Source organism: Clostridium sp. J1101437_171009_A5 (genome assembly GCF_015547905.1).
GTDB classification, from domain to species: Bacteria; Bacillota; Clostridia; order Oscillospirales; family Oscillospiraceae; genus Pseudoflavonifractor_A; species Pseudoflavonifractor_A gallinarum.
The window spans coordinates 1-113,860 of the sequence record NZ_JADMVY010000009.1; the positions used below are offsets into that span (position 1 = coordinate 1).

The 113,860-nt window shown below is 61.1% G+C and carries 107 protein-coding genes and 3 tRNA genes (1 of these 110 cut by a window edge); 62 read left to right on the forward strand and 48 right to left on the reverse strand.

The annotated features are described in order from the left end of the window. Positions 1 to 207 precede the first annotated feature (207 nt). Positions 208 to 1,494, reverse strand: coding sequence for an MATE family efflux transporter (locus tag I2C21_RS12075; protein ID WP_195279440.1), 1,287 nt, complete (start codon positions 1,492 to 1,494; stop codon positions 208 to 210). Positions 1,495 to 1,777: 283 nt separating this feature from the next. Here I2C21_RS12075 and I2C21_RS12080 point away from each other — a divergent pair, with 283 nt between their 5' ends. Next, complete coding sequence (locus tag I2C21_RS12080) at positions 1,778 to 2,956, forward strand: M20 family metallopeptidase (RefSeq protein WP_193537049.1); 1,179 nt, start codon at positions 1,778 to 1,780, stop codon at positions 2,954 to 2,956. A 135-nt stretch (positions 2,957 to 3,091) separates the two neighbouring features. Beyond that, positions 3,092 to 3,736, forward strand: coding sequence for a DUF4230 domain-containing protein (locus I2C21_RS12085; protein WP_180956692.1), 645 nt, complete (start codon positions 3,092 to 3,094; stop codon positions 3,734 to 3,736). Positions 3,737 to 3,801: 65 nt separating this feature from the next. On the opposite strand, the gene I2C21_RS12090 is transcribed toward I2C21_RS12085, so the two are convergent. Next, entirely contained in the window at positions 3,802 to 4,233 is a 432-nt protein-coding gene (locus I2C21_RS12090; protein ID WP_195279388.1) for a zinc ribbon domain-containing protein, read from the reverse strand. A gap of 12 nt (positions 4,234 to 4,245) precedes the next feature. Beyond that, on the reverse strand, positions 4,246 to 4,695 hold the full coding sequence (locus I2C21_RS12095) for a zinc-ribbon domain-containing protein (protein ID WP_101691239.1): 450 nt from the start codon (positions 4,693 to 4,695) through the stop codon (positions 4,246 to 4,248). Positions 4,696 to 5,083: 388 nt separating this feature from the next. Here I2C21_RS12095 and cysE point away from each other — a divergent pair, with 388 nt between their 5' ends. Both cysE and cysS read left to right on the forward strand, forming a co-directional pair. Next, positions 5,084 to 5,734, forward strand: a complete 651-nt coding sequence (gene cysE, locus I2C21_RS12100) for a serine O-acetyltransferase (RefSeq protein WP_101691238.1) — start codon at positions 5,084 to 5,086, stop codon at positions 5,732 to 5,734. A gap of 30 nt (positions 5,735 to 5,764) precedes the next feature. After that, positions 5,765 to 7,177, forward strand: a complete 1,413-nt coding sequence (cysS, locus tag I2C21_RS12105) for a cysteine--tRNA ligase (protein WP_101691237.1) — start codon at positions 5,765 to 5,767, stop codon at positions 7,175 to 7,177. Positions 7,178 to 7,509: 332 nt separating this feature from the next. Here the strand turns inward: cysS and pgsA are convergent, their stop codons facing one another. From pgsA to I2C21_RS12150, 9 genes are all read right to left on the reverse strand, one after another. Beyond that, on the reverse strand, positions 7,510 to 8,037 hold the full coding sequence (gene pgsA, locus I2C21_RS12110) for a CDP-diacylglycerol--glycerol-3-phosphate 3-phosphatidyltransferase (RefSeq protein WP_101691236.1): 528 nt from the start codon (positions 8,035 to 8,037) through the stop codon (positions 7,510 to 7,512). A gap of 5 nt (positions 8,038 to 8,042) precedes the next feature. Further along, a complete protein-coding gene (gene rimO, locus I2C21_RS12115) occupies positions 8,043 to 9,401 on the reverse strand; it encodes a 30S ribosomal protein S12 methylthiotransferase RimO (RefSeq protein ID WP_101691235.1) in 1,359 nt (452 codons plus the stop codon). Positions 9,402 to 9,502: 101 nt separating this feature from the next. Beyond that, complete coding sequence (locus I2C21_RS12120; protein ID WP_195279389.1) at positions 9,503 to 10,168, reverse strand: regulatory protein RecX; 666 nt, start codon at positions 10,166 to 10,168, stop codon at positions 9,503 to 9,505. After that, the gene (gene recA / locus I2C21_RS12125; protein ID WP_101691233.1) at positions 10,165 to 11,289 is read right to left on the reverse strand and encodes a recombinase RecA; all 1,125 of its coding nucleotides are present in this window, start codon (positions 11,287 to 11,289) and stop codon (positions 10,165 to 10,167) included. The genes I2C21_RS12120 and recA overlap by 4 nt, the downstream gene beginning before the upstream one ends. Before the next feature lie 100 nt (positions 11,290 to 11,389). Next, positions 11,390 to 12,277, reverse strand: coding sequence for a peptide chain release factor N(5)-glutamine methyltransferase (prmC, locus tag I2C21_RS12130; RefSeq protein ID WP_101691232.1), 888 nt, complete (start codon positions 12,275 to 12,277; stop codon positions 11,390 to 11,392). A gap of 328 nt (positions 12,278 to 12,605) precedes the next feature. Then, complete coding sequence (locus I2C21_RS12135; RefSeq protein ID WP_180956691.1) at positions 12,606 to 13,589, reverse strand: DUF1385 domain-containing protein; 984 nt, start codon at positions 13,587 to 13,589, stop codon at positions 12,606 to 12,608. A 104-nt stretch (positions 13,590 to 13,693) separates the two neighbouring features. Next, positions 13,694 to 15,100: a sensor histidine kinase gene (locus I2C21_RS12140; protein ID WP_101691231.1), complete on the reverse strand. Its 1,407-nt coding sequence runs from the start codon at positions 15,098 to 15,100 to the stop codon at positions 13,694 to 13,696. A 31-nt stretch (positions 15,101 to 15,131) separates the two neighbouring features. Then, complete coding sequence (locus I2C21_RS12145; RefSeq protein ID WP_101691230.1) at positions 15,132 to 15,818, reverse strand: response regulator transcription factor; 687 nt, start codon at positions 15,816 to 15,818, stop codon at positions 15,132 to 15,134. Positions 15,819 to 15,851: 33 nt separating this feature from the next. Then, complete coding sequence (locus tag I2C21_RS12150) at positions 15,852 to 17,252, reverse strand: hypothetical protein (RefSeq protein WP_195279390.1); 1,401 nt, start codon at positions 17,250 to 17,252, stop codon at positions 15,852 to 15,854. Positions 17,253 to 17,479: 227 nt separating this feature from the next. Between I2C21_RS12150 and I2C21_RS12155 the strand changes: the two genes are divergently transcribed. From I2C21_RS12155 to I2C21_RS12170, 5 genes are all read left to right on the forward strand, one after another. Beyond that, positions 17,480 to 17,566 (forward strand) — tRNA-Leu (locus I2C21_RS12155). Positions 17,567 to 18,097: 531 nt separating this feature from the next. Then, the gene (locus tag I2C21_RS17650) at positions 18,098 to 18,295 is read left to right on the forward strand and encodes a YlcI/YnfO family protein (RefSeq protein ID WP_286167290.1); all 198 of its coding nucleotides are present in this window, start codon (positions 18,098 to 18,100) and stop codon (positions 18,293 to 18,295) included. A 257-nt stretch (positions 18,296 to 18,552) separates the two neighbouring features. Continuing rightward, positions 18,553 to 19,059, forward strand: coding sequence for a hypothetical protein (locus I2C21_RS12160; RefSeq protein WP_195279391.1), 507 nt, complete (start codon positions 18,553 to 18,555; stop codon positions 19,057 to 19,059). Positions 19,060 to 19,095: 36 nt separating this feature from the next. Continuing rightward, positions 19,096 to 19,554, forward strand: coding sequence for a hypothetical protein (locus I2C21_RS12165; protein WP_195279392.1), 459 nt, complete (start codon positions 19,096 to 19,098; stop codon positions 19,552 to 19,554). Positions 19,555 to 19,682: 128 nt separating this feature from the next. Further along, a tRNA-Leu gene (locus tag I2C21_RS12170) sits at positions 19,683 to 19,770 on the forward strand. A 104-nt stretch (positions 19,771 to 19,874) separates the two neighbouring features. On the opposite strand, the gene I2C21_RS12175 is transcribed toward I2C21_RS12170, so the two are convergent. Together I2C21_RS12175 and I2C21_RS12180 are read right to left on the reverse strand one after the other, a co-directional pair. Beyond that, a complete protein-coding gene (locus I2C21_RS12175; protein ID WP_195279393.1) occupies positions 19,875 to 21,332 on the reverse strand; it encodes a recombinase family protein in 1,458 nt (485 codons plus the stop codon). Between the two features lie 145 nt (positions 21,333 to 21,477). Continuing rightward, complete coding sequence (locus tag I2C21_RS12180; protein WP_195279441.1) at positions 21,478 to 22,587, reverse strand: recombinase family protein; 1,110 nt, start codon at positions 22,585 to 22,587, stop codon at positions 21,478 to 21,480. On the opposite strand from I2C21_RS12180, the gene I2C21_RS12185 reads away from it, so the two are divergent. The 8 genes from I2C21_RS12185 (at position 22,582) to I2C21_RS12220 (ending at position 28,428) form a co-directional block, all read left to right on the forward strand. After that, positions 22,582 to 23,124: a hypothetical protein gene (locus I2C21_RS12185; RefSeq protein WP_195279394.1), complete on the forward strand. Its 543-nt coding sequence runs from the start codon at positions 22,582 to 22,584 to the stop codon at positions 23,122 to 23,124. The genes I2C21_RS12180 and I2C21_RS12185 overlap by 6 nt on opposite strands. 80 nt (positions 23,125 to 23,204) lie before the next feature. Then, positions 23,205 to 23,966, forward strand: coding sequence for an MBL fold metallo-hydrolase (locus tag I2C21_RS12190; protein WP_195279395.1), 762 nt, complete (start codon positions 23,205 to 23,207; stop codon positions 23,964 to 23,966). A 138-nt stretch (positions 23,967 to 24,104) separates the two neighbouring features. Beyond that, on the forward strand, positions 24,105 to 24,740 hold the full coding sequence (locus I2C21_RS12195) for a GNAT family N-acetyltransferase (RefSeq protein ID WP_195279396.1): 636 nt from the start codon (positions 24,105 to 24,107) through the stop codon (positions 24,738 to 24,740). 621 nt (positions 24,741 to 25,361) lie between these two features. After that, entirely contained in the window at positions 25,362 to 26,714 is a 1,353-nt protein-coding gene (locus I2C21_RS12200) for a hemolysin family protein (protein WP_195279397.1), read from the forward strand. A gap of 136 nt (positions 26,715 to 26,850) precedes the next feature. Continuing rightward, positions 26,851 to 27,246, forward strand: a complete 396-nt coding sequence (locus I2C21_RS12205; RefSeq protein ID WP_195279398.1) for a hypothetical protein — start codon at positions 26,851 to 26,853, stop codon at positions 27,244 to 27,246. A 44-nt stretch (positions 27,247 to 27,290) separates the two neighbouring features. Continuing rightward, positions 27,291 to 28,094: a hypothetical protein gene (locus I2C21_RS12210; RefSeq protein ID WP_195279399.1), complete on the forward strand. Its 804-nt coding sequence runs from the start codon at positions 27,291 to 27,293 to the stop codon at positions 28,092 to 28,094. Next, a complete protein-coding gene (locus I2C21_RS17815) occupies positions 28,031 to 28,246 on the forward strand; it encodes an S-layer homology domain-containing protein (RefSeq protein ID WP_353654808.1) in 216 nt (71 codons plus the stop codon). Before I2C21_RS12210 ends, I2C21_RS17815 begins: the two co-directional genes overlap by 64 nt. Beyond that, entirely contained in the window at positions 28,243 to 28,428 is a 186-nt protein-coding gene (locus tag I2C21_RS12220; RefSeq protein WP_016413460.1) for a hypothetical protein, read from the forward strand. The genes I2C21_RS17815 and I2C21_RS12220 overlap by 4 nt, the downstream gene beginning before the upstream one ends. Before the next feature lie 71 nt (positions 28,429 to 28,499). Here the strand turns inward: I2C21_RS12220 and I2C21_RS12225 are convergent, their stop codons facing one another. The 4 genes from I2C21_RS12225 to I2C21_RS12240 all read right to left on the reverse strand — a co-directional run bounded on the left by I2C21_RS12225 (position 28,500) and on the right by I2C21_RS12240 (position 31,606). After that, the gene (locus I2C21_RS12225; RefSeq protein WP_195279401.1) at positions 28,500 to 28,787 is read right to left on the reverse strand and encodes a DUF6809 family protein; all 288 of its coding nucleotides are present in this window, start codon (positions 28,785 to 28,787) and stop codon (positions 28,500 to 28,502) included. 368 nt (positions 28,788 to 29,155) lie between these two features. Then, a complete protein-coding gene (locus I2C21_RS12230) occupies positions 29,156 to 30,820 on the reverse strand; it encodes a nucleoside kinase (RefSeq protein ID WP_353654809.1) in 1,665 nt (554 codons plus the stop codon). A 100-nt stretch (positions 30,821 to 30,920) separates the two neighbouring features. After that, positions 30,921 to 30,996: transfer RNA gene (locus tag I2C21_RS12235), tRNA-Ala, on the reverse strand. Between the two features lie 133 nt (positions 30,997 to 31,129). Then, on the reverse strand, positions 31,130 to 31,606 hold the full coding sequence (locus I2C21_RS12240; RefSeq protein ID WP_180956690.1) for a pyridoxamine 5'-phosphate oxidase family protein: 477 nt from the start codon (positions 31,604 to 31,606) through the stop codon (positions 31,130 to 31,132). Between the two features lie 146 nt (positions 31,607 to 31,752). Between I2C21_RS12240 and I2C21_RS12245 the strand changes: the two genes are divergently transcribed. The 9 genes from I2C21_RS12245 to I2C21_RS12285 all read left to right on the forward strand — a co-directional run bounded on the left by I2C21_RS12245 (position 31,753) and on the right by I2C21_RS12285 (position 38,316). Continuing rightward, positions 31,753 to 32,133 (forward strand): ArsR/SmtB family transcription factor, encoded by a 381-nt coding sequence (locus I2C21_RS12245; RefSeq protein WP_193537067.1) that lies wholly within the window; start codon positions 31,753 to 31,755, stop codon positions 32,131 to 32,133. A 27-nt stretch (positions 32,134 to 32,160) separates the two neighbouring features. After that, positions 32,161 to 32,379, forward strand: coding sequence for a heavy-metal-associated domain-containing protein (locus I2C21_RS12250; protein WP_101691224.1), 219 nt, complete (start codon positions 32,161 to 32,163; stop codon positions 32,377 to 32,379). A 58-nt stretch (positions 32,380 to 32,437) separates the two neighbouring features. After that, positions 32,438 to 34,294 carry a heavy metal translocating P-type ATPase gene (locus I2C21_RS12255; protein ID WP_195279402.1) on the forward strand — a complete coding sequence of 619 codons (1,857 nt, stop codon included), beginning with the start codon at positions 32,438 to 32,440 and terminating at the stop codon, positions 34,292 to 34,294. Positions 34,295 to 34,415: 121 nt separating this feature from the next. Next, on the forward strand, positions 34,416 to 35,234 hold the full coding sequence (locus I2C21_RS12260; RefSeq protein ID WP_195279403.1) for a hypothetical protein: 819 nt from the start codon (positions 34,416 to 34,418) through the stop codon (positions 35,232 to 35,234). 162 nt (positions 35,235 to 35,396) lie between these two features. Continuing rightward, complete coding sequence (locus I2C21_RS12265) at positions 35,397 to 36,095, forward strand: histidine phosphatase family protein (protein ID WP_193537073.1); 699 nt, start codon at positions 35,397 to 35,399, stop codon at positions 36,093 to 36,095. 8 nt (positions 36,096 to 36,103) lie between these two features. Next, positions 36,104 to 36,637: a bifunctional adenosylcobinamide kinase/adenosylcobinamide-phosphate guanylyltransferase gene (locus I2C21_RS12270; RefSeq protein WP_353654810.1), complete on the forward strand. Its 534-nt coding sequence runs from the start codon at positions 36,104 to 36,106 to the stop codon at positions 36,635 to 36,637. Next, positions 36,619 to 37,377: an adenosylcobinamide-GDP ribazoletransferase gene (locus tag I2C21_RS12275; protein WP_195279404.1), complete on the forward strand. Its 759-nt coding sequence runs from the start codon at positions 36,619 to 36,621 to the stop codon at positions 37,375 to 37,377. Before I2C21_RS12270 ends, I2C21_RS12275 begins: the two co-directional genes overlap by 19 nt. Then, positions 37,374 to 37,736: a bifunctional adenosylcobinamide kinase/adenosylcobinamide-phosphate guanylyltransferase gene (locus I2C21_RS12280; protein WP_193537078.1), complete on the forward strand. Its 363-nt coding sequence runs from the start codon at positions 37,374 to 37,376 to the stop codon at positions 37,734 to 37,736. Before I2C21_RS12275 ends, I2C21_RS12280 begins: the two co-directional genes overlap by 4 nt. 1 nt (position 37,737) lies before the next feature. Beyond that, entirely contained in the window at positions 37,738 to 38,316 is a 579-nt protein-coding gene (locus I2C21_RS12285) for a histidine phosphatase family protein (protein WP_195279405.1), read from the forward strand. A gap of 85 nt (positions 38,317 to 38,401) precedes the next feature. Here the strand turns inward: I2C21_RS12285 and I2C21_RS12290 are convergent, their stop codons facing one another. The 9 genes from I2C21_RS12290 to I2C21_RS12330 all read right to left on the reverse strand — a co-directional run bounded on the left by I2C21_RS12290 (position 38,402) and on the right by I2C21_RS12330 (position 50,218). Further along, positions 38,402 to 40,855 carry a transglutaminase-like domain-containing protein gene (locus I2C21_RS12290; RefSeq protein ID WP_195279406.1) on the reverse strand — a complete coding sequence of 818 codons (2,454 nt, stop codon included), beginning with the start codon at positions 40,853 to 40,855 and terminating at the stop codon, positions 38,402 to 38,404. A 1-nt stretch (position 40,856) separates the two neighbouring features. Next, complete coding sequence (locus I2C21_RS12295) at positions 40,857 to 42,218, reverse strand: leucyl aminopeptidase family protein (protein ID WP_286167291.1); 1,362 nt, start codon at positions 42,216 to 42,218, stop codon at positions 40,857 to 40,859. A gap of 78 nt (positions 42,219 to 42,296) precedes the next feature. Further along, positions 42,297 to 43,268 (reverse strand): ABC transporter ATP-binding protein, encoded by a 972-nt coding sequence (locus tag I2C21_RS12300; RefSeq protein WP_101691215.1) that lies wholly within the window; start codon positions 43,266 to 43,268, stop codon positions 42,297 to 42,299. Beyond that, entirely contained in the window at positions 43,268 to 44,263 is a 996-nt protein-coding gene (locus tag I2C21_RS12305) for an ABC transporter ATP-binding protein (RefSeq protein WP_101691214.1), read from the reverse strand. Before I2C21_RS12305 ends, I2C21_RS12300 begins: the two co-directional genes overlap by 1 nt. Positions 44,264 to 44,272: 9 nt before the next feature. Further along, positions 44,273 to 45,214 (reverse strand): ABC transporter permease, encoded by a 942-nt coding sequence (locus tag I2C21_RS12310; RefSeq protein WP_101691213.1) that lies wholly within the window; start codon positions 45,212 to 45,214, stop codon positions 44,273 to 44,275. A 2-nt stretch (positions 45,215 to 45,216) separates the two neighbouring features. Further along, a complete protein-coding gene (locus tag I2C21_RS12315; RefSeq protein WP_193537083.1) occupies positions 45,217 to 46,155 on the reverse strand; it encodes an ABC transporter permease in 939 nt (312 codons plus the stop codon). A 195-nt stretch (positions 46,156 to 46,350) separates the two neighbouring features. Beyond that, positions 46,351 to 48,030: a peptide ABC transporter substrate-binding protein gene (locus tag I2C21_RS12320; RefSeq protein ID WP_195279407.1), complete on the reverse strand. Its 1,680-nt coding sequence runs from the start codon at positions 48,028 to 48,030 to the stop codon at positions 46,351 to 46,353. A 47-nt stretch (positions 48,031 to 48,077) separates the two neighbouring features. Continuing rightward, on the reverse strand, positions 48,078 to 49,022 hold the full coding sequence (locus I2C21_RS12325; protein ID WP_195279408.1) for a Gfo/Idh/MocA family oxidoreductase: 945 nt from the start codon (positions 49,020 to 49,022) through the stop codon (positions 48,078 to 48,080). 20 nt (positions 49,023 to 49,042) lie between these two features. Beyond that, positions 49,043 to 50,218 (reverse strand): ROK family transcriptional regulator, encoded by a 1,176-nt coding sequence (locus I2C21_RS12330; protein ID WP_186963294.1) that lies wholly within the window; start codon positions 50,216 to 50,218, stop codon positions 49,043 to 49,045. A gap of 178 nt (positions 50,219 to 50,396) precedes the next feature. On the opposite strand from I2C21_RS12330, the gene I2C21_RS12335 reads away from it, so the two are divergent. After that, positions 50,397 to 51,149, forward strand: coding sequence for a copper homeostasis protein CutC (locus I2C21_RS12335; protein ID WP_101691208.1), 753 nt, complete (start codon positions 50,397 to 50,399; stop codon positions 51,147 to 51,149). A 161-nt stretch (positions 51,150 to 51,310) separates the two neighbouring features. Continuing rightward, complete coding sequence (locus I2C21_RS12340) at positions 51,311 to 52,057, forward strand: polysaccharide deacetylase family protein (RefSeq protein WP_186963295.1); 747 nt, start codon at positions 51,311 to 51,313, stop codon at positions 52,055 to 52,057. A 59-nt stretch (positions 52,058 to 52,116) separates the two neighbouring features. Here the strand turns inward: I2C21_RS12340 and I2C21_RS12345 are convergent, their stop codons facing one another. Further along, positions 52,117 to 53,775, reverse strand: coding sequence for a ribonuclease J (locus I2C21_RS12345; protein WP_101691206.1), 1,659 nt, complete (start codon positions 53,773 to 53,775; stop codon positions 52,117 to 52,119). A 450-nt stretch (positions 53,776 to 54,225) separates the two neighbouring features. Between I2C21_RS12345 and I2C21_RS12350 the strand changes: the two genes are divergently transcribed. Together I2C21_RS12350 and I2C21_RS12355 are read left to right on the forward strand one after the other, a co-directional pair. Beyond that, on the forward strand, positions 54,226 to 54,444 hold the full coding sequence (locus I2C21_RS12350; RefSeq protein ID WP_101691205.1) for a DUF1653 domain-containing protein: 219 nt from the start codon (positions 54,226 to 54,228) through the stop codon (positions 54,442 to 54,444). A 4-nt stretch (positions 54,445 to 54,448) separates the two neighbouring features. Continuing rightward, positions 54,449 to 54,781, forward strand: coding sequence for an arsenate reductase family protein (locus I2C21_RS12355; protein WP_195279409.1), 333 nt, complete (start codon positions 54,449 to 54,451; stop codon positions 54,779 to 54,781). Positions 54,782 to 54,832: 51 nt separating this feature from the next. On the opposite strand, the gene I2C21_RS12360 is transcribed toward I2C21_RS12355, so the two are convergent. Then, positions 54,833 to 55,819: a helix-turn-helix transcriptional regulator gene (locus I2C21_RS12360; RefSeq protein WP_193537204.1), complete on the reverse strand. Its 987-nt coding sequence runs from the start codon at positions 55,817 to 55,819 to the stop codon at positions 54,833 to 54,835. Between the two features lie 399 nt (positions 55,820 to 56,218). On the opposite strand from I2C21_RS12360, the gene I2C21_RS12365 reads away from it, so the two are divergent. From I2C21_RS12365 to I2C21_RS12410, 10 genes are all read left to right on the forward strand, one after another. Next, positions 56,219 to 57,307, forward strand: coding sequence for a dipeptide epimerase (locus I2C21_RS12365; RefSeq protein WP_195279410.1), 1,089 nt, complete (start codon positions 56,219 to 56,221; stop codon positions 57,305 to 57,307). 126 nt (positions 57,308 to 57,433) lie between these two features. Further along, entirely contained in the window at positions 57,434 to 59,395 is a 1,962-nt protein-coding gene (locus I2C21_RS12370) for a peptide ABC transporter substrate-binding protein (RefSeq protein ID WP_195279442.1), read from the forward strand. Positions 59,396 to 59,547: 152 nt separating this feature from the next. Beyond that, positions 59,548 to 60,498 carry an ABC transporter permease gene (locus tag I2C21_RS12375; protein WP_101691200.1) on the forward strand — a complete coding sequence of 317 codons (951 nt, stop codon included), beginning with the start codon at positions 59,548 to 59,550 and terminating at the stop codon, positions 60,496 to 60,498. After that, positions 60,498 to 61,493 (forward strand): ABC transporter permease, encoded by a 996-nt coding sequence (locus I2C21_RS12380; protein ID WP_101691199.1) that lies wholly within the window; start codon positions 60,498 to 60,500, stop codon positions 61,491 to 61,493. The genes I2C21_RS12375 and I2C21_RS12380 overlap by 1 nt, the downstream gene beginning before the upstream one ends. A 12-nt stretch (positions 61,494 to 61,505) precedes the next feature. Beyond that, positions 61,506 to 62,549 carry an ABC transporter ATP-binding protein gene (locus I2C21_RS12385; RefSeq protein WP_180956688.1) on the forward strand — a complete coding sequence of 348 codons (1,044 nt, stop codon included), beginning with the start codon at positions 61,506 to 61,508 and terminating at the stop codon, positions 62,547 to 62,549. Then, complete coding sequence (locus I2C21_RS12390; protein WP_101691197.1) at positions 62,542 to 63,474, forward strand: ATP-binding cassette domain-containing protein; 933 nt, start codon at positions 62,542 to 62,544, stop codon at positions 63,472 to 63,474. Before I2C21_RS12385 ends, I2C21_RS12390 begins: the two co-directional genes overlap by 8 nt. A gap of 101 nt (positions 63,475 to 63,575) precedes the next feature. Then, positions 63,576 to 64,493, forward strand: coding sequence for a S66 peptidase family protein (locus I2C21_RS12395; protein ID WP_195279411.1), 918 nt, complete (start codon positions 63,576 to 63,578; stop codon positions 64,491 to 64,493). A 19-nt stretch (positions 64,494 to 64,512) separates the two neighbouring features. Next, positions 64,513 to 65,304, forward strand: a complete 792-nt coding sequence (locus tag I2C21_RS12400) for a serine hydrolase (protein WP_195279412.1) — start codon at positions 64,513 to 64,515, stop codon at positions 65,302 to 65,304. A gap of 28 nt (positions 65,305 to 65,332) precedes the next feature. Beyond that, positions 65,333 to 66,151 (forward strand): C40 family peptidase, encoded by an 819-nt coding sequence (locus tag I2C21_RS12405; protein ID WP_101691194.1) that lies wholly within the window; start codon positions 65,333 to 65,335, stop codon positions 66,149 to 66,151. A 184-nt stretch (positions 66,152 to 66,335) separates the two neighbouring features. Next, complete coding sequence (locus I2C21_RS12410) at positions 66,336 to 68,918, forward strand: FAD-dependent oxidoreductase (protein ID WP_195279413.1); 2,583 nt, start codon at positions 66,336 to 66,338, stop codon at positions 68,916 to 68,918. A gap of 80 nt (positions 68,919 to 68,998) precedes the next feature. Here the strand turns inward: I2C21_RS12410 and I2C21_RS12415 are convergent, their stop codons facing one another. The 3 genes from I2C21_RS12415 to I2C21_RS12425 form a co-directional block, all read right to left on the reverse strand. After that, positions 68,999 to 69,889 (reverse strand): 3-hydroxyacyl-CoA dehydrogenase family protein, encoded by an 891-nt coding sequence (locus tag I2C21_RS12415; RefSeq protein WP_193537098.1) that lies wholly within the window; start codon positions 69,887 to 69,889, stop codon positions 68,999 to 69,001. Positions 69,890 to 70,101: 212 nt separating this feature from the next. Next, on the reverse strand, positions 70,102 to 71,055 hold the full coding sequence (locus tag I2C21_RS12420; protein ID WP_195279414.1) for an NYN domain-containing protein: 954 nt from the start codon (positions 71,053 to 71,055) through the stop codon (positions 70,102 to 70,104). Continuing rightward, positions 71,055 to 71,861 (reverse strand): M55 family metallopeptidase, encoded by an 807-nt coding sequence (locus tag I2C21_RS12425; RefSeq protein ID WP_101691190.1) that lies wholly within the window; start codon positions 71,859 to 71,861, stop codon positions 71,055 to 71,057. Before I2C21_RS12425 ends, I2C21_RS12420 begins: the two co-directional genes overlap by 1 nt. Before the next feature lie 396 nt (positions 71,862 to 72,257). Here I2C21_RS12425 and I2C21_RS12430 point away from each other — a divergent pair, with 396 nt between their 5' ends. Beyond that, a complete protein-coding gene (locus I2C21_RS12430) occupies positions 72,258 to 73,715 on the forward strand; it encodes a carbon starvation CstA family protein (protein ID WP_101691189.1) in 1,458 nt (485 codons plus the stop codon). Between the two features lie 48 nt (positions 73,716 to 73,763). On the opposite strand, the gene I2C21_RS17820 is transcribed toward I2C21_RS12430, so the two are convergent. After that, positions 73,764 to 74,684, reverse strand: coding sequence for a CPBP family intramembrane glutamic endopeptidase (locus tag I2C21_RS17820; RefSeq protein ID WP_195279415.1), 921 nt, complete (start codon positions 74,682 to 74,684; stop codon positions 73,764 to 73,766). A 198-nt stretch (positions 74,685 to 74,882) separates the two neighbouring features. On the opposite strand from I2C21_RS17820, the gene I2C21_RS12440 reads away from it, so the two are divergent. The 4 genes from I2C21_RS12440 (at position 74,883) to I2C21_RS12455 (ending at position 78,886) form a co-directional block, all read left to right on the forward strand. Next, positions 74,883 to 75,533: a MerR family transcriptional regulator gene (locus I2C21_RS12440; RefSeq protein ID WP_101691187.1), complete on the forward strand. Its 651-nt coding sequence runs from the start codon at positions 74,883 to 74,885 to the stop codon at positions 75,531 to 75,533. After that, a complete protein-coding gene (locus tag I2C21_RS12445) occupies positions 75,514 to 75,834 on the forward strand; it encodes a YbjQ family protein (RefSeq protein ID WP_101691186.1) in 321 nt (106 codons plus the stop codon). Before I2C21_RS12440 ends, I2C21_RS12445 begins: the two co-directional genes overlap by 20 nt. A 107-nt stretch (positions 75,835 to 75,941) precedes the next feature. Then, on the forward strand, positions 75,942 to 76,871 hold the full coding sequence (locus I2C21_RS12450) for a stalk domain-containing protein (protein WP_195279416.1): 930 nt from the start codon (positions 75,942 to 75,944) through the stop codon (positions 76,869 to 76,871). A 101-nt stretch (positions 76,872 to 76,972) separates the two neighbouring features. Next, entirely contained in the window at positions 76,973 to 78,886 is a 1,914-nt protein-coding gene (locus I2C21_RS12455; protein WP_186963302.1) for a S41 family peptidase, read from the forward strand. A gap of 85 nt (positions 78,887 to 78,971) precedes the next feature. Here I2C21_RS12455 and rd read toward each other — a convergent pair whose 3' ends face one another. Next, positions 78,972 to 79,130 carry a rubredoxin gene (rd, locus tag I2C21_RS12460; RefSeq protein ID WP_101691183.1) on the reverse strand — a complete coding sequence of 53 codons (159 nt, stop codon included), beginning with the start codon at positions 79,128 to 79,130 and terminating at the stop codon, positions 78,972 to 78,974. 25 nt (positions 79,131 to 79,155) lie between these two features. Beyond that, complete coding sequence (locus I2C21_RS12465; protein ID WP_195279417.1) at positions 79,156 to 80,340, reverse strand: FprA family A-type flavoprotein; 1,185 nt, start codon at positions 80,338 to 80,340, stop codon at positions 79,156 to 79,158. Positions 80,341 to 80,633: 293 nt separating this feature from the next. Between I2C21_RS12465 and I2C21_RS12470 the strand changes: the two genes are divergently transcribed. The 10 genes from I2C21_RS12470 (at position 80,634) to rpiB (ending at position 92,872) form a co-directional block, all read left to right on the forward strand. After that, on the forward strand, positions 80,634 to 81,767 hold the full coding sequence (locus tag I2C21_RS12470; RefSeq protein WP_195279418.1) for a cysteine desulfurase family protein: 1,134 nt from the start codon (positions 80,634 to 80,636) through the stop codon (positions 81,765 to 81,767). 84 nt (positions 81,768 to 81,851) lie between these two features. Further along, positions 81,852 to 83,234 (forward strand): MATE family efflux transporter, encoded by a 1,383-nt coding sequence (locus I2C21_RS12475; RefSeq protein ID WP_195279419.1) that lies wholly within the window; start codon positions 81,852 to 81,854, stop codon positions 83,232 to 83,234. A gap of 33 nt (positions 83,235 to 83,267) precedes the next feature. Beyond that, positions 83,268 to 84,038, forward strand: a complete 771-nt coding sequence (locus I2C21_RS12480; RefSeq protein ID WP_195279420.1) for an MBL fold metallo-hydrolase — start codon at positions 83,268 to 83,270, stop codon at positions 84,036 to 84,038. Between the two features lie 176 nt (positions 84,039 to 84,214). After that, complete coding sequence (gene hrcA / locus I2C21_RS12485) at positions 84,215 to 85,273, forward strand: heat-inducible transcriptional repressor HrcA (protein WP_101691178.1); 1,059 nt, start codon at positions 84,215 to 84,217, stop codon at positions 85,271 to 85,273. A 15-nt stretch (positions 85,274 to 85,288) separates the two neighbouring features. Next, positions 85,289 to 85,846, forward strand: coding sequence for a nucleotide exchange factor GrpE (gene grpE / locus I2C21_RS12490; RefSeq protein ID WP_101691177.1), 558 nt, complete (start codon positions 85,289 to 85,291; stop codon positions 85,844 to 85,846). Between the two features lie 149 nt (positions 85,847 to 85,995). Beyond that, positions 85,996 to 87,855 carry a molecular chaperone DnaK gene (dnaK, locus tag I2C21_RS12495; protein ID WP_101691176.1) on the forward strand — a complete coding sequence of 620 codons (1,860 nt, stop codon included), beginning with the start codon at positions 85,996 to 85,998 and terminating at the stop codon, positions 87,853 to 87,855. A 482-nt stretch (positions 87,856 to 88,337) separates the two neighbouring features. Further along, positions 88,338 to 89,510: a molecular chaperone DnaJ gene (dnaJ, locus tag I2C21_RS12500; RefSeq protein ID WP_101691175.1), complete on the forward strand. Its 1,173-nt coding sequence runs from the start codon at positions 88,338 to 88,340 to the stop codon at positions 89,508 to 89,510. Between the two features lie 83 nt (positions 89,511 to 89,593). Further along, positions 89,594 to 91,573, forward strand: coding sequence for a phospholipid carrier-dependent glycosyltransferase (locus tag I2C21_RS12505; RefSeq protein WP_195279421.1), 1,980 nt, complete (start codon positions 89,594 to 89,596; stop codon positions 91,571 to 91,573). Positions 91,574 to 91,591: 18 nt separating this feature from the next. Continuing rightward, on the forward strand, positions 91,592 to 92,386 hold the full coding sequence (locus tag I2C21_RS12510) for a histidinol-phosphatase HisJ family protein (RefSeq protein ID WP_195279422.1): 795 nt from the start codon (positions 91,592 to 91,594) through the stop codon (positions 92,384 to 92,386). A gap of 48 nt (positions 92,387 to 92,434) precedes the next feature. Beyond that, a complete protein-coding gene (gene rpiB / locus I2C21_RS12515; protein WP_193537126.1) occupies positions 92,435 to 92,872 on the forward strand; it encodes a ribose 5-phosphate isomerase B in 438 nt (145 codons plus the stop codon). Positions 92,873 to 92,941: 69 nt separating this feature from the next. On the opposite strand, the gene I2C21_RS12520 is transcribed toward rpiB, so the two are convergent. The 5 genes from I2C21_RS12520 to mobA all read right to left on the reverse strand — a co-directional run bounded on the left by I2C21_RS12520 (position 92,942) and on the right by mobA (position 96,565). Further along, a complete protein-coding gene (locus I2C21_RS12520; protein ID WP_195279423.1) occupies positions 92,942 to 93,277 on the reverse strand; it encodes a hypothetical protein in 336 nt (111 codons plus the stop codon). Between the two features lie 136 nt (positions 93,278 to 93,413). Continuing rightward, the gene (locus I2C21_RS12525) at positions 93,414 to 94,202 is read right to left on the reverse strand and encodes an amino acid ABC transporter ATP-binding protein (RefSeq protein WP_101691170.1); all 789 of its coding nucleotides are present in this window, start codon (positions 94,200 to 94,202) and stop codon (positions 93,414 to 93,416) included. A gap of 12 nt (positions 94,203 to 94,214) precedes the next feature. Continuing rightward, a complete protein-coding gene (locus I2C21_RS12530; RefSeq protein ID WP_186963310.1) occupies positions 94,215 to 94,859 on the reverse strand; it encodes an amino acid ABC transporter permease in 645 nt (214 codons plus the stop codon). A 78-nt stretch (positions 94,860 to 94,937) separates the two neighbouring features. After that, positions 94,938 to 95,801, reverse strand: a complete 864-nt coding sequence (locus tag I2C21_RS12535; RefSeq protein ID WP_101691168.1) for a transporter substrate-binding domain-containing protein — start codon at positions 95,799 to 95,801, stop codon at positions 94,938 to 94,940. 173 nt (positions 95,802 to 95,974) lie between these two features. Further along, positions 95,975 to 96,565 (reverse strand): molybdenum cofactor guanylyltransferase, encoded by a 591-nt coding sequence (gene mobA / locus I2C21_RS12540; protein WP_193537130.1) that lies wholly within the window; start codon positions 96,563 to 96,565, stop codon positions 95,975 to 95,977. A 155-nt stretch (positions 96,566 to 96,720) separates the two neighbouring features. On the opposite strand from mobA, the gene I2C21_RS12545 reads away from it, so the two are divergent. From I2C21_RS12545 to I2C21_RS12570, 6 genes are all read left to right on the forward strand, one after another. Continuing rightward, positions 96,721 to 97,851, forward strand: a complete 1,131-nt coding sequence (locus I2C21_RS12545; protein WP_195279424.1) for a D-alanyl-D-alanine carboxypeptidase family protein — start codon at positions 96,721 to 96,723, stop codon at positions 97,849 to 97,851. A gap of 247 nt (positions 97,852 to 98,098) precedes the next feature. After that, positions 98,099 to 100,153 carry a 1,4-alpha-glucan branching protein GlgB gene (glgB, locus tag I2C21_RS12550; RefSeq protein ID WP_353654812.1) on the forward strand — a complete coding sequence of 685 codons (2,055 nt, stop codon included), beginning with the start codon at positions 98,099 to 98,101 and terminating at the stop codon, positions 100,151 to 100,153. A gap of 128 nt (positions 100,154 to 100,281) precedes the next feature. Then, positions 100,282 to 101,499: a glucose-1-phosphate adenylyltransferase gene (locus I2C21_RS12555; RefSeq protein ID WP_101691164.1), complete on the forward strand. Its 1,218-nt coding sequence runs from the start codon at positions 100,282 to 100,284 to the stop codon at positions 101,497 to 101,499. Beyond that, positions 101,493 to 102,611 carry a glucose-1-phosphate adenylyltransferase subunit GlgD gene (gene glgD / locus I2C21_RS12560; protein ID WP_101691163.1) on the forward strand — a complete coding sequence of 373 codons (1,119 nt, stop codon included), beginning with the start codon at positions 101,493 to 101,495 and terminating at the stop codon, positions 102,609 to 102,611. Before I2C21_RS12555 ends, glgD begins: the two co-directional genes overlap by 7 nt. Positions 102,612 to 102,788: 177 nt before the next feature. Continuing rightward, positions 102,789 to 104,504 (forward strand): glycogen synthase GlgA, encoded by a 1,716-nt coding sequence (gene glgA / locus I2C21_RS12565; RefSeq protein WP_195279426.1) that lies wholly within the window; start codon positions 102,789 to 102,791, stop codon positions 104,502 to 104,504. Positions 104,505 to 104,679: 175 nt separating this feature from the next. Beyond that, positions 104,680 to 107,124: a glycogen/starch/alpha-glucan phosphorylase gene (locus I2C21_RS12570; RefSeq protein WP_101691161.1), complete on the forward strand. Its 2,445-nt coding sequence runs from the start codon at positions 104,680 to 104,682 to the stop codon at positions 107,122 to 107,124. An 81-nt stretch (positions 107,125 to 107,205) separates the two neighbouring features. Here I2C21_RS12570 and I2C21_RS12575 read toward each other — a convergent pair whose 3' ends face one another. From I2C21_RS12575 to I2C21_RS12610, 8 genes are all read right to left on the reverse strand, one after another. Next, entirely contained in the window at positions 107,206 to 107,850 is a 645-nt protein-coding gene (locus tag I2C21_RS12575) for an ABC-2 transporter permease (RefSeq protein WP_101691160.1), read from the reverse strand. Next, positions 107,847 to 108,713 carry an ABC transporter ATP-binding protein gene (locus I2C21_RS12580; RefSeq protein WP_195279427.1) on the reverse strand — a complete coding sequence of 289 codons (867 nt, stop codon included), beginning with the start codon at positions 108,711 to 108,713 and terminating at the stop codon, positions 107,847 to 107,849. Before I2C21_RS12580 ends, I2C21_RS12575 begins: the two co-directional genes overlap by 4 nt. Then, on the reverse strand, positions 108,713 to 109,093 hold the full coding sequence (locus I2C21_RS12585) for a GntR family transcriptional regulator (RefSeq protein WP_193537139.1): 381 nt from the start codon (positions 109,091 to 109,093) through the stop codon (positions 108,713 to 108,715). Before I2C21_RS12585 ends, I2C21_RS12580 begins: the two co-directional genes overlap by 1 nt. Positions 109,094 to 109,216: 123 nt before the next feature. Then, a complete protein-coding gene (locus I2C21_RS12590; RefSeq protein ID WP_235964234.1) occupies positions 109,217 to 109,834 on the reverse strand; it encodes a single-stranded DNA-binding protein in 618 nt (205 codons plus the stop codon). Between the two features lie 112 nt (positions 109,835 to 109,946). Beyond that, the gene (locus I2C21_RS12595) at positions 109,947 to 110,183 is read right to left on the reverse strand and encodes a hypothetical protein (RefSeq protein WP_193537143.1); all 237 of its coding nucleotides are present in this window, start codon (positions 110,181 to 110,183) and stop codon (positions 109,947 to 109,949) included. Between the two features lie 116 nt (positions 110,184 to 110,299). Then, positions 110,300 to 111,094 (reverse strand): ABC transporter ATP-binding protein, encoded by a 795-nt coding sequence (locus I2C21_RS12600; RefSeq protein WP_186963314.1) that lies wholly within the window; start codon positions 111,092 to 111,094, stop codon positions 110,300 to 110,302. After that, positions 111,087 to 111,986, reverse strand: a complete 900-nt coding sequence (locus I2C21_RS12605) for an ABC transporter permease (protein WP_101691296.1) — start codon at positions 111,984 to 111,986, stop codon at positions 111,087 to 111,089. The genes I2C21_RS12600 and I2C21_RS12605 overlap by 8 nt, the downstream gene beginning before the upstream one ends. Positions 111,987 to 112,099: 113 nt before the next feature. Then, entirely contained in the window at positions 112,100 to 113,113 is a 1,014-nt protein-coding gene (locus tag I2C21_RS12610) for an ABC transporter substrate-binding protein (RefSeq protein ID WP_186963315.1), read from the reverse strand. A 243-nt stretch (positions 113,114 to 113,356) separates the two neighbouring features. On the opposite strand from I2C21_RS12610, the gene I2C21_RS12615 reads away from it, so the two are divergent. Further along, a protein-coding gene (locus I2C21_RS12615; protein ID WP_101691153.1) for a WecB/TagA/CpsF family glycosyltransferase crosses the window boundary here: on the forward strand, positions 113,357 to 113,860 show its 5' portion. The gene runs 219 nt beyond the window's last position; 504 of the gene's 723 nt are visible here — the first part of the coding sequence; its start codon is at positions 113,357 to 113,359; the stop codon falls past the right edge of the window.

Below are 113,860 nucleotides of genomic sequence, written 5' to 3' on the forward strand. Positions count from 1 at the left end.
CGGGATCGAACCGCTGACCTCTTGAATGCCATTCAAGCGCTCTCCCAGCTGAGCTATACCCCCATATTCACTTGCCGCGCCGCCGGTCCGGCGACTCAACGTAGAATATTATATCTGCTTCTTCTTCGTTTGTCAACTCTTTTTTCTCTTTTCCGAAAAACTTTTTTCCGGCTCCGCCCTCAACCGAGAGCGGAGCCGGAGAACTATTTACTGAAACTCCAGACGGCGGTATACCGTAAAATACATAGTGAGAATGCAGGCCAAGCCGCCCACCACGTTGGAGATGGGCTCCGCCAGGAAGACGCCGTTCACCCCCATGCCAAACCAGGCCGGCAGGATCACGGTCAGGGGCGCCACGATAAAGGCCTTGCGGAGCAGGGAGAAGAAGATGGCGTTTTTCGACCGCCCCAGCCCCACAAAAATGGACTGTCCGATCATCTGGAAGGACATGAACGCGAAGGTGGCATAGTAGATCCGAAAGGCCGGGACACCGGCGGCGATGAGGGCCGGGTCGTCGTTGAAGAGCCGGATCAGCAGCTCCGGGATGGCCAGTGTCACCAGCCAGATCACCACGGAATAGGCCATGGTCACCTGCACGGAGAAGCGGATGCCCTCCCGCACTCTCCCGTACTCCCGGGCGCCGTAGTTGTAGCCCAGCACCGGCTGGCTGCCGTTGGTCAGCCCCGTGATGGGCATGGTGATGACCTCCCGGATGGAGTTGATGACCGTCATCACACCCACGTAGAGATCGCCGCCGTACTGCTGGAGGGTGGCGTTGCACAGGACCTGCACCAGGCTGTTGGTCATGGACATCATAAAGCCGGATACTCCCAGGCTGAGGATCCGTGCCACCCGCTCGCCCTTGAGGCGGAAAGCGGACCAGCGCAGCCGGAGCAGCGTCTTTTTCCCAGTGAGAAAGAGCATCACCCACACCGCCGAGCAGGTCTGGGAGAGCACGGTGGCCAGAGCAGCGCCCCGCACGCCCATATGGAACACAAAGATGAAGATGGGGTCCAGCACGATGTTGACCAGTGCGCCCAGCGCCACGGTACCCATCCCGATCCGTCCAAATCCCTGGGAGTTGATGAAGGGATTCATCCCCAGGCCGATCATCACGCAGATGGTGCCCAGCAGGTAGACGGTCAGATACTCCTCCGCGTAGGGAAAGGTCACGTCACTGGCCCCGAACAGGTAGAGGATTGGCTCCCGGAACAAAAGGCACAGGGCCGTGAGCACTGCGCCGAAGAGCAGCAACAGCGCAAAGGAGTTGCCCAAAATAGCCTCCGCCTCCTCATCCTCCCCCTTCCCCCGGTGGATGGCGCACAGGGGCGCGCCCCCCATGCCGCAGAGGTTGGCAAAGCCGATCAGGATCGAGATAATGGGCAGGCACAGACCCAGGCCGGTCAGGGCAAGCCGCCCCTCCCCCGGGATCCGCCCGATGTACATGCGGTCTACAATATTATATAGGATGTTGATGAGCTGGGCCGCCGTCATGGGCAGGGCCAGACTCAGGATGTTGCGGGGGATGCTCCCCTTGGAAAAATCATTTTTGGACTGCTGCGTTTGAATCTCCTCCACTTCTGGAGGTTTGCCACTTGAAAAAGCCAAACCATCGTATTATAGTGTCTACGGAACCCATCGCACCTCGGTCCGCGGACATGACACTTTGTTATTATAGTACGTTCTGCCCCGCTCCGCAAGAAAGAGGTTGCGTAGGAAACTATTTTTCGGTTTCCCCCATCTGATATTCCGTCTGTTGGAAAGGCAGGTCTTTTTTATGTCCGAACTTCTCTCCCGTGCGCAGGAACTCTCCCCCACGCTCAAAGCCATCAAGGACGACATTCACCGCCATCCGGAGCTCTCCTTTGAAGAGCGGCGCACCACCGGTATCATCCGGGAGCGCCTTACCCAGCTGGGGATCGAGCTGATCGATCTGGGTATGGAGACCGGCGCGGTCGGCCTCCTCCGGGGCGGCCAGAGCGGCCCCACCGTGGCTCTCCGGGCTGACATCGACGCCATTGAGCAGCAGGAGCCCGCCGACAACGGCGTGGTCTCCGAGTGCCCCGGCGTCATGCACGCCTGCGGTCACGACTTTCACACCACTTGTCTGCTGGGCGCCGCCCAGCTCCTGGCCGAACGGCGGGAAGAGCTGTGCGGCAATGTGGTCTTCCTCTTCCAGCCCGCGGAGGAGATCACCCAGGGTGCCGCGGCCATGATCCGCCACGGCCTCTGGGACAAGCTGCCCCAGCGCCCCGAGCGGCTTTTCGGCCTGCACACCCGCCCCGAGATCCCCTGCGGCCAGGTGGGCGTGATCCCCGGGGCCGTCATGTCCGGCAAGTCCCACTTTGTCATCACCCTCACCGGCGTGACCGGCCACTGCGGCTCTCCCCACAAGTGTGTGGACGTCATCGTGGCCGGGGCCGCCATCGTCAACGGCATCCAGACTATCGTCAGCCGCAACACCGACCCCCAGGAGCCCCTGGTGTGCGCGGTCTTCTCCATCAACGCGGGCACGCCGGAGAACTTCGTGCCTGAGACTCTGACCATGACCGGCGACGTGCGCGCCCACTCCGACGCCGTGATCGAGCAGACCCAGAACCGCCTCAAGGCCCTGGCCGAGGGGATCGCGGCCTCCTATCAGTGCAAGTGTGAGGTGCGCTTCATCCCCGAGGTCCCGGTGACCGACAACAAACCCGAGATGACCGCCCTGGCCCGCCGGGCCGCCTGCGCCATCCTGGGTGCGGAGAACATCGTCCAGCCCCGGGGCGATATGGGCTCGGAGGACTTCGCCGTCTTCGGTCAGGATGTCCCCGCCTTCTTCTACTGGCTGGGCACCGGCTTCCCCGGACAGCACAATCCCTGCTGGCACAATGAGCATTTCCGGACGGATGACGATGCCCTCCCCCTGGGCGCGGCTCTGCTGGCCCAGTCCGCCCTGGAGGGGCTGAAGGGCTGACCGCACCGCCCCACTTCCCTGGGATTCTTACAAAAGAGTGACAAATTCTCTCAAAGTGCCGACACTTCTTGCTTTTTTCGTTCCGTTTCGCTATGATGGTATCCGTTATCATGACAGAGGAAAGGAGAAATGCATATGCCGGTACAGGATTCGACCGAGCGTCCCGTCCGCCGGAAGCTCCGGCTCAAGACCAAACTGGCCCTGATCGCGGCTCTGCTGGCCGCGCTGGCAGTGTCCTTCGTGCTGGGCGCCGTACTGACTCACCGGGATGCCGCCCCCGTCATCACCAGCGAGCTGCTGGGCCAGCAGCTCTCCAGCATCCGGGAGCTGTCCACGGTGGAGTACCACTATACCAATATGGGCAAGTTCGAAAACCAAGTGGATTTCTACGGCTGGAAGGTCCCCTTTACCACCAAGAGCTTTATCGTGGCCTATGACGGCCTCATCAAGGCGGGCGTGGACCTCTCCGACGTGGAGATCCAGGTCCAGGGAGAGAAGATCTCCATCTCCCTCCCCGCTCCGGCCATCCTCTCCCACGAGATCGACGAGGAGAGCATCGAGGTCTTTGACCAGACCCACAACATCTTCAACCCCATCGAGATCACCGATTACACCGGCTTCACCGCCGACCAGAAGTCGGCTCTCGAAAACAAGGCCATCGAAAACGGCCTGCTCACTGCCGCTGCCCAGCGGGCGGAGGAGGCTGTGGAGGGACTTCTCTCCGCGCTCCCCGGACTGGACGGATACACCGTCTCCGTGGAGGTCGCCCCCCAGGCCTAACCAAACGAACAAAGCGTCCGCCATTCCCAGTGATCGGAACGGCGGACGCTTTGTTTGTCCGGCCCTTACAGCAGTTGAGAGAGCAGGAGGAAGAGCAGCCAGACGAGGAAAATACCCGTGGCGCTCCCCGCCGTCAGCAGCCAGAAGAGCTCGCCCCGGCTCAGCGTCCCCACGGCGGTCCGTTTCACCGCCGCCTGGCCGGTCCCGCCCGGCACAAGACGCAGGTGCAGCGCGGGCAGCTTGCGCCGGAGCTCCTCAAACTCCGCATGGCTGCACTCGGTGGCCAGCAGGGCGGGGAGGGTCTTCAGCTCCCGGCGGATCCCCTCCTCCTTCATTTGACTCTGTACCTTCCGGAGCTGGCTCACTGCCGCCGACTCCTCCAGGACCCGTACCACCAGCACGTCGTAATCCACCGCCGTCGGCAGCCCACATCCGGGACAGGCCGACGCCTGATCGGAAATTTCCCGCCCGCACTCCGGGCAATGCATCAACGCCATATTTTTCTCCTCCTATCCGAAAAAGAGCCCGCCGAGCAGCATCAGGATCAGCCAGAGCAGGAAGCCTCCCAGCATGACCGCCTTGACCGTCTCCCAGAAGGTGAGCGGGTGGGGCTTTTCCTCCTGCTTCCGGGTCCGGCGCAGCAGCGCGGTCTGGCAGAGCTGATCGGCCTCCTCCTCGGGGAGGATCTGCACCGTGCAGCCCGACAGGTCCAGCGCCGCCTCCTGGGCCTCCGCCCAGGTCATGCCCCGCCGGAGCACACAAGGCGCGCAGATCCACTGCTCCGCCTCCTCCCGGGTGCAGCCCTTCCACTCGGACACATAGGTCAGCAGCACGAACCAGTCCTCCCGGTCATCCAGCACCAGAAGGGCATAGTGGGGGATGGGCTCTCCGCAGCCCGGGCAGCTGACGGCGTACTCCGAAATCTCCTTCCCGCACAGGGGACACGGGACCAGCGCCATAGCGACTCCTCCTCCGTTCTCGGTTTTTCCCAGTATAGCACAACTTGCCTTCCCTGTCTCCCCCTTGACACCCCGCCGGGGGCATGATAATATAATGAACCAAGAAGAGCGTGAAGAACGGGAAGAGTAGCATCCTGACCGGACGGACAGAGAGGACGCGTCATCGGCTGAAAGCGTGTCCACGGCGGAGGATGTGAAGTGCGCCCGGGAGCGCGGGGCGTAATGGCCCCCGGCAGGCCGCCGTTACCGGCCGGGCCGGTTGCTGGACCGGCTGTGAGCAAATGCAAGAGTGGAACCGCGACGGAGACGCCGCCTCTTGTGCCCATGTGGGCATAAGGGGCGTTTTTTCATTCTTACGGTCCTCTCATCATCTGACAGGAGGGATAACATGACACGTCTCGGCGAGACTTTGGCGGCCTATCAGGCCCGGGACCCGGCAGCCCGGAGCAAACTGGAGATCTTTTTGCTCTATCCCGGCGTCCACGCTATCCTATACCACCGGCTGGCCCACTTTCTGTACTGTCATGGTCTGAAATTTCTGGCCCGGCTGGTCTCCCAGTGGAGCCGCTTCTGGACCGGCATTGAGATCCACCCCGGCGCCAAGATCGGCCGCCGCTTCGTCATCGACCACGGCATGGGTATCGTCATCGGTGAGACCGCCGAGGTGGGCGACGACTGCCTGATCTACCACGGCGTCACCCTGGGCGGCACCGGAAAGGACCACGGCAAGCGCCACCCCACTCTGGGCAACAACGTGATGGTCTCCAGCGGGGCCAAGGTACTTGGCCCCTTTACCGTGGGCGACAATGCTCGCATCGCCTCCAACGCGGTGGTGCTCAAGGAGATCCCCCCCAACGCCACAGCCGTGGGCGTGCCCGCCCGGGTGGTGCGCATTGCCGGGGAAAAGGTGGATTACACCACCAGTGTGGACCAGATCCACATCACCGACCCGGTCCAGAAGGAGCTGCAGGCCCTCAGCTCCCGGCTGGAATTCATCGAAATGCTGCTGGATGAGCAGTCCCGGCAGGGCAATCTGTAAGATCTATTTACCGGAGAAAGGAATGTCAATATGAAGCTCTACAACTCTCTCACCCGTACCAAGGACGACTTCAAGACCCATACCCCCGGCAAGGTGGAGATGTACACCTGCGGCCCCACCGTATACCACTTCGCCCACATCGGCAACCTGCGCAGCTATATCATGGAGGACGTGCTGGAAAAGTACCTCCGCTATGCCGGCTATGACGTCAACCGGGTCATGAACATCACCGACGTGGGCCATCTGGCCTCCGACGCCGACACCGGCGAGGACAAGATGCTCAAGGGCGCCAAGCGGGAGCACAAGACCGTCATGGAGATCGCCCAGTTCTACACCGACGCTTTCTTCTCCGACTGTGAGAAGCTCCACATCAAGCGCCCCGACGTGGTCCAGCCCGCCACCGGCTGCATCGAGGAGTATATCCAGATCGTCTCCGGCCTCATCGAGAAGGGCTATGCCTACCTGGCCGGGGGCAACGTCTACTTCGACACCTCCAAACTCCAGCAGTACTACGTCTTCAACGACCACGACGAGGAGGACCTGGCCGTGGGCGTCCGGGACAGCGTGGAGGAGGACCAGAACAAGCGCAACAAGGCCGACTTCGTCCTCTGGTTCACCAAGTCCAAGTTCGAGGACCAGGCCCTCAAGTGGGACTCTCCCTGGGGCGTGGGCTATCCCGGCTGGCACATCGAGTGTTCCGGCATCTCCATGAAGTACAACGGCGAGTATCTGGACCTCCACTGCGGCGGCATCGACAACGCCTTCCCCCACCACACCAACGAGATCGCCCAGTCCGAGGCCTATCTGGGCCATCCCTGGTGCCCCCAGTGGTTCCATGTCCACCACCTCAACACCACCAGCGGAAAGATGAGCAAGTCCAAGGGCGAGTTCCTCACGGTCTCCCTGCTGGAGGAGAAGGGGTACGACCCCATGGTCTACCGCTTCTTCTGCCTCCAGTCCCACTACCGGAAGGGCCTGGTCTTTTCCTGGGAAAACCTGGACAACGCCCGCACCGCCTATGACAAGCTCATCGCCCGTGTCGCCGCCCTGAAGGACGAGGGTGAACTGGACCAGGCCGCCATGGACGAGCTGCGCGCCTCCTTCCGCTCCGCCATGGACAACGACCTGAACACCTCCATGGGTGTGACCGTCCTCTACGACGTGCTGAAGGCCAAGATCAGCGACCGCGCCAAGCGGGTCCTGCTGGACGAGTTTGACCAGGTGCTGAGCCTGGGCCTCCTGGACCGGGCCGCCAAGGCCGCCGCCCCCCAGGCGGAGGAGAGCGCGGAGTCCGACCCCGAGATCGACGCTCTGGTGGCCGCCCGCACTCAGGCCAAGAAGGACAAGAACTGGGCCGAGGCCGACCGCATCCGGGATGAACTCAAGGCCCGGGGCATCGAGCTCATCGACACCAAGGAAGGCACCAAGTGGAAGCGGGTCTAAGCCCCTTCTCCCGACTTCGTTTGATAAAACACCCCGGAGTTCGATTGGAGCTCCGGGGTGTTTCATGTGTTTATCCAGTATTCTTTTGCAATCCTTGCCGCAAATGCCTCGCAGAGTTCCGCCGTCCGCAGACGGCGGAATAAAGTCTAATCGTGTTTTCCGGCGGCGTATACGTCGGAAAACACTCCGCTCAGGCCGCAAGTGTGTGGCCCTTCGGGCCATGCGCGCAGAGGCCTGCATCCCCTCGAAAAAATGCTTGCATTTTTGAGAAGCGTGTCGAACTTTTCGACACGCAAAAATCCCGGAGTTCATTCAAACTCCGGGATTTTTCATTACATATGGCTCCAGTCGATGACGTCCTTGTTCTTCACAAAGTACTCCACGCCGGAGTAGACGGTGGTGATGACGATGACCGCCGTCACGATCACATCCACCATGTGGGGCACCGGCAGCAGCATCAGGCAGATACCCACCATGGTGGAGGCCGTCTTGACCTTGCCCGACCAGGCCGCCGCAATGACCCGGCCGTTATCCACCGCGATGAGGCGCAGGCCGCTCACGGCAAACTCCCGCACCACTACGATGAGGAGGGCCCAGGCCGGCATCCGGCCCACCTCCACAAACCACAGCATGGCCGCCATGACCAGCATCTTGTCGGCCAGCGGGTCCATGAACTTGCCGAAATCGGTGATCAGTCCCCGGCTGCGGGCGATATGCCCGTCCACAAAGTCGGTGGCGCTGGCCACGATAAACACGGCAAGGGCCACATAGCGATTATAGGGGAAATCCAGGTACAGCACCACCAGAAAGACCGGGATCATCAGGATCCGCAGCATGGTCAGCTTGTTTGCGGTATTCATGGCCATCACTCCTCGATCTCGCCGGTGAGGTCTCCGTCCGAGACCCCGGTCAGGCGTACGTAGACAAATTCACCCGCGGGGATCACGCCGCCCGCGGTAAAGAGCACCCGGCCGTCGATCTCCGGAGAATCGGCCCAGGTCCGGCCCACATAGCAGCCCTCCTGGGTGTCAAAGCCCTCGCAGAGGACCTCCACCGTCTCGCCCAGGCGGCTCTCGTTCCACTCGTCCATCACCCGGGACTGGAGGTCCACCACCAGCTCTACCCGGCGGCGGGCCACGTCGTCGTCCACCTGGTCCTCCATCCGGGCGGCCAGGGTTCCCTCCTCCCGGGAGTACTGGAACACGCCCGCCCGCTGGAGCTTCTGCTCCCGCAGGAAGTCGCACAGCTCCTCAAAGGCCTCGTCGGTCTCCCCAGGCAGGCCGCAGATGAGGGAGGTGCGGATGACCACGTCGGGCATAGCCGCGCGGAGCTTATCAAAGAGGGCGATGAGCTCGGCCTTGGTGGTGCGCCGCCGCATAGCCGAGAGAATGGCGTCGTTGCAGTGCTGGATGGGAATATCCAGATAGTGCAGGATCTTCCGCTCGCTGGCGATGGTCTCGATGAGCTCGTCGGTCACCGCCTCGGGGTAGAGGTAGTGGAGCCGGATCCAGCGGAAGGGCAGCTTGCACAACTCCTTGAGCAGCTTGGAGAGGTTGCTCCCGTCCTCCAGGTCCAGACCGTAGCGGGTGATGTCCTGGGCAATGACGATGAGCTCCTTCACACCCCGCTCGGCCAGCTCCTCCGCCTCGTGGAGCAGAGATTCCATGGTACGGCTGCGGTAGCGGCCCCGGAGCTTGGGGATGATGCAGAAGGCACAGCCGTTGCTGCACCCCTCGGCGATCTTCAAAAAGGCGGTATAGGGGGCGGTGGTGACGATGCGCTCCCCGTCCTCATAGGTGCGGTGGATGTCGCCGAAGTGCTCGGGATGCTCCCCTGCCATCAGCTCCTCCACAGCGGAGACCACGTCGGTGTAGCTGCCGGTGCCCAGCATACCGTCCACCTCGGGCAGCTCCTCCTTGATCTCCTCCCGGTAGCGCTGGGTGAGACATCCGGCCACCAGGAGTTTTTTCAGCTTCCCCTCGTCCTTGAGCCGGGCCAGCTCCAGGATGTTGTCGATGGCCTCGCTCTTGGCCGACTCGATAAAGCCGCAGGTGTTGAGCACCGCCACATCGGCCCCGGCGGGCTCGCCGGTGATCTCATACCCGGCCTCCCGGCACAGGGCCATCATCTGCTCGGTGTTCACCAGGTTCTTGGCACAGCCCAGGGACACAAAGGCCACTTTATATTGCTTCAATGAGATTCCTCCCCAATTCCATAACGTCATGGTTCTGGACCGGAGGAAAACAGGGATTCTCCAGCCGGTCCATACTAGGAAAGTTTACACGATATGCCGCAAAAGTCAACCACAAAATGGCCCCGGCGGATTTATTCGTCATCCTGTGCCGCGCCGTAGCGCTCCAGCCCCTCCTTGATCTCCTCCCACCGGTAGCCCCGGCGGGCCAGGGCGTCGGAGGTGCGCTTGAGGGCCCTGGGGTCCCGGGGGTCCTCCCCCCGCATCTTCCGGCGGATGAACTGGTCGATCTCGTCTTCCGGGTCCTGGGCCTCGGCCAGGGCCTCCTCCCAGCAGTCCCGGGGCACGCCCCGGCGGTAGAGCTCGTCCCGGAGCTTTCGCTCCCCATAACCCTTGGCAGAGTAGTGGCGCACCACGCTCTTGGCGTACTCGGCGTCGTTGAGATAGCCCAGCTCCTCCAGCCAGTCGGCTACCGCTTCGGCCGCCGCCGGGTCGGCCGCCGCTTTTTCCTTCCGCTCCTTCCCGTCCCGGGTGGGCCGGGGGCGGGCGGTGAGCTTCTGCACCAGCTCTCTCCGGGAGAGGGGACGCAGGGAGAGTGCGCTGATGGCCCGCTCCTTCAGTTCCCCCAGGGCGGCGGCGGCGCGCAGCTCCTCCAGCCGCTCCCCGGAGAGCTCCATGCCCGCATAGAGGCCGAAGGAGACCACCTCATTCTCTCCCACGCGCAGCAGGGAGCCGTCCTCCAGATGGAGGAGCCACCGCCCCTGCACCCGCTGGGAGGGGGCCAGCTTCAGCAGTTTCATTCTGCGTCGGCCCCATCCTCGCCGTCATCAAAGTCGTCGGCGCTCACGTCCACGGCCCGGCCCGCCGCCTTGGCCGCGGCGCGGCCCTGGCTGGGCATGAGCTTGTAGGCGTTCTTGCGGATCTCGGCCTCGATGCGCTCGGCCTCCTCCGGATTGTCCTTCAAGTACTGCTTGACGGAATCCTTGCCCTGGCCCAGGCGCATCTCGCCCATGGAGAACCAGGAGCCGGACTTCTGGATGATGTCCAGCTTGACGCCCAGGTCCACCAGCTCGCCCACCTTGGAGATGCCCTCGCCGTACATGATGTCGAACTCGGCCTCCCGGAAGGGCGGGGCCACCTTGTTCTTTACGATCTTGACCCGGGTGCGGTTACCGATGATCTCGGAGCCGTTCTTGAGGGACTCCACCCGGCGCACATCCATGCGCACCGAGGCGTAGAACTTCAGGGCCCGGCCGCCGGTGGTGACCTCGGGGTTGCCGTAGACCACGCCCACCTTTTCCCGGAGCTGGTTGATGAAGATGACGATGCAGTTGGTCTTGGCGATGGAGCCGGCCAGCTTGCGCAGAGCCTGGCTCATGAGCCGGGCCAGCAGGCCCACGTGGGAGTCGCCCATGTCGCCCTCGATCTCGGCCCGGGGGGTCAGCGCGGCCACCGAGTCCACCACCACCACGTCGATGGCGCCGGAGCGGACCAGGGCCTCACAGATCTCCAGCCCCTGCTCACCGGTGTCGGGCTGGGAGATGAGCATGGAGTCGATGTCCACGCCCAGAGCCCGGGCATAGGTGGGGTCCAGGGCATGCTCGGCGTCGATGAAGGCCACCTCGCCCCCCCGCTTCTGGGCCTCGGCCACGATGTGCAGGGCCAGGGTGGTCTTACCGGAGGACTCGGGGCCGTACACCTCGATGATGCGTCCCTTGGGCACGCCGCCGATGCCCAGGGCCAGGTCCAGCGCCAGGGAGCCGGTGGGAATGGCCTCCACCACCACGTGGGAGTTCTCCCCCAGACGCATGACGGTGCCCTTTCCGTAGGTCTTCTCAATATTGGCCAGACAGGTCTCCAGGGCCTTCTTCTTATCGGAAGCCGGCGCGGCCGACTCGATGGGTTTCTTCTTATCTGCCATGGTTTTGTATCATCCTTTCCAGCCGGCGGGACGCGCCGGCCTCCTTCACCAGATTTGCGGGGTTTCTCTCCCCCTGTTCTGGTTCCATTATCCCACAGTCTCAGTCCAATAAACCGGACTCATCCAACAGTGGGACCACGCCGCCCACCACACGCTGGATCCCCTGGGTATCCGGATAGGTGCAAATATCCTGATAGCCCTCCTGGGCCAGGATGGCGGCCACCTGGGTGTCCTGACCCATCCCCACCTCAAAGAGCAGGGTGCCGCCCAGGCGCAGGGCGCTCTTCCAGTTGCGGGCGATGAGGCGGTAGAAATCCAATCCATCCGCGCCTCCGTCCAGGGCCAGCCGGGGCTCGTAGTCCCGCACAGACGGGTCCAGGCCCTCGATCTCCCAGCTGGGGATGTAGGGCGGATTGCTGGCGATCACGTCAAAGTCCCAGAGGGCAGGGGGCGGAACCTCCCGGGCATCGGCCTGGATGCAGGTCACCCGGGCGTTGAGGTCGTTGCGGCGCACGTTCTGCTTGCAGATGCGCAGTGCCCCCTCGGACACATCCGCCAAAACCGCCCGGCATCCGGGCACGTTGGCGGCTACCGCCAGCCCCACACAGCCGCTTCCGGCGCACAGGTCCAGGACCCGCGCCCCCTCTCCGGCGGCCCGGGCACGCAGAATGGCCTGCTCGGCCAGCACCTCGGTGTCCATCCGGGGGATGAGCACCTCCGGAGAGACCTCCATAGGCAGGCCGTAGAACTCCCACTCCCCCACCAGATAGGCCACCGGCTCCCCCGCCAGGCGGCGGCGCAGCAGCTCGGCCGTTTTCTCCTCCACCTGGTCAGAGGCGTAGAGCATCAGGTCCCGGTAGAACTGGTCCCGGCTTTTTCCCGCCGCAGCGCAGACGATCTCCCGGGCCTCCAGCTGGGCCGATTCCACGCCCGCGCTCTTCAACTGATGTCTGGCGTCCAGGTATAGATTATTATAGGTGGTCGCCATCAAATCACCCTCACACGATCAAATTTTACAACACACATTTTCTCGGGCACCCAGTGCCCGGACTTTGGCAGGACGCCTTACCAGGCGTTCCAGGCCATCGATAAGACATACTTCTGCGATGTTTGATGCAGCCTCGCAGAGTTCCGCCGTCCGCAGACGGCGGAAGAGAGTTAAATCGTGTTTTCCGGCGGCGTGTACGTCGGAAAACACTCTTCTCAGGCCGCAAGTGTGCGAGCGCCAGCGAGTGCGCGCAGCGGCCTGCATCCCCTCGAAAAAATGCTTGCATTTTTGAGAAGCATGTCGAAGTATTTCGACATGCTGAGACACCTTACCAGGCGTCCTTTCCCTTTTCGCTGGGCAGCACCAGCTCCAGCGAGCGGATGCCCACCTCGATCATACTGTCATCCGGCTCAAAGGTGGTGTAGTTCTGGAGCCACAGCCCGGGGGCGGTCATGACCCGGGTCAGGGCGTTGTCATACCGGCCCACCAGGCGGTTGATCTCATAGGTCAGACTCACCACCACCGGCAGCAGGAGCAGATGAATCCCCATCCGCGCAAAGACATTGGTCACCTCCACAAAGGAGAACACAAAGCTGGAGAGCAGAATGGCCACCACGATGACCACAAAGAGGAAGCTGGTCCCGCACCGGGGATGGTGGCGGGGCTGCTTGCGCACGTTCTCCACCGTCAGGGGGAGGCCGGCCTCATAGCAGAAGATGGTCTTGTGCTCCGCGCCGTGGTACTGGAACACCCGGTGGATGTCCTTGGTCTTGGAGCACAGCACCAGATAGCCCACAAAGATGATGACGCGCACCACGCCCTCCAGCACGTTGCGCACCCACATGGGCATGTCCTGGACCAGAAGGCCCAGCCCGCCCACCACCGCGGTGGGCAGCAGGATGAAGAGGCCCACCGAGAAGGCCATGCCCAGGATCACGGCCAACGTCACGATCATGGAGTACATGGCCTCACTGCCCAGCCGGCGCTCCAGCCACTGTTCGAATTTGGAGGGCTCTTCCTCCTCTTCCTCGTCCCCGTAGAATTCCGCTGAAAACATCAGGGCCTTGACCCCGTTGGCCATAGAGGAGCCAAAGTTAAAGACCCCCCGCAGCAGAGGAAGGCCCAGAATGGGATACTTATCCTTGATGAGCACCCGGTCGCTGACCTGTTCCTCCAGCGTTCCATCCGGCTTGCGCACCACGACGGCCTTTTTCTCCGGCCCCATCATCATGATCCCCTCGATCAGAGCCTGACCGCCGATCATGGTCTTGAACGTGCTCCCGCAGGAGCTGTGCTGTTTCTCTTCTGCCATGTGGTTCTCCTTTATTCTTCCCCCGGAGGAGGGTCGCCCCTCCCCCAGGGATTCCTCTGTTATCCTACCAAATCAGCCCGGCTTTTGCAAGACTCAATTCGAACTTACGTTCCAATTGGCAGTCGGACGGTCACCAGGCAGCCGCCGCCCTCCGCATTTCCGATCTCCAGGGTGCCCTGATGGCGCACCACGATCTCCTCACACACGGCCAGACCGATGCCGCTGCCCCGGGCCTTGGAGCTTCCCTTGTAGAACTTGGTCTTCACATGGGGCAGCTCCTCCTCCGGGATGCCCGGGCCGTAGTCCCGGATGGTGATGACGGCCTCGTCCTCCTCCCGCCGGATGGCGGTGTCGATGCGCTTCCCGCTCCCGCCGTGCTTGGCAGCGTTGTCCAGCAGGTTGCAAAGCACCTGCCGCAGCCGCTCCGAGTCCACGTTCATGAGAGGGAACTCCTCCTCACAGTCGGTATGGTGCAGCTCGATCCCGTCCCGGCGGAAAAACTCCTTGTAGGTGTAGACCGCGTCCTCCAGCTCGGCCTTGATGTCCACCGGCTCGATGGAGAGCGTAAAGCGTCCGTCCTGGATGCGGGAGAACTCCAGCAGCTCCTCCACCATGTTGGTCAGACGCCGGGCCTCACTGACGATGATGCCCATGCCCTTCTTCACGTCCTGGGCGTCCCGCACCTCGCCGTTCATGATGGTCTCAGCCCAGCCGTTGATGGCGGTGAGGGGGGTACGCAGCTCGTGGGAGACCGAGGAGATGAACTCGTTTTTCATCTTCTCCGACTGCTTGATTTTCAGGGACATGTCGTTGATGGCGTCGATGAGATCGCCCACCTCGTCATCAAACTGTTTTTCCATCTGCACGCCGTAGCTCCCGGCGGCAATGTGCTCCGCCGTCCGGGTGACCTGCACCACCGGCTCCACGATGGAGCGCACGAAAAACAGTCCCGAGAAATAGAGCAGCGCCAGCACCAGCAGGCCCACCGTGAGGGCCACGCCCACCACGATGAAGATCTGCCGGTCCACCAGGGCCAGGGACGTGACGATCCGGATGACCGAGACCACCTCTCCGTTGACCTTCAGGGGGCAGGAGACCGCCATGATGTGCTCCTCCGTGTTGGGGTCGGCCCCGGTCCAGACCCCCATGGGCTGGCCGCTCAGGGCGTCATGGATGTCCGGCGTATCCGGCTTGTAGCCGGAGATCTGGATCAGGCTGGAGAAATGCACCACGCCCTCACTGTCCAGGATCTGAAAGTTGAGCCGGTCGCTGTCCTCAAACTGCCCCGTTACGAAGGCAGAGGCGTTCTGGTAATAGTCGGCCTCGGTCTTATAGCCGCTGAACATATTGGCCGCCACGGTGATCTTGCTCTGAAGTCCCGTGCGCAGATTGGAATAATAGTAGCTGACCATGGCCACGGAAAAGGACGTGACCGCCAGCAATACCACCAGCAGGGCCGCGCTGATGCTGTTCATCATCCAGCGCTTTCGAATGCCCTTCATTCTCTTCATGGATGCACCACCCGGATAAAAGATAGCAGCCTCAGGCGCCCCACTTGTAGCCGTACCCCCACACCGTATTGATGTAGGTCGGATTCGTGGGATCGTCCTCGATCTTGATGCGCAGACGGCGGATATTCACGTCCACGATCTTCAGCTCACCGAAATAGTCCCGGCCCCACACCGTATCCAGGATCTCCTCCCGGGAGAGGGCCTTGCCGGGGTTGTCCATAAAGAGCTTGACAATGGAGTACTCCACCTGGGTCAGCTTGACCCGCTGGCCATTTTTCTCCAGGGTGCGGTTGCGGGTATTGAGCAGGAAGGGCGGCTGGTTAATCTCATCGGTGTTCTCCAGCACCACGCCGCCAGCCCGGCGGTAGAGGGCGTCCACCCGGGCGGTGAGCTCCGCCGGGGAGAAGGGTTTGGTCACATAGTCGTCCGCCCCGGTCATCAGCCCCGTCACCTTGTCCATCTCCTGGGTCCGGGCGGTCAGCATGATGATGCCGATCTGGCTGTTGCTGGCCCGGATGCGGCGGCAGACCTCAAAGCCGTCGATACCGGGGAGCATGATGTCCAGCAGGGCCACCTTGATGTCCGGATTCTGCTGGAGCAGCTCCAGGGCCTCTTCGCCGGTCCCCGCCTCGATGGTCTCATATCCAGCCCGTTTCAGGTTGATGACCACAAAGCTGCGGATATTGGCCTCATCCTCCAGGACCAGTACTTTTTTCATGTCTTGTTCCTCCTTACTTCCTTCCGCGCTTCCTCAGTCAAAGGAGTCCCAGTCGGTCTGGATGATCCGGAAGTGCTCCCGCACGCCGGCCTCGTCCAGGCCGCAATCCCAGCCGTCCATCAGCTCGGCGGCATAGATCACGGTGGGATTGTCCTCGCCGCTGTCTCCCAGCCGGAACCGGCCGGGCAGGCTGGCCCGGCTCACCCGGTTGCTGCCCGAAAGGCGGTAGATGGTCAGAAACGGGATGGGCTCCGCGCCGCTCTCCTTATCCCAGTAGGAGAAGATGACGGCCCGCTCTCCCCCGCCCGCCGCATCGCTGCGGGAGAGGGTGATCTTCCCCTCCCACTCGTCCGGCAGGATCAGGTACCATCCGTCCTGCTTGTTGTAATAAGTCGTGCACACATAATATGGAGTGCCGCTGATGTCATACTGGCTCCAACGGTTGAGCCAGAAATTCGGGGCGCTGCCGCTGGGGCGGTACTCCTCCACCGCGGCGGAGGTGGCCAGCTCCAGAATGCCGTCCTGATTGATGTCGGTGGGCTTGAGGGCAGCGTAGATATTGAGGGTCCCCTCGCTGGTATTGCTCTCCGGCTGGAGCGTGATATTGCGCAGCTGCTTGCGCGCATTCGGGTCCTTCTGTTCCCAGACCAGAATATCGGTGACCTGTCCGCTGCTGGTCTCGTTGATCCCGTTGGACAGCTCGCTGGTCACAAAAAGGGCTGGGACGGCATCCCGCAGATAGCCCTTGCGCATGCCCTCATCCTGTACCGCACCGATATTTTTGGACAGCGGCGCGGCGGAATCCGGCTCCATCAGGCCATCCCGGAAATCATACAGCTCTACCTCGCTGCCTCCCTCCGGCTTGGTGTTGAGGCTGAGGACCTCCTCATTGTCATCCCGGTCCATGTCGTAGAGCTTGAAAGCGGTGTAGTCGGTCCGCAGCAGCTCCACCACCTGTTCGCTGGACACCGAGTAGGCCGAGAGGAAATGGAGCTGATCGCTCAGCTGCCAGCTCACCACTACCTCTTTATCCGGCGAGTCATCCAGATTGACATAGTCGATGTAATTGATCCCGGTCCCCGGGCCCTCGATGACGGCCTCCAGCTCATAGGTCTCCCCCATCTGGCGGTAGATATAGATCTTGGGCTGGCTCTCCTCGCCCGTCATACGAAAAAAGGCAATGGCGGAATCCACCACGCCGTCTCCATCCATATCCTGAAGCTGGATATTCTGAATATTTTCCCCGCCCAGCGGTGCGCAGTACTCCGCCCCCTGACTGAGCACCTCGTTGATCTCGCTGGTCAGGTTCTTGAACTCCCGGGGAAGCTCCGGCAGACGGTACAGGTTATCGTCTGACTGCTGGGCGCACCCTGCCAGCAGCAGACACAGCGCCGCAGGCAGGAGGCACCGCCTCCTGATCTTGTGTTCTTTCATAGTGCGTGACCTCTCACGTAAAAATCCAAGCCACGGCCGGAGAAATCTGCATTTCCCCCATTTTACATGCCGGACCGTCATTCAGTACAGAATATTGTAGCATAGTTTCCGGTCGAATGGTATGCCTAATTGTAATTTTACTCCTCTTCCAACCGCCCTTCTTCTGCTCTGACGCAAATTTTCTCTTGTCAAACGATATGGTTTCCTGTATAATATAAAATTGATCCGCCGGTATGATGGAATTGGTAGACGTGACGGACTCAAAATCCGTTGGTGGCGACATCGTGTCGGTTCGAGTCCGACTACCGGCACCAGCTCGTCGCAAGCGACATATCGCTTGCGACGAGCTTTTTCATTTCATTGCAAAGCTCATCGCGCGCTCATTCTGCTGCTCTTTGCTTCCAAATCGAACCCGCTGCGCTGGGCTGCGATTTGGTTTCGGGTGCAAACCTGAACGCTGCGGCATCTATACTGTTGCAATATTTCAAAAATCGACAAGCCCCTAAAGGGGCTTGTCGATTTTCATTTATACACTCTTCTGTTTATCCGAAAAGCCATTGAATCTCTCGTGTAACCATTCCGCCACAAGGTATCGTCTTTTGAAGCGAATGATAACCGTTTTCCATTCTCCGCACTCCTCACAAAGATCAGGTTCTTCGGAGAAAAGGAAGCACTTGGGACTGTATTCAGAGTCTGTAAGCTTATTCCAACAATCCAGACAAAGTTCTGCCATTGACATCACCTCTGTTCCATCATATCAGAGTTGCATTGCAAATGCAATGCATACTTTCGAGAAATAGTGATATAGACTAATCGTAATACAAATGTATTGCGAGGAAACATCCATGGGCAGATTTCAGATACCATCCACGCCGCCTACGATCAACAAAACAATCCGCTTCCCAAGCGATGTGGTGGAAGGAGTGGAAAAGGCAATTCAGAATAAAAATTGCACGTTTTCTGCCTTTGTGATCGCTGCGGTCCGCGCGGCTTTGGAGGAGGTCCGCGAAATAGATACATCCAGTCCGGACCAGCATCCATAGTATTTTGATGGTTCAGCTCATCGTGCGCTCATTCTGCTGCGCTGAGCTTCGATTTGCTATTGGGCACGGTTGAATCCCTGCATCGATATTGTTGTGATGTTCCAGTCGGAGCAAGCTTTGTATCGCTTGCTCCGACTTTTTTATAACAAACACAGTCCGCTCCCAACACTGCTCCTCCTTTCCAAATGAATTTGGTCATGGTAAAATGAAAGAAAGAGTCGTGAAGTGTGCGTCCCAGGTGCGGGGAGGTATCTGAGATGAAAAAGCCAAGCAAAAAGAAGCTTTCATTCGCACTCACCGCGTTACTCGTCTTATTCCTGCTGAGTGCCTACGCCTGGTACACAAGACCCGTGACGCTCCCGGCACTTTATCCCATGTTAAAACTTGAGCAGTGCACACAGATCCAGGGGTATTATGAAATTGGAATGCAGCCGGAGCAATCCAGATTCACGATCACAAAGGACAGTGCAGAATTTGAACGGCTTTGGAATCTGTTCTATGGCCAGAGCTATTGCCGCAGTCTCAAGGATCTTCTGCCCAGGGGTACGAGGATCCATCGGACCGAAGAGGATGATTTTCAATGGACGGTCGATGTTCTCTTTGAGGACATTGCATTTCCTGACGGAAGCACCGGCTCCGGCACAATACTGTCTTTTACCTATTGGTACGGTACCTTTGAACTATTTTTTGACGGAGAAACCCACATTTATCAGGTTCCTGAACCGGAGCGCTGGGCCGCTCAGGTCCTTGCGATCATACAGTGAACACCAAACTGCGGAGCGAAAAATAGGAGGGGTACCATGAAGGAGCCGAAGGAATTCTCCTATTGGAAACATCCATATCAAAAATGGCTGCTTTTCCTGGCCGGAGTAATCCAACTCCTGTGTCTGTTCCTGAATGTGCGGGAATTTCCGGAGTACAGGCACCTTTTGGAGATTGGATTTCTCAACGCTTCCCAATGGGAAAGCTATTTTGTCGGGCAGTGCATGCAGTGCGCGCTGAATATTCTGTTGATCGTGCTCTTTTTCGGGTGCCTGCTGATCGGCCGCTTTGCGCGGAGCGCCCCATCAGCCCGGCGGGCGGAGGGGATCCTCCTGCTGTGTAAGGCCGCGCTCTGGGGCGTAGCCGGTCTTTTGCTGCGCTTTCCGGCCTTTGGCACCACCACCTGTTTTATCTGGGGACTGATCCTGATCGCACTCCTCTGCTGCGGAGCTTTTTCTCTCTGGAAGAGCCGCAAAAAGCCCGCCAACCTCGATTGATGCCGCACCGTTTTCCTCCCCGCCAGGGCCCATTTTCAAAACAGAAAGAAAAAAATAAAAAAAGGTTGACAGACGGAATATCTCGTGGTAATATATTACCTGCGCTGAGCGGTGCACGGCGCAGATATGCACGAGTGGTGGAATTGGCAGACTCGCTAGATTCAGGTTCTAGTGTGCATTACGCACGTGCGGGTTCAAGTCCCGCCTCGTGCACCAAAATAAAAGGACATCCTTTCTGATAGTTCCCACAGGTACACTTTTTGAACCCACTGAATTGTCAGGCACACAGGCGGACAGCGGAAGCTGTCCGCCTGTGTGTTTTATGCCAGCAATCGCTTGATTTCTTCAATATCTGTGATCTGCTTTGTGATATACGGTATGTGCTCTCCCTCCTGCATAGGGCTGTCCACTCTGCCGATGTCCCTGTATACGATCCTGACGCTCTGTCCCGCAGAGCGGGAATACTTTTGGCTCCGCTCTCCCACCTCGATCCGCTGGATGAAGAGCCGCAGCAGCTCCGGCGTCAGTTCGTCGATGGTAGTGTACCGTTTGGCTTTCTCAATGAAGGCGTCCACATTGGCGGCTGAGGCTTTCAGTTTCTCCAACTGTTCCTCCTTGGCTGGAATGGCGACAGACAGATTTTTTTGCTCGGCGTTGTAGTCTGCGGACAGCATGCGGAACTGTTCATCGCTCACTCGCCCCAGAACATTGTCTTCGTAGAGACGCTTGAACAGTGCGGACAACTCATCGTACCTCCGATGCATGGAATCCAGATCCTTCTGCAGACGGTTGATCTCCCGGCGCAGTTCTGCGGTGTTCCTCTGGTTGATGTACTGGGCAAACTGCCGCTCCTTCATCCGTGCGAAGTGCGTGACCCTGCGCAGGTCATCCAGCACAATGGCTTTCAGGTCCGCCTCACGGATCTGATGAGGTGAGCAGGCGTTTTTCCCTCGCTTGCTGTAAGTAGAGCACCGGAAATAGTACTGATCCTCCCGCATCTTCTCAGTCCGGCAGAGCACCATGTATTTGCCACAGTCAGCACAGTAGACCAATCCAGAGAACAGATTGGGTTCCTCCATGTGCTTGGGCGGTCGCCGCTTGTGCTCCCGCACATCCTGCACGATCTCCCAGATTTCCATTGAGATGAGTGGCTCATGGGTGTTCTCCACAAGGATCTGCTCGCTCTCCGGTTTCTGGATCTGCTTTTTGTTTTTATAGGAGAGCGTTGTTTTCCTCATGTTAAGCGTGTGCCCGATATAGACCTTGTTCTCCAGAATGTTGGCTACGGTTTTTCCGCACCAGGTGTAGGGACGGGTGGTATCCAGATTGGTACAAGCAGCTCCGGTAGTCTGATAGTACTGGTTGGTCGGATTCAGCACCTGCTCTCGGGTCAGGATTCTGGCGATCTGGTTCGGCCCCTTTCCCGACGCGCACAGATCAAAGATCCGACGCACGATGGGGGCAGTTTCCTCATCGGGAATGATCTCCTTGGAGTCCTTGTCCTTCTTCTTGTAGCCATAAGGCGGTTTACCGCCCAGCCGCTCCCCTCGCTCCGCCTGCATTTTCTTGATGGCGCGTACTTTCTTGCTGGTATCCTTGGCGTGGAGTTCGTTAGCCCAGTTACGGATGGGGTTGAAGTCGTTGCTGCTCTCCACCAGGGAATCCACGCCGTCGTTCACTGCGATAAAGCGGACGCCTTTCTCCGGGAAGTAGATCTCCGTGTACTGTCCCACCTGAAGGTATTCCCGTCCCAGGCGGCTGAGATCTTCTTGTGTCAAGTAGGAACTAAAAAAATTTTGAGATTTTACAAGCCGTTCATAGGTGGACAACCACCCGTGAACGGCTTGCTTCATCCCTATTGACCTTTGGCTTCGCCACGGCTGATCTGTTCTTCCGAAGCTACACGCAGATAAACCGCCACATTCATTTCTTTCCCTCCGTATCTTCATAGATGTCTCTGAACTTCCAGAGAATTTCGATGTTATCAGCATCGTGGACATAGATAGCCTTAATAAAAGCGTGTGTCAGTTCAAAGGTAAGTGCGGTCTGATTACGGTACTGTTCACAGAACTGATTTACTCGCTCATCGGAACAGGAACACTCAGAGTCGAGTTCCTGCATTCGCTCATGTGCTTTTTGGATTGCCTCCGCATTCTCGGCCAGCTTCTCGTCAAAGGCCGTCTTCTGTTTGAGATATTCAGCTTTTGAAATGCTGCCGGAGGTGTATTTTTCATAAAGCCTCAGCTTTCCATTTTTGAGCTGATCCGTCTGTGTCTGCAAGGCTTTTAGTTTTGCAGCGCAGTCCTTTATTGCGGTTTTGCGGATGTCTCCAACTTCTCTGTTCTGAACAGCCTGTTTTTCTGTAAAGGCCAAGAAATCGCCAATAGCATTGTAAACAATATCTTCCAGACGGCTCTCGCTGTACTTTTCTCCAACACGGCATTCTGTATCCCTGTCATGGTTAGAGTGATGGCAAGTATAAAATACGCTCCCATCTTTTAGCTTGCGTCTTGTCATCGTGCGCTTGCAGTTGCCGCAGCAGACAAGACCACGCAGAGGATAATTGGATACCTTACGGGGTTCGTGATTGCCTCTGCGAATGACACGCTGAGCAAGCAGAAAGGTTTCCTTACTGATGATCGCTTCGTGCGTTCCCTCGACAATGATAGGTTCCTGCGGAACTGTTTTTCTGCTGCCAACGCCGCAGCTTTTCCGTCTGTGACTGACCAGAGCGCCGGTGTAGACCTGATTTTTCAGGACGCGCAGCACCATAGCCACATCCCAACTGATTTTCTTGCTCATGTAGTTGAATTTTTTCGTGTCTCCGTATTTGGATTGGAAATACTGTCCGGGCGTCGGGATGTCCTCGTCATTCAGCATTTGAGCAATCGCAGAGGTATTGCTACCGGCCACAGCCGCCTCGAAGATACGCTGGACAATCTTAGCGGAGTCAGGGTCGATTGCCAGAGCATTCCTCTTTGTCGGGTGCATTCTGTATCCGAAAGGAGCATAGCCGCCAACATACTTGTGCATCAAGTGGTGGATTTTGTGCGGGAAAATCCCGAACGGGTATCCAGCAGCGCCCAGAAGAAGTGTGCTGCCATTGAGAAAGGCTTTGACCGGGCCTGGCGGGACAAGGTGATCCAGATGCAGATCCCTCTGTTTGCTCCCACCACCAAGGGACAGTGGGGATTGCGGTTTGACAGCTTTCTGGCCCAGGCTTTGGAGCTTGGGCCACTCCGGACGGAGGAACCGATACTTCCACCCGCATTGGTAGAGCAACTTCGCAGCCTCACGCCCAAGGGGGTTCCTGTGGAGATGGTCACAACTCTGGTGTCCTACTACCTTGCCAACAAGCCGGAGGATTCCGACTGGGTGGTGCTGCCGGTGGCTAACTTTGACGCGTACTTCGGCACCACCAGCTTTGGACGGAAGTATCTCAAACAGATCCCGGAGACCATTTTGGAGCGATCTGAAACAGGCTTTGGACTGTGCCGGTACCGGCTGGGCAACTCCCTTGTTATTAAACAAAATCAGAAGTATGCATCCATCTCTTTCGGAGAAGTATAGCGGTTTTGATATTGCCAGATTGATTTATGTATACTCTTGCGGTAAAATCAAAAGTAAATGTGTATTGGAAGTGAGCAACAATGAATGATTGGTTTACGATTAACGAAATAGATAAGGATACGTATGTTATTAGCGAATACCGTCATTGGGAAGAAACACACTGTTATCTGCTGAATGGTACCAAACGCAGTTTGTTAATTGACACAGGACTCGGAATTTGTAATATTTCTGAAGTGATTTCAGAGTTGACAGATAAGCCTGTTACAGCTATTGCAACCCATATCCATTGGGATCACATAGGCGGTCATAAATACTATCCTGATTTTTATGCACATGAAGCAGAATTGGATTGGCTGAACGGCAGCTTCCCTCAGCCGTTAGAAACGATTAAGGAATATGTGGTTGACCGCTGTGAATTACCAACTGATTTTCAAATCAACGAATATAAGTTTTTTCAGGGAAAACCGACCAAAATATTGCATGGTGGTGAACATATTGACTTAGGAGGAAGAATGGTTGCAGTCATTCACACACCCGGCCACGCACCGGGACATATGTGCTTTTGGGAAGCAAACACAGGCTATCTGTTTACCGGTGATTTAGTCTATAAGGACACGCTGACAGCATGGTTTCCCTCTACCGATCCGAAGGCTTATTTGAAATCACTTGAAACAGTATCCGCACTTCCTGCAAAAAGAGTTTTCCCGGCACACCACTCTTTAGATATACAACCAGAGATCTTAGCTCGTATGCGAAAGGCTTTTCGAGAACTAAAGGCAAATGGACAGCTCCATCATGGCAGCGGTACATTTGACTATGGGGACTGGTCCGTGTGGCTATGAGATGGAGGGAATTGTGAAGTGCCTTTAGAGCTCTGACGGCTTACTTTTATACTATGTACAAAAAGATTCGGGCGGCATGAAGAATGCCAGACCCTTTGCCAAGGAACATCGGAAACGGAAATAAGGAGGTATCACATCATGAATATCGTGGTTCGCAAGGAAGAAGCAAAGGACTATCGCAGAACAGAGGAGGTGGCCCGGGAAGCCTTCTGGAACCTCTATTTCCCCGGCGCTGTGGAGCATTATGTGGTTCACAAAATGCGGTCGCACCCTGATTTTATTAAGGAGCTTGCCTTTGTCATTGAGGTGGACGGCACCGTGGAGGGAGCCATTTTCTATACCCATTCCAAAGTCGTAACACCAGAGGAAGAATTTCCGACGATCAGCTTTGGGCCGGTTTTTATTTCTCCCAAATATCACCGTCAGGGATTGGGCAGACAGCTGATTACCCATTCCATTGAAAAAGCAAAAGAAATGGGATACTCCGCCATTCTCACCCTGGGGTATCCGTACCACTATGCGCCCTATGGATTCTGCGGCGGGAAAAAATACGGCATCTCTATGCCGGACGGAAAGTTCTATACCGGTCTTCTGGTGCTGCCCCTCCGGGAAAATGCCCTGGAGGGAATCCATGGTTACGCTGAATTTTCCGAGGCGCTGGAGGCGGAGGAAGCGGATATCCTCGCCTTCGATGCTTCATTCCCGAAAAAGGAAAAGAAAGTGCTTCCCTGCCAGCAGGAGTATGAAATTGCCTGTGCACAGCTGGATGAATAAGAGGCGATGAAACCATTTTGGAGCTTGGCATGGGTCCGGTGCAGAGTTGCTGGCGTTTTCTAACATACAAGGCGGACGTGAGGTTTAAAAGAAATACATGAACTACGCCGGAAATCCCTGAGGATTTCCGGCTGTTCTCTTCTTTGCATTTTTTACACTCTTCTCATGAACAAACTGGAAGAGATGGATATTGGGAGAAAATGGGCGGTCATCGAGATACGGATTGTATTTATAGTGTTTACTAAGTAAAATCATAAACAGAAACCATAATTCGATCTATCTTCGGCCTTTCGTCCGGTTTTACATGACGGATCAAAAGAAAGAAATATGTACTGCCACATGACTCGGGACAGGGACATGATCTGAACAGAATCTATATGTATAATAGTCACTTCACAAGTTGACGAACCGAAGATTTTCTGATAAGATATGGAACATTACAATGAAAGGAGAAGGTCTTCAACTTATGGATGACGGTGACAGTAACGCCCCCGCCAAGCCTCCCTCGTACAATTATGAACAGAATCGAATGAGACATGGCCTGTACTTTCGCGAATAATGTGACAGGTCGTGTCTTTTGCGCTTTTTCTGTAATTGTTATGATTTGAGGAGGTCCTTACAATGGAAAATTCTATCTTATTTATGATTTTACTGCAGGTGTTTCTGATCCTGCTCAACGCAGTCTTTGCCAGTGCGGAGATTGCAGTAATTTCTATCAATGACGCCAAGCTGGCCCGAATGGCGGCGGAGGGAGACAAACGGGCCGTGCGTCTGGCTCGTCTGACCAGCCAACCGGCCCGCTTTCTCGCCACCATCCAGGTGGCCATCACTCTGTCCGGCTTCCTGGGCAGCGCCTTTGCGGCGGAAAACTTTTCAGACGGCCTGGTCAATTGGCTGGTAAGCCTGGGTGTGGGCATTCCCGCTGCTACCCTGGACGCCATCGCCGTGGTCATCATCACGCTGGTTTTGTCCTACTTTACCCTGATCTTTGGTGAGTTGGTTCCCAAACGGGTGGCCATGCGTAAGGCAGAGTCTCTGGCGCTGGGAATCTCCGGCCTGATCTCCGCCATCGCCAAGCTGTTTGCCCCCATCGTGTGGTTCCTGACCGCTTCTACCAATGCCGTCCTCCGCCTGCTTGGCATCGACCCCAATGCCGAGGAGGAGACCGTCAGCGAGGAGGAGATCCGCATGATGGTGGATGTGGGTACCCAGAAAGGCACCATTGACCACGAAGAAAAGCAATTCATCCAAAACGTCTTTGAGTTTGACGACTTGACCGCCGGGGAGATTGCCACCCACCGAACCGACCTGACCATTCTGTGGCTGGAGGAGAGCATGGAGGAGTGGGCCGCCACCATCCACAACAGCCGCCACACCCGGTATCCTGTGTGCGGAGAATCCGCGGACGATGTGGTGGGTATCCTCAATGCAAAAGATTACTTCCGCCTGACGGACCGGAGCCGTGAGACCGTACTGGAACAGGCGGTGGAGACTCCCTATTTGGTACCGGACAGCGTCAAGGCGGATGTGCTGTTCCGTAACATGAAGGGCGGCTGCCATCCTTTGGCGGTGGTGCTGGACGAATACGGCGGCATGACGGGCATTGTTACCATCAACGATCTTGTGGAGCAGCTGGTGGGAGATCTGGGCGAGGAGGATGTATGCCGAAACGCCCTTCCCCTGATCGAGGCTGTGGACTCTGGCACCTGGAAGATCCGTGGAGAGGCGCCTCTGGAGGAGGTTGCCCAAACACTTGGTGTCACGCTGCCCTTTGACGACTTCGATACCTTTAACGGACTGATCTTTGGGGCCATGGCCACCATTCCGGAGGATGGATCCACCATTGAGGTGGAGACTTTCGGTCTGGTGATCCGGGTCACCGAGATCCGAAATCATCAAGTGGTAACTGCGTTGGTTTGCTTGGCAGAGCCGCAGAACACAGAAAAACAGGAACATAGAGGTGAGCATGAGTAATCTGTCTCTAATACCTGTTACCAGCAAAAATCGCAGGGCTATTGAGAAGTTGAAGGTGTTTCCACACCAGACAGGTTTTATCGAAAGTGTTGCGGACTGTATGAAAGAGGCGGATCAACTGGCGGCGTAGCATCCCATGTGCATCTATGACAACGACACCATGATCGGTTTTACCATGTACGGAATGATCCTGGAGCCCGCCTATACAAGACTTTGGTTTGACCGCTTGCTGATTGATAAGCAGCATCAAGGTAAAGGCTATGCAAAGCCTGCGGCGGACCCTCACCGCTCTGGTCAGCGTGGCAATCGTTTCTGCGGTTGGTCTTCTGTACCAGGCAGCCCAGTATTTCCGTACACCTGCCCAGGAGCCTGGCGGCGATTTTGGCATCAGCAGCATCCCGCCCGCAGAGCCGTCCCTGTCTCCCTGGTTTACGGTGTGGTTGACCCTGCTGATCGTTTCCATTGTGGCCGGAATTCTTTTTTCAAATTTTCCGACAAAATTCCAACAAAGCGAAATCCTCGCCGCATCTAAATAGATGAACGGGCAAACGCCAAAACATCGAAGGAGGATTTCAAATGCGGTTCAAACGATTCTGTTCACTAAGCATAGCTGCGGCCATTGGCATGAGTATTCTGGCGGGGACTGCCGCCGCAAAGGAGACGACCACCGGAGTAGGGTTTGACTTTAACCAGAATGACGGTGGGTTTACTCCCATTTTTTCCGACTACCCCAACGAGCAGGGGGTGGAGGAATTTTATGAGCTTCGCTCCGGCCATGAGGAGGTTCCCATTGCAGACGCTGGAAAGGGCCTTTTCCTCTCCGGCAATAATCACAGCGACGATCTCTTTATGGGATATTTCAAAGAACTGAGTGGCCTGGCTCCCGAGACAGAGTATCAGTTCACTGTCCGTTTCAAGCTGGCAACCAATGTGGAAAATGATATGATCGGCATCGGCGGCGCTCCCGGAGAATCGGTCTTCGTCAAGTGCGGTGTTGCCTCTGAGGAGCCGGAAAACAGCCTGGACTCCCTGAACCACTTCCGCCTGAACATCGACAAGGGCAGTCAGAGTACCGGCGGAGCGGATATGATCGTGGTCGGCAACCTTGCCAAAAAGGAAATCAACCGTCCCGGTGAATATGAGTTCAATGAGATCGAGACCAAGGTAATTGCCCGGACCGATGAAGCGGGAACGGCGTATCTGGTGATCGGCACCGACTCCGGCTTTGAAGGGGTGACCTCCCACTATCTGGATGATATTTCCGTCAGTTGGGCCGACACAGCGAGGTTTCCGTCACCCGGGGCGACGCAGTCAAGATGCTGTTCGATCATGCCCATCGGTGGGACGAAGCCGTGGGACCCCCCACCTTTACAGATGTAGCATGGGAGGCTCCTTACGCTGAGGCAGTTGCCTGGGCAGAGCAAAACGGCTATCTGGGCGGCTACGGTAACGGTTTCTTTGGGCCGGAGGATGCCATGACTGTGGAACAGGCTATGGTGATGATCTATCGCCTGTTCGGAGGCCTAAAGTGACCGATGTAGACATTCTGGACCGGTACCAGGACGGTGGCCAGGTCTCTCCCTGGGCGCGGGACGCCGTTGCATTTGCCATCACCAACAAGCTGCTGGAGCCGGGCGATGCGATCCAGCCCCAGTCGCCCATTACCATGAAGGCCCTGCGCTATGCCATCGGTCAGATTGGCATGGCCGACTAAACACCCAATCACGGTTTCAAACAAGTATTCTGCCCATGTCTTAAAGTACTACACAGCTATTCCTATAAAAATCAGACATCCCTCTCCGCTTCTTCCGGAAAGGGATGCCTGTCTGTCTCAAAGTGATTCAACTCGTATGCCAATTCCCATGCCAATTGGAATCCGCAAAGGAAACTGTGCATAGAGCGTTCCTCTGCAATGAGGTTCTGTGCGTCCATGATCCGCAACACCAGCTTTCTCTCTGGCTTTTCCAATCTCTCAATGAGTTGTTGGTGGCAAGTTTCAATTTCCTGCTCAGACTCTGCCATAGGCAGTGGCGTGTAAAATCTGTAGTAGAATTTTTTCAGGGCGTTGTTCATATGCTCTACCTCCTTGCAGCAAGACAACATACCACAAGTTAGCGTGAAAAGCCACTGGAATATTTGTATTTCAATAAATTCCTTATCATTGGTTTTGCAGACCATACACCGCTGTCCGTGGATAGAAAACTTACCACTTTTGCGAGAGCCAGTAGTTATCTGCTCAATAAGAAATTAGAGCTTGTGGTGTTCCACAAGCCCTAATCTTCCCCATACACGGCGTTAAGCCCCATAGGTTCACATTGTGTACCTATGGAGCTTAACCCTTCGGATGTCCTTTTATTTTTTCTATTTACACGCAAAGGAGCGGTTCCGCACAAAACGGAACCGCTCCTTTATTATCTGTATTTTCGTTCTTTCCGGTATGCTCACACCTGGTAGCATCCCCCGCCGATGAACTCCCGCAGCAGCGAGGTCTTGGGCACATCGTCCGCGGGCAGGGGGAGGAAATAGCTCAAAAACTTCAGCAGCCGCTTGGCCTCCAGGTATTCCGGGCAGTCCTTGGGGACGCCGAACAGCAGAGGCTCAATATAGGGCTTGAGCAGGGCGATCTCATAGATCAGGGCCGAATTGAACACCACGTCCGCGCTGTCCTGGAAGGGGAAGATGTTGGCCTCCTCTCCCCGCCGGACCGAGGGCCACATCTGAATGGTCGCCCGTGCCCCATAGCCGCGGGTCCTGGCATCCCGCTCGATCCGCCGGAGCAGGCGGGCATCCGTGGTGGGGATGCGGTTGTGGTCATCGACATTCAGTGTGGTGAGACAGCTGATATAGATCTTGAATTTGCTCTCCTTGGGCAGGGAGTGAGAAAATACGTCATTCAGGCAGTGGATCCCCTCGATGACCAGAATGTCCTTTTCGCCCAGGGTCAGGGTATTTCCGTTGTACTCCCGGATGCCTTTTTTGAAATTGAACTGGGGCATCTCCACCGTCTCGCCCTGCAAAAGCCGAGACATATCCGTGTTGAACTGCTCCACATCCATGGCGCCCAGGCTCTCAAAGTCATACTGGCCGTGCTCATCCCGGGGGGTCTCCTCCCGGTTTTTGAAGTAGTTGTCCGTGGCAATGGCATGGGGCCGCAGTCCGCAGGCCATCAGCTGGGTGCACAAGCGGTGGGAGAAGGTGGTCTTTCCAGAGGAAGAGGGCCCCGCGATCATGACGAAGCGGACATCCTTGCGCCGGGCAATGGTCTCGGCGATGTCGCCGATCTTCTTCTCCATCATGGCCTCGCTGGTCAGGATGATCTGGGCCGCATCTCCCTGGCAGATGGCCTCGTTGAGATCGGCCACATTGGAGATGTGCAGGGCCTCGGCCTTGCGCTCACCGTCGTACATGGTCTGGAACACCTTGACCGAGGGCTCAAAGGGGGCCAGCTGATCCGGCTTCTGGACGTCCGGCAGGCGCAGGACAAAGCCGCAGTCAAACAGCTCCAGCCCAAAGCACCGCACATATCCGGTGTCCGGAACCATGTAGCCATAGAAATAATCCGCAAACTCTCCCAGCGAATAGTAGTTGACCCGGGAGCTGATCCGGCAGCTGAGCAGCTTGGCCTTGTCCTGGAGCTTCCGCGCCTCAAAGAGCGCGATGGCGTCGTCGGTGGGAATGGAGTGCTTTTGGATGGGGATGGCCTGCTCCGCCAGCTCGCGCATACGCTCCTCCACCCGATTCAGCAGGGCCTGGTCCAGCTGGAAGGCCCCTTTGGCCCGGATGAAGAGCGCATGGCTCAGGGAGTACTCCACGCAGATGCGCTCGATCTGATCCCGTCCCACAATATCATAGAAGGCCTTGAGCATCAGGAAAATGACGCTGCGCTCATAGGTCTGCATCCCCGGCTTGTCCTGGATGGTCAGCATGCGCAGCGTGCAGTCCCGGTCCAGCTTCTTTTGCAGCTCACACAGCTTTCCATCCCGCTGCACCAGCAGAATGTCGCTGTGGTATCCCCCCTGTACCTCCCGGGCAATGGTCTGGTAGGAAGTCCCGGCGGGATACTGGCGTTGGACGCCGTCCACCGTTACCGAATACATATGGTCCATATGCGCTTCTCCTTTTCCAATTTGGTCTCCCGTAGTTTATGTTCGGAGTATAGCAAAAAACTCGTTTCTTTTCAGAAACGAGTTTTTTGTTCTTTCAAATTGGTGGAGATAAGCGGGATCGAACCGCTGACCTCTTGAATGCCATTCAAGCGCTCTCCCAGCTGAGCTATACCCCCATATTCACTTGCCGTGCCGCCGGACCGGCGACTCAACGTAGGATATTATACCCGCCTCTTCCACATTTGTCAAGCATTTTCTTTCTCTTTTTTTGGCCCCTGCTCCAGCGCGGCAGGGGCCGTTCTCTTTTTCTCACGGTTCGGGCCTGGCGGGCGCTCTCCAGCCCTTCCCCCAGATCTCCTGAATACGGATCCGGAACAGGGCGGTCTGTGAAAAACAGCCCCGGTTCTGTGCCCGGAACTCCTCCTCCGGCTCGGGACGGAACTTCTGGCTGAACACCCGCAGTCCCTCCCAGCGCGCCGCTTCCTCCAGCACCTCTTCCGCCGTTCCAAAGACCACTGCGCTCTCATACTCGGTGGTGTACTGCTCGGGGATCACCCGGGCATGGCCCACCGCCGTGACGCAGACCTGGGGACATGCGCGCAGACAGTCGATCTTCTTGCCCTCCCTCGCACAGTGAAAATAGAGCCACTCCCCCGCCCGGGTCATGTTGACCGGTACGGCATATGGCGTTCCATCCGGTTGTGTCATAGAGAGGGTCATCCACTCCGTCTGATCCAAAATCCGGAGCGCCGCTTCCCGCTCCAATGCACGGTCTTTTCGCCGCATATCGTTTCCTCCCATCTTTTTCTTGTGTCTACTATATCTCATCCCGCTCACCCGCGCAAGATTTCCCCTTGACATTTCCCCAACACCGTATATAATTACATATGAACAATAGCTCATATATTTTGAGAAAGAAAGGAGTATGCACCATGTCCCTCCCCGATTCCCCGTCCCAAGCCCAGGATCTGGACCACTGCGACTATATGCATGTACACGAGGACATTGTCGCACAGGTCAACGAGACCATGCCCGATGAGGAGATCCTCTACGATCTGGCTGAGCTCTTTAAGATCTTTGGAGACTCCACCCGCATCAAGATCCTCTATGTCCTCTTTGAGGCCGAGATGTGCGTGTGCGACATCGCCACCCTGCTGGGCATGTCCCAATCCGCCATCTCCCACCAGCTCCGCTCCCTCAAGCAGAGCAAGCTGGTCAAGTATCGCCGGGAGGGGAAGACCGTCTTTTACTCCCTGGCCGATTCCCATGTGCGCACCATCCTGGACCAGGGCATGGAGCACGTAGCCGAGTAAGCCCCCATTCAGAAAGGAGATCTCACCATGAAAAAACGTTTTTCCTTTACCAATCTGGACTGTGCCAACTGCGCCGCCAAAATGGAGGCGGCCATCGCCAAGCTCGACGGCGTCCACAGCGTGTCGGTCAGCTTCTTCTCCCAGAAAATGACCCTGGATGCCGACGACGAGCGGTTCGACGCCATCCTTCAGGAGGCGGCCAAGATCTGCAAAAAGATTGAGCCCGACTGTGTGCTCCACATCTGAGCCGCGTTCTCGATCCAGTTTGCAAAGACGGGAATGATTTCCCGACAGGAGGTCAACCATGGATTCCAGACAAAAAAAGATGCTCTGGCGGATCTTCGCCGCCGGAGTGCTGTTTCTCATCGCCCTTCTGATCCCGGCCCAGGGATTGCCCCGCCTTCTGCTCTTTCTGATCCCCTACGGGGTCATTGGCTGGGACGTCCTCTGGCGGGCGGTGCGCAACCTGACCCGGGGTCAGATCTTTGACGAGCATTTTCTCATGTCCCTGGCCACAGCGGGCGCCCTGGCCATCGGGGAATACCCCGAGGCCGTGTTCGTCCTGCTCTTCTACCAGGTGGGAGAGCTCTTCCAGTCCTGCGCGGTGGGGCGGTCCCGCCGGTCCATCGCCACGCTGATGGACATTCGCCCGGACGTGGCCCGGGTGGAGCGGAACGGCGCACTGGAGGAGGTGGACCCGGAAGAGGTCTCCTCCGGTGACATTCTTGTCATCAAGCCCGGGGAGCGCGTCCCCCTGGACGGGGTCATTCTGGAGGGCTCCTCCGCCCTGGATACCGCCGCCCTCACCGGCGAGTCTCTCCCCCGGAGCGTCTCGCCGGGTGCCGACGTGATCAGCGGGTGCATCAACCTGACCGGATTGCTCCGGGTCCAGGTGACCAAGCCCTTTGAGGAGTCCACCGTGGCCCGCATCCTGGAGCTGGTGGAGAACGCCTCGGGACGCAAAGCCCGGGCTGAGGCCTTCATCACCAAGTTCGCCCGGTACTACACCCCCGCCGTGGTGGTGGCCGCCGTCCTGCTGGCCCTGATCCCTCCCCTCTTCTTCCAGGGCGGGTGGGGTGACTGGCTGGGCCGGGCCTGCTCCTTCCTGGTCATCTCCTGCCCCTGCGCCCTGGTCATCTCGGTCCCCTTGGCCTTTTTCGGCGGTATCGGCGGGGCCTCCCGGGCCGGTATCCTGATCAAGGGCGGCAACTATCTGGAGGCCCTGGCCAACACCGAGACCGTGGTCTTTGACAAGACCGGTACCCTCACCCGAGGCGTGTTCAACGTCACCGCCATCCACCCGGAGCAGGAGCGCGAGGCCGATCTGCTGGAGCTGGCCGCCCTGGCGGAATCCTGGTCCGACCACCCCATCGCCCACTCCATCCGGGAGGCCTACGGGGCCGAACTGGACACCAGCCGGGTCACCGGCGTGGAGGAGCGCTCCGGCCGGGGCGTCCAGGTCCAGGTGGACGGCCGGACCGTCTGCGTGGGCAATGACACCCTGATGGAGGAGATCGGCATCGCCTGGCATCCCTGCCACCAGGTGGGCACCACCGTCCACGTGGCGGTGGACGGCGTCTATATGGGCCATCTGGTCATCTCGGATCAGGTCAAGGAGGACGCCGCCGATGCTATCCAGGCCCTCCGCGCCTGCGGCGTGCGCAAGACCGTCATGCTCACGGGAGATGCCCAGGCCGTGGGGGAGGACGTGGCCCGCCGGCTGGGACTGGACGAGGTCCACGCCCAGCTTCTCCCGGCCGACAAGGTGGACCGGGTGGAGGACCTGCTCCGCCAGACCTCCCCCAGAGGGGCCCTGGCCTTCGTGGGGGACGGCATCAATGACGCCCCCGTCCTCTCCCGGGCCGACATCGGCATCGCCATGGGCGCACTGGGCTCAGACGCCGCCATCGAGGCCGCCGACGTGGTCCTCATGGACGACAAGCCCTCCAAGATCGCCCTGGCCATCCGGATCGCCCGCAAGACCCGCTCCATCGTCCGGCAGAATATCGTCTTTGCCCTTGGGGTAAAATTCCTGGTACTGGGCCTGGGGGCCTTTGGCCTTGCCAACATGTGGGAGGCCGTCTTTGCCGACGTGGGAGTCTCGGTCATCGCCATTCTCAACTCCATGCGTGCCCTTCACTCCCCCTCCGAGCCCTCCTGAGCGCAAAATCGCCCCTTTCTCCTTGCATCTGGCCTCAGCGGCTGGTATGATGAAAGTAGAAAGAGGAATGCCCGGTCCCGACCAGCTCAACCCAGGAACTTATGGTAAGGAGGGTGTCAAGATGAAACGATCTGCCGTTCCCATCGCGCTGTCCCTGCTCTTCTCCCTGGCCGCCTGTACTTCCCCCGGCGTGGAAGAGCCTACCCCCACCCCCTCTCTCCTCCCCAGTCCGTCCGCGTCCGCCCCGCTCATCCTCGACGACGGGAAGGGGGACCGCCCCACCATGCCGGAGGACCTGCCTCAGGACATGGCCTACCTCTATGACTTTTTCTTCTCCGAGCGGTATGACCGGCAGGTATCGGATGAATTCTCCCTCACCGGCCGGGAATTGCCCGGGCGGGGCATGTTCCTCCTCTATGAACCCTATGTGAACCAGCTGGAGGGCGCGGCGGAGACCACCGCCGACGGGGACGGCATGACCCCCTACCGCCTCCGGCAGTATCGCGCCACGCTGGAGAGCGGCACCCTTCTGGTGGGCACCCACTACTATGAGCCCGACCAGTTGGAGTATCTCTCCTACCTCTGGACCGACATCCCCGGTATGAAAACCGTCCGGGAGGTGGCGGTGGGCAGCAGCGAGGCCGACCTGCTCCGGGCCTATCCCGAGCAGCTCTACTATCTCACCGCCCAGGAGGCCAGCCCCGGCATTTGGTCTCTGGAGTCCGAATCCGACCTCTCCCCCTCCTTTGACTGCGCCTACACCTGGCAGCCCTATACCCAGGAGAACAACGACTGCCGGGACATTACCTTCTACCTCAGGGACGGTACGGTGACTGCCATCGAGATTTCCTCTCCTTATGAGCTGCGCTATGTCTACGGGTACGACCGGGACGCCGGTCTGGAAACGGCAAATGCAAACCGCGCCGCCCTGGACGGCTGAGCGCAGAATCCGCCCAAAAGCCCTTCGAGCGGGGCGCTTCCCCTTTTCGGAAGCGCCCCGCTCGTTCTCTTTTTTGGACCGGTATCCATTTTTTCTCCCAGGCCTCCCCCCAGTATGCTATAATAGGGTCTGTTGAACATTCACGGACAGAAGGTGACAAATTTGACGCAAGAAACCATGCTCTACGTGGTGCGCCACGGACAGACCATGTTCAATCTCCTGGACCGGGCCCAGGGATGGGCCGACTCCCCCCTCACCCCCGCCGGGGAGGAGGCCGCCGCCCAGCTGGGCCTTGGGCTCTCCCGCTCCGGCGTGGTCTTTTCCGCGGCCTGGTCCAGCGACAGCGGACGGGCCCGGGACACCGGACGCATCCTCCTGGATCATATGGGCCAGCAGGCCCTTCCCCTGCACACCGACCGCCGCCTGCGGGAGTGGTGCCTGGGCGATATGGAGGGCCTGCCCAACCGGCAGTTTCTCTCCTCCCTCCTGGGGCGGGACGGCCGCCCCATCTCCATTCGGGAGCTCAATGCCCGGCTCCCCGAGGCGGTGGAGAGCATCCACACCCACCTGGACTCCACCGGTATGAGCGAGTCCTATGATACCCTGCGCGCCCGCCTGCTGGAGGGCCTTTCCTCCATCGCCCGGGAGACCGCCGGGCAGGGGGGCGGGAATGTGCTGGTGGTCTCCCACGCCCTGTCCATCAAGCTCCTCATCCACCTGCTCTGCCCCGATCGTATGGAGGAGGCCGCCATGCTCCACAACGCAAGCGTGTGCCGCTTCCGCTTTGCGGATGACGGCTTTCAGGCCCTGGAGCTCAACGACACCCGCTATCTGGACGGCTCCGCCGTCCCCGCCCGGTGAGCGCCGTGGTGGCCCTCGTAACCGGCGGGAGCGGGAGCGGAAAATCCGCCTGGGCGGAGGGGCTCTCCTGCACCCTGTGTCCGGGTCCCAAGCGCTACCTCGCCACCATGCGCCCCTTCGGGGAGGAGGCCCAGCGCCGCATCGCCCGGCACCGCGCCATGCGCGCCCACAAGGGCTTTGACACGCTGGAGTGCCCCGACGGGCTGGACGGCCTGCCCATCTCCCCCTCGGACACGGTCCTGCTGGAGGACCTGTCCAATCTGGTGGCCAACCGGCTCTTTTCTCCCCAGTGTCCGGAGCACTGCGGGGAGGTGCTGTGGGCGGAGCTCTCCGCCCTGGCCGACCGCTGTACCCACCTGGTGGTGGTCAGCAATGAAATCACCTCCGACGGCATCGAATACGATCCCTCCACCCAGGCCTTTCTCGCCCTTCTGGGCGAGTTGGACCGGAAGCTGGCCCGGCGGGCCGACCTGGTGGTAGAGGTGGTCTGCGGACTGCCGCTGGTCCTGAAAGGAGAGATCCCATGTTCCACTCCCTCGTGATCGCCTTCTCCACCTACTCCCGCCTCCCCATGCCCCAGGTGGAGTGGAGCGAGAAGAATATGAAATACGCCATCTGCTTCTTCCCCCTCATCGGGGCCGTCATCGGCGCGCTCTTCCTGCTCTGGGTCTGGCTGTGCGCCCAGCTGGGGCTCAATTCCTTCCTGCGGGCGGCCGGATGCGTGGTCCTCCCCCTGCTGGTCTCTGGGAGCATCCACATGGACGGCTTCTGCGACACGGTGGACGCCCTCTCCTCCCACCAGACCCGGGAGCGCAAGCTGGAAATCCTCAAGGACTCCCACACCGGGGCCTTTGCCGTCATCTTCTGCGGCGTGTGGCTGGTGCTGGATCTGGGCGCCCTGACCCAGCCGGAGGCACTGCGGAGCTTTGGCGTGCTGGCCCTGGGCTTTGTGCTCTCCCGGGCCATGAGCGGTCTGGCCCTGGCCAATCTGAAGGGGGCACGGCCCTCCGGGATGCTCCAGGCCTTTGCCGACGCCTCCCACAAGAGCGCGGTGACCGCGGTCATGCTGGTCTTTCTCGTCCTGTCCGTGGCCGGGATGGTCTGGCTCTCCCCGGTGTCCGGGGGCACCGCGGCCCTGGCGGCGGCCCTGTGCCTGCTCCACTACCGCCGCATGTCCTACCGCCAGTTCGGCGGCATTACGGGAGACCTGGCCGGGTATTTCGTGCAGCTGGCCGAGCTGTCCATGGCCCTGGCCGTCGCCCTCACCTGGAGGTTTGTATGAAGCTGTATGTCGGCGGCGCCCATCAGGGCAAGGCCGCCTATGTGAAGGAACAGACCGGCCTCTCTCCCCGGCTCTGCACCCCGGAAGAGGCCCTCTCCGCCCCGGCGGTGGACCAGTTCCACCGCATCTGCCGTACCCTGCTGGAGCGGGAGGAGGACCTGGGGCAATATGTGGACCGTCTGCTGGCCGAGAATCCGGACGCCGTCATCCTGTGCGACGAGATCGGCCTGGGCGTGGTCCCGCTGGACCCCTTTGAGCGCCGCTGGCGGGAGGAGACCGGCCGGGCCCTGTGCCGCCTGGCGGCCAGCGCCGAGCGGGTGGAGCGGGTGGTCTGCGGACTGGGATGGAGGCTGAAGTGATATGACGGAATTTCTCTTCCTGCGCCACGGCCGGACGGCCGGCAATCTGAGAAGCAATTATGTGGGCGGCCGGACCGACGAGCCCCTCTGTCCCGCCGGGATCGAGGCCCTGCGCGCTGCCCGGGACGCCTGTCCGGATCGCTTTGCTGCCCAGCGGCTCTTCGTCAGCCCCATGCTCCGCTGCCGGGAGACCGCCGCTCTCTGCTTCCCCCACCTCACCCCCACCCCCGTGGAGGAATTCCGGGAGTGCGACTTCGGCGTCTTTGAGGGGAAGAACTTTCAGGACCTGGAGAACGATCCCCGCTACCGTGCCTGGGTGGAGGGGAACTGCGCCGGTCCCATCCCGGAGGGGGAACACCCGGACGCCTTTATGGCCCGGTGCCGCGCCGCCTTCGCCCCCCTGCTGGAACATCCCGCCCCGGGACGCACCGCCCTGGTGGTCCACGGCGGCACCATCATGGCCATCCTCTCCGCCTTTGCCCGGCCGGAGCGGCCCTATTTCGACTACCATGTCTCCAACGGCGGAGGCTACCTCTGTACCGAGGAAAACGGCCTTCTCCGCATCGTCGAGCAGTTCTGAATTTCCACAGAGAAAAAGCGCCCCCTGGCGCAGCACATGCTGCGCCGAGGGGCGCTCTGTTTTTGCTTCTATGGAAACACTGGGATCAGGCCTTCTCCTCACAGAGATGGGCAGCGATGCGGGTCAGGAGCTCCACCGAGCCCACATGGTAGCCGCTCACGCCGTAGACCGCCTGGCCCTTTCCGTTGCAGGCCACCGCCAGGGGCGGACGGTCCGGATCGCAGGTCAGGTGCCGGGCCACGGTCTCCAGATCGAAGGCCCAGTCATCTTCCAGCACCCGCAGACCCGGCCACTTGGCCAGTACCCCGGCCAGGGTGCGCTGCTTCAGGCTCTCCTCGCCCCGCAGAAGAAACACCACGTTCACCGGCAGGGCCGCCAGGGCCTCCTGTCCGGCGGAGAGCTCGTTGAGCACGTGCTCCGTGGGCTCGTTGCCCTCCTCCAGCCAGAAGAGGAGGGTGGGCCGTCCGTCCGCCGGGATGACCTCGGTGGTCACGGACTCCTCGGTGCACAGGGTGCGCCCGGTCATGAGGGGCAGGTCCTGGCAGCCCAGCAGATCCTCCAGCGCGAAGGGCCGCAGGCGCAGGTCGGAGCAGATCTCCTCCCCCGCCCGGACCACCAGCTCCCGCCGGGCGGCAAACTGGTTGCCGTTGGGCAGGCGCACCGAGGTCATGAGACGGTACTGTCCCGCGGGGAGCTTCAGGGCATATTCCCCGTCGCTCCACCCCTCGTCGGAGAGGGTGAGGAGCTTCCACCCGCCCGATACCCGGCGGGAGAGGCTCCAGTTCTGACGGTAGAGGGGAGCAGGACCCTCGCTCTGGGTCAGCCGCAGGGTGCCCAGGGCCTCCGCACGGACGGTGTGGAAGGCCCCGTCCTGCCAAAATTCCGGCATGCCATCCAGGGCACGCAGACGGGCGGGGACGCCCAGGGCGCGCAGGATGGCCACATAGAGGATGCGCAGACTCCGCCCGTCGCAGCGCATGGCCTGCCACGCCTCCATGGGCGTCCAGACCAGGCCGGTGATCTCTCCGGCGTAGACCTTCTCCACTGCCGGGTCCATCCGCTCCTCCAGCGCCGTCCAGAGGGCGGCCGGGCAGGCACGGAAGGCCGCCTTCTCCCCCTCGCTCAGGGCCTGGAGCAGCGCGCCCCGCCATGGGGTGAGGCACTCGATCTGGATGCGGGGCGAGAGCACATAGGGCCCGTAGAGCTCCCCGGGCATCTCCCCCTGGGCCGGAGCGTTGCGGAGGTGGTCCTCCAGGATCTCATCGGTGACATCCCGCAGGTCCTTGGCGGTGATGCTGCGGAGCATGGTCTCCCGGCGGGGATCGCCGTCCCGCTCCAGGAAGGCCAGCAGCACCGGGGCGTTCCCCCGGGCGGCCTTGAGCAGGTCCTCCCACTCGGGCTTTCCCTGGCCGGGATGGTAGTGGGAGGCGATGCGCGCCTCCCGCAGCTCCGCGCCCCGGACCAGCTCGGCGGCCCGCGCGGCCTTCTGCTCGGCGGTCAGGAGCGCGGGATGGATGGGCTCGTCCTTGGGGGCGTGGACGTCAAACTCGGCCCAGTCGGTCTCCTCCATGGCGGGGTGGACCAGCTCCAGGACCACGGCACCGTCCACGCAGTCCCCCTCGGCACGCAGGCCGTCCAGGGTGCACAGCACATGGAGATCGCCAAGGCCCAGCTGGGCCCGGGCCTCTCCCCGCTCGTCCGCGGTCAGGGTGGCGATGGTGTGGAAGCTGGCCTCGTTGAGGACCTGGAGCTGGAACCGGGCCCCGGCGGCGGGCAGCCCGTCCCGCTCCGCCCGGAAGGTATAGGTCCGGGTGCGGGCATAGCGCTCGGTCTGGTTGTACCAGGTCACCGCCCCGTCGGTGCCTAGGGGCGCGCCGTGGAGGTGGGAGCTCCCCGCGCCGAAGAGCCGGGAGTGGACCAGAATGGCCCGGGAGGCGGCGGTATTGAACCAGCCCCGGTCCAGAATGGGCTCGGGCTCGCAGGCGCCCAGGAAGCGCCACTCCCCGTCGCACAGGGCCTCCACCCAGGCGTGGTTGTCGTCACAGTGGGCCCAGCGGGGAGAGTACACCTGCCGGGCGGGGATGCCCACGCTGCGCAGGGCGGAGACCAGGAAGGCAGACTCCTCTCCGCAGCGGCCGCTCCCGCTGCGGAACACGGTGAGGGGGGAGGCGGTGCGGTCATCCTGGAACTGGTAGGAGGCGTTCTCATGGCACCAGCGGTTGACCTCCAGCACCTTCTCCGCCACGGTGGGCAGGGGCTCGATCCGGGCGCGGAGGGCGTCGTGGAAGAGGGCGCGGTGGAAGGACAGGTCCTCGTCGTTCACCCGGGGGAAGAGGACATAGTGGTAGAAGATCTCCTCCTCCAGCGCCCCGCACCAGGCGGTATGGGCACGCAGGTGGAGGGCGTGGTCTACAAATTGCAGGAAGAGGTCAAAGGGATACTGGTCCAGATCGCTCTCGGGCAGGTGGGTCATCAAAAACTCCATGGCCCGGCGCTGCTCGTCCGTCAGGGCGCACAGCCGTTCATTCCATCGCTCCATCTCAGTCCTCCCGGGCATAGCCCTTGCACAGCTCATACAGGGTGGTCACGCCCGCGCCGGTGGCGCCGTTGGTCTGATAGGCCCAGCGGGGGGAATCCACCCAGGCGGTACCCGCGATGTCAATGTGGATCCAGGGGCGCTCCTCCACAAAGGCGCCGATGAAGAGACCGGCGGTGATGGTGCCGCAGCCGTCGGTGGAGACGTTGGACACATCGGCCACGGGGCTCTCGATCATCTTCCGGTACTCGGGGAAGGCGGGCAGGCGCCAGTACTGCTCGCCGCTGCGGGCATAGGCGCTCTGGAAGGCGGCGCAGAAGTCCTCGTCGTTGGAGAGGAAGCCGGCGGTGGTGAAGCCGAACATGCCCACCACGGCCCCGGTGAGGGTGGCGATGTCCACCACCTTGGCGGCCCCCTCCTTCTCCACGGCGTAGGTCACGGCGTCGGCCAGGATGAGGCGGCCCTCGGCGTCAGTGTTGCCCACCTCAATGGTCTTGCCCGACATGGAGCCGATCACATCGCCGGGGATAAAGCTCTCGGGGGAGATGCGGTTCTCCACGGAGGGGATGACCACGGTGACGTTGACGGGCACCTGATTCGCCGCCAGCGCCAGCAGCGCGCCGCACACGGCCGCGCCGCCCGCCATGTCGCCCTTGATGCCCTTCATGGAGCTGGAGGCCTTGAGGCAGTATCCGCCGGTGTCGCAGGTCACGCCCTTGCCCACCAGGGCGATGGGGGCCTCCCCCTCCTTGCCGCCCTTGTAGCGCAGGACGATGAGCCGGGGAGCGTGGGCGGCGCTGGTCCCCACGGTGAGGAAGGCCTCCATGCCCAGAGCACGGGCCTGGGCCTCATCCAGCACCTCGGTCTCGATGCCCAGGGCCTGGGCCTCCTTCACCATCCGGCGGGCCATGTCGTCGGGGGTGAGCTTGTTGGCCGGGCAGTTGACCAGATCCCGGGCAAAGCAGATGGCCCGGGTGAGGATGTCGGTCTCCCGGAGGGCCGCTTCACATCCGTCGGGGGCGTCCAGATAGAGGGCGACGGCGGGGCCCTCTTCCTTCCAGGACTCGGTGCGGTAGAGGGCCAGCTCAGCACCCTGAACCATGGCGGCCACACCCGCCGCGCCCAGCACGGCATGGACTCCGGCCCCGTCCAGCACGATGCCGGAGCCGCCCAGATCCCGGATGGCCTTGGCCCCCTTGGCGGCGGCCACGCGGATCTGCTCGGCGGTCACCTTGCCGCTCTCGCCCAGCTCCGCGGTGAGCACGCAGCAGCCCTCGCCGGGCTGGACCTGCTGGCCCGCCTTTCCGCCGCAGGCCTGAAGGCGCAGCTTCCACGGTATGTTCTGTCCCTGATAGCGTTCGATCATGTTCAATTCCTCCTGATCTTAACATGGAAAACAAAACCGCCCCGCCCGCCGCAGGCGGACAGGGCGGTGCTGATTCTATTACTTCTGCACCTCGTGGCAGGCCACAAAGTGACCGGGGGCCACTTCCTGGAAGGCCGGGCTCTCCTGACGGCACCGGTCGGTGGCGTAGGGGCAACGGCCGGCAAAGCGGCAGCCGGGGCCCAGGTTCACGGGGCTGGGGATGCTGCCGTGGAGCATGATGCGCTTGCGGCTGGTCTCCAGCTTGGGGTCGGCCAGAGGGATGGCCGAGAACATGGCCTGGGTATAGGGGTGGAGGGGATGCTCAAAGATCTCGTCGCTGGTGGTCAGCTCCACCATGCTGCCCAGATACATGACGCCCACACGGTCGGAGATGTGCTTGATCATGGAGAGGTCATGGGCGATGAAGAGATAGGTGAGTCCCCGTTCCTTCTGGAGGTCCTGGAACAGGTTGATGACCTGGGCCTGGATGGACACGTCCAGAGCGGAGATGGGCTCGTCGGCGATGATGAAGTCGGGATTCACAGCCAGGGCGCGGGCGATGCCCACACGCTGACGCTGGCCGCCGGAGAACTCGTGGGGGAAGCGGTTGGCGTGCTCCCGCTGAAGGCCGACGGTCTCCAGCAGGCGGATGACCATCTCCTCCCGCTCCTTGCGGTCCTTGGCCAGGCCGTGGTTGTCGATGCCCTCGGCCACGATGTCCATGACCTTCATGCGCTGATTCAGAGAGGCATAGGGGTCCTGGAAGACCATCTGCACCCGGCGGGTGAACTCCTTGTGCTCGGCAGCGCTCTGCTTGCCCACCACTTCCTTGCCGTCAAAGATGACCTTGCCGTCGGTGGGCTTGTAGAGCTGGATGACGGTGCGACCCAGGGTGGACTTGCCGCAGCCCGACTCACCCACGAGGCCCAGGGTCTCGCCCTTGTAGATGTCAAAGGTCACGTCGTCCACGGCCTTGAGGGTCTGCTTCTTCCCCACGGGGAAGTACTTCTTCAGGTGCTGGACGGAAACCAATACGTTCTTGTCATTCATCACTGATTCTCCCCCTCCGGTTGACATCTGGCGTCGTGGAGCCAGCAGGCGGAGGTGTGGCCCGCTTCAAACTCCGTAAAGACGGGACGGTACTCCTGGCACACCTTCATGGTGTGGGCGCACCGGGCCGCAAAGGGGCAGCCCTTGGGCGGATTCATCAGATCCGGGGGCGTGCCCAGGATGGTGTGGAGCTTGTCCGTCTTTTCATGGAGCTTGGGCACCGCGGCCAGCAGGCCCTTGGTGTAGGGATGCTGGGGACGGTAGAAGATGTCCTCCACGCTGCCCGTCTCCACCACGGTGCCGCCGTACATGACGCACACCCGCTGGGCGATGTTGGCCACCACACCCAGGTTGTGGGTGATGATGATGATGGAGGTGTCGATCTTGCTCTGAAGCTCCTTCATCAGGTCCAGGATCTGGGCCTGGATGGTCACGTCCAGGGCGGTGGTGGGCTCGTCGGCGATGAGGACCTTGGGGTCACAGGCCAGGGCGATGGCGATGACGATGCGCTGGCGCATACCGCCGGAGAGCTCATGGGGATACTGCTTGTAGCGCATCTCCGGGTTGGAGATGCCCACCAGCTCGATGAGCTCCAGGGCCCGGGCCTTCATCTGCTCCTTGCTCATGTCCTTGCGGTGAGCCTTGAGCATCTCCACGATCTGCTTGCCCACGGTCATGGTGGGGTTCAGGCTGGTCATGGGGTCCTGGAAGATCATGGCGATGTCGCTGCCCCGGATCTTGAGCATCTCCCGCTCGGTGAGCTGGGTGAGCTCCCGGCCCTCCAGCTTCACGCTGCCGCCGGAGATCCGGCCGTTGGAGGGGAGCAGGCGCATGGTGGCCTTCACGCTGATGGACTTGCCGCAGCCCGACTCGCCCACGATGGCCAGGGTCTCGCCCTTCTTCAGATAAAAGTCCACACCGCGCACGGCCTTGACCAGTCCGTGGTGGGTCTTGATCTCCACATGGAGATCTTCTACTCTCAAAATATCATCCATGTGTCTCACCTACTTACTCATTCTGGGATCCAGGGCGTCGCGCAGGCCGTCGCCCAGGATGCTGAAACAGACCATGATCAGAATGATCACGATGGCGGGGCAGATCAGCAGATAGGGATAGCTCTGAAGCACGGAATAACCGTTGTTGATCAGAACGCCCAGGGAGGCCTGAGGCTCGGACAGGCCGATGCCGATGAAGCTGAGGAAGGCCTCGGTGAAGATGGCGCTGGGGATGGTAAACATGGCGTTGATCACGATGATGCCCACGGTGTTGGGGATCAGGTGGCGCAGGATGATGTTCTTCTGGGAGGTACCCAGCACCTCGGCCGCCATGACGAACTCCTGGTTCTTGAGCTGGAGGATGCGGGCGCGCACCAGACGGGCCATGTTGACCCAGCCGGTGATGGCCAGAGCCACGATGATGGTGCCCACGCCGGCGGGCAGCACCATCATCAGCAGGATCACGATGATGAGGTGGGGGATGCCGACCAGGATCTCAATGATACGCTGCATGATGGCGTCCACCTTGCCGCCCAGCAGGGCGGAGACCGCACCGTAGGTCACGCCCACGAAGAGGTCCAGGCAGGCGGCCACAAAACCGATGAGCAGGGAGATGCGGGTGCCGTACCAGATACGGGTGAACTGGTCGCGGCCGTACATGTCCGTGCCGAAGAGATGGGCCAGGCTGGGGCCCTGGTAGGTGGCGCTGTAATCGGTCTGTGCAAAGTTATAGGGGCTGAACACAGGGCCCAGGATGGCCAGAGCCACGATGGCGATGATGACAAAGAGGCTCACCACGGCGGCCTTGTTCTGCTTCAGACGGATCCAGCCGTCCTGCCAGGCGGTGAGGCTGGGGCGGCCGATCCGCTCGCGCTCGCCCTGATCCACCTGCACCTTGGTAAAGAGCTCCCGGGGGATGTTCTGATAGTCCATGTTCTTTTCCTGGTTCATGCTCATCCCTCCTTACTGCCCTGGATGCGGATCCGGGGATCGATCACGGAATAGAGGATATCCACGACCATGATGACAAAGATGTAGAAGGCGCTGTAAAACACCGTAATGCCCATGATGGTGGAGTAGTCGTTGTTCTTGATGCAGTCCACGAACAGAGAGCCGATGCCGGGGACCGAGTAGATGCTCTCCACGGCCAGGGAGCCGGTGAGCAGGTTGACCACCACGGGGCCCAGGATGGTGACCACCGGGATGATGGAGTTGCGCACGGCGTGGACCATGAGGACCTTGAACTGGCTCAGGCCCTTGGCCCGGGCGGTGGTGATGTAGTCCTGCTCCAGCACGTCCAGCATCTCGGTGCGGATGAACCGGGCAAACATGGCCGTGGCGCTGAAGGAGAGGGCGATGGAGGGCAGCACCGAGCAGGCCCAGTTGGTCCAGAAGGCCACCGGCAGGATTCCCCACTGAAGGCCCACATAGTACTGCAGCAGGGCGGCCACAACGAAGTTGGGCACACTCACGCCCAGCACGGCGATGACCATGGTAAAGTAGTCGATGCCGCTGTTATGCTTCCAGGCGGCGATGATACCCAGGGTGAGTCCCACCGCCAGGCCCAGCAGCACCGCCTGGATGCCGATGAGCATGGACGGACCAAGACGGCTGAAGATGACGTCGGCCACCGGACGGCCGGTGTACAGGAAAGACGTGCCCAGGTCGCCCCGGATGAGGTTGCCCAGGTACTTGATGTACTGCACCGGCACCGGATCATTCAGTCCGTATTTTTCCAGCATGATCTCCTGCTGCTCAGGCGCCAGCATGGAGAAGCGCTCGGTATCAAACGGCGTGCCGGGGAGCTTCTTCATCAGGAAGAAGGTGACTGTGATGATAATAAGGAGCGTAAGCACAAGATACACCAGGCGCTTGCCAATGTATTTTAACATTCTGCTTCCCCCGTTCCTTTCTGGAGTTTAAAGAATTGAGGCCCGCGCTGCGGACCGGGTATGGATCTGGAACCGTGGCAGAAGGTCGAACCCCTGCTCGGCCTCCCGCCACGGCTCAGATACGAGTCTGTGCCGTGGGTCTCCCCGGAGCCGGGATCATTCCCGGCCCCGGAGAGCGGAAGCGGAAGAGGCAGATTAGCCCTCCGCGCTGTCAGCAAAGTGCGCGAACTTGAACTCGACGGGGCTGCCCAGGGGGTGCATGACCAGGTCCTGGACCTCCGCGCTCTGCAGGTAGGCAAAGCCCTTGTAGTACAGGGGGGACACCACGGCGTCCTCCTCCACCAGCAGCTTCTCGGCGTCCAGCATGCTCTGCAGGCGGGTCTCGGCGTTGGCGTCAGCCTTGGCGGAGAGGATCAGCTCGCTGTAAGCGGGGTTGGCATAGTTGCCGCGGTAGGGAGTGCTCTTGCCGGTCTTGGAATCGGCGATCCACAGATCCAGGAAGGTCATGGCGTCGTCGTAGTCAGCGCCCCAGGCGGTGATGGCGAACTGATAGTTGTTGTTGTCCATCAGCTCGTTGCGGGCCTTGCTGGTCTTGGAGTCGATGGCGACCTCAATGCCCAGGTTGTCGCGGAACTGGCTCTGAACGAAGGTAGCGATGTTCTTGGTCACGGAGTCGTCAGCGATGAGCAGGGAGAGCTTGGGCTCGGAACCCAGCTCGGCCACGCCCTTATCCCAGTACTCCTTGGCCAGGTCGGGATCGAAGGAAGAGATGTTGCCGTTGAGCTCACGGAAGGTGCCCTCATCGCTGCCGGACACGCCGAAGGAGACCAGGCCCTCAGAGGCAGCGGAGCCGTCGGCCAGGATGGTGTCAGCCAGGATGGAGCGGTCAATGGCGTAGCCCAGAGCCTTACGGATGTTGGCGTTGCTCAGAGCGGGGTCCTCCATGTTGTACTGGAGGTAGGTGACGCGGAACTCGGTCACGGTGTGGAACTCGGGATCGTCCTTGTACTTGGCCACGTCGGAGGAGGACAGGTTGACCTTGTCCAGAGTACCGGCCTGATAGGCGTTCAGGGCAGCGGAGGCGTCCTTGATGATCTTGACTTCCACGTTGGGGATGGCCACGTTCTCAGCGTCCCAGTACTTGTCGTTCTTCTTCAGCGTGGTGCCCACGGCGGGGTCATAGCTGGTGATGACATAGGGACCGCAGTAGATCATGTTCTCGGCCTTGATGCCGTAGTTGTCGCCCTGCTCGGTGACAAAGGCCTCGTTCAGGGGGAAGTACATGCTCAGGGTGGTCAGGTACAGGAAGTAGGGGGTGGGATTCTTCAGGTGGACTTCCAGGGTGCGGTCGTCCACCGCCTTGACGCCCACTTCCTCGGCGGAGACCTTGTTCTCGCCGTACTCAGCGCCGTTGACGATGTAGTCGGTCATGATGAAGTTGTAGCCGTTGGTGGCATCCGCGCTCATCTGCTTGAGCCAGGCAAACACAAAGTCGTTGGCGGTCAGGGGAGTGCCGTTGGACCACTCCAGGCCCTCGCGCAGGGTAAAGGTATAGGTGAGGCCGTCCTCGGAGACGGTGTAATCCTCACACAGGGCCTTCTCGGGCTCGTGGTTGGCGTCCAGACGGAACAGGCCCTCAAAGGTGTTGTTCAGGATGGTGAAGGACTGAGTATCCGAAGCGGCCCACTGGACCAGGGTACGGATCTCATTGCTGTCATAGTAGACCAGAGTATCGCGGGTGGTGGTGGCGGTTCCGGGGTCACCGCTGGTGGTGGGAGTACCGCTTCCGGTATCGCCGCCGGTGAACCCGCAGCCCGCCAGCGTCGACACCAGAAGTGCCGAAGCCAGGACGGTAGAAACGAGCTTTTTCTTCATGTTTCATTCTCCTCTTGTCTTGGATTTGTTAAAATGCATGTGCATACTTAACCTGAAATCAGTTGCTCCGCCTGCTGGCAGACAGCCAGCGCCGGCAAAACCGTGCGGATATCCAGCCTTCCCGGACTGCGTCCCCCGCGGAGCTCCTCCAGCAAGGTGTCGATCTGCCGCCCATAGGGGTCCCAGGTGGGGAAGCACTCCTCCTCCATTCCCTGGGGCGTATACCGCCGCCAGCGGTCGGAGGCCAGGCGGCTGTCAAACCGGATGAGTTCATCGGTAAAGGCGGCCTCCACCCCCGCCTCCAGTCCGGAGGCAAAGCCGGATGGAAGACACCAGGAGGCGTAGAGCACCGCGCAGAAGGTGGGATAGCGGAGAAACAGGGTCACGCTCTCCCCTCCCGGTCCTTCGGAGGCCTCCACCCGCTCGGGCAGTCCAGACAGGGAGACCACATAGTCCACATCGTGGATGGCCAGATCAAAGAGGACCCCGCCCGAGCGCTTTGGATCGGCCAGCCAGCCCCCGTCGCTCCAGTCCGGCCGGGGCTGCCGCCGCCAGAGGGTCAAGGTGTGCAGCCGCTCCCGCCCCGCCGTGAGCCGGTGGGAGAGGGCCTCATAGGCATCCCACGAGCGCAGCACCTGGGCCACCGCGAGAGTGGTGCCAGTCTGTTCTGCCCGGTCCGCCATGGCGATGGCGTCCTCCAGAGAGAGGGCCGCCGGTTTTTCACACAGGATATGGGGCACGCGCCCCATCAGCGCCTCTGTCGCGGAGCGGTGCAGGTCGCTGGGCAGGCAGATCACCGCCAGATCCGGGCGGCGGGGGAGGGTTTCCAGCGCCTCCGGGCCGGCCAGGATACGGGCGTCTGCTGCCCCGGGCAGGGGTTCTCCCCCGCCCCGCCGGCTGATCACCGCCGTGATGGTCACATCCGTCCGCCGGGCCAGCCGCGCGCTGTGGAGGCGGGCCATATTTCCGGTGCCCCAGATCAGGACTTCCATCCCGTGCCCTCCTCCTTATCTTATTGGCACATCTCGTCCAGCACATGGCGCAGGGCCAGGGCCCCGCCGCCGATGAGATGGCCGCTGACGCCGAAGCTCTCAAACCGGAGCTGAAAGGTATTCTGCATGTATTCATTGAGCTTGCTGCGGTAATTCCGCTCCACCAGCGTGGAGAAGATCGGGTTCTGACGCAGCATGCTGCCGCACAGGAGCACCACTTCCGGCGCGTAGGTATTGGCCAGCAGATTGATGGCAATGGAGGTATACTCTACGACCTGGGTGATGAGGGCCACCGCAAAGGGATCTCCCCGCTGAAAATAATCAAAGAGGCCCTTCATGTCGATGTTGGGATAGACGGTGCGGGCCTCGGCCAGAATGGTCCGCTGGGACAGATGGGTCTGGAGACAGCCTACTTTGCCGCACTCACAGATCTTGCCCGCCGGATTGAGGATGATGTGGCCGATCTCCCCGGCCATATTCTCTCTTCCCCGATAGATCTCTCCATTGAGGATTACCGCCGCGCCGATACCATCTCCGATGCTCAGCACCACCATGCTCCGGCTGCCGGCGCAGGCGCCGAAGTGGTGCTCCGCCAGAGCGATGGCCTTGGTGTCGTTCTCCAGGACAAATTCATATCCAGGCAGACGGCTGTGGAGATATTGGGTGACCGCCACATTCCGCCAGCGGAAGTTGGCCGAAAACTCCAGCTCTCCCCGGTCGATATCCACAATTCCGGGGACTACCACCCCGATGGTGGAGCGCATCTCCCGGTTTCGGTGCTTCTCCAGGAAAGCCTCCAGGCGTGCCGCCATCCAGGGCAGGATCTCCTCCGGGGTGAATTCCCCCTCGGGCACCGGCTCCATCTCGTGGGCCCAAAGGCTTCCCCCGGGGTCCACCAGGCCCAGGTGCAGATATTCCCGCTCCAGGCAGACGCTGGTGCAGAAGAGCCGCTCCCGCTCCAGAGAGAGCACCCGGGGAGGACGTCCCACCTGGTTGCCGTTCTCCTTTTCCTGCTCCCGCAGCACGCCGCGGGCCATCAGCTCGTCCACGATGCGTCCCACCGTCACGATGCTCATACCAGTGGCTTCCGCCGCCTGTGCCCGGGACATCTCCCCTGCGTTGCGGATGGCTGCGAGCACCAGTTTGGTGTTATTTCGGTGCATCAGTGTGCGATCCACCTTTTTTCCCGCAACCATATTCCGCCTTCCCTTCCATTTATAACATGATTTAATTAACTCGCTGTACAATTTCTCTCTTTCTGTTCTGTATTATACTCAATATCTCCGCAAATTGCAAGCTCTTATTGACAGATAACACAAATTTCATTATAATTAATGCACCAGGCAAAATTAAATTATTAAGGTGATGTTAAAAATGAGTAGCGTGATTTTGGAGGTCTGCTGCGGCAGCGCAGACGATGTCATCCAGGCCCACAAGGCGGGCGCCCACCGGGTTGAGCTCAACAGCAATCTCTTCCACGGCGGCCTCACTCCCACCATTGGCGAGCTGGTCGTCGCCAAGCGGGAGACCGGCATGAAGATCATGACCATGGTCCGTCCCCGTGAGGGCGGCTTCTGCTACACCGATGCGGAGTTTGCCACCGCCATCGAGGACGCCAAGCAGCTCCTGGCCAACGGCACCGACGGTCTGGTCTTCGGTTTCCTCCATCAGGACGGTACGCTGGACAAGGAGCGCACCCGCATCCTGGCCGAGCTGGCTCAGGAGGCCGGTAAGGAGACCGTGTTCCACCGGGCCATCGACGTGGTCCCCGACTGGAAGGAAGTGCTGGACGTGCTCATCGAGCTGGGCATCACCCGCGTCCTCACCAGCGGACAGGAGCCCGACGTTTCCCTGGGCACCGACACCGTGCGTGAGATGATCCAGTACGCCGCCGGCCGCATTCAGATCCTGCCCGGCGCCGGTATCACCGCCCGCAACATGGACCGCATCATCTCCGAGACCGGCTGTGACCAGATCCATCTGGCCGCCCACAAGACCCTCTCCGACACCTCCGTCAACAACAACCGCGCCATCTATTACGGCGGTGCCCTCTATCCCCCCGAGGATCGCTTCAACGTCATCGACAGCGATTACATCGGCGGCATGGTGGGCCGTCTGCCCGGCTGATCCTGCGTATCCCTTCCCCCGTCCATCTGGGCGGGGGAATTTTTTTGTTCTGTACGGCATATTTTCCGCCGTCTCATTTGATTTCAAAAATAAGGAAGGCATGGAGCACACGCCGTTCCGGCATACTACCCTTAGTGAATTTGGAAAGGCGGCGTGATGGTATGCGGCGTTGGCTTCTGTTTGTCCTGCCGGTCCTGGCATGGAGTCTGTGCGCGGCAGCTCTTCTGACTGCGCCGTCCGCCGTTCCGGCGGATGTCCCTCTGCCGGTGGAGGAGACACCTGCACCCTCCTCCACCCCATCGGGCGGACTCATTGCCCTCACCTTTGACGACGGCCCCCGTCGCTCCACCACCACCGCCCTGCTGGACGGCCTGGCCGCGCGCGGGGTGCAGGCGACCTTCTTTCTCATCGGAAAGCAGGTGGCCGAGTATAACCAGGATCTGCTCCAGCGGATGGACGCGGAGGGCCATCAGATCGGCATCCATACCTACGACCACGTGATGCTCTCCGGGCTCAATGCCGCTGATTTCTCCGCACAGGTGGACAAGACCCGGTCGCTCTTTCAATCGATTTTGGGCCACAACGGATTTCTGCTCCGTCCGCCCTACGGGAGCACCGATCCCGCGGTGCGCTCTATGGCGGGCTGTCCCATCATCCTGTGGTCCATCGATCCGGAAGACTGGGACGATCAGAACGCGGATCGGGTGGTGGAGCATGTGGTCTCCCGGGCCAAAGACGGGGACATCATCCTCCTCCACGACATCTTCCCCACTTCCGTGGAGGCCGCACTGCGTATCGTGGATCAGCTCCACGCCCGTGGCTTTTATTTTGTTACCGTGGAGGAACTCTTTGCGGCCCGGCATATCACGCTGGAGCCCGGCAAGGTCTACCGCTGCGCCTATCCATAAGAAGGTACAAAAATGCGGCACGCTCTCTGGGAGCGTGCCGCATTTCTGATTGGATGAAGTTATACTTCCATGATGACGGGCAGGATCATGGGATTGCGCTTGGTCTTTTTGTAGAGGAAATTGGAGAGATCGGTCTTGATCTCGGCCTTGATGGCGGACCAGTCGGTGCACCGCTCCCGCTCGCACTGCTCCAGCGCGCCCACCGCCACCCGGCGCAGCTCTTCCATCAGTCCCTCGGACTCCTTGACGTAGACAAAGCCGCGGGTAATGATGTCGGGTCCGGAGACCACCGAGCCGTCTTCGCTGGACATGGAGACCACCACCACGATCATGCCGTCCTCGGCCAGGTGCTTGCGGTCCCGCAGGACTACGCTGCCCACGTCGCCCACGCCATAGCCGTCCACAAAGACCTTGCCTGCAGGCACGGTCCCGTTGATCTTGGCGGAGTTGGGGGTGAGCTCGATGACCTTGCCGATGTCGCTGATGATGATGCGCCGGGGGTCCATGCCCATGTCCTGGGCCAGCTTGGAGTGGGTCTTGAGCATCCGCTGCTCTCCATGGACGGGGATAAAGAACTTGGGCTTGACCAGGGCGTGGATGATCTTGAGCTCCTCCTGGCAGGCGTGGCCCGACACATGGAGGGGCCCGCTGCGCTCGTTGATGACCTCGGCGTCCTTGCGGTAGAGCTCGTTGATGACGCTGCCGATGGCGTTCTCATTGCCCGGGATGGCGGAGGCCGAGAGGATCACCCGGTCCCCGGCGCGGATCTCCACCTGCTTGTGGGTGTTGAAGGCCATGCGGGTGAGGGCGGACATGGTCTCGCCCTGGCTTCCGGTGGTGATGATGCACACCTTATTATCAGGCAGGCTCTTGATGTGGTTGACGTCCACCAGGACGCCGTCGGGGATCTTCATATATCCCAGCTCCACCGACACCTTCATGGCGTTCTCCATGCTCCGTCCGGTCACGGCCACCTTGCGCCCATACTTGGCCGCCACCGAGATCACCTGCTGGAGCCGGTCCACATTGGAGGCAAAGGTGGTGACGATGATGCGGTTATCGCATCCCCGGAACAGCGCGTCAAAGGACTCGCCCACGCTCCGCTCGCTCTTGGTAAAGCCGGGGCGCTCCACATTGGTGGAGTCGGCCAGCAGGGCCAAAACGCCCTTCTTCCCCAGCTCACCCAGGCGGGCCAGATCGGTCATACCGCCCTGGATGGGGGTGGTGTCGATCTTGAAGTCGCCCGTGTGGACCACCGTGCCCACCGGCGTCTTGATGGCAAAGGCCACCGCGTCGGCAATGGAGTGGTTCACATGGATGAACTCCACCGAGAACTTCCCGGCCTTGACCACCTCGCCCGCCTCGCAGGTGATGAGCTTGGTCTTGTCCACCAGGCGGTGCTCCTCCAGCTTGAGCCGCACCAGACCCGCCGTCATGCGGGTGGCATAGATCGGCGCGTTGATGCTGCGCAGGAGATAGGGGATGGAACCGATGTGGTCCTCGTGCCCGTGGGTGAGGAAAATGCCCCGGATCTTGTCCTGGTTCTTGATGAGATAGGTGAAGTCCGGGATGACCACGTCAATGCCGTACATATCGTCATCCGGGAAACCCATGCCCACATCTACTACAATAATATCCCCGCCGTATTCATATACGGTCAGATTCTTGCCGATCTCATTGAGACCGCCCAGGGAAATAATTTTCAGTTTTTCTGCCATATTGAGATTCAAACACTCCTTTTCGAAATAACACATAATCGAATATCATCTCGTCCGCCGCAGCTCGAAGACACGCGCCGGACGCAAGGACACTTTATTTTGGGCGCACGAAACCAAGGGCGGCCCGCCCCACTCTTTCCGGCCCTGCCTCGCCGAAAAAAGGGGATCGTTTTCTCCGTCCCGGAATCGGATGTAAGCTGTGTCCTGCCTTATTTTCAGTGCGCTCGACGCACATAAAGCCATAAAAAAGGTACCCACATGGGATACGATGGTAGTTATAGTATACCATGCTTTCCCACAAAAGTATACTTCTATTTTCCGCACATCCCGTCGGCCCGGTCCTCTTCCCCGTTTTCCACGGTCTTTCTCCTTTGCAATCGGGGGAAAATATGGTACAATCGACTGCATGAAATAACCGCATGTCTGCGCGGAGAAAGAGGATGTGTTCCCATGCAGGAGATCAAGCCGGGCCGTTACCGCCACTTCAAGGGGATGGAGTATCAGGTGCTCTACACCGCCCGCCACTCGGAGACCATGGAGCCCATGGTGGTCTACCAGGCACTCTATGGGGAGCGCGGCATCTGGGTCCGCCCGGCCGCCATGTGGAGCGAGTGGGTGGAGCGGGACGGCTATGCCGGTCCGCGTTTTCACCCCATCGAGGAGGAATAAACCGGTGAACATTCAGATTTTCGGCACCTCCAAGTGCTTTGACACCAAGAAGGCCCAGCGCTATTTTAAGGAGCGCCGGGTCAAATTCCAGTTCGTGGACCTGTCCAAATACGGCATCAGCAAGGGCGAGCTGACCAGCGTGAAAAACGCCTTGGGGCTGGAGGCCCTCATCAACGCCAAGCACCCGGACGCGGCCCTGCTCACCTATCTGGCCTACGACGCCGACAAGCTGGAGAAGCTGCTGGAGGATCCCCGGCTGCTGTGCACGCCCATTGTCCGCAACGGGAAGCAGGCCACGGTGGGCTACTGCCCGGACATTTGGAAAACCTGGGAATAACGATTTGGGCCCTGCGCCCCTCCTTCGGAGGGCTGCGCAGGGCCTGTTTTTTTACCGGTAACGCTCCCCCACCTGCTCCAGCTGGCGCCGGTAGGCCTCCACCGCCCAGTCCGGTCCGGTGAGCTCCACCCCCGTGCCCAGGCCGAAGATCCAGCCCAGGAACTGCGGACTCACCACCACTGGCACGGTGACGGTAAAATGGTCCTCCCCGTCGGGGATCAGGATGCTCTCCGCCCCGAAGCGGTCCAGCACCACACCCACCAGGCTCTTCTCGCACCGCAGGCGGACCTGCCCCTCCCGGCCGCCGAACATGCCGAAGTGCTTTTGTCCATAGGCGGCCGCGTCAAAGGCCCGGCCGGTCCCCTCCCCCTCTCTGGGCTGGGAGAGAACGGTGAGGCCGTCCATCTTGTCCACCCGGTAGTGGCGTATCTCCCCCTTGTCGTGGTCAAATCCGGCCAGGTAGTAGTTCTCACTGTCCCAGATCAGCCCGTAGGGGGAGACCCGGTAGTGGGCGCCCGCCCGGCGGAAGACCTTCTCCTTGGCCACATTGTACTCAAAGTACCGGAAGGAGACCTGCCGCCCGGTGGAGAGGGCTGTATGGAGCTGGTCGATGGTATAGTATACACTCTCGTTCATGGTCTTGGCCCGGCCCGTCACATAGACCTGCCGCTGGAGCTGGCGGGCCTGGTAGACACTGGAGAGCCCCTCCAGCTTGCGGATAAGGGCCCGGCTCTTGTCCGGTGTGATGAACTTACAGGACTGCACTGCGTCCACCAGCAGCTTGAGCTCGGGCAGCTGGAAAAGCCGCTCTCCCACAAACCAGCCTCCGCCCCGTCCCCGGCGCTGGTGGATGTCCAGTCCAAAGCGGGACAGGGTCTCCATATCGTCATAGAGGCTCTTCCGCTCGGCGGCGATCCCCCGTTCCGCCAGCGCAGCGCGCAGCTCCTCGGTGGTCAGGGGATGCTCTTCATCGGAGCGCTCCAGCAGTAGGGCCTGGAGGGTGAGCAGCTTCAGCTTCTGGTTGAAATGTCTGGCCATGGCGGGCACCTCATCCTTCTTTTGGGATTCTTCGATTTTAAGTATACCTTCTTTTTCCGGTTTGGGAAAGGGCTCTCCGCGCCTTTACGCAGTGCCGCTTTCCCTCGATAAAGTGAGAAAATATACAGTTCTTTTCCCGCTTTCCCCCTTTTTTCCTCTCAGATGTCTCCATTTTCCGTTTTGAAATATTTTCATTCCGATATTGCAATCTGCCCAAATGTCTCTTCTGTCCCGCCCGCTTCTTTTCCCTTTTTTCACCGTTCCACTTTACAAATATCAGAATTTATGCTAGCATTTAAGTAATTATAAAATTCTCTGCCCACAATTCAAAAATGCAACTTTACACAATTTTAATTTCATTTTATTCGATTATCTGATCGGGAATGGAGGCATTTCGCTATGATCATTCGGGATATCCAGGTGGGAGAGATCTCCCTCCCGCTGGCCCGTCCGTTTAAAACCGCCCTGCGCACGGTAGAGCATGTGGACGATATCGTGGTCCGCGTGGTGGCCGACACCGGCGAGGTGGGCTACGGTGAGGCTCCTCCCACCGCGGTCATCACCGGAGACACCAAGGGCTCGGTGGCCTGCGCCATCCGGGAGTTCATCCGCCCCAACCTCATCGGCATGGATGTGGAGGACCTGGACGGTATCATGAAGCGCCTTCACAGCTGCATCCTGAAAAACACCTCCGCCAAGGCGGCGGTGGATATGGCGGTCTATGATCTGTGGGCCAAGCGCTGGGGCGCCCCCCTCTATAAGCTTCTGGGCGGGGCCAGGACCTCCTTCCGCACCGACATCACCATTTCGGTCAATCCCATTGATGAGATGGTGGCCGACGCGCTGGACGCCGTGTCCCGCGGCTATGACATTCTGAAGATCAAGGTAGGAAAGGACGGCACCGGCGATGTGGAGCGCATCGCCGCCATCCGGGAGGCGGTGGGTCCCGATGTACAGCTCCGGGTGGACGCCAACCAGGGCTGGACCCCCAAGCAGTCGGTGGCCATCATCTCCGCCATGGAGGACCGGAATCTGAACATCGAACTGGTGGAACAGCCGGTGAAGGCCCACGACATCGCCGGGATGCAGTTTGTCACCAGCCGGGTCTATACCCCCATTCTGGCGGACGAAAGTGTGTTCTCTCCCGCCGACGCCATCGATATCATACAGAAGGGGGCCGCCGACCTCATCAACATCAAGCTGATGAAAACCGGCGGCATCCACCAGGCCCTCAAGATCTGCGATGTGGCAGAGCTCTACGGCGTGGAATGCATGATCGGCTGTATGCTGGAGTCCAAGCTCTCGGTCTCGGCCGCCGCCCATCTCTGCTGCGGCCGGAGCGTCATCACCAAGGCCGACCTGGACGGCCCCTCCCTGTGCTCGGTGGACCCCTTTACCGGCGGTCCCGTCTTTGAAGAGGCGCTGGTCACCATGTCGGAAGCGCCCGGCGTGGGACTCTCCGCCATCCCCTGCGAGCACTGGAGCTGACCGCGGACCTCCGGGTCCGCCCAAACCCCATATCTTCAAGGGTCCAAGGATTTCCTTCCCTTGTCGATATACGGTCCCTCTCCGGGACCGATCTTGAAAGGAAAGAAGGAGACGCGCGTGAAACGAGTGAAAAAACTGCTTGCTCTGACCCTGGCCCTGTCCATGACCGCTGGTCTCGCAGCCTGCGGCGGCGGCGACGAGGGCGGCTCCACCGGCGGCGAGTCCGTCTACCGGGAGCTCTACTCCAGCGAGGTGGAGACCCTCAACTACCTCTATACCTCTTTTACCAACGACTACCGCATGTGTGCCAATATGGTGGACTGTCTGGTGGAATACGATCCCTACGGTGTGATGAAGCCCGCTCTGGCTGAGAGCTGGGAGCACAATGAGGACTATACCGAGTGGACCTTCAAGATCCGCCAGGGCGTCAAGTGGGTCAACGCCCAGGGCGAGGAGGTGGCCGATGTCACCGCCAACGACTGGGTCTCCGCGGCCAAGTGGGTCAACGACGCCGCCAACAACTCCTCCAACCAGTACATGTACAACGGCATCGTCAAGAACGCCCAGGAGTACTTCAACTACACCGCCTATCTGCTGGAGAGCGAGAACGGCACCAAGACCACCGACGCCGACGGCAATCCCATCGAGCCCGTGCCCGAGGTGAGCTTTGACGACGTGGGCGTCAAGGCGGTGGACGACTATACTCTGGTCTACACCATGGCCTCTCCCTGCACCTACTTCCCCTCCGTGCTGTCCTACACCACCTATATGCCGGTGTACGGCCCCTTCCTGGAGGAGCAGGGCGAGATGTTCGGCGTGGACAATCAGTCTGTGCTCTACAACGGCGCCTACATCATGTCCGAGTTTGAGCCCCAGAACCACCGCACCCTGGTGAAGAACCCCACCTACTGGGACAAGGACAATGTCTTTATCGACAAGCTGGAGTTCCGCTACAATGCCTCCGCCACCACCCTGGGCCCCGAGTCCTTCCTGCGCGGTGAGGTGGACTATGCCGAGCTGGACGCCTCCCTGCTCTCGGCCTGGCAGAGCGATCCTGAGAAGCAGAATCAGCTCTCGGCCAGCCGTCCCAGCGTGGCCTTCTCCTATTTCTTCTGCTTCAACTTTGAGCCCCGCTTCGACGAGTCCCTGGACCCCGACAACTGGACGCTGGCAGTGAACAATGAGAACTTCCGTCAGTCCATCTTCCACGCGCTGGACCGGGTCAACGCCCTGGAAGTGGTGGAGCCCAATACCCCCGAAAACCTCCTCAACAACACCATCACCCCCGCCACCTTCACCGAGGCCGCCGGTCTGGATTACACCCAGTATCCCGCGCTGAAGGCCATCTCGGACGGCGACAGCTTTGACGAGGCCACCGCGCTGGACTACAAGGCCAAGGCGGTGGAGGAGCTCACCGCCGCCGGCGCCAGCTTCCCCATCCAGATGTACATGCGCTATAACCCCGCCACCACCAACTGGGATAAGGAGTGCCAGGTCATCGAGCAGCAGCTGGAAGGCCTGCTGGGCACCGATTACATCGACGTGGTGGTCGAGGCCGGTCCCTCCACCAACTTCCTCTCCATGGTCCGCCGCACCGGCGACTACGGCTTCATGAAGTGCAACTGGGGCGCCGACTACGCCGACCCCCAGACCTGGACCGATCCCTTCAAGTCCCAGGACAACTCCTACAACTTCATGGCCCAGGATCCCAATCTGGAGATCGGCCAGAAGCCCTGCACCAACAAGTCCCCCGAGACCCAGGCTCTGATGGAGGAGTACTACGCCCTCATCGACGCGGCCAAGGCCATCACCAACGATGACGAGGCCCGCTACACCGCCTTTGCCGAGGCCGAGGCCTTCCTCATCGAGCACGCCATCGTCGTTCCCTTCTCCATCTCCAGCTCCGGCTATGTGGCCACCCGCCTCAACGTGTTTGAGGCCCAGTATGCCCCCTACGGCATGGCCCTCCAGTGCTTCAAGTTCCAGAAGCTGCGGGAGGAGCCCATGGGCCTGGAGGAGTTCAACTCCCTCTATGACCAGTGGCTCAAGGACCGCACCGCTGCCATTGCCGCCGCGGACGCCGAGTAATCTCTCTGCGGGCGCCCCGGACCGTGAGTCCGGGGCGCCCCTTCTCCCGGTCTCTGCCACAGCCGCCCTATATGACGGCCCCAGGTCCTGTGTGGGACCGTGATATACCCCGGCCGTGTCTCCCCATTTTCCTCTCAAGGAGGTCTCGTCTCATGGCGAAATACATATTCAAACGCCTGCTGCGCTCCCTGCTGACCCTGTTTATCATCGTGACCATCGTCTTTTCTCTGCTGCGCCTGATGCCCATTGAAGGCTACTTCCAGAACTTTGAGAAGATGAGCGCCGTCCAGGTGGAACTGGGCCTCAAGGAGCTGGGTCTGGACAAGCCGCTCCCCGCTCAGCTGCTGGATTTTTACAGTGATCTGCTCCACGGCGATCTGGGCGTATCCAACAAGTACCGCCGCAATGTGCCGGTCACCAAGATCATCGCCGAGAAGGTGCCGGTCTCCATGGCCATCGGCCTGACCTCCCTGGGCATCGCCCTGGCAGTGGGTCTGCCCATGGGCATCCTCATGGCCCGCTCCACCCGCACCAAGCACAAGATCGGCGACAAGCTGGGCACCGCCTTCATCGTTCTGATCCAGGCCGTTCCCGCCGCTGTCTACTACCTGGTCATCCAATTCTACGGCACAAAATATCTGGATCTGCCCATGCAGATCAGCAGCGGGCGGCCCGTCACCTACATCCTCCCCATCCTCTCCCTGGCCCTGGGCAACATCGCCTACTACGCCATGTGGCTGCGGCGGTATATGGTGGATGAGTCCAACAAGGACTATGTGAAGCTGGCCCGGGCCAAGGGCGTGCCCGCCTCGGCCATCTCCCGCAAGCACGTGTTCCGAAACGCCTTTGTGCCCCTGGTCCAGTTCATCCCCACCTCGGTGATCCTGACTCTGATGGGCTCCCTCTATGTGGAGAGCCTCTACTCCATCCCCGGCATGGGCGGCCTGCTGGTCAACGTCATCCAGCGGCAGGACAACACCGTGGTCCAGGGCCTGGTGCTCTTCTATGCCGCCATCAGCATCCTGGGCCTGCTGGTAGGCGATATCCTTATGGCGATCGTGGATCCCCGCATTACCTTTGGCAAGAAAGAAGGTGGCCGCTGATGCCCTCGTTCCGCTTCAAAGACCACAAGACCCAGCAGCTCAGCCAGAGCGTGGGAGAGGTCCTCTCCCGGAACTATTCCGAGAGCGAATTTTTCGAGTTTGCCCCCTATGATCCCACCGCCGGCGAGCGGGGCGGCTATTCCAACTACTCCTACTGGGGCTCCACCCTGCGCTCCTTCGCCCAGAACAAGGTGGCCATGTTCTTTCTCATCCTGATGGTGGGTATCCTGGCCTTTACCGTGGTGGAGCCCATGCTCCCCTATGCCCCCGAGGCCAACACCATCTACAAGGGCGCCACCAACCTGGCTCCCTGCAAGGAATACTGGTTCGGCACCAACTCCATCGGGCAGGACCTGTGGAGCCAGATCTGGTCCGGCGTGCGCACCTCCCTGCTCATCGGCCTGGCCGTGGCCTGTGTGGAGGCCGTCCTGGGCGTGATCATGGGGGTGCTGTGGGGCTATGTCCGCAAGCTGGACTTCCTCTTCACCGAGATCTACAACATCTTCGATAACGTCCCCCAGACCCTGGTGGTCATCATCATCTCCTACATCCTGCGCCCCGGCGTGAGCACCATGATCTTCGCCATGTGCCTCACCTCCTGGCTCCAGACCGCCCGGCTGGTGCGCAATCAGGTGCTCATCATCCGGGACCGGGACTACAACCTGGCCTCCCGCTGCCTGGGCACCGCCACCTGGCGCATCATGGTCAAGAACCTGCTGCCCTATCTGGTGTCCATCCTCACCCTGCGCATGGCCCTGGCCATTCCCGCCGCCATCGGCAACGAGGTCTTTATCACCTACATCGGCCTTGGCGTGCCCCTGGAGATCCCCACCCTGGGCAACCTCATCAAGGCCGGACAGACCGTGATGATGGAGTCCACCCTGAGCTATCAACTCTTCTTCCCCGTCATCATCCTGTCCATCATCACCATCTCGTTCTACATCGTGGGCAACTCCTTCGCGGATGCCGCCGATCCCAAGAATCACGTCAAGTAAGGAGGACATATCATGGAAACCGAGACCATTCTGTCCGTCCGGGACCTGGACGTGAAATTTACCCTGCGGGGCCAGGTGCTCCACGCCATCCGGGGGATCTCTCTGGACGTCCACCGGGGTGAGAGCCTGGCCATCGTGGGCGAGTCGGGCTCCGGCAAGAGCGTATTTACCAAGACCTTTATGGGCCTTCTGGACTCCAACGGCTCGGTCACGGCCGGGGAGATCCGCTACAACGGCCAGGACCTGGCCGGGTACACCACCGACCAGCAGTGGCGCACCATCCGCGGCCGGGAGATCGCCATGGTCATGCAGGATCCCATGACCTCCCTCAACCCGCTCAAGACCATTGGCGACCAGATCGAGGAGGCCATTGTCCTCCACCAGGGCCTCAAGGGGGCCGAGGCACATGCCCAGGTCCTCAAGGTACTGGAGGAGGTGGGCATCGACCAGCCCGAGCGCCGCTCCAAGCAGTATCCCCACGAGTTCTCCGGCGGCATGCGCCAGCGGGTGGTCATCGCCATCGCCGTGGCCTGCCGGCCCAAGATCCTCATCTGCGACGAGCCCACCACCGCTCTGGATGTGACCATCCAGGCCCAGATCCTCCAGCTCATCAAGGATCTCCAGAAGAAATACGACCTCACCACCATCTACATCACCCACGATCTGGGCGTGGTGGCCAATGTGGCCGACCGCATCGCCGTCATGTACGCCGGAGATATCGTGGAGATCGGCACCTGTGAGGAGGTCTTTTACGACCCCAAGCACCCCTACACCTGGGCGCTGCTCTCCTCCCTGCCCCAGCTGGGCGTGAAGGGCGAGGAGCTCTACTCCATCAAGGGCACGCCCCCCAACCTCTTCCTGGAGGTCAAGGGGGACGCCTTCGCCCCCCGCAATCCCCACGCCCTCAAGATCGACTTTGTGGAGCGTCCCCCCTACTTCGAGGTGAGCCCCACCCACAAGGCCCGCACCTGGCTCCTGGACCCCAGGGCCCCCAAGGTGGAGCCGCCGGAACACATCAAGCATCTTCGGGAACAGGGGGTGAACCGCCATGTCTGAGCAGCGCAAGAAACTGCTGGAGGTTCAGGATCTCCAGGTCACCTTCGGCACACACCGCCATCCCTTTCACGCGGTGAAGGGGGTCTCCTTTGACATCTATGAGGGCGAGACCTTCGGTCTGGTGGGCGAGTCCGGCTCGGGCAAGACCACCATCGGCCGGGCCATCATCCGCATCAATCCGGTCTCCGGGGGCCAGGTCCTCTACCGGGGAGAGCGCATCAGCGGCCGCATCAGCCGGGAGCTGGACCGGAAGGTCACCCGGCAGATCCAGATGATCTTCCAGGACCCCATGGCCTCCCTCAACGAGCGGGCCAAGGTGGACTACATCGTCTCCGAGGGCCTGTACGGCCGCCACATCGGCGAGGCCGAGCGGCAGGAGAAGGTGGCCAAGGCCCTGGCCGACGTGGGTCTGCTGCCGGAGTTCGCCAGCCGCTTCCCCCATGAGTTCTCCGGCGGCCAGCGCCAGCGCATCGGCATTGCCCGCTCCCTCATCATGGACCCCGACTTCATCATCGCGGACGAGCCCATCTCCGCCCTGGATGTGTCCATCCGGGCCCAGGTCCTCAACCTGATGAGCCAGCTCCAGAAGGAGCGCGGCCTCACCTATCTCTTCATCGCCCACGACCTGAGCGTGGTGCGCTTCATCTGCGACCGCATCGCCGTCATCCACAAGGGCCGTCTGGTGGAGCTGGCCGAGAGCGAGGAGCTCTTTGCCCACCCCCTCCACCCCTACACCCGGGCGCTTCTCTCGGCCATCCCCCTGCCCGACCCCATCGCCGAGAAGAAAAAGAAGCTGCTGGTCTACGACCCGTCCATCCATCACTACGACCAGGAGACTCCCCTCTGGCAGGAGATCTCCCCCGGCCACTTCCTCCTGGCCAGCGAGCGGGAGGCGGCGGAGTGGCAGCGCGAACCTTCCCGTTGACAAGTACATTCTGACTGCCGATAATAGAGAGGCGGGAGAGGACCATTCCCGGTGCTCTCCCGCCTTTTTGTCCACACATTTTTGTTTCTGGTGGTGTTACCATGATTACCCCAAGACCGCTCTTCCCCGGCGCCCGGGTGGCCCTGGTGGGGGCCTCCTCCGCCGTTCCGGCCCAGCGGCTCCCGCTGGCTGTGCAGGCCGTCCGGGACCTGGGTCTCTCCCCCGTCGTGTTCCCCTCCTGTCAGGAGGAAAACCGCCACGGCTATCTGGCTGCCAGCGACCGCCAGCGCTCTGCCGACCTGAACGCCGCCTTTGCGGATGATTCCATCCACGGCATCCTCTGCATCCGGGGCGGCTACGGCGCCCACCGGCTCCTCCCTCTGCTGGACTGGGAGACCATCCGCGCCCACCCCAAGTATTTCTCCGGATACAGCGACGTCACCGCCCTCCACACTGCCCTCAATCAGGACTGCGGCCTGGTGACCTACCACACCATCATGCCCGCCACCGAGTACTATCAGCCGGTGGACGACTACTCCATGGACTATCTGCGCCGCGCCCTCTTCGGAACCCTCGCCGGTCCCCTCCCCATCCACCCGGACCACCCGCTGGAGCCCCTCTCCGGCGGACGGGCCACGGGTGTGCTCTGCGGAGGCAACCTCTCCCTGCTGGCCGCCTCCCTGGGTACCCCCTGGGAGATCGACACCCGGAATAAAATTCTCTTCCTGGAGGACATCGGAGAGCATATCTACCGCATCGACGGCATGCTCACCCAGCTGCGCAACGCGGGAAAGTTCCGGGACTGCGCCGGGGTCCTCCTGGGGGACTGGACCGACTGCACCCCGGAGGATCCGGAGCGCACCCTCACCCTCCACCAGCTCTTTGAGGAGCTCATCCTCCCCGCCGGGGTGCCTGTCATCGCCAACCTGCCCTGCGGGCACTCCCTCCCCTCCATGGCCCTTCCGCTGGGGGCCGTCCTCTCCATGGACGCCGATTCCCCCGCGCTGGAACTCTGCTGAACTGAAAGGAGCGCTTTCTATGAAAAAGACCGAACTGGACGCCTGGCTCCGGGAACAGATCGACGCCTTTCCCGGCAAGGTCTCCCTCCTCATGACCGACCTCATCAACGGCAAGCACTACCACTCCTTTGACCCTGACACCCAGGTGGTGTCCGCTTCCACCATCAAGGTCCCCATCCTGCTCTATGCTCTGGAGCAGGTGCGGCAGAAGCGCCTCTCCCTGGAGCAGGCCGTTCCCGTTCCGGCGGAGTCCATTCTCCCGGACACGGAGGTTTTCGAGCTGGACCTGCCCGAGTACTCCCTGTGGGAGCTGCTCTACTGGATGATCGTGGAGAGCGACAACACCGCCACCAACCTGGTACTGGACCTCCTGAACTGGGATGAAATGAATGCCTACTTCAAGGACACCCTGGGTCTCAAGCACACGGTCTGCCAGCGCAAGATGCTGGACTGGGATGCCGTGGCCGCCGGGAAGAACAACTACACCTCGGCCGTCGACCAGGAGCGTATCTACTGGGCCCTCTACCGGGGCACCATCCTCACCCACGACCTCCAGGAGAAGGCTCTGGACATGCTCCGCCGCCAGCGGTGCAACGACTCCTTCCTGCGCTACATCCCCCAGCCGGTGGTGGTGGCCCACAAGACCGGCGGTCTGGACCACGTGAACCACGACGCCGGCATCTTCGAGCTCTTCAGCCACCCCTTCTATCTGGGCATCTTCACCTGGGACGGCCCCGCTCTGGACGGCCAGCCCGATCAGAAGCGCTTCATCGGAAAACTGGCCAAGCAGATCTACGAGATCTACGGATAATCCATATTTTTCACTGAGAGGTGTGCCTATGAAAGCACTTGTCAATTCCCCCATCTGTCCCCTGAAGTCCCGTCCCCATATGCAGAGCGAGCTGGCCGACGAGGTCCTCTATGGCTCCACCGTGGAGATTCTGGAGGACACCTGTGCGGGCTGGTACCGCATCCGCACCCCCTACCGCTATGAGGGCTATGCCCCCGCGGAGGGACTGCTCTTCGGCGAGCACAACGTGGCCCGGTGGGAGGCCCTGCCCAAGCAGATCGTCCGCAAGGGCGTCTGTGACGTACTCTCCGCCCCCATGGTGGAGGGCTGGTGTGTGGAGACCCTGACCCGGGGCGCCCTGGTGGCCGTCAAAGGGACCCCCGACGAGCGGGGCTGGCAGCGAGTCTCCCTGTGTGACGGCCGGGAGGGCTTCACCAAGACCAGCTTCCTGGCCCCCTATCACACCGCTCCCGCCTTCGCGGAGGAGGACGCCCTCCGCGCCGCCTTTGTGGAGACCGCGATGACCTATCTGGGCACCCACTACCGCTGGGGCGGAAAGACCCCTCTGGGCATCGACTGCTCGGGTCTGACCTCCATGAGCTATCTCCTCAACGGCGTGACCATCTACCGGGACGCCCACATCAAGGAGGGCTTTCCCCTCCATGAGATCCCCCGTTCAGACATCCGGCCCGGCGACCTGCTCTTCTTCCCCGGCCATGTGGCCCTCTATCTGGGCGAGGGCAAATACATCCACTCCACCGCCCGCAACGGCAGCGACGGCGTGGTCATCAACAGCCTCAACCCGGGCGATCCCGACTATCGGGAGGACCTGGACAAGGGCATGACGGCAGCTGGAAGTATTTTCTAATCAAATCCCATCGCCCTTCTCCCCGCGGGCCGTGATACCGATTGTATCGCGGTCCGCGGTTCTTGTTTGAATTTGGTACTTTCCCTTTGGGTCGTTTGCTCTTATAATGGTAGGTGCAAACCATCCCCCGGAAGAGCCCGCAGAGCAAGCTCTGTCTTCCGTCGGGATGCGAAGGAGGTTTATTATGAAGGTGCTCATCATCGGCGGTGTCGCCGCCGGAACCAAGGCCGCGGCCAAGCTCAAACGCATGGACCGCGGGATGCAGGTCACACTTATCACCAAGGATCAGGATATCTCCTATGCGGGATGCGGCCTGCCCTATTATGTCGGCGGTCTCATCGATACCCGGGAGGAGCTGATCGTCAACACCCCCGCCAAATTCGCCGGTCTCACCGGCGTGGAGGTCCTCACCGGCCGGGAGGCGATAAAGCTGGACAGCACCGCCAAGACGGTGACTGCCCGCAATCACGCCACCGGCGAAGAGGAGCACTACACCTATGACGCCTGTATCCTGGCCACCGGCGCCTCTCCCATCGTTCCTCCCCTGCCCGGCATGGACCTGGAGGGTGTGTTCAAGCTGCGCACCCCGGACGACGCCATCGGCCTGCGGGACTATGTGAAGTCCACCCAGGCCCGCCGGGCCGTGGTGGTGGGCGGCGGCTTCATCGGACTGGAGGCGGCGGAGAATCTCCAGGCCCAGGGCCTGACCGTCACGGTGGTGGATCTGGCCTCCCAGATCATGCCCAATATCTTTGATCCCGAGATGGCTGAGTACGTCAAGCGCCACCTCCAGAGCAAGGGCATCCGGGTCCTCACCGGCAATCCCCTGGAGGCCATTCTGGGCTCCGGCCGGGTGGACGCCGTCAAGACCGGCATGGGGACCCTCTCGGCCGATGTGGTGGTCCTCTCCATCGGCATCAAGCCCAACACTGCCTTCCTGGCGGACAGCGGCATCGAGCTCTTCAAGGGCACCGTGGTGGTGGACGAGCACCTGCGTACCAACCTCCCCGACCTCTATGCCGCCGGCGACTGCGCCCTGGTGAAAAACCGTCTGACCGGCGCCCCCCAGTGGTCCGCCATGGGCTCCTCGGCCAACTACGAGGGCCGCACCCTGGCCCAGCTGTTGGGCGGGGCGGAGGTCCGCTATCCCGGCGCGCTGGGCACCGGTGTGGTCAAGCTCCCCGGTCTCAACGCCGGACGCACCGGTCTCACCGAGGCGGCCGCCAAAGCGGCGGGCTACGACGTGGAGACCGCCCTGTGCGTGGTGGATGACAAGGCCCACTACTATCCCGGGGCCGGTTCCTTCATCGTCAAGCTCCTGGCCGACCGTCCCACCCACAAGCTCCTGGGTATCCAGGTCCTGGGCCCCGGCGCCGTGGACAAGATGGTGGACATCGCCGTCACTGGTCTCTCCATGGGGGCCAAACTGGAAGACTTCTCCAATCTGGACTACGCCTATGCCCCGCCCTTCTCCACCGCCATCCATCCCTTTGTGCAGGCGGCGTATATCCTGCTCAACAAGCTCTCCGGCGCGTTGGAGAGCTTTACCCCCGCCCAGTACGCCGCGGGAGAGGCCAAGGACTACACCGTGCTGGACGTGGGCCTTCAGCCCAGCATCCAGGGCGCGGTGCGCATCGACCTGGCCAGCGTCAACGGCCCGCTGGAGGGCCTGGACAAGGACGCCAAGCTCCTCCTGGTCTGCGCCAAGGGCAAGCGCGGCTATTTCCTCCAGAACCGCCTGAAATACTTCGGCTATACCAACACCCGGGTACTGGAGGGCGGCACCACCTTCAATCAGGTCCGGGTCGCGGGCGTGGCCGCCTCGGTCACCCCCGAGCAGATCACCGCGGTGAAGGCGCTGGGCTTCCTCTTCGATAAGCGTACCCCCGACAAGTTCAACGGCCGCGTCATCACCCGCAATGGCAAGATCACCGCCGAGGAGCAGAAGGTCATCGCCGAGGCCGCCGAGCGCTTCGGTTCCGGCGAGGTCACCATGACCACCCGCCTCACCCTGGAGATCCAGGGCGTGCCCTTCGAGAACATCGAGCCCATGCGGGAATTCCTGGCCCAGCACGGGCTGGAGACCGGCGGAACCGGCTCCCAGGTGCGCCCGGTGGTCTCCTGTAAGGGTACCACCTGCCAGTACGGCCTCATCGACACCTTCGATCTCTCCCAGGAGATCCACGAGAAGTTCTACGAGGGCTACCACGGTATCAAGCTCCCCCACAAGTTCAAGATCGCCGTGGGCGGCTGCCCCAACAACTGCGTCAAGCCCGACCTGAACGATCTGGGCGTGGTGGGCCAGCGGGTACCCCAGGTGGAGCTGGACAAGTGCCGCGGCTGTAAGGTCTGCCAGGTGGAGCAGGTCTGTCCCATCCATGTGGCCAAGGTCGTAGACGGCAAGGTGGTCATCGACCCGAACATCTGCAACCACTGCGGCCGCTGCGTGGGCAAGTGCCCCTTCCACGCGGTGGATCAGTCCACCAACGGCTACCGGATCTACATCGGCGGCCGCTGGGGCAAGAAGGTGGCCCAGGGTCTCGCCCTGGAGAAGGTCTTTACCAGCCGGGAGGAGGTCCTCGCCACCATCGAGAAGGCCATCCTCCTCTTCCGCGAGCAGGGCATTACCGGTGAGCGCTTCGCCGACACCGTGGCCCGTCTGGGCTTTGAGAACGTGCAGGAGCAGCTGCTCCAGGACGACCTTCTCTCCCGCAAGGAGGAGAATCTGGCCGCCCAGAAGCATCTCAAGGGCGGCGCTACCTGCTGATCTTCCTCCCTTTTCCGTGTAAAAAGCAAAAAGCCGTCCCGGTCCATTTGGACCGGGACGGCTTTTCTTATGGTATGTTCTTACTTGTCAAAGATGGGGTTGACGCCCACCTTCTTGCGGTTCTCGTACTGGTAGAAGCCCATGCCGGACTTCTGGCCCAGGTAGCCCGCGGCCACCATCTTGCGCAGCAGGTGAGCGGGACGGTACTTGGTGTCGCCCAGGTCGTTGTAGAAGGTCTCCATAACCTCCAGCAGGATGTCCAGGCCCACCATGTCGGCCAGCTCCAGGGGACCCATGGGGTGGTTACAACCCATCTTCATGCCCTCGTCGGTGTCGGCCACGGTGCCGATGTCCTCATCCAGGATCTCAACGGCCTCGTTGAGCATGGGCAGCAGCATGCGGTTGACGATGAAGCCGGGCTTGTCCTTGGCCAGGATCATGGTCTTGCCCATCTTCTTGCCCACTTCCATGGCGGCGTCAATGGCCTCCTGGGAGGTGCGCAGGCCATGCACCACCTCCAGCAGACGCATCACAGGCACGGGGGAGAAGAAGTGCATGCCCACCACCTGCTCGGCACGGCTGGTGGCCGCAGCCAGGCTGGTCAGAGAGATGGAGGAAGTGTTGGAAGCGAAGATGGTATCCTTGGGGCAGATCTTGTCCAGCTCCTCAAAGATGGCGCGCTTGGCGTTGAGGTCCTCAAAAATGGCCTCGATGACCAGGTCGGCATTGGCAGCCGTGTGGATGCTGGAAGAGGTCGTGAGCAGAGCCAGCGCGGCCGCCTTCTGCTCTTCGGTCATACGGCCCTTGCTCACCAGGCGGTCCATGTTCTTGCCAATGTTGGTCTTGGCCCGCTCCAGAGCGCCCTCGCTCTGGTCATGGATGGTCACGTTGTATCCGCTCTGGATAGCGGTCTGGGCGATACCGCTGCCCATAAAGCCAGCGCCTACTACAAAGATATTCTTGATTTCCATAATGTCTCTCCATTCTCTGTTTATTTTCCGTTGTCCGGAATATAATTCCGTTTATTCCCTACAAAAAAAGAACAGATATTAACTGGTAGCAGTATTATACCACACCTCACTTCTGCCTGTCCAGCCTAAAAACCGTCAATTTTTGCACAAAAAACGGGCGCAGCCGTATTTCTCCTGAAAAAACAGCTGCGCCCGTCTTCTTTCTTCCCGATCTATTTCGGCTCCTTGTCCCGCACAAAAATATGCTTGACGTGGGGCAGATTGGTAGAGCGGACGTCGATTTCAAAGCGGTCCATGGCCTTGACCAGCTTGGTCAGCTTGGAAAAACCGAAGTTACGGGGGTCAAAATCGGGCTGCTTCTTGACCAGAAGATTACCCAGATCCCCCATAAAGGCGTATCCGTCCTCGTCGGCGATGTCCTCCACCGAGTCGGCCAGCAGGGCCTCCACTTCCGGCGGGATGCGGTTGGCCGGCTCGCTCCCCTCCGCCGAAGCGGGGACCGGCGCGGGTTTCGGCTCCGGCTCCACGGGCTTGGCGGGTTCCGCCTTCTTCTTACCCCGTCTGGAGGTGCTCTTGCCGCTCTCGGTCCGGGCAGACTCAGAGGCCCTGGCCTGTTCGGCCTTCTCCCGCTCCTTCCTTTCCCGCTCCAGCCGGGCCTGCTCCGCCTTCTCCTCCTCGGCGGCCTGGCGGGCAGCCTCCTTCGCGGCGGCCCGGGCCCGGTCGCCCGCCGCCCGGATGACCTCGATGTAGACGAATTTATCGCAGGCCACGATGAAGGGACCGGGCGTCTTTCGCTCCCCCATGCCGTAGACCTTCATCCCGGCCTCCCGCAGACGGGTGGCCAGACGGGTAAAATCGCTGTCGCTGGACACCAGCACAAATCCATCCACCCGGCCGGAGTAGAGGATGTCCATGGCATCGATGATCATGGCCGAGTCGGTGGCGTTCTTTCCGGTGGTATAGGCGTACTGCTGGATGGGGGTGATGGCATTCTCCAGCAGCAGCGGCTTCCAGGTGGACATGTTGGGGGAGGTCCAGTCCCCGTAGATCCGTTTGATGGTGGGGGTCCCGTAGACCGCCACCTCGGCCATCACGTCCTTGATGGCCGTGCGAGGGGCATTATCCGCGTCGATGAGGACGGCCAGACGCAGTTCTCCCGCCCCCATCAGTCGCTCAGGACGAAGTGGAAGAAGCGGAGCATCTCATACCAGTCGTCCGAGGCAAAGGAGACGTTCTTCTCATCCTCCAGGGAGGCACCGGGATAGAAGTGCTTGGAATAGGCACGCTTGTGCTCCCGGAAACGGATCTTGGCCTCAAAATGCTCCGGCATGGGCACGGGGCATTTTTTCGCGTTCTTGACCGCCTTTTTGACGCCCTCCCGGATGGCCCGGACCGCCGCGTCTGGATGCATGGACACCACTGCGCCGCCGATGCCCTCGTTGACCGCCACGGTGGTGATCTCCGGAATGAGCTCCTGGGCGAAGTCGCACAGGGCCTTGTCCCCGCAGAGGAAGGGCACGGGTACGCCGTAGTAGCCCGCCGTATAGGCGTTCATCAGAAACTCACTCATGCGCACGCCATTGAGGGTCACAAATTCGTTCTGGAGGTTCATGGTGTGGGAGAGGGGATTCCCGCCGCAGGCGGCCCAGGCGTGGTATCCCGTAAAGAGCACCGCGTCAAAGCTGCCCCGGTCCAGGCCGCTCATCATGCTCAGCAGATCCCCGCTCCAGCCCCGCATGATGCGCACCCGCTCAGGCAGCTGGGAGGGATCGATGTTGCGGGCCGAGTCGTGGGCGTCCCGCACAAAGATCTCGTCTGCGCCTCCGGCCACGGCTCCCTCGCAGGCCGCACGGACCTCCATGGTCATCTGCTTGCGGAAATAGTTATAGTCATAGGGGGTGCTGCGCTCGGTCTCACTCCAGTCCGTAATGCCGCAGGTACCCTCGATATCGGCGCTGATAAATACGTTCATGGGAATTCCTCCTTCGTTCCATTTCACGGCCGGCCTCTACGGGATCTCTTACCGGCCTATCAACCCATTTTACCGCCTTCTAAGTGGTCAGATACCCATCTTCTTGTAATATTTATACAAGGAGACAGGCCGGGCTTTTCTCTTATTCTACCGTACTTTTCATCACATTTCCAGCCTAAGTTCCAGGGCTTTTTTTCGGACTGGTCCGTCTTATAAAATTGACAAAAATCAACCGAATATTTCTGTTTATTTCGCTTCTTGAAATAATATGCACAAAGATTATAATGGGAACCGCTTCCGGAGGCAGGGCCCGCACAGGGCAGCCCATCCGGATCTGCGGGGGGAGCGGAATGTGTGTGCTTCTCTCCTGCGGGAACTTTTGAAGGAGGGATTTTCATGATCTCATTCTTGGTCGCATTGGTCCTGCTGATCGTGGGCTTCTTCACGTACAGCAAGCTGATGGAGCATGTGTTCCACATCGACGACCGGCAGACCCCGGCCGTGGTCCATCCGGACGGCGTGGACTATATGCCTATGAAAACTTGGCGGATCTTCCTGATCCAGCTGCTCAACATCGCCGGTCTCGGCCCCATCTACGGCGCACTGGCCGGTGCCTGCTGGGGCCCCGTGGTCTACCTGTGGATCGTGTTCGGCACCATCCTGGGCGGCGGCGTCCACGACTTCCTCTCCGGTATGATGAGTGAGCGCGAGGACGGCGCCTCCATCTCCGAGGTAGTCGGAAAGTACATGGGCCGTGTCATCACCTTTATTATGCGCATCTTCTCTGTGGTCCTGCTGGTTCTGGTGGGCACCACCTTCTCCACCGGCCCGGCCGGCCTGCTGGCCAGCCTGACTCCCACCGTGCTCAACGCCAAGTTCTGGCTGGTGGTCATCCTGCTCTACTACCTGTGCGCCACCTTCCTGCCCATCGATAAGATCATCGGCAAGCTCTATCCCATCTTCGGCATCTGCCTGATCATCATGGCTCTGGGCGTTGCCGGCGGCATCATCTTCGGCGGCTACCAGATGCCCGAGCTGTGGGATCACTTCGCTAACGAAGACCCCAACGGAAAGCCCATCTGGGCCATGATGTTCGTCAGCGTGGCCTGCGGCGCCATCTCCGGCTTCCACGCCACCCAGTCCCCCATGATGGCCCGGTGCATCACCTCCGAGAAGGAGGGCCGCACCGTGTTCTACGGCGCCATGGTGGCCGAAGGTATCATCGCCCTGATCTGGGCCGCTGCGGGTGTTTCCTTCTATAACGGCGCTGCCGGTCTCTCCGGTGCTCTGGCCGCGGTGAACAACAACCAGGGCGAGATCGTCTACCAGATCTGCCACGGTCTGCTGGGCCCTGTGGGCGCGGTCCTCGCCATGATTGGCGTCATCGCCTGCCCCATCACCTCCGGCGATACCGCGTTCCGTTCCGCCCGTCTTACCATCGCCGACTGGTTCAAGATTGACCAGTCCAAGATGACCACACGTCTCTTCCTGGCCGTGCCCCTGCTGGCTGTGGGCGCCATCCTGTCCCAGCTGGACTTCTCCATGATCTGGAGATACTTCTCCTGGTCCAACCAGACTCTGGCTATGATCGTTCTGTGGACTGGCGGCGTGTTCATCCACAAGTACGGCTATCCTCCCATCGCCAGCCTGATGGCCGCCATCCCCGCGACCTTCATGTCCGCGGTCTCCATCACTTACTTCTTCCAGGCCCCCGAGTGCCTGCACCTGTCCACCTCCATTGCCTACCCCGTGGGCATCGTGGCCGCCATCCTCTTCTTCTGCATCTTCTGGTGGCGCACCTTTATCGTACACAAGGACGATATCAACCACGAGCTGGCTGCGCAGGCAAAATAACATACGCCTAAAATCAAAGGTCTGGCCGCATTGCGGCCAGACCTTTCGTTATGCAATCAGATAGAAGAGGCAGGACAGGACGGTCCAGACGCTGAAGGCCAGCATGCCGGGACTGCGCAGCAGCCTTCCCCACCCCGCGCTCCCCATGGTCCGGACCAGCTGCCCCAGTTCGCCCCGCCGGGCAATCAGCCGCCATACCCCGATGCCCACCAAAAGCCAGGTCCCTGCATAGACCGGAGCCTCGATGCCCAGCCGCTCTGCCAGGGGAAATACGCCGCTGGAGAGCAGGTTGATCCCCGCGTGGAGGAGGATACACTGCCACAGGCGCCCGGTGTGCACGGCCACCCAACCCAGTACGACCCCCACCGCACAGGCATAGGGCATCTGAAAGAGATTCCCATGCACCATGCCGAAGAGCAGCGCCGACGCGGCCACTGCAAAGCCGTCTCCGTACCGGCGCAGCCGCTCCAGGATCAGCCCCCGAAACATCAGCTCCTCAAAGATGGGCGCCAGAACGCCGGTCAGCAGCAGGCTCAGGGGAAGCGGATAGGAGAGGATGCTCTCCACCGGGTCCGTCCCCCACCATCCGGTCACGGTGCCCAGCAGTCCCCGGAGGATCGCCCCCACCGCGCTCCCGCCATAGAGCACCGCCAGCGCGATGCAGTAGGTCTCCCCCAGCCTTCCGGGTGAGAGGACCTCCCCCTGCCGCTCCGGGTCATCCCCGCCCCGTCCCAGCACACAGACAAACACCGGGAAGGACACACCATAGGAGCTGCATACCGACAGCAGCCACTGAAAGAGCGGGTCCCGGGCCAGCCAGGGCAGCCACACTCTGGCTGCCAGCAGCACACCGGCCTGGACCAGAATGCCGGTGAGCAGATAGGCCAGCAGCGCCCAGCCGATCCGGGAGAGGGCTCGATCCTCCCCCTGGGAAGGCGAATACACCCGATGTAAGGTTGGCTTATGCACAAAAACCCTCCTCCGACGGGTATCCTGGCCTGCGCAGATCGGCGCACGGTCCGCCCCATCCTGAGATTTGCCTCATTATAGCAGGCTTTCCGCCCGGAGACAAGCTTCCGTTCTCCGGGCGCTTCTTTCCAGGAAAAAACACTTGACCTTCTACCCGGTGTATGGTGTATCATACGCTCATCAGAGGAGGGATCGGACATGAAGATCAATGAAGTGGAGGAGCGGGTGGGCATCACCAAGCGCAACATCCGCTTCTATGAAAAGGAGGGACTGCTCACCCCCCAGCGCAACAGCGACAACGGCTACCGGGATTACGGCGAGGAGGAGGTAGAGGTCCTGCGCAAGATCAAGCTCCTGCGCAAGCTGGATGTTCCTCTGGAGGAGATCCGCCGGCTCCAGCACGGCTCTCTGACGCTGGACGACGTGCTCCGCCGCCATGTGATCCAGCTGCGGCGGGAGGAGCACAACCTCGCCACCATGGGTGCGCTCTGCCAGCGTCTGGCCGACGCCCAGGCCCAGCTTGCCACCCTGGACGCCGAGGCCTGGCTTGCCGAAATGGAGCAGATGGAACAGGAGGGGACCCGTTTTATGAACATCCGGAAAAACGACACCCGCATCCGCTACGTGGGTCCGGTGGCCGCCGCTCTGGTCTTTATCCTGCTGATGGCCGGGGTCATGGCGCTGATCGTCTGGGGCTTTACCATCAGCCCGGAGGAGGCCCCTCCCCTGTGGCTCATCGTGATCCTGGCCGCCATCCCCATGGTATTTATCATTGGCGTACTGCTGGCACTGTTCCAGCGCATCCAACAAATCAAAGGAGGAGAAGAAGATGCTGCTTCTCAATATTGATTACATCCCCGGCAAAAAGATCCAGGCCCTGGGCCTGGTCAAGGGCTCGGTCGTCCAGTCCAAAAACTTCGGCAAGGACTTTATGGCCGGGATGAAGACCCTGGTGGGCGGCGAGATCGAGAGCTACACCCAGCTGCTCAATGAGGCCCGCCAGATCGCCACCAAGCGCATGGTAGACGAGGCCGAGCGGATGGAGGCCGACGCCGTCATCAACATCCGCTATGCCAGCTCCTCCCTCATGCAGAGTGCCGCGGAGCTCACCTCCTACGGCACCGCCGTGCGCATCGTGGGCGAGGAGTGAGGGAGGTCCTCCATCTTTTTCCCAAAAAATCTCCGTCTGGGCGGAACCTTTCCGGCGCTCCTTCCGTCTAAAGCACATCATCCCAAGTAAGGAAAGGAGCCATTTCTATGAAAACTCTCGTCTGTGCCGCGCTGAGCTGCGCGCTGCTGCTCACCCCCGCCCTGGCCGCCGAGCCGGAAAGCGGCGTTTCTTCCCAGGCCCCTACCGGGACCGCCTCCTATCAGCTGCCCGAGCAGCTGGGCTGGATCTACCGCTGGGGGACCGCCTCTGAGCTCTCCGGAGACTCTGTGCTCCTCCACGCCGGCGGCGAGACCGAGCAGGACATCCTCTATCACATCTCCGACCAGACGGTCATCCTCAATGCGGTCACCGGCGAGCCCATGACCGCCGATCAGCTCCGGGATGGGGAATCTCTCTACATCTACTCCACCCCGGTCATGACGCTGAGTGAGCCCGCCCAGGCGGGCGCCACCCTGATCCTGGCCTCCATCCCCGCCGACTACGGAGTGCCCATGGCCCGCCGCGTGACCTCGGTCACCCGGGACGGCGATTCGGTCTCCATCGGCACGGAGGATCTGGTCTATCACCTCTCGGATGAGACCAAGGTCTCCGGCCTCTCTCTGGACGAGCTGATCCCCGGCGACTATGTGGTGGGCTGGTACGACATGGTAGCCGAGTCCTACCCCGCCCAGACCACCCCCGAGACCCTGATTCTTCTGGACGGCGGCAATGCCGGCTGGATCCACGCCGATCTCCAGTCGGTCTCCCTCAACGGAGCGGAGCTGGAGCTCTCCGAGCAGGAACTGCCTCAGCTCCAGGAGGGCAAGCTCATGCTCCCCGTCCGCGCAGTGGCTGAAGAGCTGGGCTGCACCGTCTCCTGGGACGCCCAGTCCCCGGACCAGGTGACCGTCAGCCAGGACGGACAGACCCTCTACACCCTCGCCCTGGACGGCGAGGAGGCCTATGCCGCCTCCGGCGTCTCCTTTGCCCCGGTGGAGCAGATTCTGGGCGTGCACAACCTGTACTTTGTCCCCTGAGTTCCAAATATAGGTAAGCTGTAAAAAATGGGAATGAGGCATTGTCCTCATTCCCATTTTGTTGTAAAATAGCGTTAACATAATCAAGGAGGCCCTTTTTGATGAATCGACGCCGCTGCGCCCGTATCCTGTCGGGTATGTTTCTCGCTTCCCTGCTGGCGCTCCCCGCACAAGCTCTCACCCTGGAGCAGGCCCGCACCCTGCTCACAGACGCCTATATTGACCCCGTACCCCAGGAGGTATTGGACCAGACCTCCATCTCCGCCATGCTGGAACAGCTGGGGGACCCCTATACCCAGTATTTTACGGCAGAAGAATACCAGGCCTTTCTCTCCTCCATGGAGGATGCCAGTCTGGTGGGGATCGGCGTGGTCTCCATCGCCGGCACCGACGGAATGACCATCACCTCCGTGCTGGAGGGCTCTCCCGCCCAGGCCGCCGGGCTGCGGGAGGGTGACCGGATCGTGGCGGTGGACGGCCGCTCCACTCTGGGCGTGGATGCCGCACAGGTGTCCTCCTGGATCCAGGGAGAGGCCGGCACTCAGGTCACGGTCACCTACCAGCGCGGAGAGGAGAAGCACACGGTCACCCTGACGCGTGCCGCCATCACGGTCCCCACCACCACCTCCCGCCTGGTGGAGGGACGTGTGGGCTATCTGGAGTGCACCACCTTTGGTACAGACACCTATCCCCACATCCAGGAGGGGATCTCCGCCTACCAGGATGAGGCCAGGGTCTGGGTCATGGACCTGCGGGGCAACGGGGGCGGATTGACCTCGGCGGCCTCCCAGGCGGTCAGCGCCTTTACCGACGCGCAGAATACGGGCTATCTGCGGGATGGCTCCGGCTCTTACGGCGCATTCTCTTCGTCTCTATCCCCCCTCACCGACAAAGCGGTCATCGTCCTCTCCGACGGATATACCGCCAGTTCCTCCGAGCTCTTCTCGGCCTGCATCCGGGACCTGAATGCCGGGATCGTGGTGGGTGGCCGCACCTTTGGAAAGGGTGTGGCACAGACCCTCTTTGACCAGAGCGTCTATCCTGACTACTTCCCGGACGGGGACGCCATGAAGATCACCACCAACCGCTACTTCTCCCCTGCCGGAGCCACCACCGACACCGTCGGGATCATCCCCCACCTGCTGGTAGACCCCGACCTGGCCGACGAGGTGGCCATCCTCCTCTCCGCCGCCCCGCCCGACGGCGACACCGCCGGATATTACCGGCTGGATCTGGGCTGGCGCTGGTACATCGACGGGGAGCAGGCCTCCAGTCCGGCCTACCGGGACGCCTTTGCCCAGCTGCTCTCGGCCATCCCCCCCACAGTGGACCTGTGGCAGGGGACCGGCGGCTCCAACGGCTGGACCTGTGTCTCCCCGGAAGAGGCCGCTCAGACCTACGGCCTGACCTACCTGGACCGCTCCTTCTCCGACACGTCGGCCAGCCCCTATGCCGAGTCCATCGACCTGCTGGCCTCTTATCAGATCCTCTCCGGCACCGGGGACGGGACCTTCCATCCGGAGGACTCTCTGACCCGGGCAGAGCTTGCCACCATGCTGGCCGCGGCCCTCAACTGCAATATGCCCTCCAGCCCCGCCGTCTTTTCCGACGTGTCCATGGACAGCTGGTATGGTCCCTCGGTCTATGCTCTGGAGCAGCTGGGTCTTCTCTCCGGCGACGGAAAGGGGAAGTTCCACCCCGATGACCCGGTGACCCATGAGCAGCTCTTCTCCATTCTCGCCCGCCTGGCCGAGAATCTCAGCCTCAATTTCTACGAGGCCTCCAAGGGCATACCGGAGGACACCATGGACAGCGCCGCCCTCCGCGCCTACGCCCCCTGGGCCCGGGAGAGCGTGTGGCTCCTGACCAACGGACATCAGAATCTCTTTGGACAGCCCCTCTCTCTCTTGTGGGACAGCCCCGAACAGATCGCTCCTCAGGACGCCGCCACCCGGGAGGAGACGGCCTCACTGCTCTGCCAGGTACTCATCTATACCGGCGTGCTCCCGGTGTGATCCCCTCGGGCACGCAGAACCGATTTCTATGCAGAAAGCCCCGGAACCAGATGGTTCCGGGGCTTTGCAGTGTTTCAGGTTGGAATTACGCCTTCTCAAAGACGTCCTTGCCCAGACCGCAGACCGGGCAAACCCAGTCCTCGGGCAGAGCCTCAAAGGGGGTGCCGGGAGCGATGCCGTTGTCGGGATCGCCCACCGCGGGGTCATACTCATAGCCGCAGGGGCCGCAGACATACTTATCCATGGTTTCTAATCTCCTTTTTTATGGTTTATTTCAACAGGGCCGCCACGGAGCGGGCATAGTCCTTCATCGCGTCCAGATCGGACTGTGTCGGCGTGAAGAGCACACGGAAGGCCTCCGCCGGGGTGGCAAACTTGAGCTGTCCCAGGCGGGTCTGAAGCATACCGGGTGCCTCGCCGCTCCAGCCGTAGGCGCCAAAAGCGCCGGCCGCGCGGCCCTTGGTGTTGATGGCGTCGATGGAGCCCAGCACATCCCATACCGCCTTGGGCGCGTCCCGGTTGATGGTGGCAGAACCCACCAGAACCACATCGGCCTCGTTGGCGATGGCGGCGCAGGCGTCCAGACTCTCCATGGTGACATCGTGCTGTACGGTGCGGATGCCCATCTCCTCCAGCGCCTCGGCAGCGGCCTGGGCCAGCGCCCGGGTGCATCCATAGGCGGAAGCGTAGATGATGGCAGCCGTCTTCCCCTCCTTGGGGACCGGCGTGCTCCACTGGCGGTAGAGCGCCTTGCACTCCTCCAGCGTCTCGGTCAGCACGGGGCCGTGGCTGGTGCAGGCCATCTCCGCCTCGGCGGGCAGCTTGCTGAGACCAGCCTGGACATAGGAGGCAAAGGGTCCGAAGATGCACTGATAATAGAAGTGACGCTCCCCGGCATAGGCCGCCTTGTCATGGATCTTGCTGTCCAGCATGGTGGGCTCACAGAAATGGGCGCCCAGAAAATCACAGGTAAATACCACCTTGTCCGCCGGGTCCCAGGTAAACATGGAATCGGCCCAGTGGAGCATGGGGGCCGGAATGAATTCCAGCGTCTTTCCGCCCAGATCCAGGGTGTCCCCCGCCTTGACCACCTGCACCGGGAAGGTGCGGTTGGTGATGTCCTCCAGATGCTTCTTTCCGGCCGCGGTGCAGAAGATCTTCAGGTCGGGGCAGCGCTCCAGCAGCTTGGACACGCTGCCAGAGTGGTCCGGCTCGTTGTGATTCATAATGAGGTAGTCCACCCGCTCCAGCGGGACCACCTGTTCAATGTTCTCCACATATTCCTCAAAATAGTCGGTATGTACCGTTTCAATGAGGACATTTTTCTCTCCGGTCAGGAGATAGGCATTGTAAGAAGTCCCGTACTTGGACTCCATCACAATATCAAAGACGCGCAGCGATGGATTCAACACACCCACCGACCAGACGCCCTCTTTCAACGCAATGGCGCTCATTTTCATACCTTCTTTCTAGGTTATCGACTTCAGTATAGGACCCTTTTTATATACTGTCAAGTCTGATCCCTTGCTTGGGCCTGCCAGACTATTGATTCTTCTCCATTCCTTTCCCTGTCACAATACACAAAAGAGCCTCTCCGACCCCGGTTTTCATCTGCTAACCACTTCTCTTTTCTCTTAAGGAATCTGCAAAATGCTCCTTCCTTGACTTTCCGCACAGCGGGCGATACAATATTTTCATTCTGTGTCATGTGATTTTTTGCGATCCAACAAGGGGGAAATAAGGTTCTATGTTCGTCTATCTGGACCACGCCGCTACCACTCCCGTCTGCGCGGAGGCCGCGCAGGCCGCTCTGGAGGAGATGACCGCCGCATTCGGCAATCCTTCCGCACGCCACGCCTTCGGCCAGCAGGCCGCCCAGCGGCTGGAGGAACGCCGGGCCGTTGTGGCTGAGGCCCTGGGCTGCACGCCGGAGGAGGTCTTTTTCACCTCCTGCGGCACCGAGGGGGACAACTGGGCCATCCAGGCCGCGGTGGAGCATGGGCGGCGGCGGGGCCGTCATATCATTACCACCGCCATTGAGCACTCCGCTGTGCTGGAGCCCATCAAGGCCCTGGAGGGCAAGGGCTGGTCGGTGACCCGTCTCAAGCCAGACCGGCAGGGCCGGATCTCGCCGGAGGACCTGCGCGCCGCCCTGCGGGAGGACACGGTGCTGGTCTCCATGATGCTGGTCAACAACGAGCTGGGCACCCTTCAGCCGGTGGCGGAATGTGCCCGCATCGTCAAGGCGTATGCGCCGGAGATCCTCTTCCACACCGACGCGGTGCAGGGTTTTCTGAAAGTTCCCTTTACCGTGAAGGAGCTGGGTGTGGACCTGCTCACCGTGAGCGGCCACAAGATCCGCGCTCCCAAGGGCATCGGCGTCCAATATATCCGGAGCGGGCTCAAGCTCTCTCCCCTGCTGCGGGGCGGCGGACAGGAGCGCGGACTGCGCCCCGGTACCGAGCCCACCGCCCAGATCGCAGCCCTTTCGGCCGCCTGCCGGCTCTGGATGGACCACGGGGCGGAATACCGTGCCCATATGGAGTCCCTCAAGGCCTATGCGCTGGAGCAGCTCCCGGCCCGTGTGGAGGGGCTGGAGATCGTCACACCCGGGGACGCCCCCCATATCTGTTCCGTCTCTCTGCCCGGCTATCCCAGTGAGATGCTGGTGCGGGCGCTGAGCGACCAGGGGATCTATGTCTCCTCCGGGTCCGCCTGTCACAAGGGAAAGCCCAGCCATGTCTTTGCCGCCCTGGGCCTGCCCAAGCGCACCGCCATGGGGGTGCTGCGCATCTCCTTCGGTCCCACCAGCACCCGGGACGAGGTGGACGCCCTGGCCGACGCCCTCTCTGCCATCCGGTCCAGCCGTGTGGGGGCCTGATCGCGTGTCTGTTTCTCTTCCATATTTTACACTTCATCAGAAAGGCGCCGGCGGAGCGAGGTATCGCCGGCTTGGTCACATCATATGTTCTCTTATCTGAATCGGGGGCGGGCTTTCTACCAGAATCTGCTCTTTCTGGCCCTGCCCATCCTGTTCCAGAATCTCATCACCACATCCCTGGGCATGATCGACACCTTTATGGTGGGCAGCCTCGGCGAGGCTCCCCTGGCCGCCGTGGCCCAGGCCAATATCCTGGTCTTCATCATTCAGCTGATCATCTTCGGGCTGCAGAGCGGCTCCTCCGTACTCATCAGCCAGTACTGGGGCAAGGGCGATACCGACGCCATCAACCGGGTCATGGGCGTGGGCTTCTATCTGGCCGGCGCCATCTCCGCCCTCTTCGCCGCCTCCCTCTTTTTCTTCCCCTATCAGATCATCGGCCTGCTCACCGACAACCAGGAGCTCATTCCCCTGGCCGTGGGCTATGCCCGCATCGTGGGCTTCTCCTATCTGTTCAACAGCATCACCGGCGTCTATACCGGCGCCCACCGCAGCATGGAGAATCCCAAGTTGGGCCTGTGCATCTACGCCGCCTCCATGTGCACCAACACCTTCCTGAACTGGGTGCTCATCTTCGGCAACCTGGGGGCGCCCCGGCTGGAGGTGGAGGGCGCCGCCATCGCCACCCTCACCTCCCGCATTGTGGAATTCGTCATCATGGTGGTCTATGCCAAGTGCAACCGCCGCTTCCGCCTCAAGCCCGCCGTGCTCTTCCGCCCGGACCGGGCGCTGGTGCAGAAGTTTTTCCGCTATGCCACCCCCGTGGTGGTCAATGAGATGCTGTGGGGTCTGGGCACCTCCATGTATAAGGTCATCATGGGACATATGGAGGGGAGCACCCAGATCCTGGCCGCCCGGGCCATCTCGGGCAACATCGAGGATATCTGCATCGTGGCCGTGCTGGCCATTGCCAACACCACCGCCATCATCATCGGCCGGGAGATCGGCGCGGGCCGCCGCTCCACGGTCTATGAGCTGGCCGCCGCGCTGGACACCATCTCCTTCCTCTGCGGCGCCGTGATCGGCACCCTCCTGGTGATCTCGGCCCACACCTGGCTGCCGGTGGTGGTCTATCCCCTCTTCCACCTCACCCCGGTCTCGTCGGAGATCGCTACCATCATCCTCACCTTCATCGGCTGCCTGATGCCCCTGCGCTCCTTTGATACCACCAACACTGTGGGCGTCCTCCGGGGCGGCGGAGACATCCGGGTGGCCGCCATCATCGACGTGTCTGCCATGTGGCTGGTGGCCATTCCTCTGGCCGCCTTCTTCGCCCTGGTACTCCGCTGGAACATTGTCTGGGTCTATGTGGCCGTGACGGTGGAGCAGCTGGTCAAGTCCACGCTGGGCATTCTCCGCTTCCGGTCCCACGCCTGGATCAACGACATCACCCGCGCCGGTGCCTGAGCGCCGCCCTCTTCCCCGGAAAGGAGCATCTGTATGCTGCGGCTCACCGTTCTCATCGAAAATTCCGCGCCCGACCACCTGATTGCCGAGCACGGCCTCTCCCTGCACCTGGACTACGAGGGCCACTCCTATCTTCTGGACAGCGGCACCTCCGGCCTGTTTGTGCGCAACGCGGACCGGCTGGGCATCGACCTGAGCCGGGTGGAGCGGGCTGCCCTCTCCCACGGCCACGACGATCACGCCGGCGGGTTCTCCGCCTTCTTCCGGCGCAACCAACAGGCCCCGGTACTGGCCCGCCCCGCCGCGGTCCAGGCCTATCAGGAGGACACCGCCGATCCTTCCCGCCGCCCGGCCGGTGTGGACCCGGATCTCTTTACCAAATGGGCTGGGCGCTTTGATCTGGCCGACGGCCCCCGGCTTCTGGCCCCCGGGCTCCACCTGATCCCCGACGCGGTCTCCCACGAGCAGTCCCTGGTGGCCGAGACCGCCCACGGGCTGGTGGTGATGAACTCCTGCTGCCACGCCGGAGCCGCCCACATCGTCCATGAGGTGCGCGCCCTCTTTCCCACCCAGAAGGTCCACGCCATCGTGGGGGGATTCCACCTGGTGGGCAAGACCGGGATGGGCTCCCTGGGCGTAGAGCCTGAACAGGTGCGCCTCCTCTCCCGCCGGCTGGCCGAGGAGCTGGAGGTGGAGCAGATCTGTACCGGTCACTGCACCGGCCATCCGGCCTTTGACCTGATGGCCCAACAGGAACCCGGATGCCTCATACCGCTCCATACCGGGACCTGTCTCTCCTTTTAAAAGAGCCCAGTTTTTTTAGCAGACTCTCCCGCCTTATGCAAGTCATAAGGCGGGATTTTCGTTCACATTTAATTTACATCCCCCCTATTGACAATTGCTGGTGAGGGTGGTACATTATCTTTAGCACTCAGGTACAAAGAGTGCTAAACCAATCCGCCGCAAAGGAAGTGATGCGCATGGATCTGAGCGAACGAAAAAAGCGGATTCTCCGTGCCATCATTGAAAGCTATATCTCCACCGCCGAGCCGGTGGGCTCCAAGGCCATTGCCGACTCCCTGGACCGTTCGGTCTCTTCGGCCACCATCCGCAATGAGATGGCTGATCTGGAGTCCATGGGCCTGCTGGAAAAGCCCCACACCTCGGCCGGACGGATCCCCTCTCCCCAGGGGTACCGGTTCTACGTCAATGAGCTGATGGAAGAGCACCAGCTCTCCGTGCAGGAGACCGAGCGCATCAACCGCGCCCTGCGTCTCAAAATGCAGGAGCTGGATCGCGTCATTTCCGAGGCCGGACGGGTGGTCTCCCGTCTCACCAATTATCCCGCCTTTGCCCTCTCATCCGGGTTTGAGCGGGTGACCATCCGGCGCTTTGACCTGTTGATGGTGGAGCGAAACGCCTTCATTATTGTGGTCATGACCGACAACAATCTGGTGCGCAACAAGCTGGTGCAGCTGCCCTCCGATCTGACCGAGGCGCAGCTCCAGATGCTCAACACCCTGCTCAACACCACCTTTACCAATCTGACGCTGGAGGAGATCACGCCCGAACTCATGCGGGTGGCACAGCATGCCGCCGGTGATGCCTATGGCCTGATCAGTCTGGTGGTCTCCTTCGCCATGGAGGTGCTGGAGGGTCTGGAGCACCGTCGGGTCCACACCGCGGGTCTGGCCCATCTGCTGGAGCTTCCGGAGTATCAGAATCTGGAACGGGCCCAGCCCCTGATGAGCTATCTCTCCGAGGACCAGGACGCCGCCCGCTTCCCCATTCCCAAGGATGGCCCCATGAAGATCCTCATTGGTCCGGAAAATGTGGCCGACGCGCTGAAGGATACCAGCGTGGTCATGGCCAGCTACGACATTGGGGACGGCATGCGGGGCATCATCGGAGTCGTTGGCCCCACACGGATGGATTACGCAAAGATCACCGCCCGCCTGTCCTATTTTGCGGAGGGTCTCACCCGGCTGTTTGGCCAGGGAGAACTTCCCACCGGGGACGGACGCAACGATGAAACATAATAGGAGGGAACCTCTTTGAGTAAGAAAGAGAACGAGCAGGCCGTGGAACAGGCCGAGCAGATGGAGCCGGAGACCGTGACCGAAGAGGTCACGGAGGGCGCCGCCCCTGAGACGGACACCCCCGATCCTCTGCTCTCGGAGCTGGAGGCGCTCAAGGATACCCTGGCCCAGAAGGAGGATCAGTACCTCCGCCTGGCCGCCGAGTATGACAACTACCGCCGGCGCTCCCAGAAGGAAAAAACCGACGCCTACCAGAGCGCCAAGTCGGACGCCGTGCTGGCTTTTCTCCCGGTGTACGACAACCTGGAGCGGGCCCTCAAGCAGGAGACCGCCGACGAGGCCTATAAAAAGGGCGTGGAGATGACCATGAATGGTCTCAAGGAGGTCCTCTCCAAGCTGGGCGTCGAGGAGATCCCCGCGCTGGGCCAGACCTTTGACCCCAACCTTCACAACGCCGTGATGCATGTGGAGGACGAAAACGCCGGAGAAAATACCGTCGTGGAGGTCTTTCAGGCCGGCTTCCAGTCCGGTGACAAGGTCATCCGGTTTGCCATGGTAAAGGTGGCAAACTAAGAAGAAGCGCGGAGGGCCCGGAGCAGGCACACAGCAGCGAGCAGTGTGCCGTCCGCGCAGGGCCCGCAGCGTGACGACAAGCGCGGAGGGTTCATATCCCATTTTCACTTTGTTTAAAATAAATTTCGATATATTGGAGGAAATACATTATGTCCAAGATCATTGGTATTGACTTAGGTACGACGAACAGCTGCGTAGCGGTTATGGAGGGCGGCGAGGCCGTCGTCATCCCCAACGCGGAAGGTAACCGCACCACCCCCTCTGTGGTGGCCTTCTCCAAGGACGGCGAGCGCATGGTAGGCCAGGTGGCCAAGCGCCAGGCCATCACCAACCCCGACCGCACCGTTATCTCCATCAAGCGCGAGATGGGCAGCGATTATAAGGTGAACATCGACGGCAAGGCCTACACTCCCCAGGAGATCAGCGCCATGATCCTTCAGAAGCTGAAGGCGGACGCCGAGGCCTATCTGGGCCAGCCTGTTACCGAGGCCGTCATCACCGTCCCCGCCTACTTCACCGACGCTCAGCGCCAGGCCACCAAGGACGCCGGCAAGATCGCCGGTCTGGATGTCAAGCGCATCATCAACGAGCCCACCGCCGCCGCTGTGGCCTACGGTGTGGATAAGGAGCAGGCCCAGAAGGTCATGGTCTACGACCTGGGCGGCGGCACCTTCGATGTGTCCATCCTGGACATCGACGACGGCGTCATCGAGGTTCTGGCCACTGCCGGTAACAACCGCCTGGGCGGCGACGACTTCGATAAGTGCGTCATGGACTGGATGGCCGCCGAGTTCAAGAAGGACACCGGCATCGACCTGACCGGCGACAAGGTCGCCATGCAGCGCCTGAAGGAGGCCGCTGAGAAGGCCAAGATCGAGCTCTCCGGCGTCACCTCCACCAGCATCAACCTGCCCTATATCACCGCGGACGCCACCGGTCCCAAGCATCTGGACCTGACCCTGACCCGCGCTAAGTTCGACCAGCTCACCGCCCACCTGGTGGAGGCCACCATGGGCCCCGTGCGCCAGGCCATGAGCGACGCCGGTCTCTCCTCCAGCGATCTGCATAAGGTCCTGCTGGTGGGCGGCTCCAGCCGTATCCCCGCCGTGCAGGAGGCCGTGAAGAAGATCACCGGCAATGAGGGCTTCAAGGGCATCAACCCCGACGAGTGCGTGGCCATGGGCGCCGCGCTCCAGGGCGGCGTCTTCACCGGCGACGTCAAGGGCCTGCTGCTGCTGGACGTCACCCCCCTGTCCCTGGGCATTGAGACCATGGGCGGCGTGATGACCAAGCTCATCGAGCGCAACACCACTATCCCCGTGAAGAAGAGCCAGGTCTTCACCACCGCCGCCGACAACCAGACCTCCGTGGAGGTCCACGTGCTCCAGGGCGAGCGCGAGATGGCGCAGTACAACAAGACTCTGGGCCGCTTCAACCTGGACGGCATCGCTCCCGCCCGCCGCGGCGTGCCTCAGATCGAGGTCACTTTCGACATCGACGCCAACGGCATCGTCAACGTCTCCGCTAAGGACCTGGGCACCGGCAAGGAGCAGCACATCACCATCACCTCCTCCACCAACATGTCCAAGGAGGACATCGACAAGGCCGTCAAGGAGGCCGAGCAGTTCGCCGCTGAGGACGCCAAGCGCAAGGAAGAGGTGGACGTCCGCAACCAGGGCGACCAGGTGGTCTACCAGACCGAGAAGGCTCTGGACGAGATGAAGGATAAGATCGACGCTGCCGACAAGGCCAGCGTGGAGGCTGCCATCAACAAGCTGAAGGAGGCCCTGAAGGGCAGCGACGTGGAGGCCATCAAGGCCGCTACCGAGGAGGCCAACAAGGCGTTCTATCCTGTGGCTGAGAAGATGTATCAGCAGGCCAATCCCCAGGGCGGTCAGCCCGGAGCCGACGGCTGCAACTGCGGCAGCGGCGACTGCGGCGGCAGCTGCGGCACCGACCCCAACGTGGTGGACGCCGACTACACCGTCGTGGACGACGATAAGAAGTAAGAAACAGAAGCGCTCCGGGGCCGAAGCAGGCGCACAGCAAACCGCGCAGCCAAAAAAGCAGTTTGGCCGCAGGCCAAAGGTGTTTTTTGCGCAGCGGTGTGCAGTGTGCCGTGGCGCAGGCCCATCGGAGCGTGACATAGAAGCGCACCGGGGCCGGAGCAGGACAGCAGCGAAGTCCGCAGCCCGGAAAACAGGCCGGGCGCAGACCGGCGGCATTTCCGGCGGAGGGCTGAGCAGCTGGCCGCGGCGCAGGCCCATCGGGGCGTGACACAGAAGCGCTCCGGAGCCGGAGCAGGCGCACAGCAAACCGCCTCCGGCGATTCAAAGAAACATCAGCTCTGTGGTGGGACGGGTGAATTTCATCCGTCCCACTCGGGGCGTTTTGGCGGGCGTACCAGATACGTCCCTGCAACGGGAAATGCAGCGTAGGGGCGCGCTTTGCGCCCGCCGTTCCATACTCCCTCAATTTAAGAGGTGATCATATGCCTGAACAGAAACGAGATTTTTACGAGGTCCTGGGGGTCAGCAAGAGCGCCAGCGACGATGAGCTGAAAAAGGCCTACCGCAAGCTGGCCAAGCAGTACCACCCCGACCTCAACCCCGGCGATAAGGAGGCCGAGGCCAAGTTCAAGGAGGTCAACGAGGCCTACGAGGTCCTCTCCGACAAGGAGAAACGTGCCCGTTACGACCAGTTCGGCCACGCCGGTGTTGACCCCAACTATAACCCCGGCGGCGGTTTCGGCGGATTCGGCGGCGCCGATTTCGGCGACATCGACCTGGGTGATATTTTCGGCTCCTTCTTCGGAGGCGGATTCGGCGGCGGCTTTGGCGGGGGCGGCGGTGCCCGGCGCAACGGCCCCATGAAGGGCGATACCCTCCGTGCTTCCGTCACCATCACCTTTGAAGAGGCCGCCTTTGGCTGTGAGAAGGAGATCAGCCTGACCCGCAGCGAGCAGTGCGACGTGTGTAAGGGCACCGGCTGTGCCCCCGGCACGACGGCCGAGATCTGCCCCGACTGTCACGGTTCGGGTACCATCCGCATCCAGCGGGGCGGCGGCGCGTTCTCCTTTGCCACCACCACCAGCTGCCCCAAGTGCGGCGGCACCGGCAAGCTTATCCATACCCCCTGTAAGACCTGTAACGGCGCCGGCTCGGTTCGGAAGAACCGGAAGATCACCGTCAAGATCCCCGCCGGCATCGACAACGGTCAGGCCATCTCCCTGCGGGGACAGGGCGGCGCGGGCAAGAACGGCGGTCCGGCCGGCGATCTGATCATCAGCATCACCGTGCGTCCCCATCCCCAGTTCAAGCGGGACGGCATGAATGTCTACCTGGATCAGAAGGTCTCCTTCCTCCAGGCCACCCTGGGCGCGGAGCTGGAGATCCCCACCATCGACGGAAAGGTCAAGTGGAACCTGCCCGAGGGCACCCAGCCGGGCGCCACGTTCCGCCTCAAGGGCAAGGGCATCCCCTCCGTCAACGGACGGGGCCGGGGCGACCAGTACGTCACCGTCTCGGTGGATGTCCCCCGCGGGCTCACCCACGAGCAGAAGGAGGCCCTGCGCCACTTCGGCCGCGCCATGGGCGAGCTGCCCGACGCGGAGGAGGAAGAGGGGCTCAAAGGATTCTTTGACAAAATGAAGAAAAAGAAATAAAATAAGGGATGGACATTGTCCATCCCTTTTTTTGTTATCTGACCTTATGCTATTTCTTGAATCCAACTTCCGGGAGGTCTTTCATGGATATCCTGCTCCAGGCCATCCGGCCTACGCTGATTTTTCCCATCCTTCTGCTCGCCGCCCTCTTTCTCCTGTTTGGCTCTTACTGGCGCTGGATCCTCTCTCCCCATAACCTGCATGACCGGATCCGCCGTCAAACCGGAGAGGTCCTCCCCTCCCCCGCCAAACCCCGCTTTTCCTTTGCGGGACGCTGTCACCCACTGGAGCGGCGGGACGGCCTGCTCATCCTGCTCCTGACGCTGGTCTATGCCGCCACCGCCTTTTTTCAGCTGGGCTCCTTTACCAATCCCCAGTCTTTTCACAATTTTACCGAGACACAGACGGTGGAGGTGGAATTCTCCCAACCCTTCCAGCTCACCCGGCTGATGTATTATCCGGGTCTCGGCACCGGAGACTACAATGTGGAGATCTCCGCCGATGGCTCCCACTGGTCCACCCTCTGGGCACGGGAGAACGAGGAGGGGACCGTCACCGGCTACTACTGGGCCGACGCGGAGGGCTACGAGCCCAGCTATGCCATGCCCCAGCACTACGCCGACCTCTTCAAGTGGCTTGAAATCACGCCCGAGAATACGCTGGAGGTCCGCTTCCTGCGCATCACCGCCAAATCCACCAAGAGCCCCATCGAACTGGGGGAGCTGGCTCTCTATGACACTTCGGGAAATCTGGTGTGCCCCGACCAGCCGGGGGAGGCCTCCGCCCTCTTTGACGAGGGAGACACCGTCCCGGAATCCCCCTCCTGGTATAACTCCACCTACTTTGACGAGATCTACCACGCCCGCACCGCCTATGAGCACATCCGTGGGATCTACCCCTATGAGATCTCCCATCCCCCGCTGGGCAAGCTCATCCTAGGCATCGGTATCCGCCTCTTCGGTATGACTCCCTTTGGCTGGCGCTTTATGGGCACGCTCTTCGGTGTGCTCATGCTTCCTCTGCTCTATGCCTTCCTCAAAAATCTCTTTGGGAAGACGCCGGTGGCCTTCTGCGGGACGGCCCTCTTTGCCTTTGATTTCATGCATCTCACCCAGACCCGCATCGCCACCATCGACACCTATGGGGTGTTCTTCATCCTGGCCATGTACTACTTCATGTACCGGTATCTCACCCTCCCGGCGGGCACCCCGTTCCGGAAGGGCGCGCCCTGGCTGTTCCTCTCCGGCCTCTTCTGGGGGATCGGCGCGGCCAGCAAGTGGACCGTCATCTATGGCGGCGTGGGACTGGCTCTGCTCTATTTCCTGGGCCTGTGGTTCAAGCTGCGGGACTGGCCCAAAGTGGAGGCGGGGGAAACTCCCCCGGTATTCCGGAATCTCTGGCTGATCCAGACGCTGGCCTTTTCTGTGCTGTGCTTCGTGGTGATCCCCGCCTGCATCTATACCCTCTCCTACTGGCCCTACGCCGCCGCCAAAGGGGATACCAGCCTGGGCAACCTCATCCATGAGATGTGGAAAAATCAGGAGTATATGCTCACCTACCACCAGGGCGTCCACGACACCCACCCCTACTCCTCCCGCTGGTATCAGTGGATCGTGGACGGACGGCCCATCCTCTACTATCTGGACTACACCTCCGTACCGGGGAGCAAGTCGGCCTTTGCCGCCTTCTCCAACCCGGTGGTCTGCTGGGGCGGACTGCTGGCCGTTGTGAGCCTCATCGTCCACTGCATCCGGCGCAGCTGCGGGAAGGCCCTGTTCATCGTGGTGGCCTACTTCTCCCATCTGGCCCCCTGGTTCTTCATTGGACGGACCACCTTCGAGTATCACTACTTCCCCTCCATCCTCTTCCTCTGCTTTGCCCTGGCCTATGTGTACAACGATCTCTTTGAGATGGGTCTGCCCTGGATGCGCAAAAGCGTCTATGCCCTGACCGGGACCGCGGTGGCCCTGTATGCCGCCTTCTACCCGGTGCTCATCGGTCTGATGGTCCCCCGGTGGTATACCTCAAACCTTCTCCAGTGGCTTCCCTCCTGGCCAATCTGACAAATTGGAGCGTGCTGTATGTATTTCATCGACTATCACACCCACACCAGACTCTCCCCCGACGGGCATGTGCCCCTGGCTGAAATGGCCCGGGCGGCCGAGAAGGCCGGACTCTCCGAGCTGTGCGTCACCGACCACTATGACCGCATTCTGGAGCACGGCGGCTTCGCCCCCGATTATGACTGGTCCCCTGCCCTGGAGCAGTTCCGGACGACGGCGCCCGCCTTTGAGGGGAGACTCCAGCTCCGGTTTGGCATCGAGTACGGCAGTGCCCCCTTCGATCCCGACTATGCCCGGCGCATGCTTGCCCTGCCCGAGCTGGACTTTGTGATCGGCTCGCTCCACAATCTCTCTCCCGAGCTGGGCGGAGAGGACTTCTTCTACTTCTCCTATGACTCGGAGGAGACCTGCCGCCGGGTACTGGACGACTATTTCGCCTCCATGCTCCGCCTGGTGGAGCTGCCGGAGACCTATGATATCCTGGGACACATCATCTATCCCCTGCGCTACATGCCCCAGGAAATCTCCCTGACGCCCTGGTGGGACAGCATCGACACCGTGCTGCGCCGGGTGGTAGAGACCGGACGCGGCATTGAGCTGAACACCTATTGCGGCAAGACCGTGGAGCCCTGGCGCCCCATTCTGGAGCGCTATCGCGCCCTGGGTGGTGAGCTCATCACTGTGGGCTCCGATGCCCACTTCCCCGAGCGGGTGGGCCTGGGCATCCCTGCCGCCTACGACCTGCTGAAGGACACCGGATTCCGCTATGTGACCACCTACCACCGTCACAATCCCGTTCCCAAGCCGCTGTAAGGGCGGATCTGGATAGATGGACTGAATTGATTTGAGGAGGATATGAACATGAAAGTTTCTCTGGGCTGCGACCACGGCGGATTTGCCATGAAGGAGCATGTGAAGGGCTGGCTGGAGTCCCACGGCTACGAGGTGCAGGACTGCGGCTGCTACTCCACCGAGAGTGTGGATTACCCGGTCTACGGCCGGGCCGCCGCTGAGGCGGTGGCCTCCGGCGCCTGTGAGCGGGGCATTGTGGTGTGCACCACCGGTATCGGCATCTCCATTGCCGCCAACAAGGTCAAGGGCATCCGCTGCGCCCTGTGCTCCGAGCCCCTCTCCGCCGAGATGACCCGCCGTCACAACAACGCCAACATGCTGGCCATGGGCGGCGGCATGATCGGGGCCAACATGGCCGACCGCATCGTGGAGACCTTCCTGACCACCGAGTTCGAGGGCGGCCGCCATGAGCGCCGGGTCAACCTGATCTCCGACATCGAGGGCTGAGCGGGATCATCTCTCCCCTGAGACAACAAAAAAGCAGACACGCACCGGTTTTGTGCGTGTCTGCTTTTTTCATTCCTGCTCTTCCGCCGCCTGGGCCGCCTGTTTGCGCTCCAGCGCCGCCGCGCGCATCTCCAGGGTCTCCTCCAGCGTGCGGGGCGGCCGGGCGTTGATCTGTTCCGCCCACGCGATGCCCCAGGCCCGCAGCTCTTCCAGCCCCTGGGCGGTCATGGGGAAATACCGCTTCTCCTCCACCGTGCTGAAGGCATAGCCCCAGGGGCCCTCCCACACCTCGGCGGCCAGATTCTCCTCCTCAGGCGTCACCTGATAGCGCATCCGGCCGGCGCTGGCCGTCCAGAAATTCTCATTTTGAAAATGGGATAAAACCGGCAGAAAAAATGCTTCCATGTGTTGCGTTCTCCTCGTCTTGACAAATCTCTCGGTGTTATTATAGCACACCGCGCCCACCCTGAACAGGTACGCTTCGGGAATCTGCACACTGCAAGAAAACGCCCCCGGAAACAAAGGTTTCCGGGGGCTGTTCTTATGCCTTTTGTGCGTAGCGGGCCAGGAACTGCCGGGTCCGTTCCTGGGTGGGCTGTTCGATGACCTGTCGGGCCGGGCCCTGCTCCACGATGACACCGCCGTCCATAAAGATGACCTGGTCGGCCACATCCCGGGCAAAAGCCATCTCATGGGTGACGATGACCATGGTGGTCTTTTTGTCGGCCAGGGAGCGGATCACCTTGAGCACCTCGCCGGTGAGCTCCGGGTCCAGCGCGGAGGTGGGCTCGTCAAAGCAGAGGATGTCCGGATGCAGCGCCAGCGCCCGGGCAATGGCCACCCGCTGCTGCTGTCCGCCCGAGAGCTGGTGGGGATAGTGCTCGGCCCGGTCGGCCAGCCCCATCTGATCCAGCAGGGCCAGGGCCTCCTTCCGGATCTCAGCCAGGATCTCCTTCCGGTTGGCCTTGTAGTCGCTCCGCTCCTGGGCCAGCAGCTCCTTGGCCAGCATCACGTTCTTCAGGGCCGTATACTGGGGAAAGAGGTTGAAGGACTGGAACACCAGACCGAAGTGGAGGCGCTTTTTGCGCACCTCGGCCTCCCGCTGGGTGCTGGGATCGGCCGCGTCGAAGAGCACCTCGTCCCGCACCCGGATGGTCCCTACGTCGGGGGTCTCCAGAAAATTGAGGCACCGCAGCAGTGTGGTCTTGCCGGAGCCGGAGGAGCCGATGATGGCCAGAGCCTGTCCCTCCTCCAGGGAGAAGCTGATCCCCTTCAGGACCGAGGTCTTTCCGAACTTCTTCTGGATGTTTTCTACCTGCAAAATCGCCATATCTTCTACTCCTTACACCCGAAAATAGTCCAGCTTTTTCTCGGTCCGGCTGAGCAGCAGCGTCACCACACCGTTGAATACCAGGAAGAAAAATCCCGCATAGAACAAGGGCCAGATCATGCCCTTGTTGCCAAAGTCCTTGGCCAGCTTGATGATCTCTCCCACCATAATGAAGTTGGACAGGGAGGTATCCTTGACCAGGGTGATGATCTCATTGCCCATGGGCGGGACGATGCGCTTGACCACCTGGAGCAGCGTCACCTGGAAAAAGATCTGCCGCCGGGTCATGCCCAAAACCTGTCCGGCCTCCTGCTGTCCCCGGGGCACGCCCTGGATACCGCCCCGGAAGATCTCGGAGAAATAGGCGGCATAGTTGAGCACGAAGGCCACCGACGCCGCCGTCATGCGCGGGAGAATATGTCCCGGACTGAGGATGCCCGGCAGATAGTACACCACCGCCAGCTGAAGCATCAGAGGGGTGGAGCGCATGATGTACACATAGAGCCGGACCAGCCAGCTCAGCGGCTTGAACTTGCTCATCGTACCGAAGGATACCACCAGTCCCAGGGGCAGCGACAAGACCAGCGTAATGACAAAGAGCTGGATGTTGAGCATAAAGCCCTTCATCATGGTGATTGTAACCGTTTCAAATGACATATTCTCTCTCCTATGCCGGAAGCGGACAAGGGGCAGGGGCTGCCCCCTGCCTCTTCTGTCCTCCGCTTGATGACGTGATTATTTCTGATTGGCCAGCAGCAGCTCGCTCAGCTCATATTTCTCCGCCAGCGTGCCCAGGGTGCCGTCTTCCACCAGCTCCTGCATGGCCTGATTCACCTTCTCGGTGACATCGGATCCCTTCCGGAAGCCGATGCCGTACTCCTCCACCGACAGCTCCAGATCGGGGATGACCATCAGGTCGGAGTAATCACCCACACCGGCCAGGGCGTTGGCCAGAACAAAGTCCATGACCGCCGCGTCGGCCGCGCCGCTCTTGACCTCCAGCAGCGCGTCGGTCTGCTTGACCACCGAGGTGTAGGTGGCCTGGCTGAGGAACTCGTCATTCTGCACCGTGCTCTCGCCTGCGGAGCCCGCCTCCGCGTCCACCTTAGCGCCGGCCAGAGACTCGGTGGAGGTGTACTTCTCCGCGTCGGCCGCACGGATCACCAGCACCTGGTAGTTCTTGATGTAGGGATCCGAGATGGAGATGGCCTCCTGCAGCTCGGGCGTGATGGTCATGCCGTTCCAGATACAGTCGATGTTCTTGGACTCCAGCTCCAGCAGCTTGGCGTCCCAGTTGATCTCTACAAATTCCGGCTCCACGCCCAGCTTCTCGCACACGGCGGTGGCAAACTCGGTCTCAAATCCGGTGAGCTCGCCGTCCTCTCCTATGTAGTTCATGGGCTCAAAGAGGGTGTAGCCGATCTTCAGCTTGCCGTTGCCCTCCACATAGGCCCAATCGCTGTCCGCGCTCTGGGCAGGGGTGCCCTCGGGGGTGCCGCTTCCGGCCGGAGCAGGGCTGGAGGCGGTGCCGCCGGAGCAGGCGGTCAGGGACAGGCCCAGGGCAGCGGCCAGAGCCAGCGCAGAGAGTTTCCGTTTCATATCTAAATTCCTCCCATTGTCGTTCTTTCGCGGACAGTGTCCGGGGTGTCGTCCTATTGCTTTAGTATATTACCACAATAAAGTGCTCTTGTGAAGGGGGTAACGCAAAAAATTTTTGCCGCCCCCTCTACCTAGGACGATCCCCGGTTTCCCCGCCGCCGGAACGGACCTGCTCACGGCTCCAGCAGCGGACGGGCCCGCTCCCACTCCTCGGGGGAATTGGCGTTGAAGAGACTGCGCTCCAGATCAAAGGCCGCAAGCTCCTCTTCTCCGATCTGCTCCACCGCTACAAAGGGAAAGAGCCCCTGGACAAAGGAGCGCCGCCCCTCCTCCAGACTGCGGGTAATGACCGGCAGACAGCTTTTGCGGTAGAGGGCAAAGAGGGGCTCCGGCCGCCCGTCCCCTCTGCGGATGGTGCACACATCCGCCTGCCCCATCCGCTCCGCCATCCAGCGGGCCAGGGCGGCATCTCCAAAGGGCATGTCCACTGCCGTGAGAAAGACCGCGTCGGTCTCCAGCTCCGCCAGTGCGGCCTCCAGGCCGGCCATGGGTCCCGCGCCCGGATGCCGGTCCAAGAGGGCCGGCACCTCCGCCGGAAGGGTGCGCCCTCCCTCTCCCACCGAGACGGCCACGGCGTCGAATACCCCCGTCCAGCGGTCGATCATCCGCTCCAGCAGGGTACTCTCCCCCACCGGGAGTTCCCCCTTGTCCCGTCCCATCCGGCGGGATTTTCCGCCGGTCAAAATCACCGTTGTAATGTGCATATGGACCTTCCTCCTGTCCGGTGTAAACCGGTTTTCATTGTATCAGCTCTCTTTCCCACTGACAAGTTTTTCCGGCGGCATAGAACGGACAAATCTTCCATATCCTGTTCTTACAGAAACCTGCGCATGATCGCTTTGATACGGGAGGTACTGTCATGAAACAACTGGCCGCGGCCCTGCTGGCCGCTTCTCTGCTCCTCTGCCCCGCCGGGGCGGTCTCCAGCGCGCCGCAGGCGGAGGCAAGCGCCGCTGTCCTGATGGAGAAGGAGACCGGGACCCTGCTCTATGAACAAAACGCCCACGACAAGCTGGAGCCGGCCAGCGTCACCAAGGTCATGACCCTGCTCCTGGTGGTGGAGGCCATCGACGACGGCCGCCTGGGCCTGGACGACCTGGTGACGGTGTCGGCCCACGCCGCCTCCATGGGTGGCTCCCAGGTCTATCTGAAGGAAAACGAGCAGATGACGGTACAGGACCTGCTCAAGGCGGTGACTGTGGTCTCGGGAAACGACGCGGCGGTGGCCCTGGCCGAGCACCTCGCAGGCAGTGAGGAGGCCTTTGTGGCCGATATGAACGAGCGGGCCGCCGAGCTGGGCATGGCGGACACCACCTTTCTCAACTGCACCGGCCTGCCCGCCGCCGGGCATCTGACCAGCGCCTACGATATCGCCCTCATGTCCCGGGCCCTGATCGGACATCCTATGATCCGGGAGTATTCCACCATCTGGATGGACTCCATCCGCAACGGGGCCTTCCAGCTCTCCAACACCAACAAGCTCATCCGTTTCTACCCCGGGGCCACCGGCCTCAAAACCGGCTCCACCGACTCGGCGGGTTACTGTCTCTCGGCCACGGCGGAGCGGGATGGCATGGAGCTCATCGCCGTGATCCTGCATTCCCCCACCTCGGCCCAGCGCTTTGACAGCGCCAAGCGTCTGCTGGACTTCGGCTTTGCCAACTATACCCTGGCCGACATCCGCCCCAACCAGGCCCTTCCCCCGGTGGATGTGATCCTGGGCCGGAAGGAACAGGTCCAGCCGGAGCTCTCCGCCTCCAGCCGGCTTTTGGTGGAAAAGGACCAGATCAACCAGCTCTCCACCCAGCTGGAACTCTGCCAGGATGTGGAGGCCCCCGTGGAGAAGGGCCAGATCCTGGGCCACCTGGTGGTGACCGTGGGCGGGGAGGAGCGGGAGCGCATCCCCATCGTCGCCTGCGAGGCCGTGGAGCGCGTCACCGTGCCCGGCATTTTCCTGGATTTTCTCCAGCGCCTGTTCCTGGCTGCCTGACCTTTTTCAGGGAGAGAACCATTCTTTTGGTTCTCTCCCCCTTTTTCTGTATTTTTCTTCCATATCTTGCGTTATGATGTGTTTTACGAAATAGCGCGGCACAGAGCCTTGACGTATTCCATATTATGTTGTATAATTTTTACAAATAAGTATCCGCTTTTTCGGATCCTTATTATCATCTATGCCAAGAGAAGGTTCTTTTTTCCCTTTACTTTTGGGCGTTTTTCGTACGAAGGAGAGTATGCCTATGAATCAGGTCACCAGCTATGCACCCGCTCTGGATGCGTTTTCAAAAGGTCAGGCCGTCCGTGCGCAGGAGTATCTGGGATCTCACGCACAGGTACAGGACGGGCAGGAGGGCTATGTCTTCCGTGTGTGGGCCCCCAATGCCAAGGCAGTATGTGTCATGGGAGATTTCAACGCCTGGGATGAGTCCGATCACCCCCTCGCTCCCATCGGCGGCGGCGTGTGGGAGGGATTTGTCCCTGACCTTCAGCGCTACGACTCCTATAAATATGCCATTCACACACAGGACGGCCGTGTCCTGGCCAAGGCCGATCCCTATGCCTTCCACGCCGAGACCCGCCCCGGCACCGCCTCCAAGATCTATGAGCTGGGCGGCTATGTCTGGGGCGATCAGGCCTGGCTGGAGTGGCGGAAAGCCAATCCCATCTATCACAAGCCCCTCAACATCTATGAAATGCACCTGGGCTCCTGGCGGCGCACCGGGGAGGACACCTTCCTCAGCTACCGGGATATTGCCCGCTATCTGGTCCCCTACGTCAAAGAGATGGGCTTCACCCATGTGGAGCTCATGCCCGTGAGCGAATATCCGCTGGACGATTCCTGGGGGTATCAGTGCACCGGATACTTTGCCGCCACCAGCCGGTACGGCACGCCGGACGACTTCATGTATCTGGTGGATCAGCTCCACCAGGCCGGCATCGGCGTCATTCTGGACTGGGTGCCCGCCCATTTCCCCAAGGACGCCTTCGGCCTGTACGAATTTGACGGCGGCCCCTGCTACGAGTACGCCGACCCCCGCAAGGGCGAGCACGCCGACTGGGGCACCCGCGTCTTTGACTACGGGCGCAACGAGGTCCGCTCCTTCCTCTACTCCTCGGCCCTGTTCTGGCTGGAGCAGTTCCACATCGACGGCCTGCGGGTGGACGCGGTGGCCTCCATGCTCTACCTGGACTACGGCCGGCAGGATGGACAGTGGTGCCCCAACCTCTTCGGCGGGCACGAGAATCTGGAGGCCGTGGATTTCCTCCAGCAGCTCAACACCCACATCTTCCAGGCCCACCCGGACTTGCTCATGATCGCGGAGGAGTCCACCGCCTGGCCCAGGGTATCCCACCCGGTGGAGCAGGGCGGCCTGGAGGGCGGTCTGGGCTTCAACCTCAAGTGGAATATGGGCTGGATGAACGATCTGTGCCACTACATGAAGCTGGACCCCTACTTCCGGCAGTTCAATCACCGGGACATCACCTTCTCCCTGATGTACGCCTTCTCGGAGAACTTCGTGCTCCCCCTCTCCCACGACGAGGTGGTGCACATGAAGGGCTCCCTCATCAACAAGATGCCGGGCACCGATGAGGAGAAGTTCGCCGGTGTGCGGGCCTTCTACACCTATATGCTCACCCACCCGGGGAAAAAGCTTCTCTTCATGGGCGCGGAGTTCGGACAGTTCAACGAGTGGCATTTTGAGCACTCTCTGGACTGGCACCTTCTGGAGCAGGAGCGCCATCAGCAGCTCCAGGGCTTCTTCCAGTCCGCCAACCAGTTCTATCTGGCCCACCCCGAGCTGTGGGAGCTGGACTTCTCCTGGGAGGGATTCCAGTGGATCTGTGCCGACGATAACCAGGGCAACTGCGCCGCTTTCCTGCGGAAGGACAAGAAGGGACACTTCCTGCTCACCCTGTGCAACTTCTCCCCCGTCCACCGGGCGGGCTACCGTCTGGGCGTTCCCTGCCCGGGCCGGTACGAGGTGGCCTTCAACACGGACGATCCCGCCTTCGGCGGAAACGGACTGGGCGATCTGGAGCCCCTCAAGTCGGAGTACATCCCATGTCACGGGCTGGAGCAGTCCATCTCGGTGGACCTGCCCCCCATGGGCGCAGTGATCCTGCGCTGCACCAAGAAATTCCCGCCCCGCCGCAAAAAGGCGGAGCTTTCGCCAGCCGCGAAGCCGGCGGCCAAGCGCACGAGCCGCAAAAAGGCCCCTGCCGCGGAGGAGTCCTCCGCCCAGGAGACCAAGCGTCCCGCCCGCAAGCCCCGCGCTTCCAAATCGGGCAGTTAAACCATCTACATACGCAGAGAGGAGCTGGGAATCCAACATTGCCTGTCATTGCGCTCCGGACTTCGTTCCGCTCCGGAGCCGATGTGGAGAGGGACATTTGAAAAGCAATCGCTAGAGGTGAACGTGTTATGAAAAAGGAATGTGTCGCCATGCTTTTGGCTGGCGGACAGGGAAGCCGTCTCCATGCCCTGACCAGCCACGTGGCCAAACCCGCCGTTCCGTTCGGCGGAAAATATCGCATCATCGACTTCCCGCTGTCCAACTGTATCAACTCCGGCATTGACACGGTGGGCGTGCTCACCCAATACCGTCCGCTGGAGCTCAACGCATATCTGGGCAACGGCCAGGCCTGGGACCTGGACCGCTCCGACGGGGGCGTCCACATCCTCCCCCCCTACATGCGCGAGGGGGAAAAGGGCACCTGGTACAAGGGCACCGCCAACGCCATCTATCAGAATATGGGCTTTATCGAGCTCTATGATCCGGAGTATGTGCTCATCCTCTCGGGTGACCACATCTACAAGATGGACTACTCCAAGATGCTGGCCCACCACAAGGCCAGCGGCGCGGCCTGCACCATCTCGGTGCTGGAGGTCACGCTGGAGGAGGCCACCCGCTTCGGCATCATGAATGTGGACGACTCCGACCAGATCTATGAATTTGAGGAGAAGCCCAAGCACCCCAAGAGCAATCTGGCCTCTATGGGCATCTACATCTTCACCTGGTCCAAGCTCAAGGAGTATCTGATGGCGGACGAGGCCGACGAGAAGAGCTCCAATGACTTCGGCAAGAACATCATTCCCTCCATGCTGGCCCACCAGGAAAAGCTGATGGCCTACCGCTTCCGGGGCTACTGGAAGGACGTGGGCACCATCGACTCCCTGTGGGACGCCAATATGGACATGCTCTCCCCGGAGAACGGCATCGATCCCTACGATACCGAGTGGCCCATCTACGCCCGCACCCCCACCAAGCCCCCCCTCTATACCGGTCCCAACGCCAAGGTGTCCCACTCCATGGTCACGGGCGGCTGTGAGGTCTACGGCACGGTGGAGAACTCGGTGCTCTTCCACTCGGTGCAGGTGGAAGAGGGCGCCCGGGTGGCCTACTCCATCCTCATGCCCGGCACGGTCGTGAAGGCCGGGGCCGTGGTGGAATACGCCATCATTGCGGAAAATACCGTCATCGGGGAGCAGGCCCATGTGGGTACGTCCCCGGACGACCAGAACGATTCGGAATGGGGCATCGCCGTCGTGGCGCAGAACCTCAAAGTTGGCCGGGGCGCCGTCGTACCCGCCAAGGCCATGATTACCCGCAATGTGAAAGGAGACGATAAGAAATGCTGAATAAACTCCACGGCATCATTTTTGCCTATCGCTCCAATCCCAGCCTGCGGGAATTGAGCCAGCATCGCAACACCTGTTCCATCCCCTACGGCGGCCGTTACCGGGTGGTGGACTTCATGCTCTCCAACTTCGTCAACGCCGGGGTCTCCGATGTGGGCCTCATCGCCCACGCCAACTACCAGTCCCTGCTGGACCATGTGAGCTCCGGTAAGGACTGGGACCTGGCCCGCAAGCACGGCGGTCTGCGCATCCTGCCCCCCTTCGGCTATGCCGATAAGCGGGGCGACGGGAATTACCACGGCCGGATGGACGCTCTGGCCGGCGTGTACTCCTACCTCCAGAAGATCCGGCAGGACTACGTGGTCCTGGCCGGCGGCGACGTGGCGGTCAACCTGCCCCTCGCGGAGATCTTCCAGTCCCATCTGGACAGCGGCGCCGACATGACGGCCGTGTGCACCTCCAAGCTCAACAGCGACCCCCGCGGCTGTGACTACTTCACCACCGACGAAAACGGCTTTGTCACCGACGTGGCCGTCAACCCCACCACGGCCGCTGGTCTGGAGTCCCTGGAGGTCTACATCCTCTCCAAGGAGCTGCTCCTCTCCCTGGTGGACCACTGCTCCACCCACAATATCTCCTCCTTCAGCGACGGCGTTCTGGTGTCGGCGGTGCATAATCTCAAGATCCACGCCTACCAGTTTGACGGCTATGCCGCCCGCCTTCAGTCGGTGGCCGGCTATTTTGCCCGCAGCATGGAGCTGCTGGACCCCGCAGTCCGCGCACAGCTCTTTGCCCCCGAACGTCCCATCAAGACCAAGGACCAGTCCAACCCCTCCACCTACTACGGCCCCGGCGCCAAGAGCATCAACTCTCTGGTGGCCGACGGCTGCATCATCGAGGGCGAGGTGGAAAACTGCATCCTCTTCCGCGGCGTGCATGTCCAGAAGGGTGCCCGGGTTTCCAACTGTGTGCTCATGCAGGGCACCGTCGTTCAGTCGGATGCCGTGCTCAAATATGTGATCACAGATAAGAATGTCCGGGTGAATCCGGGGCGGATGCTGATGGGTCATTCCAGCTATCCTTTAGCCATCGCCAAGAACGAAATCGTATGATCCTTTGACATTTTCCCCTGTGAGAGCCAAGAGACGAAGCTGTTTTTTCAACACTTCGTCTCTCGCTCTGACTGGAACTTTCTGCTATACTGGACATAACAGCAGTCTCCACCCATTGTGAAATTCCCATTGTTCCGAATGGGCAGTTGAACTGTGTGAAAGGAGTCTTTGCCCCATATGAACATTCTCTTTGCTTCCTCTGAGGTCGCCCCTTTTATTAAAACAGGCGGCCTGGCCGATGTGGCGGGCAGTCTTCCCAAGGCGCTGGCCGCGGCCGGCCATGATGTGCGCGTCATCCTCCCCCTCTACGAGGGGATCGGCCAGGAGTGGCGCGACCAGATGACCTATCTCTTCAATTTCCACGTGATCCTGGCCTGGCGCACGCCCTACTGCGGCATCTTTGAGCTCAAGCGGGACGGCGTGACCTATTATTTCGTGGATAACGAGTACTACTTCAAGCGCTCCGGCCTCTACGGCCACTATGACGACGCCGAGCGTTTCGCCTTCTTCTCCCGTGCCGTGGTGGAGACCCCCGCCCACCTGGACTGGCACCCCGATGTGATCCACGCCAATGACTGGCAGACCGCCCTGGCTCCCATCTATCTGCTGGAGGAGCGCACCCGTGTGCCCCAGCTCTATGGGACCAAGTCTGTCTTTACCATCCACAACATCGAGTACCAGGGCCGCTACGGAAAGGAGCTGCTGGAGGATCTGTTCGGTCTCAACTCCGGCTATTTCCACGAGCATATGCTGGCCTACCACGGAGATGTGAACCTGATGAAGGGGGCCATCTACGCCTCCGACTATGTCACCACCGTCTCCCCCTCCTATGCCGGCGAGCTCCAGTATCCCTTCTACGCCCACGGTCTGGAGGGCGTCATCGCCGACAACCGCCACAAGCTGCGCGGTATCCTGAACGGCATCGACACCGCGCTGTACGATCCCGCCCACGATCACGGCCTGGCCGCCAACTTCTCGCCCGACGACCTCTCCGGCAAGGCCGCCTGTAAGGCCGCCCTCCAGCAGGCCGTCGGCCTGCGGCAGGACCCCAATATCCCCATCATCGCCTGCATCTCCCGCCTGGTCAAGCACAAGGGCTTTGAGCTGGTGGCCTCCGCCATCCACGACATCATGGCCATGGATGTGCAGATGGTGGTCCTGGGCACCGGCGACTGGAATTTTGAGGAGGCCTTCCGCCACGCGCAGGCCCAGTATCCCGGCCGCTTCTCGGCCAACATCCTCTACTCGGGCGCCCTCTCCACCGCCATCTATGGCGGCGCGGACCTCTTCCTCATGCCCAGCATCGCCGAGCCCTGCGGCCTGTCTCAGATGATCGCCATGCGCTACGGCACCCTGCCCGTGGTCCGGGAGACCGGCGGCCTGCGGGATTCCGTGCGTCCCAACGGCACCGAGCACGCCAACGGCTTTACCTTCGCCGACATCAACGCCCACGATATGACCTGGGTGCTGGGTGAAGCGGTCAATCTCTACTACAACGGCAAGGAGGCCTGGCAGGCCCTCCAGCGCAATGCCATGACCGCCGACTTCTCCTGGAACCAGTCCGCCCAGGACTACCTCCAGGTCTACTACTGGGTCACGGGCTTTACCAATCCCGCCGAGCAGGAGGAGCCGGTCCCTTTTGAGGAGGAACCTGCGGCTGAGCCCGCTCCCGCCGCTGAGGAGCCCGTGGCCGAGCCCGCTCCCGCCGCCGAGGAGCCTGCGGCTGAACCCGCTCCCGTGGCTGAGGAGCCCGTGGCCGAGCCCGCTCCCGCCGCTGAGGAGCCCGTGGCCGAGCCCGCTCCCGCCAAAAAAACTCCGGCCCGCCGCAGCACGAAAAAGACCGGCGGCAGCAAGAAGAGCCGTGCCGCCCGGAAGGCCGCAAAATCCGAATAACGTCCCTTCGTATTCACTGATCCCCTTACCGCTCCGCCGGTATTCCAGCGGAACGGCTAAGGTCACAGACCCGTCGACCGGCATATGATACCCTGTAAGCCTGCGGGCCCGGATTCCCTGGCCCGCAGGCTTTTGCCGTCTTCCGGGAACGCTGAGATTTTGGAGGAAACATTCCATGCACACTTATACCAAAAAAGAGCTGATGGCTCTCATCACTGGTAAGCTCCGCCGCAACTTCGGCCGGGATGTGGATGAGGCCACCAGCCTGCACATGTTCAAGGCCTGCGCTCTGGTCCTGCGTGACATCATGTCCGAGCGGCAGATGCAGACCCAGGATCGGACCACCCGCAGTCACGCCCGCCAGGTCCATTACCTCTCCCTGGAATTTCTGATGGGCCGTTCCCTGATGAAGAACGCCTATAACCTGGGCGTGCTGGAGCCTTTGAAGGAGGCCATCGAGGGCCTGGGCTTCTCCGCTCCGGAGCTCTTTGAGTCTGAGCCGGACGCCGGCCTGGGCAACGGCGGTCTGGGCCGTCTGGCCGCCTGCTATCTGGACTCCATGACCACCCTGGATATTCCCGCCACCGGCTATTCCATCTGCTATGAGCTGGGCATCTTCAAGCAGAAGATCGTGGACGGCCAGCAGGTGGAGCTGCCCGACAACTGGCTGGGTCTGGGCGACGCCTGGCTCATCCCCAAGATGGACGAGGTGGAAGAGGTGCGCTTCGGCGGCCGCGTGGAGGACGTGTGGGATGAGCACGGACACCACTCCATCCGCCACACCGGCTATGACTCGGTCCTGGCCGTGCCCAAGGACATGGAGATCGCGGGTTACGGCACGGAACACGGCAATGTGCTCCGCCTGTGGGACTCCAAGAGCCCCCAGCCGGTGGATATGTCCCTCTTCTCCCGGGGCGAGTACCTCAAGGCGGTGGAGCGTCAGGCCCTGGCCGAGTCCATCTCCAAGATCCTCTATCCCGAGGACAATCACTACGAGGGCAAGTCTCTGCGTCTCAAGCAGCAGTATTTCTTTGTCTCTGCCACCATCCAGTCCATCGTGCGCAAGCACCGGGCCGAGTACGGCACCCTGCGCAACTTCCATCTGAAGCACGTCATTCAGATCAACGACACCCACCCCACCCTGGTCATCCCCGAGCTCATGCGCATCCTGCTGGACGAGGAGGGCTACGGCTGGGATGAGGCCTGGAACATCGTCACCCACACGGTGGCCTATACCAACCACACCGTTCTGGCCGAGGCGCTGGAGCGCTGGCCCCAGCAGCTGGTCATCGACCTGCTGCCCCGGATCTGGCAGATCATCGTGGAGATCAGCAACCGCTATCAGGCCGAGCTGACCACCTACTTCCACGGGGATATGTCCAAGGTGGAGCGCATGGCCATCATCTGGGGCGGCGACGTCCGCATGGCCAACCTGTGCATCTGCGCCTGCTTTGCCGTCAACGGCGTGTCCGCCCTCCACTCGGATATCCTCAAGCGGGAGGTCTTCCACGACGCCTATCTGCGCACCCCCGGCAAATTCAAGAATGTCACCAACGGCATCGACCACCGCCGCTGGCTCAGCGAGTGCAACCCCCAGCTGGACGCCCTCATCAAGGAGTGCTGCGGCGGGGACCGCTATCTTCTGGATCCCGACGCCCTCTCTGGCCTGGAGAAGTACAAGGACGACAGCGCCGTGCTGGAGCGCCTGGACGCCATCAAGCAGGCCAACAAGAAGGCCTTTGCCTCCTATGTGGCCCGGGAGAGCGGCATCATCCTCAACACCGACGCCGTCTTTGACGTACAGGTCAAGCGTCTGCACGAGTATAAGCGCCAGCTCCTCAACGTGCTGCACATCATCTATGAGTACCAGCACCTGAAGGAAGATCCCAATTTCATGATCGTCCCCAAGGTCTACCTCTTCGGCGCCAAGGCCGCCCCCGGCTACTATGTGGCCAAGCGGATCATCCACCTCATCAACTCCCTGGCCGCCACCATCAACGCCGATCCCATCTGCAAGGATAAGCTCCAGGTGGTCTTTTTGGAGAACTACCGGGTCTCTCTGGCCGAGAAGCTCATGCCCGCCAGCGAGCTGAGCGAGCAGATCTCCACCGCCGGCAAGGAGGCCAGCGGCACCGGCAACATGAAGTTCATGATGAACGGCGCCGTGACCATCGGTACCCTGGACGGCGCCAACGTGGAGATGCACCAGGTCCTGGGGGATGAGAATATCTTCCTCTTCGGTCTCAAGGCCCACGAGGTCAGCGAGCTCAAGGCCAAGGGCTACCACTCCTACGAGTACTATATGCACAACAATGACCTGCGCGCCGTGGTGGATGCTCTGGCCCAGGGCTTCCAGGATGGCGTGAGCTACAACGACCTGGCAAAGCGCCTGCTCTTCGGAGACGGCTGCCCGGCCGACGAGTATCTGCTCCTGGCCGACTTTGACAGCTACCGCAACGCCCAGAAGAAGGCGGCCGACACCTATCTGGACCGCAAGAAGTGGAACCAGATGTCCCTGATGAATGTGGCCCGCTCCGGCATCTTTGCCGCCGACCGCTCCATCCGGGATTACGCCCGGGACATCTGGGATGTCCCCGTGCGGGATCTGAGCAAGCTGTAAGCCCGCAAAAGAAAAACGAATAAACAAAGACAGCCCGGAATGCCTGTGCATTCCGGGCTGTCTTCCTGTTAAAGCGTCGTATTACCACTCTTTTTGGGCATAGATGCGCTGCGAGATGCGGCAGGAGATGAAGTAGGCCGCCACGGTCACCAGAATCAGGCCAACCGCCAAAGCGGCTGCGCTCTCCTGGAGGCGCTCCTCCGCGCCGATGGCCGGGAACAGGAAGCCCGCGCTCCCCACAATGGCCACAAAGGCAACTACAAAAACCAGCGTCATCAGGGTGCGCCCCCGCTCCACGCCGAACCGGTAGCACAGCGGAAGGGTGATGCTGGCCATCAGCAGACTCACCAACCCGGTTGTCACCGTGGCGGCCACCATCTCGAGCGGATCGTCGCTCAGCAGGCCAAACGCATGAATGAGCAGGCACAGCGCGCCGCAGATCAGCACGCTCCCGAGGGCGATGACCGCCGTATAGACATAGCGCCCCCGCACCGCGTTCCTGGCCCCGCCGGGCAGGGTGCAGGCATAGCTGTCCCACCGGGAGACCTGATCGAAGGCCATGGCCGAGAGGGGGCACATCAGGGTCACCAGCACCACAAAGCCCGAGAGGATGTAGGACTCCCACACACCGGCGGCGCTGATGGCCCCATAGACCAGAAGAATCACGCCGTAGGTCCGCATCTGCTTGCGCATCAGGAGAAAATCTTTCCGCACATATCCCATCATGCTCTGTCACCTCGCACCGTAAATACCATCAAATCCTCCAGACTCACCGGGTCCACCGCCAGCTCCGGGTAGCGGCGGCGGAACTCCCGTTTGTCCCGCACCAGCGCCTCGCACTGGAAGGCGCTCTCCCGCCGGCCCACCAGGAAGGCGGGGTCCACCCGGTCCATCTCTCCCCGGGTACAGGCCAGACGGCCATACTCGTCCAGAAGCTCATCCTTGGCCCCCTGGAGCACCAGCTTTCCCCGGTGCAGGTAGGCCACATAGTCCGCCGCCTTCTCCAGATCGCTGGTGATGTGGCTGGAGAGCAGCACGGCATGGGACTCATCGGAGACGAAATCCAGAAAGAGCTCCAGGATCCTGTCCCGCACCACCGGATCCAGCCCGCTGGTGGCCTCGTCCAGCAGAAGCACGCGCGGATTGCGGGCCAGCGCCGCGGCAATGGAGAGCTTCATCTTCATGCCCCGGGAAAATTCCTTCACCAGCTTTTTCTCGGGCAGCTCAAACTCCCCCAGCAGGCTGTGGAACCGCTTGCTGTCCCAGCCGGGGCAGGCGCCGGAGAGGATGGTCTCCACCATGTGGGGCGTGAGGAGCTCATGGAACGGACACTCGTCCAGTACCACCGCCACCTGCTCCTTGACTGCCCGCTCCTCCTTCCGGTTGTCCATCCCAAAGATCCGGATCTCCCCGGCGTCCCGCCGGACCAGATTCAGGATGCACTTGATGGTAGTGGACTTTCCCGCGCCGTTCTCCCCGATGAGGCCCAGGATGGTCCCTCCCGGCACCGCCAGGGTCACATCGTCCAGCCGGAAGCTGCCGTAATCCTTGGTCAGATGTTCGATCTCAATGGCATTCTCATAGTTCATCAGGCTTCCTCCCCTTCGTACAGAATGGTCAGTGTCTGCATCAGCTCTTCCAGCGTGATGCCCCCGGTCCGCGCCACTTCCACCGCCGCGCCCAGGTGTTCTTCCGCCCGGCGCAGGGCGTCCTCCCGCACCAGCTCCAGATTGCGGGGGGCCACAAAGCAGCCCTTTCCGGGGACCGTGGTGAGAAATCCCTCCCGCTCCAGCTCCTCATAGGCCCGCTTGGTGGTGATGACCGAGATCCGCAGCTCCCGGGCCAGCAGACGCATGGAGGGCAGCGCCTCCCCCTCCCGGAGCTCTCCCTTCAGGATCAGGCTCTTGATCTGGCGGGTGATCTGGTCGTAGATCGGGACCTCTCCCGTATTGCGAATGATGATATCCATGGCGCACCTCTGTCATACTGTATATACTCGACATATACAGTATATATGCCATATACACAATTGTCAAGTCCCAGCCGCAAAAAAGCGCGCAGCCCCGGACGGGACTGCGCGCTGCTATGTATTCTATTCGATGGCTTCCACCGGCTCCAGCTGCATGACGGAGATCTCGTAGGCGATGCGCTGGGTGGTCTCCCCCTGCTCCACTTTCGTATAGGTCCGGCTCTGGAAGCGCCCCTCCAGCCGGATGGCATCCCCCACGGACAGCTCCGCGCAGCGGCGGGCCAGCGCTCCCCAGGCGATACAGGGCAGATAGTCCGCCCGGCCGTAGCGCCGGTTGACGGCCAGCAGCAGATCGCAGATCTCCCGCCCCATGGGGGTGCGCCGAAAGACCGGCGGCTTGCAGATGGCCCCGGCCAGGACCAGATCGTTGCAGTGCTCTCCCACGCCCTCCCGCAGCTGCCGGGCGTACAGGGTAATGACCAGCCGGCTTCCCTTCCCGCTCTTGTTATTGAAGGAGCGGACCTCCCCCTCGATCTCCACCTCCTGCCCGGCCTGGACAGGATGCTGTTGGAGCAGTGCCCGGGAGACGATGACGTTGACCCGGTCCTCCGCCCCGGAGAGCCTGCGTACCATCAGGGGAAAGGCCTCATACTCCATGCCGTGGTTGGTATGGGAATAGACGGGAGCCTCGGCTGCGGTCCCCCGCAGCAGGGCCTGATTTTCATTCCAGTTGATTTGCATGTCTGCCACACTCCTGCGTATAAATTCCAGGTTTTTACTCTGTGGCATCTATATGCGGCGGAGGCCCTCTCTATGACAGACGGTCCCTCCGAAAGGGCCTCCGCCGACTCGGTCAGCCGCGGTCCCGGCCCTTTTTTTCACTCCGGTGTGCCTGCTGCCCGGCAGGCAGATGGACTCCGCCCACGGTTCCGGCGCACTGGCCGTTGGCCGCCTGTACGCCGGTGACCATCTCATCCTCTTCCATTCCGTCCGGACGACGGGCCATCAGGGCATTGGTCCGGTGCTGCACCTGCTGGAGCAGGGCCTCCTGCGGGTTGATCAGGACCCCATCGGCATTGACTTCGCTCATGAAAAACCACCTCCTTGTGGAGGTAGTATACCGCTCACCCCTTCGAATTATCCCTTAAGATAGAAAGACCCGCCGCAGAGCATTTCTCTGCGGCGGGTCGGTTTTATTCTGTTTGATCAGGAGAGCAGGGCGCGGTCACTGGAAAACTCCTCGCCGCTGGCCTTGGTGAACTGTTCCAGCAGGTCCTCCACCGTCAGGCGCTTCTTCTCCTCCCCAGAGATATCCAGCACGATATGGCCGTCATACATCATCACCAAGCGGTTGCCGTGGGCGATGGCGTCCTTCATGTTGTGGGTGATCATCAGGGTGGTAAGGTTGTCCCGGTGGACGATCTTCTCGGTGGTATCCAACACTTTGGCCGCCGTCTTGGGGTCCAGTGCAGCCGTGTGCTCATCCAGGAGCAGGAGCTTGGGGCGGACCAGACTGGCCATCAGCAGGGTCAGAGCCTGCCGCTGGCCGCCCGAGAGCAGACCCACCTTGGAGGTCAGACGGTCCTCCAGGCCCAGGTCCAAAATCTTGAGGAGCTCCCGGTACTCGGCGCGCTCCTTTCCGGTGATGCCGACCCGCAGGCCCCGGCGCTTGCCCCGCCGGGCCGCCAGAGCCAGGTTCTCCTCGATCTGCATGGTGGCCGCCGTTCCCATCATGGGGTCCTGGAACACCCGGCCGATGTAGGACGCCCGCTTGTGCTCGGGCAGGCGGGTCACATCCACCCCGTCAATGGTGATGGTGCCCTCATCCACCGGGAATACCCCGGCCACCGCGTTGAGCATGGTGGACTTACCGGCGCCGTTTCCGCCGATGACCGTGACGAAATCCCCGTCGTTCAGGGTGAGGGTGAGGTGATTGAGGGCCCGCTTCTCATTGACGGTGCCCGCGTTAAAGGTCTTACAGACCCCTTTGATCTCAAGCATGGCTGGCCGCTCCTTTCTTGGCGGATTTGGAGAAGTACTTCCCCTTCCAGTACGGGATGCTCAGGAAGAGGGCCACGATCAGGGCGGTGATGAGCTTCATGTCGTCCGTGTTCAGGCCCAGCCAGATGACCACATTGTACACCACATAGTAGAGCACCGAGCCGATGACCACGCTGAGCAGCAGCAGGGCGAAGTTGTGGAAGATCTTCGAGAAGAGCACCTCGCCGATGATGACGGCGGCCAGACCGATGACGATGGCGCCCCGGCCCATGTTCACGTCGGCGAAGCCCTGGTACTGGGCCAGCAGCGCCGAGGAGAGGGCCACCAGACCGTTGGAGAGCATCAGGCCCAGCACCTTGGCCACATTGGTGTTGATGCCCTGGGCCCGGGCCATGTTGGCGTTGGCACCCGTGGCCCGGAGAGAGCAGCCCAGCTCGGTGCCGAAAAACCAGTAGAGCAGGGCGATGATGACCGCCGCAAAAATCACCCCGATGAGGATGGGGTTTTCCAGGCTGAGGGATTTCACATTGCGGGAGGACACCAGCAGATCATAGTTCCGGAAGCTGATGGGCTGGTTGGCCTGTCCCATGATGCGCAGGTTGACCGAGTAGAGGGCCAGCTGGGTGAGGATGCCGGCCAGGATGGCGGGAATGCCGCACACAGTGTGGAAAAATCCCGTGGCCAGTCCGGCCAGCATACCGGCCAGGAAGGAGCCCAGCAGGGCCAGGGGCATGGGGACCCCCGCCATGGTGAGCATGATAAAGACGGCGCCGCCGGTGCACATGGTGCCGTCCACCGTCAGGTCGGCCACGTCCAGGATTTTATAGGTCAGATAGACGCCGATGGCCATGATGCCCCAGATGAGTCCCTGGGCGGCCGCTCCCGGCATCATATTGAATAAGGCTGTGATGTCCACAGATGATCTCCTCCTTAAATCGCGGAAATGCGCCCAAAAGCAGCGGAAACGGACGTTCCGCTGCTTTTGGATTTTATGCGGGGGACAGATTACTCGATCGCCTCATATCCCTCGGGCGGGGTGAGGCCCAGCTCTTCGCAGATGGCCGGGTTGTACTTGGGGGTGAACTGGGGCGCGTACTCAATGGCCATTTCGGCGGGATCCTTGCCGTTGACCAGGATCTCATAGGCCATCTCGCCGGTGGCGTAGCCGATGTCATAGTAGCTGATGGTCAGGGTGGCCACGCCGCAGCCGCGGCAGATGCCCTCCTCACCGGCAATGATGGGGGTCTTGGCCGCCAGGGCGATGTTGCCGATCAGCTCGGCGTTCTGGGCGGCGGTGTTGTCGGTGGGGATGTAGAGGACATCCTCGGCGGCACAGGCCGACTCGGCCACAGCCGCCAGATCATTGGAGTCGGAGAAGGTGTAGCTGGTGCAGGTATAGCCCATCTCCTCCAGATAGCCCTGCACCGCGCTGACCTGATAGGCGGAGTTGGGCTCGGCGGAGCAGGAGAGCAGGCCCACCTTTTCCGCGTCGGGGAACCAGGTCTGGAGCATGGCGGCCTGTTCATCCAGCGGGGCCAGATCGGAGGTGCCCGAGACGTTGAAGCCGGTGACCCCGTCAAAGTCGTTCAGGCCCAGGGCCACGCCGTACTCGGTGATGGAGGTGCCCAGAATGGGAATATCCTCGGTGGCAGAGGCCGCCGCCTGGAGGGCGGTGGTGCCGTTGGCCATGATGAGATCCACGCCGTTGGAGACAAAGCTGCCCACGATGGTATTGCAGTTATTGGAGTCGCCCGAGGCGTTCTCCACCTTGATCTCCACCTGGTCGCCCAGCTTTTCCTTCAGGGCGTCCTGGAAGCCCTGCGTGGCCGCATCCAGCGCCTCGTGCTGCATCTGCTGGCACACGCCGATGGTGTAGCTGTCCTGCCCACCCTGGGTACCGGTGTCTCCCCCCGCGCTCTGGGCGGGAGAGGCGGACGGATCGGAACTGGAACAGGCGGCCAGGGAGGCCGCCATCGCCACGGAGAGCGCCATGGCAGTCAATTTCGGCAGATATTTCATTGCAAGCTCCTCCATCATCTCATGGTTCGCTTTAGCACACTTATGCTTTTATGTGCTAAAGTAAAGAGGTTTAAAAAAATACCTCTCGGTCCAAGGTTATATTCATTATAATGACCTTCCTCTCCCTTGTCAAGCCCTGTTTTCCCGCTGGTGCGCCGGTCTTAATGGTTTTTTCATAGACTTCTCCCGGCGGTTGTGTTACAATGGGGAGCACAAAATGATCCTTATCGGAGGTCTTTTATTTTGAAAACTGACATACTGGGTGTGGGCTTCGACACCCTCTCCCCCGAGGAGATGGTCCATACCGCCGCTTCCCTCATCGAGGCCGGCGGGTTCCACTATGCCGTCACACCCAACCCCGAATTCCTGCTGGCCGCTCAGAAAAACGAGGCCTTCCGCACCGTGCTCAATCAGGCCGACCTCTCCATGCCCGACGGCATCGGCGTGGTCTATGCCTCCAAGATCCTGGGGCGTCCGCTGAACGGACGGGTCCCGGGCATCGATTTTGCCGACGGGCTCATGGCCTGGATGGCACAGCACGGCAAGCGGCTATTCCTGCTGGGCTCCAAGCCCGGCATCGCCGAGATGGCTTCCGTCAACCTGCGCCAGCGGCACCCCGGCCTGACCGTGTGCGGCACCCATGACGGCTATTTCAAGGAGGATGCGCCCGTCATCCAGGCCGTGCGGGAGGCGGAGCCCGACGTGGTCCTGGTCTGCCTGGGCGCGCCCAAGCAGGAGCTCTGGATG

Bases quoted from the DNA above. Each gene is read 5' to 3' on its own strand.
- I2C21_RS12075 (WP_195279440.1), bottom strand. From the start codon at position 1,494: ATGACGGCGGCCCAGCTCATCAACATCCTATATAATATTGTAGACCGC.
- I2C21_RS12080 (WP_193537049.1), top strand. From the start codon at position 1,778: ATGTCCGAACTTCTCTCCCGTGCGCAGGAACTCTCCCCCACGCTCAAA.
- I2C21_RS12085 (WP_180956692.1), top strand. From the start codon at position 3,092: ATGCCGGTACAGGATTCGACCGAGCGTCCCGTCCGCCGGAAGCTCCGG.
- I2C21_RS12090 (WP_195279388.1), bottom strand. From the start codon at position 4,233: ATGGCGTTGATGCATTGCCCGGAGTGCGGGCGGGAAATTTCCGATCAG.
- I2C21_RS12095 (WP_101691239.1), bottom strand. From the start codon at position 4,695: ATGGCGCTGGTCCCGTGTCCCCTGTGCGGGAAGGAGATTTCGGAGTAC.
- cysE (WP_101691238.1), top strand. From the start codon at position 5,084: ATGACACGTCTCGGCGAGACTTTGGCGGCCTATCAGGCCCGGGACCCG.
- cysS (WP_101691237.1), top strand. From the start codon at position 5,765: ATGAAGCTCTACAACTCTCTCACCCGTACCAAGGACGACTTCAAGACC.
- pgsA (WP_101691236.1), bottom strand. From the start codon at position 8,037: ATGAATACCGCAAACAAGCTGACCATGCTGCGGATCCTGATGATCCCG.
- rimO (WP_101691235.1), bottom strand. From the start codon at position 9,401: ATGACGTTATGGAATTGGGGAGGAATCTCATTGAAGCAATATAAAGTG.
- I2C21_RS12120 (WP_195279389.1), bottom strand. From the start codon at position 10,168: ATGAAACTGCTGAAGCTGGCCCCCTCCCAGCGGGTGCAGGGGCGGTGG.
- recA (WP_101691233.1), bottom strand. From the start codon at position 11,289: ATGGCAGATAAGAAGAAACCCATCGAGTCGGCCGCGCCGGCTTCCGAT.
- prmC (WP_101691232.1), bottom strand. From the start codon at position 12,277: ATGGCGACCACCTATAATAATCTATACCTGGACGCCAGACATCAGTTG.
- I2C21_RS12135 (WP_180956691.1), bottom strand. From the start codon at position 13,589: ATGGCAGAAGAGAAACAGCACAGCTCCTGCGGGAGCACGTTCAAGACC.
- I2C21_RS12140 (WP_101691231.1), bottom strand. From the start codon at position 15,100: ATGAAGAGAATGAAGGGCATTCGAAAGCGCTGGATGATGAACAGCATC.
- I2C21_RS12145 (WP_101691230.1), bottom strand. From the start codon at position 15,818: ATGAAAAAAGTACTGGTCCTGGAGGATGAGGCCAATATCCGCAGCTTT.
- I2C21_RS12150 (WP_195279390.1), bottom strand. From the start codon at position 17,252: ATGAAAGAACACAAGATCAGGAGGCGGTGCCTCCTGCCTGCGGCGCTG.
- I2C21_RS17650 (WP_286167290.1), top strand. From the start codon at position 18,098: ATGGGCAGATTTCAGATACCATCCACGCCGCCTACGATCAACAAAACA.
- I2C21_RS12160 (WP_195279391.1), top strand. From the start codon at position 18,553: ATGAAAAAGCCAAGCAAAAAGAAGCTTTCATTCGCACTCACCGCGTTA.
- I2C21_RS12165 (WP_195279392.1), top strand. From the start codon at position 19,096: ATGAAGGAGCCGAAGGAATTCTCCTATTGGAAACATCCATATCAAAAA.
- I2C21_RS12180 (WP_195279441.1), bottom strand. From the start codon at position 22,587: ATGCACAAGTATGTTGGCGGCTATGCTCCTTTCGGATACAGAATGCAC.
- I2C21_RS12190 (WP_195279395.1), top strand. From the start codon at position 23,205: ATGAATGATTGGTTTACGATTAACGAAATAGATAAGGATACGTATGTT.
- I2C21_RS12195 (WP_195279396.1), top strand. From the start codon at position 24,105: ATGAATATCGTGGTTCGCAAGGAAGAAGCAAAGGACTATCGCAGAACA.
- I2C21_RS12200 (WP_195279397.1), top strand. From the start codon at position 25,362: ATGGAAAATTCTATCTTATTTATGATTTTACTGCAGGTGTTTCTGATC.
- I2C21_RS12205 (WP_195279398.1), top strand. From the start codon at position 26,851: ATGTGCATCTATGACAACGACACCATGATCGGTTTTACCATGTACGGA.
- I2C21_RS12210 (WP_195279399.1), top strand. From the start codon at position 27,291: ATGCGGTTCAAACGATTCTGTTCACTAAGCATAGCTGCGGCCATTGGC.
- I2C21_RS17815 (WP_353654808.1), top strand. From the start codon at position 28,031: ATGCTGTTCGATCATGCCCATCGGTGGGACGAAGCCGTGGGACCCCCC.
- I2C21_RS12225 (WP_195279401.1), bottom strand. From the start codon at position 28,787: ATGAACAACGCCCTGAAAAAATTCTACTACAGATTTTACACGCCACTG.
- I2C21_RS12230 (WP_353654809.1), bottom strand. From the start codon at position 30,820: ATGGACCATATGTATTCGGTAACGGTGGACGGCGTCCAACGCCAGTAT.
- I2C21_RS12240 (WP_180956690.1), bottom strand. From the start codon at position 31,606: ATGCGGCGAAAAGACCGTGCATTGGAGCGGGAAGCGGCGCTCCGGATT.
- I2C21_RS12245 (WP_193537067.1), top strand. From the start codon at position 31,753: ATGTCCCTCCCCGATTCCCCGTCCCAAGCCCAGGATCTGGACCACTGC.
- I2C21_RS12250 (WP_101691224.1), top strand. From the start codon at position 32,161: ATGAAAAAACGTTTTTCCTTTACCAATCTGGACTGTGCCAACTGCGCC.
- I2C21_RS12255 (WP_195279402.1), top strand. From the start codon at position 32,438: ATGGATTCCAGACAAAAAAAGATGCTCTGGCGGATCTTCGCCGCCGGA.
- I2C21_RS12260 (WP_195279403.1), top strand. From the start codon at position 34,416: ATGAAACGATCTGCCGTTCCCATCGCGCTGTCCCTGCTCTTCTCCCTG.
- I2C21_RS12275 (WP_195279404.1), top strand. From the start codon at position 36,619: ATGTTCCACTCCCTCGTGATCGCCTTCTCCACCTACTCCCGCCTCCCC.
- I2C21_RS12280 (WP_193537078.1), top strand. From the start codon at position 37,374: ATGAAGCTGTATGTCGGCGGCGCCCATCAGGGCAAGGCCGCCTATGTG.
- I2C21_RS12285 (WP_195279405.1), top strand. From the start codon at position 37,738: ATGACGGAATTTCTCTTCCTGCGCCACGGCCGGACGGCCGGCAATCTG.
- I2C21_RS12290 (WP_195279406.1), bottom strand. From the start codon at position 40,855: ATGGAGCGATGGAATGAACGGCTGTGCGCCCTGACGGACGAGCAGCGC.
- I2C21_RS12295 (WP_286167291.1), bottom strand. From the start codon at position 42,218: ATGATCGAACGCTATCAGGGACAGAACATACCGTGGAAGCTGCGCCTT.
- I2C21_RS12300 (WP_101691215.1), bottom strand. From the start codon at position 43,268: ATGAATGACAAGAACGTATTGGTTTCCGTCCAGCACCTGAAGAAGTAC.
- I2C21_RS12305 (WP_101691214.1), bottom strand. From the start codon at position 44,263: ATGGATGATATTTTGAGAGTAGAAGATCTCCATGTGGAGATCAAGACC.
- I2C21_RS12310 (WP_101691213.1), bottom strand. From the start codon at position 45,214: ATGAACCAGGAAAAGAACATGGACTATCAGAACATCCCCCGGGAGCTC.
- I2C21_RS12315 (WP_193537083.1), bottom strand. From the start codon at position 46,155: ATGTTAAAATACATTGGCAAGCGCCTGGTGTATCTTGTGCTTACGCTC.
- I2C21_RS12320 (WP_195279407.1), bottom strand. From the start codon at position 48,030: ATGAAGAAAAAGCTCGTTTCTACCGTCCTGGCTTCGGCACTTCTGGTG.
- I2C21_RS12325 (WP_195279408.1), bottom strand. From the start codon at position 49,022: ATGGAAGTCCTGATCTGGGGCACCGGAAATATGGCCCGCCTCCACAGC.
- I2C21_RS12330 (WP_186963294.1), bottom strand. From the start codon at position 50,218: ATGGTTGCGGGAAAAAAGGTGGATCGCACACTGATGCACCGAAATAAC.
- I2C21_RS12335 (WP_101691208.1), top strand. From the start codon at position 50,397: ATGAGTAGCGTGATTTTGGAGGTCTGCTGCGGCAGCGCAGACGATGTC.
- I2C21_RS12340 (WP_186963295.1), top strand. From the start codon at position 51,311: ATGCGGCGTTGGCTTCTGTTTGTCCTGCCGGTCCTGGCATGGAGTCTG.
- I2C21_RS12345 (WP_101691206.1), bottom strand. From the start codon at position 53,775: ATGGCAGAAAAACTGAAAATTATTTCCCTGGGCGGTCTCAATGAGATC.
- I2C21_RS12350 (WP_101691205.1), top strand. From the start codon at position 54,226: ATGCAGGAGATCAAGCCGGGCCGTTACCGCCACTTCAAGGGGATGGAG.
- I2C21_RS12360 (WP_193537204.1), bottom strand. From the start codon at position 55,819: ATGGCCAGACATTTCAACCAGAAGCTGAAGCTGCTCACCCTCCAGGCC.
- I2C21_RS12365 (WP_195279410.1), top strand. From the start codon at position 56,219: ATGATCATTCGGGATATCCAGGTGGGAGAGATCTCCCTCCCGCTGGCC.
- I2C21_RS12375 (WP_101691200.1), top strand. From the start codon at position 59,548: ATGGCGAAATACATATTCAAACGCCTGCTGCGCTCCCTGCTGACCCTG.
- I2C21_RS12380 (WP_101691199.1), top strand. From the start codon at position 60,498: ATGCCCTCGTTCCGCTTCAAAGACCACAAGACCCAGCAGCTCAGCCAG.
- I2C21_RS12385 (WP_180956688.1), top strand. From the start codon at position 61,506: ATGGAAACCGAGACCATTCTGTCCGTCCGGGACCTGGACGTGAAATTT.
- I2C21_RS12390 (WP_101691197.1), top strand. From the start codon at position 62,542: ATGTCTGAGCAGCGCAAGAAACTGCTGGAGGTTCAGGATCTCCAGGTC.
- I2C21_RS12395 (WP_195279411.1), top strand. From the start codon at position 63,576: ATGATTACCCCAAGACCGCTCTTCCCCGGCGCCCGGGTGGCCCTGGTG.
- I2C21_RS12400 (WP_195279412.1), top strand. From the start codon at position 64,513: ATGAAAAAGACCGAACTGGACGCCTGGCTCCGGGAACAGATCGACGCC.
- I2C21_RS12405 (WP_101691194.1), top strand. From the start codon at position 65,333: ATGAAAGCACTTGTCAATTCCCCCATCTGTCCCCTGAAGTCCCGTCCC.
- I2C21_RS12410 (WP_195279413.1), top strand. From the start codon at position 66,336: ATGAAGGTGCTCATCATCGGCGGTGTCGCCGCCGGAACCAAGGCCGCG.
- I2C21_RS12415 (WP_193537098.1), bottom strand. From the start codon at position 69,889: ATGGAAATCAAGAATATCTTTGTAGTAGGCGCTGGCTTTATGGGCAGC.
- I2C21_RS12420 (WP_195279414.1), bottom strand. From the start codon at position 71,055: ATGGGGGCGGGAGAACTGCGTCTGGCCGTCCTCATCGACGCGGATAAT.
- I2C21_RS12425 (WP_101691190.1), bottom strand. From the start codon at position 71,861: ATGAACGTATTTATCAGCGCCGATATCGAGGGTACCTGCGGCATTACG.
- I2C21_RS12430 (WP_101691189.1), top strand. From the start codon at position 72,258: ATGATCTCATTCTTGGTCGCATTGGTCCTGCTGATCGTGGGCTTCTTC.
- I2C21_RS12440 (WP_101691187.1), top strand. From the start codon at position 74,883: ATGAAGATCAATGAAGTGGAGGAGCGGGTGGGCATCACCAAGCGCAAC.
- I2C21_RS12445 (WP_101691186.1), top strand. From the start codon at position 75,514: ATGCTGCTTCTCAATATTGATTACATCCCCGGCAAAAAGATCCAGGCC.
- I2C21_RS12450 (WP_195279416.1), top strand. From the start codon at position 75,942: ATGAAAACTCTCGTCTGTGCCGCGCTGAGCTGCGCGCTGCTGCTCACC.
- I2C21_RS12455 (WP_186963302.1), top strand. From the start codon at position 76,973: ATGAATCGACGCCGCTGCGCCCGTATCCTGTCGGGTATGTTTCTCGCT.
- rd (WP_101691183.1), bottom strand. From the start codon at position 79,130: ATGGATAAGTATGTCTGCGGCCCCTGCGGCTATGAGTATGACCCCGCG.
- I2C21_RS12465 (WP_195279417.1), bottom strand. From the start codon at position 80,340: ATGAGCGCCATTGCGTTGAAAGAGGGCGTCTGGTCGGTGGGTGTGTTG.
- I2C21_RS12470 (WP_195279418.1), top strand. From the start codon at position 80,634: ATGTTCGTCTATCTGGACCACGCCGCTACCACTCCCGTCTGCGCGGAG.
- I2C21_RS12475 (WP_195279419.1), top strand. From the start codon at position 81,852: ATGTTCTCTTATCTGAATCGGGGGCGGGCTTTCTACCAGAATCTGCTC.
- I2C21_RS12480 (WP_195279420.1), top strand. From the start codon at position 83,268: ATGCTGCGGCTCACCGTTCTCATCGAAAATTCCGCGCCCGACCACCTG.
- hrcA (WP_101691178.1), top strand. From the start codon at position 84,215: ATGGATCTGAGCGAACGAAAAAAGCGGATTCTCCGTGCCATCATTGAA.
- dnaK (WP_101691176.1), top strand. From the start codon at position 85,996: ATGTCCAAGATCATTGGTATTGACTTAGGTACGACGAACAGCTGCGTA.
- dnaJ (WP_101691175.1), top strand. From the start codon at position 88,338: ATGCCTGAACAGAAACGAGATTTTTACGAGGTCCTGGGGGTCAGCAAG.
- I2C21_RS12505 (WP_195279421.1), top strand. From the start codon at position 89,594: ATGGATATCCTGCTCCAGGCCATCCGGCCTACGCTGATTTTTCCCATC.
- I2C21_RS12510 (WP_195279422.1), top strand. From the start codon at position 91,592: ATGTATTTCATCGACTATCACACCCACACCAGACTCTCCCCCGACGGG.
- rpiB (WP_193537126.1), top strand. From the start codon at position 92,435: ATGAAAGTTTCTCTGGGCTGCGACCACGGCGGATTTGCCATGAAGGAG.
- I2C21_RS12520 (WP_195279423.1), bottom strand. From the start codon at position 93,277: ATGGAAGCATTTTTTCTGCCGGTTTTATCCCATTTTCAAAATGAGAAT.
- I2C21_RS12525 (WP_101691170.1), bottom strand. From the start codon at position 94,202: ATGGCGATTTTGCAGGTAGAAAACATCCAGAAGAAGTTCGGAAAGACC.
- I2C21_RS12530 (WP_186963310.1), bottom strand. From the start codon at position 94,859: ATGTCATTTGAAACGGTTACAATCACCATGATGAAGGGCTTTATGCTC.
- I2C21_RS12535 (WP_101691168.1), bottom strand. From the start codon at position 95,801: ATGAAACGGAAACTCTCTGCGCTGGCTCTGGCCGCTGCCCTGGGCCTG.
- mobA (WP_193537130.1), bottom strand. From the start codon at position 96,565: ATGCACATTACAACGGTGATTTTGACCGGCGGAAAATCCCGCCGGATG.
- I2C21_RS12545 (WP_195279424.1), top strand. From the start codon at position 96,721: ATGAAACAACTGGCCGCGGCCCTGCTGGCCGCTTCTCTGCTCCTCTGC.
- glgB (WP_353654812.1), top strand. From the start codon at position 98,099: ATGAATCAGGTCACCAGCTATGCACCCGCTCTGGATGCGTTTTCAAAA.
- I2C21_RS12555 (WP_101691164.1), top strand. From the start codon at position 100,282: ATGAAAAAGGAATGTGTCGCCATGCTTTTGGCTGGCGGACAGGGAAGC.
- glgD (WP_101691163.1), top strand. From the start codon at position 101,493: ATGCTGAATAAACTCCACGGCATCATTTTTGCCTATCGCTCCAATCCC.
- glgA (WP_195279426.1), top strand. From the start codon at position 102,789: ATGAACATTCTCTTTGCTTCCTCTGAGGTCGCCCCTTTTATTAAAACA.
- I2C21_RS12570 (WP_101691161.1), top strand. From the start codon at position 104,680: ATGCACACTTATACCAAAAAAGAGCTGATGGCTCTCATCACTGGTAAG.
- I2C21_RS12575 (WP_101691160.1), bottom strand. From the start codon at position 107,850: ATGATGGGATATGTGCGGAAAGATTTTCTCCTGATGCGCAAGCAGATG.
- I2C21_RS12580 (WP_195279427.1), bottom strand. From the start codon at position 108,713: ATGAACTATGAGAATGCCATTGAGATCGAACATCTGACCAAGGATTAC.
- I2C21_RS12585 (WP_193537139.1), bottom strand. From the start codon at position 109,093: ATGGATATCATCATTCGCAATACGGGAGAGGTCCCGATCTACGACCAG.
- I2C21_RS12590 (WP_235964234.1), bottom strand. From the start codon at position 109,834: ATGCAAATCAACTGGAATGAAAATCAGGCCCTGCTGCGGGGGACCGCA.
- I2C21_RS12595 (WP_193537143.1), bottom strand. From the start codon at position 110,183: ATGAGCGAAGTCAATGCCGATGGGGTCCTGATCAACCCGCAGGAGGCC.
- I2C21_RS12600 (WP_186963314.1), bottom strand. From the start codon at position 111,094: ATGCTTGAGATCAAAGGGGTCTGTAAGACCTTTAACGCGGGCACCGTC.
- I2C21_RS12605 (WP_101691296.1), bottom strand. From the start codon at position 111,986: ATGATGCCGGGAGCGGCCGCCCAGGGACTCATCTGGGGCATCATGGCC.
- I2C21_RS12610 (WP_186963315.1), bottom strand. From the start codon at position 113,113: ATGAAATATCTGCCGAAATTGACTGCCATGGCGCTCTCCGTGGCGATG.